A 115,343-nucleotide genomic window follows, 5' to 3' on the forward strand; every position below is an offset into this window, starting at 1 on the left:
GTCTTCCCCTACCCTCCGCTCTTCTCTTCGGGCCGGGCCCCCGGCGACGTGGGCCCTGCGACCGGCGGCGTGGGCCCAGCGACCGGCGACGTGGGCCCAGCGACCGGCGACGTGGGCCCAGCGACCGGCGACGTGGGCCCGGCGACCGGCCGGCCGCCGCCCCCGTCGGCGGTCGCGAGCCAGCCCGCGATGTGGTCCTGGATCTGCCGGGAGACCTCCTCCGGCGAGCGCCCCGCGTCGACCACCACGAAGGTCGGATACTCCGGCAGGGCCCGGTACGCGGTGTCCGCGGCGGTCAGGTACCGCATGCTCTCGTGGTCGGTGCCACGCCGCTCGATCCGCTGGTAGGCCTCCGCGGGATCGACGGCCAGCAGGAAGGTCACCTGCGGTCGCGGGAACATCCGGTAGCCGACCCGGGCCAGCCGCTCCCAGCGCTGCCCCCCGTGGGTGCGGATGCTCGCGTACTGGCAGGCGGAGTAGCGGTCCATCACCGCGACCCGACCGGTGGCCAGGCAACTGAGCAGGGCGGCGGCGATGGCGAGCCAGCGCAGCACGGACTCCACCGCCAGCAGCCCGTTGCGCCCGACGAGCCGTTGGGCGTCCGGGCGGCCGAGCCGGTGCGCGAGGCGGCCCAGCCAGCGCCGCCCGCCGGCGTTGCGGTGGTAGGTGGCGGGGCGGCCCGCCGCGGTGAGCGCGTCGGCGAGCCGGTGCGCCTGGGTGGTTTTGCCCGAGCCGTCGATGCCGATCAGGGCGACGGCGCGCAATCGGGCCCTGCCGCGCCGTGCCTCCGGTGATCTGGACACCCTGCACAGGCTATCCGAACCACGCTCGCGGGCCTGGAGTTTTGTACCTCCTAATCCCGGTTGGCCCCACCCGCGCCCCCTGCCAGGTGTGGCCAACCAGAAAGCCGGGTACCGGAGTTCGATCAGCCGCCACCACCATCGACGGGAGACGCCAATGGCAGAGCGCGGGGACGAGAGCCTGGTGCACACGCTGAAGAAGGTCGCCGCCGTGCTCAAGCAGGAAGAGATTCCCTTCGCGCTCGGCGGCAGCTTCGCCGTGTACGCCCACGGCGGTCACTCCAGCGAGCACGACGTCGACTTCCTGATCCGCGAGGTCGACGTGGACCGCGCCCTGGAGTCGCTGGTCGCGGCGGGCTTCATCGCCGAGCGACCGCCGGAGGACTGGCTGGTCAAGGTCTTCGACGACGGCCGGATGGTGGACCTGATCCACCGGCCGATCGAGACGCCGGTGACCGAGGAGACGTTCGCCGACACGGTCGTCCGTCCGGTCGACGCGATCCACATGCCGGTGCTCTCGGCCACCCAGCTGATGGTGCACAAGTTGCTCAGCTTCTCGCAGCACTACTGCGACTTCGCCCGTGGACTGCCGCTGGCCCGCTCGCTGCGGGAGCAGATCGACTGGGAGCGGGTACGCAAGGAGACGCAGCACTCGCCGTACGCGGAGGCGTTCCTGGTGCTGTTGGACCGGCTGGACGTGGTGCCGCGCTCCGGCACCCCGGAGGAGGAGGGGACACCGTGACCGAGCACCGTGACGTCGCCGTCGGGCCGCCCGACGAGTACGTGGAGGCGGAGATCCACCGGATGCTCGCCGAGGATCCGGACGTGGCCGAGCAGGGCATCACCGTGGTCCGCCGGGAGCGTGGCCTCGTGCTCTACGGCGAGGTGGAGAGCCCCCACCGCCGGGAGGAGATCCTGCGCCGGGTGGCCGAACGCTTCCCGGACGTGCCGATCACCAGTGACATCGGGGTGATCCGCGCGCAGGCGCCCACGGAGATCGAGCAACTGCCCTGAGGAGGTTCCATGGTGATCCGCATCGCCGCCGTGGGCGACGTGCATCTGGACGAGGACGTGGTCGGCCGGTTCCGGCCGGCGCTGGACGAGTTGCCCGAGCACGCCGACGTGCTGCTGCTCGCCGGTGACCTGACCCGGCACGGCACCGAGTCGGAGGCCCGGTGCGTGGCCACCGAGTTCGGCGGGCTCGGCGTGCCGGTGGTGACCGTCCTCGGCAACCACGACCACCAGTGCGACCAGGTGCCGCAGGTGATCAAGGTGCTCGAGGACGCCGGGATCCGGGTGCTGGAGGGCGACGGGGTGGTGCTGGAGTGCGCCGGGGGCCGGCTCGGCGTCGCCGGGGTGAAGGGGTTCGGGGGCGGCTTCGCCGGCCGCTGCGCCAGCGACTTCGGCGAGCCGGAGATGAAGGCCTTCGTCCAGACCACCACGCAGAGCGCCGACGCCCTGGCCGCCGCGCTGGGCGGGCTGGACTGCGACGTGCTGGTGGCGCTCACCCACTACTCGCCGGTGCCGGACACGCTCGCCGGTGAGCCGCTGGAGATCTATCCGTTCCTGGGGTCGTACCAACTCGGTCAGGCGATCGACTCGGCACCGACCGCACTGGCCCTGCACGGGCACGCGCACGCGGGCACCGAGCGGGGCACCACGCCCGGCGGGGTACGCGTCCGCAACGTCGCGCACCCCGTGATCAAGCAGGCCTACAGCGTCTTCCACCTGGGCGACCACCTCGATCACACCCAGGTTTCCCGCGTCGGCGGCTCGGGTACTCAGCAACCATGGAGCTGATTCTCTGGATTCTCGCAGTCGTACTCGTGGTCGCCGGCATTCTCGCGCTGTTCCGGCGGCAGATCCTGTGGGGCATCGTCCTCATCGTGGTCGGCCTGCTCGTCGGGCCGGGTGGTGTGAGCATCTTCAATTGACATGGCGGCTAGCGGCCGCCGTCGAGGGGACCCGCCGGGGTCGTCGCGACCGGAACTCCGTCCTCCCGACAGGAGCCTCCGGGCACGACGACCCCGGCGCCATGCCGTCCGGAGGACGATCGCGGGTTTACCGGCCGCTCCTGGGGAGATATCTCGACCATGGAGATGTCTCGGAGTGCGGAACGGCCGGGCGGCGCGCGGCAGTGGTGGGGCCTGATCGGCTTCGGGGCCGCCGTCTTCGTCGCCGCCGCGATCGGCGGGCTCGGCGTGCGGGGCACCTCGGCCGAGTACGCGGGCCTCGAACAGCCCGCCTGGGCTCCGCCGTCCTGGCTGTTCGGGCCGGTGTGGACGATCCTCTACGCGATGATCGCGGTGGCCGGCTGGCTGGTCTGGCACCGGGTCGGCTTCGGCCCCGCGCTCTGGGCCTGGGTCGCCCAACTGGTGCTCAACGCGGTCTGGACCCCGCTCTTCTTCGGCGCCGGCCGCTACGGGCTGGCGTTCGCCGAGATCCTGGTGCTGTGGGTGGCGATCGGCGTGACGATCGCGCTCTTCCGGCGGGTGTCCCGCCCGGCGACGCTGCTGATGCTGCCCTACTGGGCCTGGTCACCTTCGCCGCCGCCCTGAACTTCGCCATCTGGCGGCTGAACAGCTGATCGGCGCGAGCCGGCGTGGACGGCACGGGGCCCCGGGCACGCCCGGGGCCCCGTCGCCCGCTCAGCAGCGGGGTACGCCGGGGATGTACCCGTCGGAGCCGGTGTAGACGTAGGCGTCGGAGATGAAGCGGCCGGAGCCGATCCGGTCCCAGATCGTGCTGGTGCCGTAGGTGCCGGTGACGCTGGTGCCACTGGTCTGGCACTGGATGGTCACCCGGGCGCCGTCGGCGACGGTGCCCACGGCGGCGTAGCCGGTGCCGGGGCCGGAGCGCACGGTCAGCGCGATCCCGCTGGTGGTGTTGACCGTGCCGGAGCCGGTGCTGGTGCCGCAGCCGTTGTCACTGGAGTAGTTCTTCGTGCCCCAGTAGAGAGCGAGCGCGCCGTTGAACCGCACCTGGATGTCGGCGCCGTTGAGCCGCTGCTCGTAGTGCAGGTGCGGGCCGGTGGAACCGCCGGTGCTGCCGACCCAGCCGATGACCTTGCCGTAGCCGACCGCCTGGCCCACGGAGACGTTGAAGCCGTTGAGGTGGGCGTAGTAGGTGTGGTAGCCGCCCGCGTGACTGATCCGGACGTACTTTCCGTAGCTGGTGCCACCGAGATCCGTGACCCGGTCGACGGTTCCGGGCGCGCTCGCCACGACCGGGTCACCGAGGTCGTCGGTGCGGTTGAAGTCCAGCGAGTACGCCGGGCTGTGATTGGTCCTGGTCTGGCCGGACCAGGACTGCCCGCACGGGAACGGGACCTTGAACGTGGGGGCGGCCATCGCCGGGGCCGCCGGGACCACCAGCGCGCCCACGGCCAGCAGACCAGTCGCCAGCAGGCCCAACCACCGCTTGCCCATCCAGCACCTCCTATGTCGAAAAGCTTCGATCAACTGTCCACAGGGTGACAGAAAATGCCATCGATGGAAAGGGGTCGAACCCCCGTGTGGGAGCGTGCCCAACTGCCGTCCGAGCGGTTTCCGGATTGTTACTTGCTCGTGTCCGGTTAGGGGTGGACCGGACCAGATGCAAGCGCTTACATGTGGTTGATGTCCATCGGACCGGCGCGGGTTCGATCCCTTCGCGCGCCGGCAAGGAAGGAGAACGGCATGGCGTTTGCCAGATCACGCCAGGCTCTCGCGATCGCCGGCGTACTGGGGCTGGCGCTGAGCGCCACCGCCTGCGGCACCGGCAGTGACGAAAAGAGTGACACCGCGGGGTCCGCGGAGTGCGCCGCATACGAGAAGTACGGCGACAACAACGGCAAGAAGGTCACGATCTACTCCTCGATCCGGGACATCGAGGCCGACCGCCTCGAGCAGTCCTGGAAGCAGTTCGTGGACTGCACCGGCATCGAGATCGACCACGAGGGCAGCGGCGAGTTCGAGGCCCAGCTCGGGGTCCGGGTCGACGGCGGCAACGCCCCCGACATCGCGTTCATCCCGCAGCCGGGCCTGCTCAAGCGCTTCGCCGACTCGGGCAAGCTCAAGGCGGCCGGCGCCGACACCAAGAAGATGGCCGAGGAGAACTACCCGGCCGACTGGCTGAAGTACAGCACCGTCAACGGCCAGTTCTACGGCGCCCCGCTCGGCTCCAACGTGAAGTCCTTCGTGTGGTACTCGCCGAAGACCTTCAAGGAGAAGGGCTGGACCGTCCCGACCACCTGGGACGACCTGATCAAGCTCAGCGACCAGATCGCGGCGACCGGCACCAAGCCGTGGTGCGCGGGCATCGAGTCCGGTGACGCCACCGGCTGGCCGGCCACCGACTGGGTCGAGGACGTGATGCTGCGGACGCAGACCCCCGAGGTCTACGACCAGTGGGTCACCCACGGCATCCCGTTCAACGACCCCAAGGTCGCCGAGGCCCTCGACCGGGCCGGCACCATCCTCAAGAACGAGAAGTACGTCAACGGCGGCTTCGGCGGCGTGAAGAGCATCGCCACCACCTCCTTCCAGGAGGCCGGCGTGCCGATCACCGCCGGCAAGTGCGCGCTGCACCGCCAGGCGTCCTTCTACGCCAACCAGTGGCCGCAGGGCACCAAGGTGGCCGAGGACGGCGACGTCTTCGCCTTCTACTTCCCGGCGATCGACGCCAGCAAGGGCAAGCCGGTCCTGGGTGGCGGCGAGTTCGTCGCGGCCTTCGCCGACCGCCCCGAGGTCCAGGCCGTGCAGACCTACCTCGCCTCGGCCGAGTACGTCAACAGCCGCGCCAAGATCGGTGACTGGGTGTCGGCGAACAACAAGCTCGACCTGGCCAACGTCGCCAACCCGATCGACAAGCTCTCCGTCCAGATCCTCCAGGACAAGAGCAGCGTCTTCCGCTTCGACGGTTCCGACCTGATGCCGGCCAGCGTCGGCGCGGGGACGTTCTGGAAGGGCATGGTCGACTGGATCAACGGCAAGGACACCGCGACCGTGCTCCAGGGCATCGAGAGCAGCTGGAAGTGAGCTGAGCCGATGGGCCGGTCCGCTGACGCGGGCCGGCCCATCGGCTGATCAAGGACCTGGGAGGGTCGATGGAGTTCGACTTCGCTGCGGAAAGCCCGAAGTTCTTCATGCTGATGTGGGGGCTGATCGCCTTCGTCGCGGTGGTGGGCGGTCTGCTCCTGCTCCTCGACGTGGTGCCGGCCTGGTTCGCCCGCCGCCGGGAGGCGCAGCTCGTCGCCGCCGCCGCGAGCGGCGCCCCGCTGCCCCGGCGGCGCAAGCCGCGGGAGGGCGTGTTCGCGCTCTTCTTCCTGCTGCCGACGGTGCTGCTGCTCGCCATCGGGCTGGTGATTCCGGCCATCCGCACCACGCTGCTGTCGTTCATGGACGGCAACAGCAACGAGTGGGTCGGGCTGGCCAACTACGGTTGGATGTTCTCCGAGGACTCGATCGTCCGGGTGCTGCTCAACACCCTGGTCTGGGTGCTCCTCGTTCCGCTCGTGGCCACCACGTTCGGTCTGCTCTACGCCGTCATGGTGGACAAGGCCCGGTTCGAGGCGGTGGCCAAGTCGCTGATCTTCCTGCCGATGGCGATCTCCTTCGTCGGCGCGAGCATCATCTGGAAGTTCGTCTACGCCTACCGGGGCGACGGGCAGGAGCAGATCGGCCTGCTCAACCAGATCGTGGTCAGCCTCGGCGGCGAGCCGAAGCAGTGGCTGCTGGAGTCACCGCTGAACACGCTGCTGCTGATCGTGATCATGGTCTGGATCCAGGCCGGCTTCGCGATGGTGGTGCTCTCCGCCGCGATCAAGGCCATCCCCGCCGACATCGTGGAGGCGGCCCGCCTCGACGGGGTCACCCCGTGGCAGATGTTCTGGCAGATCACCATGCCGAGCATCCGGCCGGCGCTGATCGTGGTCGTGGTGACGCTGTCGATCGCCACCCTCAAGGTCTTCGACATCGTCCGGACGTCCACCAACGGCAACTACGACACCAGCGTGATCGCGAACGAGATGTACAACCAGGCGTTCCGGTACGGCCAGAACGGGCAGGGCTCGGCCCTGGCGGTCTTCCTGTTCGTCCTGGTGATCCCGATCGTGATCTACCAGATCCGCAACATCCGTCAGCAGCGGGAGGGCTGAGATGACCACCGCGACGCCCACCGTCGCCGCCGGCGCCCAGAAGACCGGCGGTCGCCCGACCAGCACCGCCGGCCGGGTACGCAAGCGGCTGAACAGCCGCACCGCGACCCTCGTCTCGATCGTCATCGCGGTGCTCTGGACCATCCCCACCTTCGGCCTGTTCATCTCCTCGTTCCGGCCGGAGGACCAGATCAAGTCCAACGGGTGGTGGAACTTCTTCACCAGCCCGTCGTTCACCTTCGAGAACTACCAGGAGGTGCTGTTCGGCCGATCCTCGTCGTCCGGACAGCTGGCCAGCTACTTCATCAACTCGCTGGCCATCACCATCCCGTCGGTGCTCTTCCCGCTCGCCTTCGCGGCCCTGGCCGCCTACGCGCTGGCCTGGATCAACTTCCGGGGGCGGGACTGGGTGTACATCGCGATCTTCGCGCTCCAGATCGTGCCGTTGCAGATGGCGCTGGTGCCGCTGCTGAAGTTCTTCTCCACCGGCGTCACTCTCGGCGGGGTCACGATCCTGCCGGCCTGGGACCTGGTGGACTCGCAGAAGTTCGCCCAGGTGTGGTTCGCGCACACCTGCTTCGCGCTGCCGTTCGCCGTCTTCCTGCTGCACAACTTCATCTCGCAGCTGCCGGGTGACCTGATGGAGGCCGCCCGGGTCGACGGGGCGACCCATCCGAAGATCTTCCGCTCCATCGTGCTGCCGCTGATCACCCCGGCGCTGGCGGCGTTCGGCATCTTCCAGTTCCTCTGGGTCTGGAACGACCTGCTGGTCGCGCTGATCTTCGCCGGGGGCGGCGACGAGACCGCCCCGCTCACCGTCCGGCTGGCCGAGATGGCCGGCACCCGGGGCAACGAGTGGCAGCGGCTCACCGCCGGCGCGTTCGTCTCGATCGTCGTACCGCTGATCGTCTTCCTGTCCCTGCAGCGCTACTTCGTGCGGGGCCTGCTCGCCGGCAGCGTCAAGGGCTGAGACGTCTCCGCCGCCGCCGGGCCACCGGCGGCGGCGGAGCTGGGGCGCACCGGGGGATACCGTGACGAGGATCGATGATGTCGCACGCCTGGCCGGAGTCTCCACCGCCACCGTGTCCCGGGCGTTGCGGGGGCTCCCGACGGTCTCGGCCTCGACCCGCCGCCGGGTGCTCGCGGCCGCAGAGCAACTGGAGTACGCGGTCTCGCCGAGCGCCTCCCGGCTCGCCGGCGGGCGGACCGGCACGATCGCGGTCGTGGTCCCCCGCATCACCCGCTGGTTCTTCGGGACCGTCGTCGAGGCCGTCGAGGACTTCCTCCAGCAGGCGGGCTACGACCTGCTGCTCTACAACCTCGGCGGGCGGGAGCAGATCCGCCAGCGGGTGCTGCGCACCGCCAACCTGCACAAGCGGGTGGACGCGGTCATGCTGGTCTCCACACCACTGCGGCCCGCCGACCTGACCGCCCTGGCGAAACTGAAGCTGCCCGGGGTGACCATCAGCTCCGGCACGGTGGTGCCCGGCTGGCCCTGCGTACGGATCGACGACGTGGGCGTCGCCCGCTCCGCCACCCGGCACCTGCTCGAACTGGGCCACCGGCGGATCGCGCACATCTCCGGCGATCCGGACGACGAGCTGGCCTTCACCACCCACCTCGACCGGCGGCGGGGCTACCGGGACGAGCTGCGCGACGCCGGCATCGAACCGGACCCGGCCCTCGACATCGAGTCGCAGTTCACCATCGGCGGTGGCACGCGGGCCACGGAGGAACTGCTCCGGCGCGGCGAACCGCCGACGGCGATCTTCGCGGCCTGCGACGAGATGGCGATGGGGGCGATGACCGCGCTGCGCGACGCCGGCCTGCGGGTGCCGCAGGACGTCAGCGTGATCGGCGTCGACGACCACGACCTGGCCAGCGTCCTCGGGCTGAGCACCATCGCCCAGCCCGCGGCGGAGCAGGGCCGGCTCGCCGCCCGGATCCTGCTCGACCCGCTGCACGGCCGGGCCGTCCCGCCCCCGGCCGGGCGACACCTCGACACGCTGGACTCGCCGGTGATCCTGCCCACTCGGCTCATCGTGCGTGAATCGACCGCCCCGCCCCGGGCACACTGAGCGGGACCGCCGACGTCCCGGGCAACATCCGACCGTCCGGCTCGACACACGGGAGAAGGCCCTGAACAGCAATCCGACCCAGCAGGACACGCCTGCCGGCCCGGCCACCGGTTGGTGGACCAGGGACACCATCTACCAGGTCTATCCGCGCTCCTTCGCCGACTCCGACGGCGACGGGATCGGCGACCTGCCCGGCATCACGGCCCGCCTCGACCACCTCGTCGAGCTGGGCGTGGACGCGCTCTGGCTGTCGCCGTTCTACCCGTCGCCGCAGGCCGACGCCGGGTACGACGTGGCGGACTACCGGGACGTGGACCCGCTCTTCGGCACCCTCGCCGACGCCGACCGGCTGATCGCCGAGGCGCACTCGCGCGGGCTGCGGGTGATCGTCGACCTGGTGCCCAACCACACGTCGTCGGCGCACCGGTGGTTCCAGGCGGCCCTCGCCGCCGCGCCCGGCAGCCCGGAGCGGGACCGCTACGTCTTCCGCGACGGGTCGGGCCCCGACGGCGCGCAGGCCCCGAACGACTGGGACAGCGTCTTCGGCGGGCCGGCCTGGACCCGCGTCACCGATCCCGACGGCCGCCCCGGCCAGTGGTACCTGCACCTGTTCGACCCCGGCCAGCCCGACCTCAACTGGGACAACCCGGAGGTCCGCGAGGAGTTCCGGGGAGTCCTGCGGTTCTGGCTCGACCGGGGAGTGGACGGCTTCCGGGTCGACGTGGCACACGGCCTGATCAAGCAGGCGGACCTGGCCGACTGGCAGGAGCCGCAGGAGATCCTCTCCGGCCCGGAGATCGACAAGCCGCGCCCGCCGATGTGGGACCAGGAGGGCGTGCACGAGATCTACCGGGACTGGCGGCGGGTGCTGGACGGCTACCCGGGCGAGCGTGTCCTGGTCGCCGAGGCGTGGGTCGAGCCGGCCGAGCGGCTGGCCCGCTACGTCCGCCCGGACGAGATGCACCAGGCGTTCAACTTCGAGTACCTGCTCGCCGCATGGACCGCGCCGGCCCAGTACGCGGTGATCACCCGCTCGCTGGAGGCCACCGACGCCGTCGGCGCCCCGACCACCTGGGTGCTGTCCAACCACGACGTGGTCCGGCACGCCTCCCGGCTGGGGCTGCCCATCGGCGGCAAGCGGCCCAACGGCATCGGTGCCGGCGACCCGCAGCCGGACGCCGCGCTCGGTCTGCGCCGGGCCCGGGCGGCCACCCTGCTGATGCTCGCCCTGCCCGGCTCGGCCTACCTCTACCAGGGCGAGGAACTGGGCCTGCCCGAGCACACCACGATGCCCGACGAGGCCCGGCAGGACCCGACCTGGGCGCGCAGCGGGCACACCGAGCGGGGCCGGGACGGCTGCCGGGTGCCGATCCCGTGGGAGGCCGACGCCCCGTCGTACGGCTTCGGGCCGACCGACGCGAGCTGGCTGCCGCAGCCGTCGACCTGGGCGGAGTACGCCCTGGACCGGCAGCGGGACGTCCCCGGCTCGACGTACGAGCTGTACCGGACGGCGCTGCGGCTGCGCCGCGAGCACCGGCTCGGCGAGGGCACCCTGGAGTGGCTCGCCTCCGGCGACGAGGTGCTGTCGTTCCGCAACGGCGGGCTGACGGTGCTGACCAACTTCGGCGCCGCCGCCGTGCCCTTGCCCGTCGGGGCCGAACTGCTGCACGCCAGCGCCCCGCTGGACGACGACGGCGCCGTCGGAACCGACGTGACGGTCTGGCTCCGCCCCGCCTGAGGGGTGAGGAAGGGCACCTTCCTAACGCATAGCGTTAGGAAGGTGCCCTTCCTTACAGGCGTTCGGCGCGGGTGTGCAGGAGGTCGTTGACGTTGGCGATGTCGTCCGGCGAGGTCCGTGCGGCCAGCCAGTACATGACGCCGGTCGGGATGAAGAAGAGCTGGAAGGCCGCCAGCCCGACGGCGTAGTTCAGCGGCGGCGGGAAGGCCGCCCGCAGGCCGTGGAAGGCCACCCCGACCAGCCCGTTGCCGGCCGCCCGGCCCACGCCGTTGACCAGGTTGCCGAGGCTGTAGACGGTGCCCCGGTGTTCGGGCGGGTTGACGTCGGCGATCAGGGCGAACCAGTTCGGCGAGTTGGCCGAGGTGAGGGCCAACGCGACCACCGCGGTGAGCAGGCTCAGCCCGACCGTCGGCTCGGTGAACACGCTGGCCAGCACCGCGCCGACCACCGTCCCCGCGCCGGCGCCGTCGGGCACGTCGATGCGTACCGGCACGAAGAAGAGGACCAGGTAGAACGGCAGCGCCGCGAGGATGCCCACTGCCGCGACCAGCGCCCTTCCCCGGGGCGTACGGCGCTGCAGCGCGTCGCCGACCAGACCGCCGATGATGGAGAGCACCCCGCCGAGCTGGAACAGGGTGGCGAAGACGCTGCCCACGACCACGGCGGTGGCGGCGGAGTAGCCCTGGTCCTCGGCCCGCTCGGCGAAGAGCACCGGGAGCCAGACCAGCGACCCGAAGGCCGCCTGGGCGGTGAGGCCCTGGAGGATCAGCCAGCGGTTCGTACGGCGGCCTAGGATCCTTGGCAGATCGTCCCGGCTGATCCGGTAGTCGTACTCCGCACCCTCGGCGAGCGCGCCGGCCAGCTCCGGTTCGCTCTGCCCGCGCCGGATGTCGTAGGTGAACAGGTAGGCGGCGGTCGCCGCCAGGCCGACCACGGTCAGCACCAGGAACGGCCGCCGCCAGTCGGTCGCCCCCAGCAGCCCGCCGACAAGCGTGCCGGCCAGCGTGCCGACGCCCTGGGACAGCCCCCAGAAGCTCATCACCAGCCCCCTGCGGCGGGGCGAGATCAGGTCGGTGACGACCGAGAACCCGACCGACCCGACCGCGCCCAGCCCGACCGCCGCCACGATCTGCGCGGCCAGGAAGGTCGGATAGTTGGCCGCGAACGCACTGCCGCCCGTGCCGAGCGCCCAGATCAGGGTGCCGATCATCAGCAGCGGCTTGCGGTTCGTGCGGTCGCCGACGTACGCCCAGCCCACCGCCGCCACCGCGCTGGCCAGGAAGCTCACGGCGGTGACCAGGCCGAGCAGCCGCTGCGGCACGTCGAAGGAATCGGAGATCGGCCCGTACAGCGGGGGCACCAGGCCGATCGCCACGTTGTCCAGCGAGGCGAGCAACACGAAGACCACGACGCTGTAGAACCGGTGTGCGGCCGTCCCGCCCCAGGCCCGTGCCGGCCCGCCCCTGGTCAAGGTCATGTGCGGCAGCCAACCAGGGTCAGGTCACGACCGGGTGACGACGCGCGGTCCGTCGCCGGGAGGCCGGCGGCGGAAAGAACGGCGGTGGGTCGCCACCGGGCGGCTCAGAGATAGCCGCCGATCGCGGGCGGGGCGGTGGTCTCGGCCGACGTGCCGGCCCGCAACGCGTACAGCTCGGCGAGGGTCGCGCCGTGCGGCGGCACCCCCGCCGACGTGCCGAGCCAACCCGTCGCCTCCTGGTGCGACAGCGGGCCCACCTCGATGCGGGCCAGGCACCGCCCCGGGCGGACCACGGCCGGATGCAGCCGGGACAGGTCCTCGTTCGTGGTGATCGCGACGAGCACGTCGCGCCCCTGCCCGAGCAGCCCGTCGGTCAGGTTGAGCAGCCGGGACAGCGCCTGACCGGCGGCCTGCTTCGCCTCGCCCCGGATCAGCTCGTCGCAGTCCTCCAGGATGAGCAGCCGCCACCGGCGGCCGGTCCCCTGCTCGCCGTCCTCGTCCCCGACCGCCACCTCGGACAGGTACGCCGGGTCGGCGAAGAGCACGTCGGGGTCGAGCACGGCGTCGACCTGGCACCAGTCGCGCCACTGGCGGGCGAGGGCCCGCAGCGCGGTGGTCTTCCCCGTCCCCGGCGCGCCGTGCAGGAGCACCAGCCGGCCGGCGAGCTGCTCCGGGGTGATCGCCATCAGCCCGTCGAGCCCGGTGCGCGCCGACGCCGCGTAGTTCGGCCGGATCAGCGCCCACTCCGGCGCGGCGATGGCCCGCACGTCCCGCTGGCTGCCCCGGCGGGGGTTGTGGTGCCAGAAACCGATCCGGCCGGCGCCCGGGTCGTCCGGTTCGGCGGCGCCGTCGACGATCCGGTCGAGGGCCGCCCGGCCGACCTCCTCGGACACCGCCGTGACCGTCACCTCGGCGCCCCGCCCCTTCCAGGTGACCACCCGGGCCGTCCAGCCGTCGCCGGCCAGCAGGCGGGACCGCTGCCGGTTCTCCACCGCCGTACGCAGCACCCGGCCGTCGGGGGCGGTCAGCGGCGCGTCGGGGCGCACCCGGGAGAGCCGGACCGTGTGCGACCACGGATGCCGGCCGGTGACGAAGTCCGCCAGGACCAACGCGTCGATGACGTCGCAGGGGGTGTCCGCGTCGTCGTACTGGAGCACGGAGGGGATTCCGGGTGCCTCGTCCGCTGCCGTGGGGGTCGTTCGCATCCGTCGATGATCGCGAGCCCGGACGCGGCCGTACAGTCGTTTACCCCCCGTCGGTCCGGTCGACGTGGTGGTCGCGGGCGGCGGCGTACCGCTCGCGAATGGCGGGAACGGGGGCGGCGGCGTACTCCTCGGTGCCCCGTACCGCCCAGGCAGGGGGCGTCGCGGCACCCAGGGCGACCCAGGCGGCCTGGCGCGCGGCGCCGTCGGCGACGTACTCCCCGGGCGGCGGGACGACCACCGGCACCCCGAGCACCTGTGGCGCGATGTGCCGCACCGCCGCCGAGCGGGCTCCCCCGCCGACCAGGATCACCCGGCGCACCGTGGCGCCCTGGGCGGTGAGCGCGTCGAGGCCGTCGGCGAGGGCACAGAGCAGGCCCTCGACGGCGGCGCGCGCCAGGTGGGCCGCCGTCGACGTGCGCAGGGTCAGCCCGTGCAGGGCTCCGCTGGCCCGTGGCCGGTCGGGCGTCCGCTCGCCCTCCAGGTAGGGCACCATGACCAGGCCGTCGGCGCCGGCCGGGGCCGAGAGCGCCAACTCGGCCAGCTCGGCCAGGTCGACCCGGAGCATCGACGCGGCGGCGTCGAGCACCCGGGCCGCGTTGAGCGTGCAGACCAGGGGCAGGAAGCGGCCGGTGGCGTCGGCGAATCCGGCGACCGTGCCGCTCGGGTCGGCCGCCGGGGCGTCGGCGACGCTGAACACGGTGCCGGAGGTGCCGATCGAGACGACCACGTCGCCGGGGCCCGCGCCGACGCCGAGCGCGGCGGCGGCGTTGTCCCCCGTGCCGGGGCCGAGCACCGCCCCGTCGGGCAGCCGGCCGCCGTGGGACATGCCGTCGCCGTGGGGCAGCCCCGGGCCGACCCGAAAGGCGTCCGGGCGTACGACGCCGGCCGGCTCCGCCGGGCCGAGCACGGTCGGCACGTGCGGCCGCCGGCCGAACGCCCGCTCCAGCAGGTCGAGCCGGTAGTCGCCGGTGGCCGGGGACCAGTAGCCGGTGCCGCTGGCGTCGCCCCGGTCGGTGCGCAGCGCCGCCAGGCCCGGTGCGCCGGCCAGCCGCCAGGTCAGCCAGTCGTGCGGCAGGCAGACGGCCGCCGCCCGGGCCGCCTGCTCCGGCTCGTGCCGGGCCAGCCAGCGCAACTTGGTGACGGTGAAGCTGGCCACCGGTACGCTGCCCACCGCGTCGGCCCAGAACCGGCGGCCGGTTTCCCCGCCCCCGGCCTCCCCGACCAGCTCGGCGGCGGCCCCGGCGGAACGGGTGTCGTTCCACAGCAGCGCCGGCCGGACCACCCCGCCCGCCTCGTCGAGGCACACCATCCCGTGCTGCTGGCCGGCCACGGAGATGGCCGCGACGTCGGCCAGCCCACCGGCGGCGTCGACCGCCGCGCCCAGCGCGGACCACCACGCCGACGGGTCGACCTCGGTGCCGTCCGGGTGCGGCGCCCGGCCCTGCCGGAGCAGGGCACCGGACTCCGCGTCCCGCACGACGACCTTGCAGGACTGGGTCGAGGAGTCGACCCCCGCGACGATCGGCATCTCCGGCGACCCTCAGCGCGCGCCGAGCAGGTGCTCGACGGCGAGCTGGTTGAGCCGGACGAAGCCGAAGCCCTTCGCGGCGGCCCCGTCGACGTCGAACTCCTCGAACGCGGAGCGGTCGGCGAGCAGCTCGGCGTGGCCCTCCCCCGGCGCCAGGGTCGGCGTCGCCAGCTCGGCGACCCGGCTCGCGGCCAGCGCCTCGGCCACCTCCGGGTCGGCCCGGAACGCCGCCGCCCGCTCCTTGAGCAGGAGGTAGGTGCGCATGTTCGCCTCCGCCGACGCCCAGACGCCGGTGGTGTCCTCCGTGCGCGAGGGCTTGTAGTCGAAGTGCCGGGGGCCGTCGTAGGCGGGCGCCCCGGCGGGGCCGCCGTGTTCCAGCAGGTCGACCAGGGCGAACGCGTTGAGCAGGTCGCCGTGGCCGAAGACGAGGTCCTGGTCGTACTTGACGCCGCGCTGCCCGTTGAGGTCGATGTGGAACAGCTTGCCCTGCCAGAGCGCCTGGGCGATGCCGTGGGCGAAGTTCAGGCCGGCCATCTGCTCGTGCCCCACCTCCGGGTTGAGCCCGACCAGCTCGGGACGGGCCAGGGTGGAGATGAAGGCCAGGGCGTGCCCGACGGTGGGCAGCAGGATGTCGCCGCGCGGCTCGTTCGGCTTGGGTTCGAGGGCGAAGCGCAGGTCGTAGCCGGAGTCGACGACGTACTGGCAGAGCAGGTCGACGGCCTCCCGGTAGCGGTCGAGCGCGGCCCGGACGTCCTTGGCGACGTCGTACTCCGCGCCCTCCCGGCCGCCCCACATCACGAAGGTGCGGGCGCCCAGCTCCGCGGCGAGGTCGACGTTGCGCAGCACCTTGCGCAGGGCGTAACGCCGGACGTCGCGGTCGTTGCTGGTGAAGCCGCCGTCCTTGAAGACCGGGTGGGCGAAGAGGTTGGTGGTGACCATCGGGACCACCAGGCCGGTCTCGTCGAGCGCCTTGCGGAAGCGGGCGACGTGCTGGTCGCGGGTGGCGGCGTCGGCCCCGAAGGGCACCAGGTCGTCGTCGTGGAACGTGATCCCGTACGCGCCCAGCTCGGCGAGCCGGTGCACCGCCTCGACCGGGTCCAGCTCGGGCCGGGTGGCGTCGCCGAACGGGTCGCGGGCCTGCCAGCCCACCGTCCAGAGGCCGAAGGAGAACTTGTCGGCGGGGGTGGGACGGGGTGCCATGGCAGACCTCCGGGGTGTCGTCCGCTATTTGTTCAGTGGTTGAATTATTTGATCGGCCTGTGGCACTGTCAAGCGGTGACCCGACCCGATGCCCCGCCCGGGCCCGTACGCCAGGGCAGCCTGCGCGAGTGGAACCTCGCCGTGGTGCTCGGCCGGATCGCCGCCGCCGACCGACCGCCGTCCCGGGCCGAGCTGGCCGCCGGGACCGGCCTCACCCGGGCCACCGTCTCGGCGGTGGTGGAGGACCTGCTCGCCGGCCGGCTGGTCGCCGAGGCGGAACCGACGCCGCGCACCGGTGCGGGCCGGCCGTCCCGGGGCCTCGTGCTCGCCGCGGACGGCCCCGCCGGGCTCGGCCTGGAGGTCAACGTCGACTACCTGGCCGCCTGCGTGGTCGACCTCGCCGGCCGGGTGCGCCAGCACACCGTGCACCGCGCCGACCTGCGACCCGTCCCCCCCGCCGAGACCCTCGCCCGGCTGGCCGGCCTCGCCGCCCGGGTCCGCGCCGACGCCGCCCGCGAAGGGCTGACCCTGGCCGGCGCGGCTCTCGCGGTGCCCGGCCTGGTCGACGACGCCGGCCTGGTCCGCCTCGCCCCGAACCTGGGCTGGCGGGACGTGCCCGTTCCCGCGCTGCTCGCCGACGGGCCGCCGCTGACCGCACACGTCGACGGCGTCCCACCGCTGGTCGTCGACAACGAGGCCAATCTCGCCGCGCTGGGCGAGCTGCACGCCGGTCCGGCGGGTCCGGCCAGCTTCCTGCACGTCTCCGGCGAGGTCGGCGTCGGCGCCGGCATCGTGCTCGACGGGTCCCTGTTCCGGGGCGCACGCGGCTGGAGCGGCGAGATCGGGCACCTCCCGGTCCGGCCCGACGGGCCACCCTGCCGGTGCGGCGGCCGGGGCTGCCTGGAGACGTACGCCGGCCAGGAGGCGATCCTCGCGGCGGCCGGCCTGGCCGGCGTGCACCTGCCGGCCGACACCGCGACGACCCGGCTGGCCGAGCTGGCCGGGGCCGGCGACCCCGCCGCGCTGCGCGCCCTGGCCGAGGCCGGGACGGCCCTCGGGGTCGCCGTCGCCGGCGTGGTCAACCTGCTGGATCTGGACACCGTGGTGCTCGGCGGCGGATACGCCCCGTTGGCCCCGTGGCTACGCCCGCCGGTGCTCACCGAGATCTCCCGGCGGGTGCTCACCGCGGCCTGGTCGCCGGTGACCATCCGGCCGGCGGTGCTCGGCGGCGCCGCCGCGGCCGTCGGCGGGGCCGGTTCGGTGGTACGCCGGATCCTGGCCCGCCCCGCCGGATGGCTGGCCCGGCCGACCTGAGGTGCCCGGCTTCCGCCGATGGCGGCGGTGCCCCGCCTCGGTACGCTTGCCCTGAGGCAACCACCCCCACCCGAGGAGTGCACGACCAGCATGCGCACAGGTCGACAGACCGGGGCGCCCGGCGAGCGACGGTGACCACCACCCGCCGTGGCGGTGTCACGGACCCGGCCGGCGGAGGGCGTCCGGGCGGTTCCCGCACCCGACAGGCGTCCGGTGCCACGCCACCGGACGACTCCCGGCTCAGCCACGAGGTGCTCGACGGCCTCGCCGAGGCGGTCGTGACGACCGACCACGCCGGCCTGGTGACGCTGGTCAACGCGACGGCGACCGCGTTCCTCCCCGAGGTCGTGGCCGGTACGGACCTGACCTCCTGCCCCGTACCCGCCCTGGCCCGCGCGGCGGCCCACGGAGCGGACAGCTTCGACGCCGAGCACCACGGCCGCCGGCTGCGCGGCGTACGTCGCGAGCTGGCCGCCGGACGGCACGCCTGGTACGTCCGGGACGTCACCGACGAGCACGCCCGCGCCGAGGCCCTGCACGTCGAGCGTTCCCGCACCGCGTTCCTCGCCCGGGCCGGCAGTCACCTCGGGCTCTCCCTCCAGCGCGAACAGACGCTGCGGGCCGTGGTGACGCTGCCCGTGCCCTACCTCGCCGACCTGGCCCTGGCCGTACAGCTGCCGCCCGCCGAGGGCCAGCCGCGCTGGATCCGGTACGCCGGCTCCGACCCCGCGCCGGTGACCGGGGTGGCGGCCCGGTCGCTGGTCGGCTCGCTGCCCGGCGTGGCCGAGGCGCTTCGCGGCCAGGCCGCCGCCCCCGGCGGGTGGCCGCGGGAGGAGACACCCGACCTGGCAGCCGTGCTCCCGCCGGACTTCGGCCGGCCCGGCACCGTGCTGGCCAGCCCCATGCGGGGTGGCGGACGCACCGCCGGCGCCCTGGTGCTGATCCGTCGGGACGGGCGCGCCTGCTTCGACCGGCGCGACGTCGAGCTGGCCCGGCAGTTCGCCGCCCGGGCCGGTGCCGCCATCGGCGCCGCCGAACTCTACGGCGAGCAGGTCCACCTCGCCCGGGTGCTCGAACACAGCCTGCTCCCGCCGGAGCTGCCGACCGTGCCGGGCGCCGCCCTCGCCGGCGGATACCGGGCGGCCGGTGACCGGCTGCGCATCGGCGGCGACTTCTACGACGTGCTGCCCATCCCCGGCGGGGCGCTCTTCGCCCTCGGGGACGTGGCCGGCAAGGGCGTCGGCGCGGCTGTCCTCACCGGTCGGGTCCGCCAGTGCCTCCAGACGCTGCGCCTGGTCGAGCAGCGACCGCTGGAGTTGCTGCGGCTGCTGAACCGCGCGCTCCTCGACGCCCCGGACGCGGCCCGCCGCAGTCAGTTCACCACCCTGCTGCTCGGCACCCTCGAAGCCGCGTCCGGCGGCGGGCTGACCGTCCGGATCGCCGGCGGCGGTCACCCGTCCCCGCTGCTGCTGCGGCCCGACGGCGGGGTCGCCCCGGTCGTGGTCGGCGGGATGCCGGTGGGTGCGCTCGCCACCGCCCGGTTCGCCGCGGCCGAGTTCCGGCTCTTCCCCGGCGAGCTGCTGCTCGCGTACAGCGACGGGGTGACCGAGGCGCGCGGCGGTCCCGGCGGGCAGGCGATGTTCGGCGAGGAACGGCTGCGTGCGGCGCTGGCCTCGGCTGCCGGGCTGCCCCCTGCCGCGCTGGTCGACCGGCTCATCCAGCTCCTCGACGAGTGGCTCGACGGGCAGAGCCGGGACGACATCGCGATGCTGGCCGTCGCGGCGGTGTGACGCCGGCCGTCGGGCAGGCCCGCGGCCAGCCGGCCCCGGGCGGGGTCAGGCCGTCCTGGCCACCTGCGGCTCGCTCCGCGGCCAATCCCGCGTCGGCACCCCGGCCGGGTGCTCCACGGGCACGCCGTCCCAGGGGCCGGCCGCCTCGACGGACTGCACGGACGCGTCCCTGCGGCGCGCCGCCTCGTCGAACTCCCGCATGCCGCGCAGCAGGGCCTGCCGCCCGTCGGGGGTCATGTCGGCGAGGATCGCCGCGAGCTGCTGGCGCCGGTCGTCCCGCAGCTCGGCGAGGAGCCGCCGGGCCTCCGGGGTGAGGTGCAGCGAGATCTCCCGCCGGTCGGACCGGCCGGGCTCGCGTTCCAGCATGCCCGCCGCCACGAGCCGGTCGCAGAGCCGGCTGGCGGAGGAGAGCAGCATGTCCAGCCCGGTGGCCAGCCGGCGGAGGTTGATCCCCTCGTGCTGCTCGACCAGCATGATCGCGCGCAACTGGGCACCGGAGACGCGGCTGGTCGTCCGCTCCCGCGCCGCCTCCCAGACCGTCAGCAGGGCACCGGCCACCGCGTCGAGCTCGACGGCCATACTCGTCTGGGGTCCGTTGGGACCGTGCACTTCCGCCATGGTGCGCCCGAGACTACTCCGAATCCGCTGGTCTGGGCTTGTGATCAAGGAGCGATGATGAGCGAACCGGTCAACCGGGCCCGGCGCGTACTCAACGAGGCGCCCGCCGATCTCCTGCTGGACCGGATCGCCGACGTCCTGGCCGCCGGCTACGGCGTCACCCGGGTGGACCTGCTCCAGGTCGACTACCGGTTGGCGGCGCTGCTGCCGCTCGCCGGGGACGAGCCCGTCACCGGGCCGGGGCACCCCGCCTGGCGCTGCTTCGACCACCAGACCGCGATCGTCGCCGACGGCACCGGGTTCCTTCCGGTGTCCATGCGCGGGGAACGCTGGGGCGTGCTGGTCGTGACCCCGGTGCCGGAGCGCCCGGGCGCGCTCGACGAGCTGACCGAGATCGCCACCGCGCTGGCCCACGAGATCGTCGCGGTCGCCGGCGGCACGGACGTCTACCACTCGGCACGGCGCAGCAGACGGCTCACCCTCGCCGCCGAGATGCAGTGGGATCTGCTCCCCGGCCGCAGCCGGACCCGACCGTCGTTCAGCCTCGCGGGTCAGCTGGAGCCGGCGTACGCGGTGCGGGGGGACAGCTTCGACTGGTCCGACGACGGCAACCGGGCCTGGCTGTCGACGGTCAACGGCACCGGCGAGGGGGTGGCCGCCTCGATGCTCACCTCGCTCGCCACCCACGCGCTGCGCAACGCCCGCCGGTCCGGGCTCGGCCTCGCCGACCAGGCGGCCCTCGCCGACCAGGCGATCTACGACCTGCACCGGGGTGACCAGCACCTCGCGGCGCTGCTCATGGAGCTGGACCTGCGCTCGGGGCGGCTCACCGTGGTCGACGCCGGATCGCCCCGCCTCATCCTGCTGCGCGGCGGGGAGGTCCGGGAGCTGCCGTTGGAGGCGCAGTTCCCGCTCGGCATGTTCGAGGCCACCGACTACCGGGAGCAGCACTTCGAGCTGTGCCGCGACGACCGGATCTTCGTGGTCAGCGACGGCGTCACCGACGCGATCGGGCGGGACGTCCGCTACGGCGAGGCCGCGCTGGGCCGGTTCCTGCGCCGGACCGGGCCGATGGAACCGCTGGACGCCGTCCGGTCGCTGATCGGCGACCTCCGTGCGTACGTCGCCGGTGACCTGATCGACGACGCGGTCGTGGTGTGCCTGGACTGGACCGGCCCGCAGGACTGAGCCGTGCGGCCGGTCAGTAGGCCCCCCGGCTGTTGACCACCGCGCCGAAGGTCTTCCAGAGGATCGTCAGGTCGGCCGCGAGCGACCAGTTCTCCACGTAGTAGAGGTCGAGCCGGATGCCGTCCTCCCAGCTGAGGTCGGACCGGCCGCTGACCTGCCAGAGCCCGGTCATGCCCGGCTTCACCAGCAGCCGGCGGGCCACGTCGCCGTCGTAGCGGGCCACCTCGGAGGGCAGCGGGGGACGGGGGCCGACCAGGCTCATGTGCCCGAGCAGCACGTTGACCAGCTGCGGCAGCTCGTCCAGCGACCACTTGCGCAACAGCCGCCCGATCCGGGTCACCCGGGGGTCGTCGCGCATCTTGAACATCAGGCCGTCGGTCTCGTTACGGGCCGCCAGCTCGGCCAGCAGGGCGTCGGCGTTGACCACCATGGTGCGGAACTTGTAGACCCCGAACTCCTGGCCGCCCTGCCCGACCCTGGTCTGCCGGAACAGCACCGGCCCCCGGCTGTCGAGCTTGATCGCCAACGCGATCACGGCCAGCAGCGGCAGCAGCAGCGTCAGGGCCACCGAGGAGACGGCCCGGTCGACGAAGCCCTTGACCAGTTTCCGCGCCCCGCGGAACTCGGGGGCCTCGACGTGGATCAACGGCAGGCCGGCGACCGGCCGGGTGTGGATGCGCGGGCCGGCCACGTCGGTCAGGGCCGGCGCCACCACCAGGTCGATGCCGGTGCCCTCCAGTTGCCAACCCAGCCGACGCAGCCGGGTGGCGGTCAGCTCGCCCGAGGCGGTCACCGCGACCGTGTCCGCGCCGATGGCGGTGGCCGCCTCGGGAATGCCCCGGAACGAGCCGACCACCGGCACGTCGCCCAGCCGCTGCGCGACCGGCGCGAGCAGCGCGTCCGGGATGCACGCCCCGACCACCTGGTAGCCCGCGTACGGCTCGCGGCGCAGGGTGTGCACCAGCTCCAGCACGTGCGCGGTGTCGCCGACCACCAGCACCTTGCGCGACCAGCCGCCGCCCGACGCGCGCGCCCGGTGCAACCGCTTGCGGGCGGCGAACCGGGCCACCTCCAGGCCGGTCATGCCGACGGCCAGCGAGATGCCGAGGAACCCCCGGGAGACGCCGACGTCGGCGATGTAGCCGACGATCGCGATGCCGCCGGCGAGGCGCAGGCTGGCCGTGCCCACCCGCCGGTACTCGTCGGCGCCGTAGCCGAGGACGCGGTCGTCGTAGCAGCGCAGCACCCGGAGCGAGATCAGCCAGGCGAGGACCAGCCCGGGGGCCACCAGGACGTACGGGATCTTCGAACCGCCGGGGGTGTCGTCGCCGAACCGGGCGACGTACCCGACGAGCACGGCGACGGTCAGGACGGTGGTGTCCAGCACCACCAGGGAGCGGACGTAGGCGCGCTCGCGGGTGTGGGCCGGCACGGAGCGTGGTGCCTCTGGCCTCGACGACATCCTGGCGGGGGTCAACAGCGTCGTTGAGCTCACCGGCCCTCCCCACTTCGGTCGCCGACGGCCCGTGCAGCGGGCCCGGATGGCGGGCCGGCCGACAGGGCACAACGACATCCTGCCCCGACAACCACGGTCGCCGATCGCTTCGGACGCATTGCCGTCACTTTTCCCGATCACCCTGGGTGCCGGAAAGGGGCCTACGGCACCGAATTCCGGCACGACGGGCCGTCGCCGCCTGCGTGGCGGCTCAGGCTGGGGCCTTGCGCAGGGCGATCGCCTTGAGGAAGATGTCGCCGATCTTGGTCGGGTCCTCGGTGACGAAGGCGCCGCCGCCGGTCACGTCGGTGATCGACTTCAGTTCGGCCGCGCTGACGTCACCGCCGATGCCGATGATCACGACCTGCACCGGCCGCTCCGGGTCCTTGATCTTGTTCAGCTCGGTCAGCAACCGCTGCTGCGTGATGCCGTCGGAGTCCTCGTTCTTGCCGTCGGTGAACAGCACGACCGAGTTGACCCGGCCCGGCTCCCAGTCCTCCTGCACCTCCTGGTACGCGGCCAGCACCGTGTCGTAGAGACCGGTGTTGCCGCTCGAGGACCGGATCGAGCCCAGAGCCTGCTCCAGCTTGCCGCGCTGGCGCGACAGCGGGGCGATGGCGACGAGTTCCCGGTGGTCACGGGACCCGACCAGCTCGGTGGAGAACGTCCAGAGGCCGATCGACCAGGAGTCGTCGAAGAGGTTCAGCCCGCGCCGGGCCGCCTCGGCGGTGACCTGCTGCCGGGTGGCGTTGCCGGCGTTCGCCACCTTCTCCTTCATCGAGCCGGAGACGTCGATGATGGCGAGCATCCGGCCGGACTGGGTGGCGATCGACCAACTGGAGACCGCGCGCTCCACGGCCTGCGGGTCGAGCCCGCCGGGCGCCGAGCCGCCGCCGTTGGCCGGCGGTTTCGGCGTGCCCCCGGCCGGGCTGGGCGCCCCCTGCGGCGCGTCGAAACCCGCGCCCCAGTTGCCGTCCGGCGCGCGCAACGACTGGCTCGCCAGCCGGTCGCGGAATCCGGCGGTGGTGAGCACGTCGTAGAGCACCCGCGCCGCCGACGCCTTCGCCGGCTCGATGCCCGGCAGCACCGCGTACGGGTAGTCCAGCGGCGCGGGCGCCGGCTCCAGGTAGAGCGCGGCCAGCGGCACCGGCGGCTTCGTGCTGTTGTACTGGATCACGTCTTCCTCGGAGAGCGCCGCCGCGCCCAGGCTGCTCGCGATCGTCGTGGGATCCGAGGCGGTGGGGAACCGGGCGAGCAGGTCCGGCCGCAGCGCCGACCGGCCGGTGGCCAGCGCCCGCAGCGCGGCCACCTTGTCGCTCTCCGCGTCGGGGCCGCCGGAGGCGCTGGCGGCGGCGGTCAGCGAGAGCAGGCCGGACAGGCCGGCGGCGTCGCGGGTCGGCTCGACGATCCCGGTACGCAGCGGCTTGTCGCTCTGCACCTGCTGAAGGAGTTGGGCCCAGCTGAACTTCTTCTGCGGCCAGCCCAGCCGCGCGGCGACCGGCTCCGGCATCGCCACCACCACCGGGCTGCGCGCGATGGACGCCCCGTTGTCCGGGTCGAAGGCGGTGGCACCGCCGGTCTTGAGCCGCAGCAGCCAGGAGGACGAGTCGGGCACCCAGACGTCGGGGCTCACGGCCGTGCCGCTGGCCTGCCCCACGCCGGCCAGCGTGACACCGTGTTTGGCGGCGACCGTGGCGGCCACGTCGACCGGGTTGGACGCCGCCACGTTCACCGCGACGCAGGTGCCGTCCACGGCGGCGCCGTCCTTCACCCACTCGGCGGCGGCGGCGTCGACGGCCGGGGCGAGCTCGGCGGCGACCGCCACGGAGAGCTCGATCCGCCCCGAGCAGTCTGGTTGCGCCAGCTGCTGGTAGCCGAACCAGCCGCCGGCCGTGACGGCGAGTACGCCCACGGCAGCGGCGGCGGTGGTGGCGTGAAGATTCTTACGCCTGCGATGGCGGCCTGGTGACACGCTGACCATCTTGCGTAGCTGGTCGGAGGACTGCCACAACCGTTCGGACGAAAGTTACGGAGGAGAAATAGTTGATCAGCAAAATGTGACGGTGAGTAGGCGCCCCGCCTCGTCGTGTCGATCAACCGGGGCATGTTGCCTGGTCAGAGCAGCACGCAGGTGGGGCTCGGCACCGCCACGGGCTCCCCCACCGGAGCCGGCACGCCGCTGCCCGCGTCCACCCGGAAGACCCGGATCATGTCGGCCCGCTCGTCGGCGACGTAGAGGTGCTCCCCGGCGAGCGCGAAGTGCCGCGGCCACTCCCCGCCCGTGTCCACCTCCGCCACCAGCTCCGGCAGCTCACCGGTCACGGCGAAGACCGCGACCGTGCCCACCCCGCGGTTGGCGACGTAGAGAAACCGCCCGTCCGGGCCGACCGCGATCTCCGACGGTTGGACGTGCCCGGCCCGGTCGCTGGCCTCCACCCGGCCCCGCTGGTGCAACGCGCCGTCGGCGGTCAGCTCGTACGCGGTGACCGAGGCGTCCAGCTCACCCGCCACCCAGCAGCGCCGCCCGTCCGGATGCCGGGCCAGGTGCCGGGGGCCGACGCCGGGGGCCGTCCGGACCCGGGGCGCCCGGGGCAGCAGCCGGCCGGAGGCGGCGTCCAGGTCGTAGCGGTAGATCGAGTCGGTGCCGAGGTCGACCGCGAGCAGCGGGCCCCGGCCGGGGTCGGGGTCGGGGTCGGGGTTCACCATGTGGGCGTGCGCGTGGTCCTGCCGCTCCGGGTCCGGCCCGTGCCCCTCGTGCGCCACCAGGTCGCTGCGCTCGCCGGGCACCCCGTCGGCGTCGAGCGGGAACACCGTCACGCTGCCGCCGCCGTAGTTGGCCACGACGAGGTGACCGCCGCCCGGCACGACGGCCAGGTGGCAGGGCTCCGCGCCCCCGGTGGGCCGGGTGCCCAGCGGGGTCAGGGCGCCGTCGTCGGCGACCCGGTACGCGCTGAGCTGCCCGTCGGGCAGCTCGTTCACCGCGTACAGGACCGGCAGTCGCGGATGCCGGGCGAGGAAGGAGGGCGAGGGCGTGACCGCGACCGTGCCCAGCGGGGCCAGCTCACCGGAGCCCGGGTCCCGCCGCGCCGCGACGATGCCGGTGCCCCGGCCCCCGCTGTGCGCCGTGTAGCCGCCGATGTGGACGACCTCGCCCTGACCAGTCACCGGATCCGCCCTCCGCCGATTCCTCCGTCGATCCCACCAGAGCCTTCCCGCTCGGCCGCCCGCTTAGCCCCGAAAACCGCCCCCAATCGCGTCAGGGCGCCCGAAGGACGCCCCGACTCGACCGCAGCCGTGCCGGTCTCAGGCCGCCGGCACCGGCTCGCCGCGCTGCCGCGCCACGTGCTCGACCAGCGCGATCAGCACCTCCTTGCCGGACTGGCGGTCCCGCGCGTCGCAGAGCACCAGCGGCACCTCGGTGTCGAGGTCCAGCGCCTGGCGTACGGTCTCCAGGCTGAACCGGCGGGCGCCGTCGAAGCAGTTCACCCCCACCACGAACGGGACGCCCCGCTGCTCGAAGTAGTCGATCGACGGGAAGCAGTCGGCGAGCCGCCGGGTGTCGGCGAGCACCACCGCGCCGAGCGCCCCGAACGCCAACTCGTCCCAGAGGAACCAGAACCGGTCCTGGCCCGGGGTGCCGAAGAGGTAGACCTGGAGGTCGTCGTTGATCGTGATCCGGCCGAAGTCCATCGCCACGGTCGTGGTCGACTTCGCCTCGACGCCGGAGAGGTCGTCGGTGCCGATGCCGGCGCCGGTCAGCACCTCCTCGGTCTGCAACGGCCGGACCTCGCTGAGCGCGCTCACCAGCGTCGTCTTGCCGGCGCCGAACCCCCCGGCAACCAGGATCTTCAGCGCGAGCGGGATCCGGGGGCCGGATCCGGGTCGGTCATAGCGCACGGAGTCCACTGACCACCGCCTTGAGGATGTCGTCGTCGGGAAGGTAGGTGGCGGGCGTCGGCTGGTGCACCGCGACCAGCCCTCGCATCAGCAGGTCACCGAGCAGCACGCGGACCACGCCGACCGCGAGGTCGAGGTCGGCCGCCAACTCGGCGACGGGGACCGGCCGGGCGGTCAGTTCCACCAGGCGTACGTGCTCGGGGTGCAGCTCCGGGTGGGCCGACGGATCGGCGGCCCGGTCGGCCAACACGAACGCGACCAGGTCGAACCCGTCCGAGGCCGAGGCGACCCGGCCACCGGTGAGGGTGTAGGGCCGCACGACCGGACCGGCGTCGTCGTCCAGCCACTCGTGCTGCGGCCCCGGCGACTCAGCCCGCATCGGCGCCCCCCGCCGTCGACCGGGCCGGCGCGCTCAGGTTCTCCCCGACCCGGGTGACGAGCATCGCCATCTCGTACGCCACCAGGCCGATGTCCGCTTCCGCGTCGCTGACCACGGCCAGGCAGGCGCCCTGCCCGGCCGCGGTGACGAAGAGGTACGCCGACTCCATCTCCACCACGGTCTGCCGGACCGCACCGCCGGCCACGTGCCGGCTCGCGCCCCGGGCCAGGCTGGAGAAGCCGGAGGCCAGCGCGGAGAGGTGCTCGGCGTCGGCCCGCTCCAGCCCGGCGGAGGAGCCGATCAGCAGCCCGTCCGCCGAGAGCACCACCGCCTGTCGGGCGTGCGGCACCCGTTCCACCAGCTCGTCGAGCAACCAGTCGAGATCGGCGCTCTGCCTCGTCGGATGCATCAGGCGTCCCTCTCAGTCGCGGTCATGGGTTCGGTGTCCACCGGCCGTTCGGCCGGCGATGGGCTCGGGGCGGCGGCGCTCTCCGGCGCCGTCCTGGTCGCCGCGGCACGCCCCCGGGCGGTGCCCGACTGCAGGGCGGACATGGCCCGCCGCGCCTCCTCCGGGCTGCGTGGGGCCGGGCTCTCGATCACCGGTTGGCGCACCGTCGGCCCGTCCAGCACCGACCGCCATCCCGCGCCCTCGCCGGCCGCGGGCCGGGCTCCGGGCGCGTCCACGGCCGACTGCCGGGGCCGGGCGGCCGGTCCCCGCTGGCGGACCCGCCGGGGCAGTCCGTCGACCTCTCCGGCCACCTCGCCCGGCAGCGGACCGCCGGGGGCGTCGCCGGCCGGGGCGGAGGCGTCGCCGTGCGGGTCCGGCGCCGCGGCGGACCCGGGACCGGACGAGGCCGCGACGGCACCGGTGGAGCGCGTCGTGGGTGCGTCGGCGGGACGGCCCGGTCGGGGCAGCGTGCCCAGCCGGCTGGCCCGGGCCAGCCGCCGCTCCTCCGGGGCCGTCGTGTCCCGGCGTGTCGCTGGCGGAGCCCCCGCCGGCAACAGGGACGGTTCGTCGGTGACCAGGTCGGCGGGGATGAGCACCACGGCCGTCAGCCCGCCGCCGTCGGACGGGCGCAGGCGCACCCGGACCCCGTGCCGGGCAGCGAGCCGGGCCACCACGAAGTGTCCGAGGCGGGCGGTCTCGGTCGGCTCGAACTCGGGTGAGCGGGCCAGCCGCCGGTTCGTGTCCTCCAGTGCGGTGCTGGTCATGCCCAGGCCCCGGTCGGTGATCTCCACCGCGTAACCGTTCGCCACGTGCTGCCCGGAGACGTCCACCCGGGTCTGCGGCGAGGAGAACACGGTGGCGTTCTCGATCAGCTCGGCGAGCAGGTGGATCACGTCGCCGACGGCACGTCCCACCACGCCGGCGGGTGCCACGGCGACGATGTCGACGCGGTCGTACGACTCGACCTCGGAGATCGCGCCCCGGACCAGGTCGACCGCCGCGACCGGGTTGCGCCAACCCCGCCCGGGGGCCGCGCCCGCCAGGATGACCAGGTCCTCGGCGTGCCGCCGCAGCCGGGTGGCGAGGTGGTCGACGCGGAACAGCTCGGCCAGTTCGTCCGGGTCCTCGGTGTGCCGCTCCATCCGGTCGAGCAGCGCGAGCTGCCGGTGCACCAGCCCCTGGCTGCGCCGGGCGATGTTGAGGAAGACCTCGTTGAGCCCCCGGCGCAGGGTGACCTCGTCGACGGCGGACTGGACCGCCGTGCGCTGCACGTCGGTGAACGCCCGGGCCACCTGGCCGATCTCGTCGCGGCCGTACTCCAGCGGGGGTGCCTCCCGGGCGACGTCGACCTGTTCGCCCCGGCGCAACCGGGCCACCACGTCCGGCAGCCGGTGTTCGGCCATCTCCTGCGCGGCCGTGCGTACGCCGGTGAGCCGGTGCGCGAGGGAGCGGCCGACCCGCAGCGACACGAGGACCGACACCACGACGGCGGCCAGTCCGAGCACCCCGGCGGCGCCGAGCCGGGCGAGGATGCCGACGGCCATCGGCACCGACCGGTCGGCGAGCCCGTCGGCCTGCGCCAGCTCGAAGTCCCGCAGCGCCTGCTGCACCACCTGGTAGCTGTCCTGCCAGGCGGTCGGGTCCACGGCCGGCCGGGCGGACGAGCCGGCGCCGACCAGCGTGTCCTGCATCGTCCGCAACCGGCCGAAGTCCTCGCCCTCGGTCAACCGCTGGAACGCGGCGCGCTCGGCGTCCGGCAGGTCGGCGATCGCCGTCTCGATGAGGAACCGCTGGTTTCCGATCGTCTGCACCAGTTGGAGGTGCTCGCCGGCGGCGAACCGGCCGGCGGCGAACGCCCCGGCCAGCAGGGCGTCCGCCTGGCCGAGCAGTTCCCGGGAGTGGCCGAGCGCGGTGACGGCGAGCACCTCGCGGTTCAGGTCCCGGTCGGGCAGGTTCGCCATCGCCGAGAACGCCTGGAAGGCCGAATTGATCATCCCGCTGTAGAGCCCGACGGCCCCGGCCCGGTCCACCGCCCGCCGGTCGATGAACCCGCGCCCGGCCGGCAGCGCCTCCAGCGCGGTGACCAGTTGGTCGAGCCGGGCGTCGAGCAGGTCGCCGGCGGCGTCGCGCAGATCGTCCCCGGCGATCCGGCGGCGCAGCTCCGTGATCGCCTGGTCGGTCCGCTGCCGCTGCTCGACGAGCCCGGACGTGGGGTCCTCGCCGGCCAGGTGGACCACCGAGAGCCGGCGTTCCCGTTGCAGCTCGGCCACCACCGTCTCACCGGGACGACCGAGGTCGTAGAGGAGGGTCCGCGCGGTCAGCAGGTCGAGGGCGGGTCCAAAGGTGAGCGTGGTGGCGAAGATCCAGAGCGCCAGCAGTGCGGTCACCGGCACGACGACCAACGCGGTCAGCTTCGAACGGATCGGCCAGTCTCGGGTGTTCAATCAGACCTCGCCGGAAGGTGTGGCTGCGGGGGCGCCGGCGCCGGCCGGGCAGCGTCGCGGTCGGACCTTCCCGGCCCACGTGCCGGGCAGGTCCGGCGGACGCCTTGGGCAGGATACGTAATCATCGCCCGAAGCACTACCGTCCGTTGCGTCGGGCGCACCCGGCACCCGCGGTGACCGCCGCGCCAGCCAGGAGGCCGCGTCCACTGCGGACGCAAGCCCCGCCGGTGACCGAGCGGCGTCCGGTGGTCGCGGCGCGGGGCAGCCGCCGACGGAGACGCCGAGCCGCTCGGCAGGGCCCCATCGCTGTGCCGTTCGACGTCGGCGACGACCGGGAGGCACCCCGCTGGGCGCACTTTCTGGAACAGGTCAAGTTCGACCTCCGGTCACCCTGCGTTGCCTGTCCCGTCACGCCCGGGAGTCCGTGCCGGTAGGCCATCAGGAAAGTACGCCGGAACGGGATTGGCGATCAGTGGACGGAGGGAATACCACCTGACGAAGGAGGAACCATGTCGCCCACGCAGATAGTCGTCCTAGTCCTCGTCGTGCTGGTGATCGCGGCGGTGGCCGTGGCCGCCCGGTCGTACACCCGCCGCCGCGCGCTGCGGTCGCGGTTCGGTCCCGAATACGAACGCGCCGTCTCCGAGCAGGACAGCCGGACCGCCGCCGAGCGGGAGCTGCGGGAGCGGGAACGCCGGCACGCCGAACTCACGATCACCCCGCTCTCCCCCGAGTCGCGGGCCCGGTACGCCGCCGCGTGGGAGGAAGTCCAGGTCCGCTTCGTCGACTCCCCCGCCGAGACCGTGGGCGAAGCGGACGAACTGGTCACCCGGCTCATCGCCGAACGGGGCTACCCCACCGGTGAGTTCGCCGACCAGATCGCCCACCTCTCCGTCGAGCACGCCCGCACGCTCGGCCACTACCGCGACGCCCACGAGATCCACCTGCGCAACTCCCGTGGCGAGGCCAGCACCGAGGATCTCCGCCAGGCCCTCGTGCACTACCGCGCCCTCTTCGCCGACCTGCTCGGCGAGGAGCCGGTCGGGGCCCGGGCGACCGGGCAGCACGACACGGACAACCCGCACGACGTCACGAGCCGCTAGGAGGATCGCCATGCGCCAGAAAGAGCAGCAGGTGAGCAACGAGCACCCGGAGGCCGTCCGCTCCGAACCGGTGCCGGTGTCGCCTCCCGGCGACCGGGCCGGCCGGGCCGAGGTGCCCGAGGACGCCATCGACGACCGGGGCACGTTCGACAGTCCGGTGGTCGCCGACGGGCGGCAGCCGGTGGACGGGAGCACCGACGACGAGCGCTCCCACGACCGGGCCACCGGCCCGGCGCGACCGGACGGCGGTGACACCAGGGACACAACGGACGCCCGCGACACCGGGGACGCCCGGGACAGGGACGACACCGGGAACACCGACCGCGATCGGCCCGAGTTCCACGAGCCGGGGCCCGTACCGACCGCCTTCGGCGCCACCAGCGTCGGCGGCGCGGTCGCCGCCTCCGCGCTGGCCAGCCCCCGAGCCGAGGACGAGCCGGACCCGCGTACGGAATGGACCGCCCGGCCCGGCGACGGCGCCACCGGCGGCGAGCGCGAGGGCCGGCGCGCCGACCCGACGGCCGAGTTCCGCCGCCCCGGCGAACGCGACGACCTGCCCGCGGACCGCGAAACCACCCGGGGCGGTGCGGAGGTGCTGCCGCCGGACGCCACCGACGGTCGTCCCGAGCGGCGGACCGACCTGACCGACTGGGCCGGCGACTCCGAGACCGGTGCGGCCGGGTACGGCAGCGCCACGCCGGCGATGGTCGACCCGGACGCCGAGCACGCGAGCGCCGGCCGCGCGGACACCGGGACACTTGAGGCCGCCGGCACCGACCGGTCGACGGGCTCCACCGTGGCCGCCGGCCCGGCCAGCCTCTTCGAGCCGGCCACGGCACAGGGCTTCCGGGACCGCTGGCGGGACGTCCAGCTTCGGTTCGTGGACGATCCCCGGGCCGCGGCCGGCGAGGCCCAGTCGCTGGTCGACGAGGCCATCCAGGCCCTTTCCTCGGCGCTGTCCGCGCAGAAGAACAAGCTGGGCGGCTGGCAGGACGCCGGCTCCACCGACACCGAGCAGCTCCGGGTGGCCGTGCGCCACTACCGCGACTTCCTGGACCGGGTGCTCGGCCGCTGACCGGTTCCGCGAAACGGCGCCCCCGGCCGATCCGGTCCGGGGGCGCCGTTCCGCGTCGGATGGGCCAGGCCGGCGGTGGCGGTCGGGCGGCACGCGCGGCGGAGCGGCGACGCCGGCGGATCACAGGCATGGGCACCGCCACGGCGGGTACGCGACCACGAGCAGGAGACCACCTGGCGACAGGAGGGCAACGACATGACGGATCGTGACCGTGACCGCCCGTTGGAGGAGAGCCCGGAGGTGGCCGCGGCGGTCGAGGACGACACCGGCATCCCGCAGCTGATGACCGGTGGCGGCGCCGATCGCGACACTCCGTCGTTCCGCGGGGCCGGGAACCAGCCGGGCGGTGCTCCGCGCGGCGACGAGCTGATCGGCGACCCGTACGCCGCCGGCACCGGCGCGACCGGCACCGGCACGGGCGCGGCCCCGGACAACATCCGCACCGGGGCCGAGCAGCCCTGGGATCCGGAGGACCTGGTGGCGGCCCGGGGGCAGGACCTCACGCCGGAGAACGTCGAGCGGGCCCGCCGGGACCTGGCCGAGCTGGGCCGCGCCGCCATCGAGAAGACCGTGCCCTGACCGGCCCGTACGAGGATGGGCCCCCGGACCGACCGTCGAGCGGTCGGGCCGGGGGCCCGGGGAAACCTGCCGCTGGAGCGCCTCACCTACTGCCAGCGGCGGGTGGGTACCGGTCTCAGAGCGCCGGGTACGCGTTCTGCATGAGCTGGGCGAACTGCGCCGGGAACCAGGCACCCGAGATCGGGGCGTCCGGCAGGGCGCCGCTCATGCTGTTGCCGTTGCGGGCGTTACCGGTGTAGGTCGGGTCGCACATCCGGTCGAAGCCCTTGCCCTCGTTGTTCGGGATCTCCTTGCTGGAGCCGTCCGACTCGCCCGGGGGCTTCACCCAGACGTACGCGTCGATGCCCGGCTCCGGCGCGGCCTTCGGGCGCTCGCCCAGGCCGGCACCGGACTGGTTGCACCAGTTACCGGCGTGGATCCGCCGGTCCACCCGGCCGCCGTTGACGTAGGTGTCCACGCTGGTCGTCGCGCCCGGGCCGGTGGGCCGGGCGGTGCCGCCCCAGCCGTTGCGGGAGGTGTCGATCAGCATGCCGATCTTCGAGTCGAAGCCCTTGGCGACCAGCTCGTTGCGGAACGCCTGGGCGAACGACAGCTCGTCCACGTAGAAGTTCCAGTCGATCCACTTGGACTGCCGGACGCTGGTCCCGTTGACGTTGTCGGTGATCTTGATGTACGGCTCACGCAGCGCCGAGTAGTTGGCGGTGTTGACGATGAAGCCGTGGACGTTGTTCACCGTGCTGCCGGAGGCGACGGAGGCGTCCTTCAGGATCTGCGCGGTCGGGCTGAAGTTGCTGTCCCAACCGATCCAGCCGTGGTGGGCGGCGTCGATGTAGTTGTAGACGTTGCCGATCGCGCCCAGCTTCGACAGGGCGTAGCCGACGCCGTTGACGTAGGCGCCGTTGGCCTTCACCGTGTCGCACATCGCGGTGCCGCCCGGGTTGCCGGAGGTGTTGGTCACCAGGTTCGGCAGCGAGTCGATCTCGATGATGTTGATGATCCGCAGGCCGGCGTACTTCGGGTCGCCCTGGATCGCGGCGATCGGGTCGATGTACTCGGCCTTGTACCGGGGCAGCTCGTGAGCCTGCAGCTCACCGTTGGAGGCCAGCGCGGCGCAGTCCCGGCCGGGCAGGTTGTAGATGACGAACTGGATGTAGTTCGCCCCCTGCTCGAGCGCCTTGTTCAGGTGGTCCCGAACGCCCATCGCGCCGTTGGAGCTGCTGTCCGGGGTGCCGTTGATGGCGGCGATCCGGTCGATCCAGACGGCGGTCGGGTTGCTCGACACCCGGCTGCCACCGGCCACCGACTCGGCCTTGGCCTTCCACTCCGGGTTCACGTACCCCTTGGCGTTCAGGTACGGGTTGTCCACCCGCTGCCCGGGCGGCGGCGTGGTCGGCGGCGGGGTGGTCGGCGGCGGCGTCGTGGGCGGCGGCGTCGTCGGCGGCGGGGTGGTGGGCGGCGGCGTGGTCGGGTTGGGGTTGCCGCCGTTGCAGGTCACGCCGTTGAGCGTGAACGAGGTGGGCTTGGGGTTGCTGCCGCTCCAGGCGCCGTTGAAACCGAGGCTCACCGTGGCGCCGCTGGCCACCGCGCCGTTGTAGGACTCGTTCTGCGCGGTGACGTTCTGACCGGTCTGGGACCAGCGGGCCGACCAGCCCTGCTGCACCCGCTGGCTGCCGTCGGGGAAGGTGAAGCCCAGCGTCCAGCCGTTGAGGGCGTCGCCGACGTTCTTGATGTTGACGGTGGCGGTGAAACCGCCCTGCCAGTCGCTGGTCGTGTACGACACGTCACACTGAGTGGCGGCGTGCGCCATGGTGACCGGCAGGGTCACCAGTCCGCCCGCGACCAGAGCGCCCGCGCCACCGAGCGCGAGGGCCCGGCGAGGGCCGGACAGCCTTCTCCACACATTCATGCTACTGATCTCCTTGGGCGAGACCGGATCCGCGAACGGCCCGGCGATACGGCCCGATGGGCGTCCTGGGCGGACGACCGCCGGCGCCAACGGGATTCTTCGGGGGTGCCCGACCCGGACGGGCTCTGGTGGTGGTCCGACCGACGCAACGGCCGGCCGGGAGGCTGGATGTCGTCCGGAAGACCGGTGCCCTCGACTCCCTGCCATCGCGGTGTGGCTCCCCGAACCGCGTGCAGAGATTCTTGCATGGGAGCGCTTCCATGGCAATGGCTCGATAGAGGTCGAGGGGGACGGCGGGGCGCTCGGCAACCGGCGCACGCAGGACACGCAGGACGGACGATACCGCCCGGCCCGACGCGAGCCACGCGAGAGGCGCGTCCGGGCCGCTCCAGACGGAAGCAGCCGATGATTCGCCATAAGCCGCTAAACCGGCGTACCACTCCTATCGCTACTGGTCCCGACAAACAAGAGAACACGAATCTTTCCCTTCATAGCTCGTGAAACGGTCTAACGTCGTCGGTAGCTCGGTTGTCGCCGAGCCCAGGACAAAGAGGGATGGAGTGACGCAGGTCATGGCAAGCAAGATGCTCGGGAAGGTCGTTGCGGGCGCTGCCCTCGGTGGTGCGTCCCTGCTCGTGTTCACGCCGGGGATCGCCTTCGCGGACGGCCACCACGACGACGAGGGCAAGGTCTACGCCAAGCCCCACGTCGTCAAGGCCGGCGACACGGTCAAGCTCATCGAGGTCTGCTCCGAAGAGCAGGAACACGCCTACGTGTGGTCGAAGGTCACCGGCAAGGTCAACCTCAAGCCGGCCGACCACCGTGACGACTGGCGCGGCGGGGAGGAGGACTCCCGCGACCGCGAGGACAAGGGCAAGGACCACGGCAAGGGCAAGGACCACGAGGACAAGGGCAAGGACCACGACAAGGGCAAGGACCACGAGGACAAGGGCAAGGACCACGGCAAGGACGCGGCCCCCAAGCCGGAACCCTCGACCACCGGCCAGGGCGGCGGCGACGCCGAAGGCGACTGGAAGGGCTACGAGCACGGCCAGGACGCCGAGGGCGAGCGCGGCGACAAGGGCGGCCACGAGGACAAGGGCCGCGAAGGCGACAAGGGCCACGAGGACAAGGGCCGCGAAGGCGACAAGGGCCACGAGGACAAGGGCCGCGAGGGCGACAAGGGCCACGAGGACAAGCGGGGCTCCGACGAGCGCGGCTCGGAGGAGGGTGGCTGGAAGGACGGCGAGAACGGCGACAAGGGCTGGTCGGACGAGGAGTCCGGGGGCTACGGCAAGGACAAGGGCGGCTGGGAGCACAAGCGTGACTTCGTCTACTACGGCGAGGCCGAGGTCTCCGAGGACGCCAAGCCGGGCCGCTACGAGCTCAAGGGCTCGTGCGGCGAGGGCGAGCTGGTCGTCCTGCCGCGTGGCGGGGTCGACGGTGGTGACGGTGGCGCCGGTGCCGGCACCGACCGGAGCCTGGCCGCCGGTGGCGCGAGCCTGATCGGCGCGGCCGCCCTGGGTGGCCTGGTGCTGCTGCGCCGGCGCCGGACCGATGAGTCCTTGGTCTGACACGACGGCGATCCGAGCCGGCGGCCGCCACGGGACACCGTGGCGCGCCGCCGGCGCGGCCGCTGTCGTCGTACTCGCCCTGCTCGGCGCCGGCCTGCTCGGCGCCTCGCTGAAGTCCTCGGCCGCCCCCCAGCCCCCGCAGCCCCTCGCCGGGCCGGCCACCACCGGGCCGGTCGCGGACGAACCGGACCCCGACCTCGCCGGCGAGGACGCCCCGAGCGGCCTGACCCGCTCCGCCCCCACCACGATCGCCATCCCCCGGATCGGGGTCGACGCCTCGATCATGTCGCTCGGCACCAACCCGGACGGCACCGTCCAGGTGCCCCCGCTGGAGCAGGCGCAGCTGGCCGGCTGGTACGAGCCGGGGCCGAGCCCGGGCGAAATCGGCAACGCGGTCATCGTCGGGCACGTCGACTCGGCGAAGATCGGGCCAGCCGTCTTCTTCTCCCTCGGCGCGCTGCAACCGGGCGACACCATCACCGTCACCCGCCAGGACGGGCAGCAGGCCACCTTCACCGTCGAGTCGGTCAAGGCCTACCCGAAGACGGCGTTCCCGACCGAGCAGGTCTACGGCCCGAGCAACCGGCCCGGCCTGCGGGTGGTCACCTGCGGCGGCAGCTTCGACGAGGCCGCCGGCAGCTACCCGGACAACGTGGTCGTGTTCGCCTCCATGCCGGCCTGAGCAATCGGCTGGCGCCGAAACGGTCCGGCCGGTCGGAGAACCGACCGGCCGGACCGCGTGCCGTGCGGGTCAGGCGGCGGCGGAGGTCCGCACCAGGGTACGGATCTGGCGCAGCAGCACCGACAGGGCGGCGAGATCCGCCCGCGACTCGTCGAACTCCCCCATCGCCCGTTCGGCACGATGGATCGAGGTGGCGTTCGACTGCTCCCACTGCAGCACCCGCTCGTGCGGCGGCAGGGTGTCGGAGGTGGAGTCGAGCACCTCCGCGGTCAGCGCGGCCAACGCGGCGTACAGGTCGTACCGCAGCGCCATCCGGGCCAACGTCTGCCAACGGTCCTCGCGCGGCAGCAGGGAGATCTTCGACAGCAGCGAGTCGACCCGGAACCGGTCGGAGAGCACGAAGTAGACCGACGCCACCTCGCCGACGTCCCGCCCGCTGCTCGCCGCGGTCTCCACCACGTCGAGCAGGCCGAAGCTGTACATCAGCCGGGTGGCCTGCTCGGCCAGGTCGCGCGGCAGCCCCCGCTCGGTCAGCGAGTCGATGTGCGCCGCCAGCGAGTCCCGCTCGCTGCCGTAGAAGCGCTCCTCCAGGTCGGGCAGGAGCCGGGCCACGCCGTCGCGCAGCCGGGCGATCTCCGCCGGCACGTCGATCGGCGACCTGCGGTTGGTCACCAGCCACCGCACCGCCCGGTCGACCAGCCGCCGGGTGTCCAGGTAGACGCTGGTCTGCAACTCGGGGGCGACCTTGTTGTCCAGTGCCTCCACCGCGTCCCACAGCGCGCGCAGCCCGAACACCTCGCGGACCACCACGTACGCCCGGATGACGTCCGCCGCCGAGGCGGCCGTCTCCTCGACCACCCGGAAGACGAACGAGATGCCGCCCCGGTTGATCGCCTCGTTGACCAGGACCGTCGTCACGATGTCGCGGCGCAGCCGGTGCTGGCCCATCCGGTCGGCGAACCGCTCGCGCATCGGTGTCGGGAAGTAGTTGACCAGGACCTCGGTCGTCCACTCCTCGTCCGCGAGCCCCTCGGCCAGGATCTCCGTCTCAAGGACGATCTTGACGTACGCGAGCAGCACCGCGAACTCCGGCGCGGTCAGCCCGGACTCGGTCCGCACCGCCAGCTCGTCGTCCGGCGGCAGCGCCTCCAGGGCCCGGTCCAGCGCCCCGGAACGCTCCAGGTCGGTGATCATCCGCCGGTGCACCGGCAGCAGTGAGGCGGCCTGCGCCTGCGAGTTGTTGATCGCCCGGGCCTGGTCGTAGTTGTCCCGCAGCACCAGCTCGGCGACCTCGTCGGTCATCTCGGCGAGCAGCTCGTCCCGCTCGGGCACGGTCAGCGCCCCGTCGGCGACCGCCGTGTTCAGCAGGATCTTGATGTTCACCTCGTGGTCGGAGCAGTCCACCCCGGCCGCGTTGTCGATGAAGTCCGTGTAGATCCGCCCGCCGGTCTGGGCGTACTCGATCCGGCCGAGCTGGGTCCAGCCCAGGTTGCCGCCCTCGCCGGCCACCCGGCACCGCAGGTTCTTGCCGTCGACCCGGATCGCGTCGTTGGACTTGTCGCCCACCTCGGCGTTGGTCTGGCTGGACGCCTTCACGTACGTCCCGATGCCGCCGTTCCAGAACAGGTCGACCGGAGCGGTCACGATCGCCTTCATCAGCTCCTGCGGGGAGAGCTGCGCCACGTCGTCGTCCAGGGCCAGCGCCGCGCGGACCTCCGGAGAGATCGGCACCGACTTGGCGGCACGCGGGTACACCCCGCCACCGGCCGAGATCAGCTTCTGGTCGTAGTCCTCCCACGACGATCGGGGCAGGTCGAACAGCCGCCTGCGCTCCGCGTACGAGGTGGCGGGGTCCGGCTCCGGATCGAGGAAGATGTGCCGGTGGTCGAACGCGGCCACCAGCCGGATGTGCTCCGACAACAGCATCCCGTTGCCGAACACGTCGCCGGACATGTCGCCGACGCCGACCACCGTGAAGTCCTCGGTCTGGGTGTCGTGCCCCAGCTCGCGGAAGTGCCGCTTCACCGACTCCCACGCGCCCCGGGCGGTGATGCCCATCTTCTTGTGGTCGTACCCGGCGGAGCCGCCGGAGGCGAACGCGTCGCCGAGCCAGAAGTTGTGCGCCGTGGAGATCTCGTTGGCGATGTCGGAGAACGTGGCCGTGCCCTTGTCTGCCGCGACCACCATGTACGGGTCGTCGCCGTCGTGCCGGACCACGTCCTCCGGCGGCACGATCTCGCCGCCGGCGATGTTGTCGGTGACGTCCAGCAGCGCCGAGATGAACTCCTTGTAGCAGACGACCGCCTCGTCCCGGTCGCCCGGCTTCTGCTTGAGCACGAAGCCGCCCTTCGCGCCGACCGGCACGATCACGGCGTTCTTCACCATCTGCGCCTTGACCAGGCCGAGCACCTCGGTGCGGAAGTCCTCGCGGCGGTCGGACCAGCGCAGCCCGCCCCGGGCCACCGGCCCGAACCGCAGGTGCACGCCCTCGAAGCGCGGCGAGTACACGAAGATCTCGAACTTCGGCCGGGGCGCCGGCAGGTCCGGGATGGCCTGCGGGTCCAGCTTCAGCGCCACGTACGACTTCGGCCGCCCGTCGGCGCGCCTCTGGTAGAAGCTGGTGCGCAGGGTGGCCTGGATCAGCGTGAGGTAGGAGCGCAGGATCCGGTCCTGGTCCAGGCTGGCGACGTCGTCCAGGGCGGCCCGGATGTCGTCGACCAGCTCGGCGCCGCGCCGCTGCCGCTGCTCGTGCCCCACCCCGTCGGGCGTGAACCGGGCCTCGAAGAGCTCCACCAGCAGCGCGGCGATCTTCGGGTACGCGATGAAGGTCGACTCCATGTACTCCTGCGAGAAGACCGTGCCGGCCTGGCGCAGGTACTTCGCGTACGTGCGCAGCACCACCACCTGCCGCCAGGTGAGGCCGCCGCGCAGCACCAACTCGTTGAAGCCGTCCACCTCGGCCTCGCCCCGCCACGCCGCCGCGAAGGCGTTCTCCACGTGCGGGCGCACCTCGGCCAACTCCTGGTGCCCCTCGGGCAGCTGCAACCCGAAGTCGTACAGGTAGACCCGACCGTCGATCCGGTCCACCTCGTACGGATGCTCGTCGACCACGCGGACGCCGAGCGAGTGCAGCACCGGAAGCACGGCCGAGAGCATCATCGGCTCGCCGTAGCGGTAGACCTTGAAGCGGACGTCCATCGCCTCGTCGACGTCCGGCCCCCGCCCGCCGGCCCGCGGCGCGAGCTGCTTGCGGAACAGGTGCATCTCCAGCTGGCCGGGCTCCTCCAGCAGCTCCAGCTTCGCCAGGTCCTTCATCGCCTCGTACGGCGTGTGGCCGTCCTTGTAGCCCTCGGGGAAGGCGTCGGCGTACCGGGTGAACAGGTGCTTGGCCTGCTCGTCACCGAGCTTGCGCTCCAGCACCAGCCGGTAGTCGTCGTCCCAGAGGCGGGTGGCGTCGGCCAGCTCCTCGGCGAGCAGGTCGGCGTCGATGTCGCCCGAGGGATTGCCCGGGTCCGTGCGGACGATGAAGTGCACCCGGGCGAGCATCGACTCGGTGACCCGGGTCGTGTAGTCGACCCCGACACCGTTCAGCTCGCGGAGCAGGATGTCCTGCATGCGCAGCCGGTTCTGCGTGGTGAACCGGTCCCGGGGCAGGTAGATCAGACAGGAGATGAACCGCCCGTACGCGTCCCGGCGCAGGAACACCCGCAGCTGCCGGCGGCCGGCCATCCGCAGCACGCCGATCACGGCGTGGTAGAGGTCCTCGGTCTTGATCTGGAACAGCTCGTCGCGCGGGTAGGTCTCCAGGATCTGGAGCAGGTCCTTACCCGAGTGGCTGCGCTGGCTCAGGCCGGAACGGTCGAGCACCTCGGCCACCTTGCGGCGGACCACCGGCAGCTCCTGCACGCTGGTCCGGTACGCGGCCGTGGAGAACAGGCCCAGGAACCGCCGCTCGCCGACCACCTCGCCGGCCTCGTTGAAGATCTTGAAGCCGATGTAGTCGAGGTAGGCGGAGCGGTGCACGGTGGCCCGGGAGTTCGCCTTGGTGATGATCAGCAGGCGCTTCTCGGTGACCTTGTCGTGGGCCTCGGGGGTCATCGACGACAGCGGCCGGGCCTCCGGCGAATCCTGCCGCAGGATGCCCAGCCCGGTGCCGAGTACGGCCTCCAGGGCCTGGCCGTCGTGTCGCTCCGCGCCCGGCGCCGGCTCCTCGGTGTCGACCAGGCGGTACTCCCGGTAGCCGAGGAAGGTGAAGTGGTCGTGGGCGAGCCAGCGGAGCAGCTCCACCGAGTCCGTGATGTCCTTCTCCGGCACCGGCGGCCGGTTGTCCGACGTCCGCGCCGCGGCCAGCTCGTCCGCGAGGGCGAGGGCCCGCTGGCGCATCTTGGGCCAGTCCTCCACCGCCTCGCGCACGTCGGTGAGCACCCGCTGGAGCTCCCGGCACAGCCTGTCCCGCTCGGCGGCGTCGCGGATCGGGTCGACCTCGATGTGCATCCAGCTCTCGACCAGGTCCCCGGCGATGGCGTCGTCGGGTTCGACGTCGGCGGAGACCTCGGTCAGCCGGCCCAGCGGCTCGCGCCGGACCACCACCAGCGGGTGGACCAGCAGGTGCACGTCCAGGTGGTGCGAGTTGAGCAGGGCGGTCACCGAGTCGACCAGGAACGGCATGTCGTCGGTGACGATCTCGATGACGCTGTGGTGCTGGTCGGCGTCGGGCTCGTGGATGCGCAGCTTCAGCTCGCCCGGGACCCGCTGCTGGGCGAGGTCGCGGTGCGCGCGGGCCGCCTCCAGCATCTCCTCGGCGGTGAAGCCGATCAGCTCCTCGTCGGGCGCGAACCGCCAGAAGCGGCTGACCAGCGTCGCCGCGTCGTGGTCGTCGCCGGCGAGCGCGACGGCCTGGGCCACGAGGCGCTCCGCGTTGGGGACCGGCTCGTCGAGTTCCTCGTCCTCCACGTCGTCGGCCAGCGCGTCGGCGGGCAGGCCCAGATCGTAGAGTGTGTCGAGACTCGAACCGGTCATCCCGGTCACTCCTGTGTCGAGCCGGCCGAAGCCGTCTCCGTCGGTCGCCGAATCGAAGCTGTCGTCCCGGCCGGTGTCATCCTGCCGGAGGTCGGGTCCCGGTTTGATCGCCGGACGCCGGTCCATCGGTGCCACTCCCCTCGACCCACCGCGTCGTGGGTCACTCTGCCGCCCAGCCTAGGCCTGCCGTTCCGCCCCTTGATCGGCGGACCACGGTGCGGACGTCCGGATCCGGAGTCTGTCCTTTCACCCGTTGCGGTTACGAGGTTGGCCGGTCGGGGAGTACCCCGCCTCCGGTTGTTCATCACCAGGTCACCGCCCCTCTTTCCGCATGTCGTGGACCGGGGGACAGTGCGGGCGGCGCTTCCGTACTAGCGTGCGAAGAAGTTCCGAGATCGGAGATCCGCTCCCATGCACCTGTCGTACCCCCGCAGTCCCCGTCGCAACCGGTTCCGCAGCCTCCTGCCGCTGCTCGCCGCGACCGCGCTGGCGGCCGGCTCCCTCACCGCCTGTTCCGACGGCGACGGGCCGGAGCGCGACGTCGACGCCTTCCTCGCCGGCTGGCGCTCGGGCGACCTCCAGGCCGTCGGCTTCATCGACCCGACCGGTGCGAAGGTGCCGGCGGCCGACGTCTCGCGCGAGATCAAGGAACTCTCCGGCGAGCTGGCCGCCACGCCGCCCGCGCTGACCCGCCAGGGTGCGGCGAAGATCACCAAGGACCTCGCGACCGTGGTGGTCAAGGTCGACTGGGCCCTCCCGGGCCAGACCCGCTGGGCGTACGACCGTCAGGTGCGGCTCAGCCGCAGCGGCGACGACTGGCAGGTGATCTGGGAGCCGGCCCTGGTGCAGGAGCAGCTCACCCGGGGCGACCGGCTCGGGCTGCGCCGCGACGCCGCGACCCGGGCCGCCGTGCTCGACGCCGCCGGTCGACCGATCGTGGCCCCCCGGCCCGTCGTGCGGGTCGGGCTGCAACCGGGCGAGGTCACCGACCTGCCCGGCCTGACCCGGAAACTGGACACCGCCTTCCGGGCGATCCGGCCGGCGATCACCCCGCCGGTGGACCTCGCCGACCTGCCCAAGCGGCTCGCCGACGCCGACCCGGGCGCGTTCGTCGAGGTGGTGACGCTGCGGGAGGAGGCGTACCGGCAGATCAAGACGCGCATCTACGACCTGCCCGGCACGAAGTTCCGCAGCGACAGGCTCGAGCTGGCGCCCACCCGGGAGTTCGCCCGGGCGATGCTCGGCTCCGTCGACGCGGCCCAGGCCGACGACCTCGCCAAGCACCCCGACCGCTACGAGGCCGGCGACCTGGTCGGCCACGGCGGTCTCCAGGGCCGCTACGACGAGCGGCTGCGCGGCACGCCGGGGCTGACCGTGATCACCGAGCGCCCCGGCCCGGACGGCACGCTGGTGCCCACCGGCACCGAGGTGTTCCGCAGCGAGCCCAAGCCGGGGCAGCCCCTGAAGACCACGCTCGACGTGGCCGCCCAGAACGCGGCCGACGCCGCGCTGCGCGCCGAGAAGCGCCGGGCGGCGCTGGTGGCGGTCCGGATCAGCGACGGCGCGGTGCTCGCCGCGGCCAACGGCCCCGGTGCGGCCGGGGAGAACCTGGCCTTCACCGCCCAGGTGCCGCCGGGCTCCACCTTCAAGATGGTCAGCGCACTCGGCCTGGTCGACCGGGGCGCGGTCACACCCGACACGACGGTCGACTGCCCGCGGCGGTACCCGGTGGACGGCCGGGAGTTCAAGAACTCCGACAACTTCGAGCTGGGCGCGGTGCCGTTCCGCACCGACTTCGCCAAGTCCTGCAACACCGCCTTCGCCGCGCTGGCGCCGAAGCTCGGCCCCGACGGGCTGGCCGTCGCCGGGCGATCCCTCGGGCTGGAGGGGCAGTGGGACGTCGGCCTGGACGTCTTCACCGGCAAGGTCTCCGCGAACGGCGGCGCGACCGAACAGGCCGCCGCCGCCATCGGCCAGGGCACCACGGTGGTCAGCCCGCTGGCCATGGCGTCGGCCACCGCGGCGGTCGCCCGGGGTCGCTTCGAGCAGCCGAAGCTGGTGCTCGACCCGGCCCCGGCCCAGCCGGCAGCTCCCGGCCCGCAGCTCAAGGCGGAGTCCGTCGAGGCGGTCAAGGCCATGATGCGGGAGGTGGTCACGGCGGGCAGCGGCAGCGCGCTGCGGGACGTGCCGGGCGCGCCGGTGCACGGCAAGACGGGCACCGCCGAATACGACGACAACCCGGCCCACACGCACGCCTGGTTCGTCGGCTGGCAGGGCGACGTCGCGTTCGCGGTCTTCGTCGAGAAGGGCGGGGCCAGCACCGCCACCGCCGTACCCGCCGCCGAGCGTTTCCTCCGCGCCCTCGCCCGCTGACCGACCGTCGCGTACCCCGGCATCGCCCGATGCCGGGCCGACGCCGGCCCCGGCCGACTCGCGACCGGGCGCGGCGTCCCCGGTCCCGACCACCCGGCGCTCGGCGCTCGGCGCTCGGCGCTCGGCGCTCGGCGCTCGGCGACGAGTGGAACCTCATGGACGTCATACCGGCAAGGTGCCAGCCATGACGTTCCACCGGCCGCACGTCCTAGCGGCACTGAGCAGGCCGCAACACGCTCGGCGGGCGCATGCGTGGGGCAGGTCGACAGGTTGCGGACGACAGGTGGAGACGGCTACTGCCGGGGCGAGGACGGTCGGCGCCGCGCGTCCGGTCAGGCGATGCCGGCGGCGGACGACGATGCGTCCTCCTCGGATGCCAGGGCCGCGTCATCCGCGCCCTGGACCGGCAACGAAGCCGCCTCGCCCGACACCGGAACCGTCTGGCCCGGCAACGGAGCCTCCTCGCCGGGCGACGGAGCCGCCTGGCCCGGCAACGGGGCCCGGCGCAGCAGGCCAGGGCCGGCGAAGACGGGCGGACCGACCGGTTCCCGCCCGACCGTCGTTGCCGGAGGGGTCGCCTCGGCGCGTTGCCGGGGCGACACCGCCGCCGGGGCGGAGACCGGGCGCAGCCCGGCCACCACGGTGTTGACGATCTCGGCCGCGTACGCGCCGTCCGGGTCGTAGTCGGGATCGAAGACCGTCAGCTCGACACCGAGGCAGTGCGGGGTGTCGACCAACCCGGCGAGCAGGATCTCCAGTTCGGCGAAGGCGATCCCGCCCGGGTCCGGAGCGTCGACGGCCGGCATCACGGCCGGGTCGAGCACGTCCACGTCGATGTGCACCCAGTAGCCGGCGCAGTCGGCGAGCTGCTCGTGCGCCCACTGCGCGGTGCGGGCGGCCCCCTCGGCCCGCAGCGCCGGCACCGGTCGGGTGGTGATCCCGGCGGCCTGGAGGTCGAGGCGGTACTCGTCCTGTGCCCGGATGCCGAGCACCACCACGTCGATGTCCCGGAAGTACGGCCGGCGTCCCTCGATGGCGGCCAGGTCGGCCTGCCCCCGCCCGGTGACCAGCGCGAGGTCCTCGCCGGCCGCCGCGCCCACGTAGGAGGCGTTGCCGGGATGCCGGAAGTCGGAGTGGCCGTCGACGAACACCAGCCCGATGTGGCCGCCCACCGCCTCGCCGAGCCGGTGCATGGCCAGCGCCGAGCCGAGCAGGATCGAGCAGTCGCCCCCGAGCACCAACGGGAACTCGCCCCGGTCGATGATCGCGCCGATCCGCTCCGCGAGCGCCACCGAGTAGTCGGCGATGTCCCGCGCATGGCAGACCCCGTCACCGGGACGCCAGTCGCCGGGGTCGTAGCGGGGTGACGTGAGGCAGCCGGCGTCGCGGGCCCGCAGCCGGGCGAGCAACCCCTGGTCGCGCAGCGCGCCCGGGGCCTTCCCGCAGCCGGGAACGGACGTGGACGTCGGTGGGCGCAGGCCGAGATTGCTGGGCGCATCGAGGACGGCGATCCGGCGCATCATGGGCTCCCGTCCTCGAGGGTGTCGGGCGGGCCGGCCGGAACGCCGGCCCGCGCTGGCGTGCTACGTGCTCAGAACAGGGCGCTGGCCAGGGCCCGGCGGGCTGAGGCGACGGCGGGGTCCTCCGGTCCGGCGACGGTGAAGAGGCTGACCAGGTGCTGGCGTACCCTCTCCCGCTCGTCGCCGGCGGTACGGCGGACCAGGCCCACCAGGCGGGCGTACGCCGCCTCGGCCTGGCCGCTGAGCACCTCGATGTCGGCGGCCAGAAGCTGGGCCTCGACGTCGTCGGGGTTGGCCTGGGCGGCGGCGATCGCCGCGCCCGGGTCGGCCCCCGCCACCCGGCGGGCCAGCCCGACCTGGGCGAGGCCCGCCTCCGCCGCGGCGTCCGCCGGCGACTCGGCGAGGATCTTCCGGTACGCCCGCTCGGCCTCGTCGAGGTCGCCACTCATCAGGGCGTCGTCGGCCTCGTCGAGCCTGGGGTCCTCCGGCTCGGCGACGGTCACGCCGCCCGCCTTGAGCACGGCCTGGATCCACTGCCGCAGCTGCGCCTCGGGCACCACGCCCGAGAAGGCGTCGATCGGCTGGCCGCCGACCACCGCGTAGACCATCGGGATGCCCTGCACCCGGAACATCTGGGCGATCCGCGGGTTGGCGTCCACATCGACCCTGGCGAGCACCCAGGCGCCGCCGCCCTCCGCGGCCAGCCGCTCCAGCACGGGGGAGAGCTGCTTGCACGGCTCGCACCACTCGGCCCAGAAGTCCACGACCACCGGTGTGGTGAGCGAGCGTTCAAGAACCTCGGACTGGAATGTCGCCTCGCTCACGTCGATGACGGCGACGCCGCCACCGGTGGTGCCGGGCAGGCCGGCGGTGGGGGCGGACTGAGCCGGGGCGGCGGGACGGGCGGGGGTCGGTGCGGGGGTGCGCAGCGTGCTGAGGTCGACCGCGCCGCGGGTGAAGATCGACGAGGTGATCCGTGGGTCGCTCATGGTTACCTAGTCTCGCACGCGACCCGCCGAACTCAGATCAACCGCGACGGCGACAGTTGCGACTGTCACGGCAGCTCCACCCTCCTCCCCACTCCCCTCCGCACTCCCTCCGGCCGCCCTCCCCCGCGCCCTCCCTGCCCCTCCCCTCGCCGTCCCGCCCCCTCCCGACCACCCGCGCCGCGATCTTGCACTTGCAGCCCCCGTTACGCGGCCTACGTGGCATTTGCCCGGGCAGAAACTGCAAGATCGCGGCGCGGGGAGAGGAGGGGGGCGGGAGGGGGGGTGGGGAGGGAGGGGGCGGGCGGGGGCGGGGGCGGGGGGTGTCAGGGGGTTGGGGGCGTGGGGGTGTCGAGGGCCACGTCGTCGACCCTGATGTTGATCTCGTCGACCCGCAGCCCGTAGGCCTCGACCGCCTCGGTGACCTGGATCCGGACCGCCTCGGTCACCTGCGGCACCGCGTGGCCCGCCTCGATCACGATGACCAGGTTGACCACGGCCGCGCCGTTCGTGACGTGGGCCGAGCACCCGCGCCGGGCGTCGCCGACCTGGTCCAGCCCGACCTTGTCGAGCACCGCGTTGAAGAACCGGGCCACGTCCCCACCCAGCTCGACCACCCCGGGCACGGAGCGCGCGGCGGCCACCGAGATCTTCTCCACCACCTCGTCGGAGACATGTGTCGTCCCGCCCGCCGCCGTGGCCGGCGTCACCGACAGCTCCTGCGTCGCCTCGTCGCCCATCGTCTCCCCATTCCGCAGCGCACCGCCCCACGGGTGTGGAGCGGTGCGAGCGTACTAGTTCGGAAGGGTCGCGAGTGGACCTCTCAGGTGCCGAGCTGGGCGAGCAGCTCGTCGGCCGCCGCGTACGGGTCGAGGGACCCTTCGGCCACCTTCGCGGCGAGCGCCGGCAGCTCCGTACCGTCGCGCAGGGAGCCGATCCGGGCGCGGAGCGCGCCCAGCGCGATCGCCTCCACCTCGGCGGCGGCCCGCGCCTCCTGGCGGCGGCGCAGCTCGCCGTGCCTGACCAGCCAGCCACGATGCTTGTCGATCGCGGCGGCGATGTCGTCGATCCCCTCACTCCGGGCGGCGATCGCACGCACCACCTGCGGCCGCCACTCGCCCGGGCCACGCTCGCCCAGGGCGATCATGCCCTGGATGTCGCGCACGGTGGCGTCGGCGCCGTCCCGGTCGGCCTTGTTGACCACGAACACGTCGGCGATCTCCAGGATGCCCGCCTTGACCGCCTGGATCGCGTCGCCCATGCCCGGCGCGAGCAGCACCAGTGTGGTGTCGGCAAGCGAGGCGACCTCCACCTCGGCCTGCCCGACGCCCACGGTCTCCACCAGCACCACGTCGCAGCCGGCGCCCTCCAGCACCCGGACCGCCTGCGGGGTGGCCGCCGACAGCCCGCCGAGGTGCCCACGGCTGGACATCGAACGGATGTAGACGCCGGGATCGGTGGCGTGGTCCTGCATCCGGACCCGGTCGCCGAGGATCGCCCCGCCCGTGAACGGGCTGGACGGGTCGATCGCCAGCACGCCCACCCGGTGACCCTTGGCGCGCAACGCCCGGACCAGCTCGTTGGTGGTGGTCGACTTGCCCACGCCGGGCGAGCCGGTCAGCCCGACCACCTGGGCCTGGCCGGCGTACGGCGCGAGCGCCGCCGCGATCCGCGGCAGCGTCTCGTCGCCCGACTCCACCAGAGTGATCAGCCGGGCCACCGCGCGCGGATCACCCGCGCGGGCCCGTTCGACCAGCATCGGCACGTCCCGGCTGCGGCGCACCGGGACCGCGCCCACCGCCGGGCCGCTGTCGACGATCTCGCTCAATGACCCGCCTCTACTCGCCACCCCGGGACACGCTACCCCGGCTCACTCCTCGCGCTCAGCGGAGCCAGCTTCGCTGGCGACTGCGGGGCTCGCAACCCCGGCTCACTCCTCGCGCTCAGCGGAGCCACCTCTGCTGGCGACTGCGGGGCTCGCAACCCCGGCTCACTCCTCGCGCTCAGCGACCATTCTCGTCGGCGCCGGGGACGTGGATGATGAGGGCGTCGCCCTGTCCGCCGCCGCCGCAGAGTGCCGCCGCGCCGGTGCCGCCGCCCCGGCGCTTGAGCTCCAGCGCGAGGGTGAGCACGAGCCGGGCGCCGGACATGCCGATCGGGTGGCCCAGCGCGATCGCCCCACCGTTGACGTTGACCTTGTCCGGGCTGACCCCGAGGTCACGGGTGGACTGGATGCCGACCTGGGCGAACGCCTCGTTGATCTCGATGAGGTCCAGGTCCTCGATGCTCAGCCCGCCCTTCTTGAGCGCGTGCTGGATCGCGTTGGACGGCTGCGAGTGCAGGGAGTTGTCCGGGCCCGCGACGTTGCCGTGCGCGCCGATCTCGGCCAGCCAGGCCAGCCCCAGCTCCTTGGCCTTGGCCTTGCTCATCACGACCACGGCGGCGGCGCCGTCGGAGATCGGCGAGGAGCTGCCAGCGGTGATGGTGCCGTCCTTGGCGAACGCCGAGCGCAGCTTCGCCAGCGACTCGACCGTGGTGTCCGGGCGGATCCCCTCGTCCTCGCTGATCACCAGCGGATCGCCCTTGCGCTGCGGGATGACCACCGGGGTGATCTCGTCGGCGAAGTGGCCGTTCTTCTGCGCGGCGGCGGCCCGCTGGTGGCTGGTCGCGGCGAACGCGTCCTGCTCCGCGCGGGTGATGCCGTGCCGCTCGCCGTGCCGCTCGGTGGACTCCCCCATCGCGCACCGGTCCCAGGGATCGGTGAGCCCGTCCAGCGCCATGTGGTCCTTGAGCGTCACGTCGCCGTACTTGTAGCCGCCGCGCTGGCCGGCCAGCAGGTGCGGGGCGTTGGTCATCGACTCCATGCCGCCGGCGACGACGACGTCGAACTCGCCGGCCCGGATGAGCTGGTCGGCCAGGGCGATCGCGTCCAGGCCGGAGAGGCAGACCTTGTTGACGGTCAGCGCCGGCACGGACATCGGGATGCCCGCCTCGACGGCCGCCTGGCGGGCCGGGATCTGCCCGGCGCCGGCCTGGAGGACCTGTCCCATGATCACGTACTGGACCTGCTCGGGGGCGACTCCGGCCCGCTCGAGCGCCGCCTTGATCGCGATGCCACCCAGCTTGGTCGCGGGGAGGTCCTTGAGGTTGCCCAACAGGCGCCCCATCGGGGTCCGCGCGCCGCTGACGATCACCGAAGCCATGCCTGCCTCCGAGGGGTGCCGACCTGTACGCCTTAACGATTGTTCGGTCAGACTAGCGCCATGGCTGAAAACTCCCCCGCCGAGACCGCTGCCGACTATGTCACAGACATCGGCCTGCGCCGCATCGACCACGTCGGGGTCGCCGTCGCCGACCTGGACGCGGCGATCGACTTCTACGAGCGCACCTTCGGGATGCGCTGCGTGCACACCGAGGTCAACGCCGAGCAGGGCGTCCGCGAGGCGATGCTGGCCGTGGGCCCGACCGCCGAGGGCGGCTGCGTGCAACTGCTCGCCCCGTTGAGCCCGGAATCGACCATCGCGAAGTTCCTGGACAAGAAGGGAGCGGGCGTGCAGCAGGTGGCGTACACCGTGGCGGACATCGACGCCGCCTGCGCGAAGCTGCGCGAACGGGGCGTGAAGCTGCTCTACGACACCCCCAAGCGCGGCACCGCCAACTCGCGGGTCAACTTCATCCACCCGAAGGACGCCGGCGGGGTGCTGGTCGAGCTCGTCGAGCCCGCCGCCGCGCACTGACCCACCGCCCGGCCCCCGCCACCTGGGCGGGGGCCGGGCGGACGAGCCGCCGCCGAGCGCGACGCTGCGCGGTTCGGACGCCACCCGGACACCTCCACGCATCGGCCGATGCGGTTTTTCACAGAGCACTTCCGACTTTAACTACTGTTCAGTAACGTCCCGCCCCACAGGAAGCGCGGCCGGTACCGGATGTGTCGGATGCCGACATGGTGGGTGGTCGCACCGACGCCGACGATGGCAGCACCCAGGCCCGCGCGGGCCTGGGTGCGGACGAACGGGAGGTCGACGTGCAGGACATCCTCGAAGCGATCATGGCGGCGGAGGGATCCGACCGACCGGAGCGAGAACTCGCCGGAGTCGCCGGCCTGCCGGTGCCCGAGGCGTACCGCGGCGTCGTGGTGCGCGCCGACGAGACCCGGATGTTCGACGGCCTGGCCACCCGGGACAAGGACCCGCGCAGGGCGCTGCACGTGCAGGAGGTGCCCACGCCGGAGCTGGGGCCGGGCGAGGCACTGGTCGCGGTGATGGCCAGCGCGATCAACTACAACACGGTCTGGACCAGCATCTTCGAGCCGCTGCCGACCTTCAGGTTCCTGGAGCGCTACGGCCGGCAGTCGGAGCTGACCCGCCGGCACGACCTGCCGTACCACGTGGTGGGCTCGGACGCCGCCGGCGTGGTGCTGCGCACCGGTCCCGGGGTGACGCGGTGGAAGGCCGGCGACGAGGTGGTCGCCCACTGCCTCTCGGTGGAACTGGAGGACGCCGCCGGGCACGACGACACCATGCTGGACCCGCAGCAGCGGATCTGGGGCTTCGAGACCAACTTCGGCGGCCTGGCCGAGCTGGCCGTGGTCAAGGCCAACCAGCTGATGCCCAAGCCGCGCCACCTCAGCTGGGAGGAGGCGGCCAGCCCCGGGCTGGTCAACTCGACCGCGTACCGGCAGTTGGTGTCCCACCACGGGGCCAACATGAAGCAGGGCGACGTGGTGCTGATCTGGGGCGCCTCCGGCGGCCTGGGCGGCTACGCCACCCAGATGGCGCTCAACGGCGGCGCCATCCCCGTCTGCGTGGTCTCCTCCCCAGACAAGGCGGAGCTGTGCCGGAAGATGGGCGCCGAGCTGGTGATCGACCGTGCCGCCGAGGGATTCCGGTTCTGGAAGGACGAGCAGACGCAGGACCAGGACGAGTGGCGGCGCTTCGGCGAGCGGATCCGGGAGCTGACCGGCGGCGAGGACCCGGACATCGTCTTCGAGCACCCTGGGCGGGAGACCTTCGGCGCGAGCGTCTACGTGGCCAAGCGCGGCGGCACCGTCGTCACCTGCGCCTCCACCAGCGGCTACCAGCACCAGTACGACAACCGCTACCTCTGGATGCACCTCAAGCGGATCGTCGGCAGCCACTTCGCCAACTACCGGGAGGCGTGGGAGGCCAACCGGCTGGTGGCGCTGGGCAGGATCCACCCCACCGTGTCGAGGACCTACGCGTTGGAGCAGACCGGCCAGGCCGCGTACGAGGTGCACCGCAACGCGCACCAGGGGAAGGTCGGCGTGCGCTGCCTCGCGCCGACGGACGGCCTCGGTGTCCGCGACCGCGAGCTGCGGTCCCGGCACGAGGACGCGATCAACCGGTTCCGGGGCCACTGACCCGACGGATGACGCGCCGACGACCAATGCGGTGAACGGCGATTGCCTTTCCGAGGGAGGGCCCGGGCGCTCATTCGAGTGGCCCGGGCCATGGCGCGAAAAGAGCCGCGGGACGCAACGCACCCGCGGCCCTTTTCCATGTCACTCTCCGTGCCGTCCGACCCGCCCGGGACCTGCCAAGATCGCCGATCTGTCCGGCCTTCCGCCAGACCGAAGTTGACCATGTAAAGAGGACGCGAAAGCTCACCACCGCTCTTGCGAAGCACCCTGGGGGGTCTGCGAGTATGTCCCAATGCCCCAGCAGTCCTCCCCTCTTGCGTTCTTCGATAACGCGAACTCGCAGCCCGATTTCACCGTCGGCCTGCGCGGCTACAACACCCACCAGGTCGATGACTTCATCGGCCGGATGACCGCCGCGCTGACCCAGTCCGAGCAGGCCCGCGCCGAGGCCGAGCAGCGGATGAACGACGCCCAGCGGCGGCTCCGCCAGGCTGAGCAGCGGATGAGCGCGCTGGAGCAGAAGCTCGCCGACACCAACAAGCAGCTCGAGGAGAACAGCCGGCCCACCCTCTCCGGCCTCGGCACGCGGGTCGAGCAGATCCTCCGGCTGGCCGAGGAGCAGGCCAACGACCACCGCAACGAGGCCAAGCGGGAGTCGGAGGGCATCCTGTCCGCCGCCCGCCTCGAGGCGCGCGAGATCACCGACAAGGCGCGCGCCGAGGCTGCGGCGATGAAGGCCACCGCCGAGCGGGAGGCCGGCAACCTCCGTACCGCCGCCGAGCGGGAGGCCGCCGAGGTCCGGGTCCAGGCCCGGCGGGAGGCCGACACGCTGCGCGCCGACGCCGACCGGGAGACCAAGCAGCTGCGCACGGTCACCGCCCACGAGGTCGCCGAGCTGAAGTCCACCGTCGAGCGTGAGGTCGCCACCCTGCGGGCCACCGCCGAGCGGGAGATCACCCAGCAGCGGGCCAAGGCCGCCCGGGAGGCCGAGGAGAAGCGCGCCGAGGCGACCAAGCTGCTCACCGACGCCCGCGACAAGCGCGACAAGGACCTCCAGGCCCTGGAGCTCCAGCTCGCCGAGCGCCGGGAGAAGGCCGAGCGCGAGGAGTCGGAGCGGCACGCCGCGCAGGTCGCCCAGACCCAGAAGCTGGTCAGCGAGGCCGAGCAGCGGGCCCACGCCGCGCAGGAACGGGCCAAGGAGATCGAGCAGCGCGCCGAGGCCCGCCGGGTCGAGTCGGAGCGCACCGCCAACGAGACGGTCGACAAGGCCAAGGCGCTGGCCGACAAGACGCTCGGCGAGGCGAAGTCCGAGGCGAAGCGCCTGGTCACCGAAGCGCGCACCGAGGCCGAGCTGACCACCCAGGCCGCCCGCCGCGAGGTCGAGGACCTCACCCGGCAGAAGGACGCCGTCACCTCGCAGCTCGGTCAGATGCTCTCCGGCCTCGCCGGGATCGTGCCGGGGGTGCCCGCCGCGCCGCCCGCCGCGCCGGCCAGACCGGAAGCGGCGAAGGCCGACAACGCAGGCGAGCGGGTGACCGCGGAGACGACCAACTGACCCACCGGATCGGGGCATGATCGACGGCGCGGGGTGACACCGGGTAACCGGCACACCCCGCGCCGTACGTGTTTGCCGGCAAAGCGAATTGCCCGGGCGTGTCAGCAGTGAAGTAGGTCCTATCCGGGGCGTCCGTATCGCCCCAGCCGGACTGGATGCGTGTGAGGATGGGGGCATGTCGCACGGCGAGGAACTGTTCGCTCTCGGCGGGGACGTGACCACGGAGCCCAGCTTCGAGTCCGCTCTGCGGGGGTACGAGAAACGTCAGGTCGATCGATACGTCGCTCGCGCGGAGCACGAAATCGCGGCCCTGGCGGCCGAGCGGGAACAGGCCTACACACAGATCCACAAGCTCGCCGGCCAGGTCGAGGTGCTCCAGCGGGACCTCGCCCAGGCGCGCAAGTCGTCCGGGGCGCTGGAGAACGTGTCCTACCGGCACCTCGGCCCACGGGTGGAACAGATCCTCACCCTCGCCGAGGAGCAGGCCGACGCGATCCTGGCCGCCGCCAACGAGGAGATCGACGCGCGCCGGGGCGCCGCCGAACACATCGTCGAGGAGGCCCGCGAGCAGGCCGCCACCGCCCTGAAGGACTTCGAGATCGCGCTGGCCGCCCGCCGGACGGAGGAGGAGCGGCACACGGCGGCCCGCAGGGCCGAGGCGGACGCCGCGGTCCGGACCGCCAAGGAGGAGGGCGCCCGGCTCCGCAAGGCCGCCCAGGAGGCACTGGCGAAGGCTCAGCAGGAGGCCACCCAGCTCCGGGACGTGGCCAAGGAGATCCACAACCGGGCCCAGCAGGAGGCGACCAAGCTGCGCGAGGCGGCCCGGGAGGTGCACACCAAGGCCCAGCAGGAGGCCACCCAGCTCCGGGAGGCCGCCAAGGAGGTGCACGCCAAGGCCCAGCAGGAGGCGAAGCGGCTGATCGACCAGGCCACCGAGGCGGGCCGGGCCACCCACGCGAAGGCCCAGCGGGACGCCAAGCAGGCCATCGACGACGCCGCCGACGCCGGCCGGGCCACCCGTGAGAAGGCCCGCCAGGAGGCGGAGCGGCTCACCACCCAGGCGGCCGAGACGGCCAAGCGCACCCGCGCCGAGACCGAGGCGTACGTGCAGCGGATGCGCTCCGAGACCGAGGCGTACGTGCAGCAGGCCCGGGCCCAGACGCAGCAGGAGCTGGGCGCCTGGCGGGCCGGGGTGGAGCAGGAGGTGAACAGCCGGCGCGAGGCCGCGGACCGCGAACTGGCCCAGCGCCGCACGACTGCGGAGCAGGAGTTCACCAAGCGCCGCGACGAGCTGGAGAAGCAGCACAAGACGCGGCACGACGAGCTGGAGAAGCAGCACAAGACCCGGCACGACGAGCTGGAGACCGGGTTCGAGGCGCGCCGCGCCACGCTGGAGGCGGAGTACACCAGCCGGAAGAACGAGATCGAGCAGGGGGCCGACGCGGTCCGTCAGGCCGCCGAGCAGGACGCGCTGGCGATGCGCCGGCGGGCCGAGGAGGAGAGCGCGGCGCTGCTCGGCAAGGCCGAGGCGGAGGCGACCGACAAGCGCCGCAAGGCCGACGAGCACGTGGCGACGTCGCGCCGGCAGTTCGAGGAGTACGCGGCCACGACGCAGCAGCACCTCGCCACCACCCAGCAGCACCTCGCCGCCACGCAGCAGGAGGCCGCCGCCAGCCGGCAGCAGCTCGCCCAGGTGATGCTGGAGATCGCCCAGGCCCAGCAGCAGCTCGCCGACCTGCGGCAGGAGACCTGGACGTCCCGTCAGGAGTCGGACGAGCTCCAGCGGCAGGTGGCGGAGCTGCGGTTGGGCCTGCTCGGCGCGGCCGACCGGCCGGGCGGGACGTACGGCGCCGCCGCGGCCACCCCGGTCGTGACCGGCGGCAAGCCGACGTCGGCCACGGCCAACGGCGGGAGGCCTCGCTCCGACGCGGAGCAGGTTCCGGCCGGCTCGGCCAGCACGGGCACGGTCGACGCGGGCACTACCGACGCGGAGAAGGCCCCGGTGGGCGCGGCCAGCACGGGCACGACCGGCGGGACGGGCGCGGCTGGAGCAGGCGCGGTCGTCGCGGGTTCGGCCGGAACGGGCGCGGTCGGGGCGAAGGACGTCGCGGAGACCGCGTCGCCGGCCGGCGAAAAGCCCGCCGGCAAGGTGGAGCCGGCGGACGCCGGACAACCGGCCAAGGGCCGAATCGAGCCGGCCGACCCCGGGCAGCCCGACAACGGCAAGGTCGCGAGCGTCACCACCGTCGACGGGGGCACCGCGAGTGCCGGCGTGGACGGGGAACCGACCGTGGCGGCGGTACCGGGTGAGGGCGGTCGGGGCGCCACCCCGACCAAGATCACCAGTACGGGCGAGAACGGCAAGCGACCGGCGAAGCCCACCACCGACGAGCGCAGCGCCAAGCCGAGCAAGGTCGTCGTCGAGAAGGACTGACCCCCGCACAAGATCGCCTTCCGCCGAGATCTTGGTACGAAAGGGCCCGTCCAGGGGCCGTTCCGTACCAAGATCTCGGGGACCGCGTCTCGACGGACGGGTGCGCCGGGCCTGCGGCGTACGCTCCCCGTGGAACCCGCAGCGACGTGCGCTCGGGTCGAGGGCTACGGCGGAGTCGATCAGGGAGGTCCGATGGCACACGACGGACCGCCTGCGCCGGGGCCCGACCGGGAGCCCGGGCCCGGTCCGGAAACGGGCGGGACAGGCCCACCGCCCGGAGCCGCCTCCGGATCGGACGGCGCGGACCGGGCGGAGTCCAGGCCCGTGCCGGCATCGGACACGGTCGGCAAGGGACCGGAACAGGCCGCCCGGTCCAGCCAGGCACCCGAGCCGGAACAGGCATCCCGAACGGAACGGCCCACGGCACCCGAGCCGGAACAGGCATCCCGGGCGGAACGGCCCACTGCACCCGAGCGGGCCGAGGTGACGGCCGAAGCCGAGGTGACCGTGACGGGGGCCGACGAGCCGCCGGTGACCGGGTCGAGCCGGTTCGGTACGCCGGGGCGACCGCTGCGGCGCAACAGCTTCCTGGTCGGCTTCACCGGTGCGGCGGGCGTGCTGTTGGCGTACGCCCTCTATCTGGGCGTGCGCAACGCGGCCGGCATCCTGGTCCTGGTCGTCATCGCGCTCTTCCTCGCCGTCGGCCTGCACCCCGCCGTGCTCCGGCTGCGGTCCTGGGGGCTGCCGCACGGTGCCGCCGTGGCGGCGGTCGCGCTGACGGTCGTGCTGCTGCTCTGCGGCGGCGCCTTCGCCCTGGTGCCGCCGGTCGTGACGCAGACCGGGCAGTTCATCGACCAACTGCCCAGCTACCTCGACGAGCTGCGCCGCAACCAGACGGTCAACGACCTGGTCGAACGGTACGACCTGATGGAGCGGGTGCAGAGCATCGCGAACGCGGACACGGTCGGTCAGGCCCTCGGCGGAGTGCTCGGCGGCGCCCAACTGGTCTTCGGCACGGTGTTCCGGGCGTTGACCGTGCTCGTGCTGACCATCTACTTCCTGGCCTACTTCAACCGGCTCCGCAACCTGGGCTACTCGCTGGTGCCCCGTTCCCGCCGCGAGCGGGTGCAGCTGATCGGAGACGAGATCCTGACGAAGGTCGGCGCGTACATGGTGGGCGCGCTCAGCATCGCGGTGCTGGCCGGGGTGTCCACGTTCGTCTTCGCGCTGATCGTCGGCCTACCGTACCCGTTCGCACTGGCCGTGGTGGTCGCGGTGACGGACCTGATCCCGCAGATCGGCGCGACCCTGGGCGCGGTGATCGTCAGCCTGGTCGGTTTCGCGACGGACCTGCCGGTGGGCATCGCCTGCGCGGTGTTCTTCCTGATCTACCAGCAGGTGGAGAACTACCTGATCTATCCCAAGATCATGCGCCGGTCGGTGTCGGTCAACGAGGTGGCGGCCCTGGTCGCCGCCCTGCTCGGGGTCTCCCTGCTGGGCGTGGTGGGCGCGCTGATCGCGATCCCGGCGGTGGCCGCGCTCCAGCTCATCCTGCGGGAGGTCGTCCTGCCCCGGCAGGACTCCCGCTGACCGGGCAGGACGCCCACCGGCCGGCGGCGCGGCGTCAGCCGGCCTGGCCGGCGGGCGGGCCGGGCACCGGGCGATCCGCGAAGGAGGCCACGGTGCGGTCGGCGTACGCGCTGACGTCGCCGGTCTCCATCGGGCCGTCCCAGACGGTCGGCAGTGGCACCGCGGCGGCCGGGTTGACCCGCCGGACCACCTCGTCCAGCGCGGTCTCGGCGTCGCCGACCCAGAGGTGCTTCGCGCCGGGCACCCCGACCACCTCTGCCTGCGGCACCACCGCGAAGCGTTCCCTGGCCTCGTCCGGGCGCAGGTAGTCGTCGAACTCGGGAACCAGGGCCGTCAGCGGCTTGCCGGACGCCGCCCAGTGTTCGAGATCCGCCGCGGTGGAGAAGCGCAGCGGCGGGGAGAGCAGGATCGCCCCGCTCACCGCCGGGTCGCAGCCGAACTTGAGGGTCAGGTCGGTGCCGAACGACCACCCGAGCAGCCAGATGTCCGGCAGCTCGTGGAACTCGGCGTACTCGATGGCGGCGGCCACGTCGAACCGCTCGCCGACCGCGTTGTCGAAGGCCCCCTCGCTGGTGCCGCGCACGCTGCTGGTGCCGCGGGTGTTGAACCGGAGCACCGCCAGGTCGGCCAGGGCCGGCAGTCGCCACGCCGCCTTGCGGAGCACGTGGCTGTCCATCATCCCGCCGTGCGTCGGCAGCGGGTGCAGGCAGACGAGGGTGGCCACCGGCTCGCGGTCCAGCGGCCGGGCCAGCTCACCGACCAGCCGCAGACCGTCGGCGGTGTGCAGCTCGATGTCCTCGCGGCGCCCGGGCAGGATGGAGGACGCACGGATCGGTGTGCTCACCACTCCAGTGTCTCCCGGGCGGCCGGGGACCGCCGGGCGGGGCGGAAACAGCGTGATCCAGATCGCTCAGCCGTACCGGGGGGCGCCACGACCGCGCTGGACCACCGGCCCGCGCCGGTCCCGGGCCCGCCAGCACCCGCTGTGCCAGTGCCGCCGGTCGGTCAGGTCACCCCGCCCGTCGGCCGGCCACGCCACCAGGTGCGCCACCCCCGGGCGGATCTCCTGGTCACAGCCGGGACAGCGGTACGTCTTGGTGGACGCGCCGCCGCTGATCCCGCGTACCTGCCAGTCGCCGTCGCGCCACTGCTGCACCGAGGCGACGCCCTGGCGGACCCGGTCGGAGTCCAGCTGCGCGGACTCGTCGCGGCGGGGTCGGTTCCGGCGAGGGCTCACGCTTTCCAAGCGTACGGGCCGACGACGGGGCCGGCCCGGGGCGGGCCGACCCGACCAGCGGTCAGTCCCAGGTCTCCGGATCGGCGGGGTCGGCGGCCACCTGCGCCCCGGCCAGCAGGACGGTCGCGTCCGCCTCGGTGAAGCCCGCGAACGGCCAGCCGAACTCGACGATCAGGTGGGCCTTCGGGATGCCGAGCAGCTCCAGTTGGTCGCCCCGCGGGTACAGGTAGGCGGGGCGGCCCCCGATCGTCCGGTTACCGGTGGTGCGGCCTTCGCCCATGGAGCGTGAATACTGGAACGAGACGGTCATCTCCTGCCCGCCCGCGCTGCCCACCCGCAGCGACGCGATCATCGCTTCGGGGAAGGCGGCGACGTCGACCGCACAGCCGCTCAGCCGTGCCCTGGCGGGCAGCGTGGTCAACCGCGCCGGCGCGCTGCAGTGGCGCGCCTCGTCCAGCCGGAGGAACCCGACGGCGACATCGATCTCCCGAGCGGTCGCGGCGGTCACGGCGGCGCGGGCGTACAGGCCGGGGGCCGGCCGCCAGAGCCGGACCCAGCTCACCGCCTGTCCCGTCTCCCGGTGCGGGCGGTCGGCGCCGTCGAAGGCTTCCTCGGCCGTCGGCCAGGCGACCGGCGTCGGCGTTCCGTCGGGACCGGGCTGCAACAGGGCGGCGGAGGAAGCCAGTTGAACGGTCACCGGCGGACCGGAGCCCACGGCGACCCGGACGCCTTCCACACCCGATCCGACCTCCCATTCCAGGTAGCGGACCCGCGCGGTGTCGACCCCGAAGTGCAGCACCCGGGGGTCGGTGCCGACCAGGTCCGGCCGGGCCGCGGCCCCGGGGACGCCCTCGGCCCGGGAGGGTGCCACGGTGGCCGCCGACGGCACGGCGGCGTCCGGTGGGCGTACCCGCTCGGGCAGCCCGGTGCCGGCGACGACGCTGAACCCGAGCACCGCAGCCAGGCCGAGCGCAGTGCCCGCACCGGCCCGACGCCGTCGCCGGCGCACCCGCCCTCCGGCGACGGCACGCGAGAGCAGGCGGTCGGTGTCGACCGTTCCCTCGGCGCGCTCCCGCAGCGTCCGTACGATCCGCTGGTCGAGGTCGGTCACAGCCCGCTCCCGTTCGTGGTCGGGACGCCACAGCGCTCCCGGAGGTGGATGAGCGCCCGCATGGCGTGGGTGCGGACGGTGACCGGCGAGCAGCCGAGGATCTGGGCGATGGTCGCGTCGTCGAGGTCCTCGTAGTAGCGCAGCACGAGCACCGCCCGCTGGCGGTCCGGCAACGTGAGAATGAGCCGCCACATCGCGTCCCGGTCGGCCGTCTCGCCGACGAGATCGCCACGCTGCGGCTGTTCCGCGAAGTCGGCGGTGGCCAGTTCCCGGTTCGACCGGCGCCGCCACCAGGAGTTGTTGGCGTTGACCAGCATCCGGCGCACGTACACGTCCGGCCGGTCCGCCTTCGCGATCTTCCGCCAGTGCACGTACGCGCGGGCCAGGACGTCCTGGGTGAGGTCCTCGGCCCGATGCTCGTCCCCGGTGAGCAGCCGGGCCAGCCGGATCAGGGCCGGGCCTCGGCTGCCGACGTACTCCTCGAAGGTCACACCCTGCAGACGCCGTCACCGGCCCCCGGTGTTGACCCGCTCAGCGGCGGGTGTGGTCGCGGAAGCCGCGGCCGCTCTTGCGGCCCAGGTAGCCGGCCGTGACCAGGTGCTCCAGCAGGGGCGCGGGCGCGAAGCCCGGCTCGCGCAGCTCCAGGTAGAGCTCCCGTTGGATGGCCAGCGAGACGTCCAGGCCGACCACGTCGAGCAGCTCGAACGGACCCATCGGGTAGCCGCAGCCCAGCTTCATGGCGTGGTCGATGTCGTCGGCGGTGGAGTAGCTCGCCTCCAGCATCTTCACCGCGTCGTTGAGGTACGGGAAGAGCAGCGCGTTGACGATGAAGCCGGACCGGTCGCCGCAGACCACGCCCGTCTTGCCCAGCGCGGCGCAGACCGCGCGGGCGGTGGCCGTGGTCTCCGTCGAGGTGCGGATGGTCGCCACGACCTCGACGAGCGGCATGAGCGGGGCCGGGTTGAAGAAGTGCAGCCCGACCACGTCGGCGGGCCGCTGCGTGGCCATCGCGACGTCGATCACCGGCAACGACGAGGTGGTGGTGGCGAGCACGACGCCCGGCTTGCAGATCTCGTCGAGGCTGGCGAAGAGGGCCTTCTTGACGCTCAACTCCTCGACCACGGCCTCGACGACGAGGTCGACGTCCGCGAGGTGCTCCAGGGTGGCCGACCAGTTGATCCGGCCGAGCGCGGCGTCCCGGTCCGCCTCGCTCAGCTTGCCGCGCACCACGCCCTTGTTGAGCGAGGTCTTGAGGGCCTCGAAGACCTTGGCGGACTTCTCCGCGCCCCGGGTCACCGAGACCACCTCGTAGCCGGCCTTCGCGAAGACCTCGATGATGCCGGTGGCCATGGTCCCGGAGCCGACGACACCGACGGTCGCGATGGCGCGGGCGCCGTCGCCGATCGCGGCCTCCGTCGCGACCGGCGTCTGCTCGTCGGGTACGACCACCGGCGAGCCCGGCCGCTCGTAGGTGTAGAAGCCCCGGCCGGACTTGCGGCCGAGCAGTCCGGCGGTGACCATCTGCTTGATCAGCGGCACCGGGGCGTGCCGGCGGTCCCGCCCGCCGCGCCGGTACATGGTGTCGAGGATCTCGTACGCGGTGTCCACGCCGATCAGGTCCATCAGCGCCAGCGGGCCCATCGGCAGCCCGCAGCCGAGCTTCATCGCGGCGTCGATGTCCTCGCGGGTGGCGTAGCGCGACTCGAACATGGCGACGGCGTGGTTGAGGTAGCCGAAGAGCAGCGCGTTGGCGATGAAGCCGGCGCGGTCGCTGATGGTCACGTCGACCTTGCCGAGACGTTCGCAGAGCGACTCCACGTCGGCGACCACGTCGACGGAGGTGACCACCGTCCGGACCACCTCGACGAGTTTCATGACGGGGGCCGGGTTGAAGAAGTGGATGCCGATCACCTGGTTGGGCCGGCTGGTGGCGACGGAGATCTCGGTGACGCTCAGCGAGGAGGTGTTGGTGGCGAGGATGGCCTCGGGCTTGCAGACCCGGTCCAGCTCGGCAAAAATCCGCTGCTTGAGGTCCAGGTGCTCGGGCACCGCCTCGACGACCAGGTCCACCGAGTGCAGCGCGTCCAGCCCGACCGCGAACCGGACTCGGCCCAGCAGCGCCTCCCGGTCGGTCTCGGCGAGCTTGCCCTTGGCCACGGCCCGGTCCGTCGAGCCGGTCAGGATCGCCCGGCCGCGCTCCATCGCGTCCTCGGCGACCTCGACGGCGACGACATCGATGCCGTTGCGCGCGAAGACCTCGACGATGCCGGCACCCATGGTGCCCAGACCCACCACGCCCACGCTGGCGAAATCGCGCGCCACGATCAGCCTCCCCAAGTCCGCACAGCGACATGAACGACCATTAAGGTTATGTGCGCGAGTCTGCCACGTGACGCTCCGTTGTCGAGGTGCCGTGGGAAATTTCACGAGCTCACCGGCGCCGCGCCCGGTCGGGACGCCCAGCCCGCGCACCCGTCCGGCCGGGATCCGGTCGGCGGGCCGGGAGTTCCGGTCGCCAGGCCCGGTTCTCCGGTCCACCGGCCGGAAGCCCGGTCAGGCCGAGGCGGCGGTCCCGCCGGTCAGCCGGAGCAACTCGGCGACGAACTCGGCCGGCCGCTCCAGGTGCGGGCTGTGCCCGCAGCCCGGCAGCAGCACCTCCCGGTAGGCTCCGCCGGCCGCCGCGTAGCGTTCCAGCACCGCCCGGGTCTGCCCCACCATCGGCTGGGCCGGGCAGGCGTCCTGTCCCGGCCAACCGGGCAGCACCCCCAACGAGCCCAGGTGGGCCAGGTCCATCAACGCGGCGTCCGAGACGATCACGTCGGCGTCCCCGTGGATCCAGGTGATCGGCGGCTTGCCGGCCACGGCGACGAGTTCGTCGGCGACCCGGAAGTACGCCGGGGAGAGGGCGTTGAGCACCCCGCGCCGGCCCGGGGCCGTGCCGGGCCAGTTCGCCGACGGCAGTGCCGTACCCGGGTAGTTGTCGTCGCCGGTCGCGGTGGAGAGGACGCTGTCCAGCAGCAACTCCTCGTCGTCACCGAGCGCGGCCGGATCCGCCACGTAGGTGGCCCGCAGCACCGCGCGCGGGCTGCTGGGCCCGTCCGCGCCCCGGTCGCCGGCCGCCAGCCGCTTGACGAAGTCGCCGTTCGCGGTGCCCCCTCCGGTGCCGGCGAAGTCGGCGGTGGTCGGGGTGCCCGCCAGGTCGCGGGTGCCGCCGTAGCCGTACGGCGAGACCGGCGCGGCGAGCAGCAGCGCGCCCACCCGGTCGGGGTGGTCGACGAGCAGTCGCATCGCCACGCCGCCGCCCAGCGAATGCCCGACCACCACCGGCCGCGCGCCGGGAGCGAAGAGGGACGGCTCGTCGAGGAGCGCGGCGACGTCGTCCGCGAAGTCGGTCAGGCCCCGCGTGGCGTCCACCGGGGCGGTGTCGGTCAGCCCGTAGCCGCGCAGGTCGGGCGCGACCACCCGGAGGGTGGCCGGCAGGCGCCGCACCAGCGGCTCCCAGAAGGCCGCCGACGAGCAGTTGCCGTGGATCAGCAGTACGGGCACGCCGTCCGGCGGCCCGGCCACCCGTACCGCCTGGGTGATCCCGTTCGCCGACACCTGCCGCTGTCCGGTCTCCATCCGCCGGATGCTGCCACGCCGGTGCCGGAGGAGTCCATGTGCCCGCCCGCCACGCCGCCCACCGCCCGGATGTGCGGCGCCCGCGGTGTAAGGAAGGGCACCTTGTTAACGGCCCCCTCCTAACCGCCGGTCAGGATGGCGCGGACAGGACCGCCGCCGGCACGGGCTGATCGGGGCCCGGCAGGGCCGGGGGCGCGATCGGCAGCGGCAGGGTCGGACGGCGGTCCGGGCGCGGCCGGCCGAAACTGAAGCCGACCGGGTCCGTCCGCGCCACACCGGGGTCGAAGACGCGCAGCTCGGTGCGGCCGAGGCGGATCACGTCCCCGTCGGCCAGCCGCTCGACGCCGGTGATCCGCCGGTCGTTGAGCCAGGTGCCGTTGGTGGAGCCCAGGTCCGCCAGGGACGCGCCCTCGCCCGTCAGCCAGATCTCGGCGTGCTGGCGGCTCAGGTGCGCGTCGTGCACCACGATGTCGACTGTCGGCGCCCGACCGATCACCTGCCGCTCGGGAGCGACCCGGAAGCTGAGCCCCCGCATCGCCCCGCCGGTCACCGTCAACAACGGCCTCAGTTCCGGATGTTCCTCCATGGACAGCCAGCCTCCACCCCACACGGCCACCGCCTGTCAGACTGCCATCACACAATAGTCGTGCTCCACCGCCACGTGGTCACCTCCGCACCCCCGGCCGGACACCTCGCGTTCGACGATTCGGCGCACACCAGCGGATGAATCGCCACAAGTCCGGCCGACGGGCGGGCCGATGGGCCAGGCGGCCGGCCCTACCAGTGAGTAATCCTCGGGTCTAGACTTCCGCCATGACGGCGGTGCGTGTCCCGGGTAACCCGGTCATCGAGGACGGTCGGCTGGTCTCGACGAGCCCGGCGACGGGCGCGGAGGCCGGCCGCCTGCCGGTCGCCAGCACGGAGGACGTCGAACGGGCCGTCGAACGGGCCCGGGCGGCCGGCGAGTGGTGGGCCGGGCTCGGCTTCACCGGGCGCAGGGAGCGGCTACTGCGCTGGCGCAGGCTCCTCGCCCGGCGGATCGAGGAGATCGCCGAGCTGGTGCACGTCGAGGGCGGCAAACCGGTCGCCGACGCCGTCGTCGAGTTGGTCACCGCCGTCGAGCACGTCGACTGGGCGGCCCGCAACGCCCGCCGGGTGCTGGGCCCCCGCCGGGTCCGCTCGCGGCTCGTCCTGGCCGAGTTCTCCGCCCACCTCGAATACCAGCCTTACGGTGTCGTCGGCGTCATCGGCCCGTGGAACTATCCCGTCTTCACCCCGATCGGCTCCGCCGCGTACGCACTGGCGGCCGGTAACGCGGTGGTGCTCAAGCCCAGCGAGTACACCCCCGTCGTCGGGCAGTGGCTGGTCGACACGTTCGCCGAGGTGGTGCCGGAGCAGCCGGTGTTCACCGCCGTGCACGGGCTCGGCGACGTCGGGGCGGCGCTCTGCCGCGCCGGAGTGGACAAGCTGGCCTTCACCGGATCGTCGGCGACCGCCCGGAAGGTGATGGCGGCCTGTGCCGAGTCGCTGACGCCGGTGCTGCTGGAGGCGGGCGGCAAGGACGCGATGATCGTCGACGCCGACGCCGACCTGGACGCCGCCGCCGAGGCGTGCGTCTGGGGCGCGCTGACCAACGCGGGCCAGACCTGCATCGGCATCGAACGGGTCTACGCCGTCGAGCCGGTCTTCGACGCCTTCGTCGGCAAGGTGGTCGAGCGGGCCGGCAGGTTGACCGTCGGCGCGGAGGGTGCCGACATCGGCCCGATCACCATGCCGAGCCAGGTCGACGTGATCCGCCGGCACATCGACGACGCGCTGACCCGGGGTGGCCGGGCGGTGCTCGGCGGCGCGGACGCGGTGCAGCCGCCGTACGTGCGGCCGACCGTGCTGGTGGACGTCCCCGAGGACTCGGCCGCTGTACGCGAGGAGACGTTCGGGCCGACCCTGACCATCAACCGGGTCCGCGACACCGACGAGGCCGTGGCCCGCGCCAACGCGCTGTCGTACGGCCTGGGGGGTTCGGTCTTCGGCCGGCGGCACGCGGTGGCGATCGCCCGGCGGCTGCGCTCGGGCATGGCGTCGGTCAACTCGGCGCTGACCTTCGCCGGGATGTCCACCCTGCCGTTCGGCGGCGTCGGCGACTCCGGCTTCGGGCGCATCCACGGCGAGGACGGGCTGCGCGAGTTCAGCCGCGCCAAGGCCATCACCCGCCGGCGCGCCCAGTCTCTGCTGCCGTCGACGACCTTCGACCGGACGCCGGCCGACGTCGCCCGGCTCGTCAAGGCCATCAAGGTCATGTACGGCCGGTGACTGTCAGATAACCGATCATGACCGCCCCCACGTGTGTCCAACGTGGTGGGAGCAGTACATTGCGTTAAATGCGCCCCCATCGATTGCGCTTCCACCTCGTCGACAGTGACCGTTCGTGGAGCGCCCGGCAACGGCGTCGCCGCGCCGACTGGCTGGCCCGCACCTTCCCCGACCTGGCGAAGATGCACGTCGTCGACCTGGGCGGCCGGCTCGGCACCTGGACCCGGGCCGACGTTCGGCCGGCGCGGGTGCACGTGGTCAACCTGGAGCGACCGCCGGCGGAGGTCCCGGAGTGGGCGGAGGTCGACCGGGCCGACGCCTGCGACCTGCCGGCCCGCATCACCTCGCGCCGCTACGACCTCGTCTTCTCCAACTCCGTGCTGGAGCACGTCGGCGGGCACGAGCGGCGGCTGCGCTTCGCCGACGCCGTGCGCGGCCTCGGCGACCGGCACTGGGTGCAGACGCCCTACCGCTACTTCCCCATCGAGCCGCACTGGATCGCGCCGGGGATGCAGTTCCTCCCGGTACGGCTGCGCACGGCGGTCGCCCGCCGGTGGCCGCTCGGGCACAAGCCGACCCGTACCCACGAGGCCGCCATCCACCAGGTGCTCTGGACGGAGTTGCTCGACCGCTCGCAGATGCGGCACTACTTCCCCGACTCGCGGATCCTCGTCGAGCGGGTGGCCGGCCTGCCCAAGTCGCTGATCGCCGTCCGCGCGGAGGGGCCACCGGTGCCGCCGTCCTGACCGGTGGCGGGCGGCGCGGCGTCGGACGGGACCGCCCGGCCCGCCCGTCAGAAGAGGGTGAGCTCGTCGCGCTCGATGCCGCGCAGCTTGTCGTAGTTCACGACCACGCAGCGGATGCCCCGGTCGGTGGCGAGCACCCGGGCCTGCGGCTTGATCTCCTGTGCGGCGAAGACCCCGGCGACCGGGGCGAGGAGCGGATCGCGGTTGAGCAGTTCGAGGTACCGGGTGAGCTGCTCCACGCCGTCGATCTCGCCCCGGCGCTTGACCTCGACGGCGACGGTGCCGGACTCGGCGTCCCGGCAGAGCAGGTCGACCGGGCCGATGGCCGTCATGTACTCCCGGCGGATCAGCGTGAACCCCTCGCCGAGGGCCTCCGGGTTGGCCGCCAGCAACTCCTGGAGGTGTGCCTCCACGCCGTCCTTGCGCAGGCCCGGATCGACGCCCAGCTCGTACGAGGTGTCCTGGAAGATCTCCTCCAGGGTGATCCGCAGTTCCTCGCCGGCCTTGTTGACGACCCGCCAGACCCCGGGCGCCTCCTCCAGCCGGCAGGGCGGGCTCATCCAGTTCAACGGCTTGTACGCCCGGTCGTCGGCGTGGATCGACACCGACCCGTCCGCCTTCACCATGAGCAACCGGGTGGCCGGCGGCAGGTGGGCCGAGAGCCGTCCGACGTAGTCCACCGAGCACTTCGCAATGACCAACCGCACCCGACGAGGGTAGCGGAGACCCCGGCCCGCGCCACCGAGCGGCACTGGCGCGGCGGTGCGATCCTGAGACGGTGTTCGAAGTTCTCACCGGCACCGGCCTTGCCGCCTCAGCGGGGCTGAACGCCTACATTCCCCTGCTCACCATGGGGCTGCTGGCCCGCTACACCGACCTGATCGACCTGCCCAGCGGCTGGCAGTGGCTCGGCAACGGCTGGGTGGTGGCCATCCTGGCGGTGCTGCTGGCCGTCGAGCTGGTCGCCGACAAGGTCCCGGTGGTCGACCACGTCAACGACGTGGTGCAGACCGTGGTCCGGCCGACCGCCGGCGGGCTGGCGTTCGGCGCCGGCTCGTCGTCGGAGACGGTGACGGTGAGCGATCCCGGCAGCTTCTTCTCGTCCAACGAGTGGGTCCCCGTGGCGACCGGGGTGCTGATCGCCCTCGGCGTGCACCTGCTGAAGGCCGCCGCCCGTCCGGTGATCAACGCGGCCACGGCCGGCGTCGGCGCGCCGGTGGCCAGCACCGCCGAGGACGCCACCAGCGTGGTCATGTCGGTGGTGGCGATCATCCTGCCGGTGCTGGTCCTGGCGTTCCTGGCCGGGCTGGTCGTCTTCCTCTTCTGGTTCCTGCGCCGCCGCTCCGAGCGCCGCCGGGAACGTCAGGCGGCGCGGGCCGCCGGCTTCCGGGTCTGACCGCCGTACGCCCCGCCGCCACGTGTCCGGACCTGGACACGCCGCTGGCCGGCACCCCGGGTAGGGGTGCCGGCCAGCGGCTGTGCGCGTTGCGGGTCAGCTGTTCCAGTGCTCGGCCACGAGGTCGGCGGCCTGCTGCTCCCACTGGGCGTAGTGGTCGGGGTACGCCGACACCTGCACCGTCTGCGCGGCCACGGTCAGCGGCATGTCCTGCCAGCCGTCGACCTGCTTCAGGCCCTTCAGGAACGCGGTCGTCGAGTACTCGGGGTCGGTGATCTGCTCGACCGTGCCCCACCCACTCGACGGACGCTGCTGGAACAGGCCCTGCGAGTCGTGGTCGTTGCGGTCACCCAGGTGACCCAGGTTCTCCAGCTTCGACTCCTGCAGTGCGGTGGCGATGGAGACCACGGCGGCCCGCTCGTCCATACCGGCCTTCTTCGTCGCCGCAATGATCGCCTTCACGTTGCCGACCTGCTCGTCGGAGAGGTCGATGCGGGACTGGGCGCCCTGCACACCGTGCGGGATCAGCTTGCCCTTGTCCACGCCGGCCGGCTTGTCAGCCTGCACGGCGGCGACGGGCGTGGTGTCGACAGTCGTCGGGGTGCTGTCGGTCATCGGGCCGGCGGCCACACCACCGGCGAACGCGAGACCGGCGATACCGAGAACGCTGTTACGGATGAACGTGTTCATGGGGGGACGCTCCATTCGGGGGTTGGCACCCACACACCGAAAGGGGGTCGGCTCTGTGCGGGGTGCAAGCACCGTCCGGCGCTCGATGAACAAGGTTCAAGAACGGCCGCGTGGGGCGAGGGGGGGTGCCCTGCACGTCGGCCGGGACCATGTGTAACGACCGGCCGCCCACCGTAATTCCGGGGGCTGGCCTGGCACATCACCGTGCCCTACTCGGTCGTACGGATGGTGTAACGACCCCGGGGCGGCCACGATTCCGCCCCCACGATGCCCTCGGCCACACCCCGAAACCGGACAGCCACCCCACCGACGCCCAGCGGTGACGATCGACGCCTGCACGCCCGGCACAAGCGGTGGAGCCGGACACCGGGCGCAAAGGTGGCCCACCCGGGATCTTGATCACGCTCGATCCGGCAAGTAGTGGCCTCGCCGGGGCGTAAGGCCACTACTTCCTGACTTGAGCACGATCATGCGGCCGAGCGACAAACCGCTCACGGCGAGCATGGGCAGCGCCACGGACGCGAGCGGGCGCACGCGGACACTCCGGCGCTGACATCATCTTCCGGTGCACGTGAAGATCCCCCGCGTTCCGCTCGTCGCGACCCTCGCCGCCGTCATCGCGGCGGTGGCCCTCCTCGCCAGCCCGGTCCCCTTCGGCACGCCGACCGGCGCCCGGGTCGCCGGGATATGGGAGGCCGCACCCGACCCGGCGACCCCACCGGCGTCGACAGCCCCGACCGCCCCGACGACACCGGAGGCGGAGGCCCCGGCGCCGGCCACGCCCGCCGCGACCGTCCCCGGCGCGACCCCGCCCGGGACCAGACCGCCCGTCGTCGACCACGGGCCGCGTACGGGGAACAGGGTGGCGCTCACCTTCGACGCTGACATGACCGACGCGATGCGGTACCAACTGCGCAGCGGTGCCGTGCGGTCGTACGCGAACCTGAAGATCATCGACCTGCTGGAGCGGGAGCGGGTGCCGGCCACCTTCTTCCTCACCGGAAAGTGGGTCGAGCAGTATCCCGCCGTGACCCGCCGGCTCGCCGCGAACCCGCGCTTCGAGTTGGCCAACCACACGTACGGGCACCTCGCCTTCACCCCGGACTGCTACGGCCTGCCCCGGATCGCCGAGCGGGAGATGACGGCCGACGTGGCGCGGACGTTCGACGTGGTGGCGGCGTACGGGGGACGACAGACCCGGTACTTCCGCTTCCCCGGGCTGTGCCACGACCGGACGGCGCTGGACGCGCTCGCGCCGCTGGGGGTGACCGTGGTGGACGGCGACGTGATCAGCGGCGATCCGTTCGCGAAGTCCTGGCGGCCGGTGGTACGCGCGGCGCTGGCCGGGGTGCGCCCCGGCTCGGTGATCGTCCTGCACGTGACGGAGGCGAACGCGCCGATGACCGACGAGGCGCTGCCGCACATCCTGGCCGGGCTGGCCGAGCGCGGGCTTGAACCCGCGCCGCTCTCGGAGGTGCTCGGGCTCGGCTGAATCAATCTCGGACAACCCCGCAAAAGCCTAAAATCGGGGCAAGACTCTAGAGGAGGTCACCATGACCGCAGCAATGGAGATGCCCCGCGTCGAGGAGTGCGTGGTTACGGCCTGCTCGTACAACCACACCAACGACTGCCACGCCTTCGCCATCACGATCGGCAGCCCGGACCACGCGCACTGCCACACCTTCATCGAGATGCCGGCGGTCCGGGGCGGGGTGAACGGCGGCACGACAGCGCAGGTCGGCGCCTGCCAGCGCGCGGACTGCCGGCACAACGAGCAGTTGGAGTGCCAGGCCCCGGGGATCAAGGTCGGCCCGGACAACGACATGGCGGACTGCATGACCTACGCCAGCCGCTGACCGCCTCAAGTGAAAGGAAGGGCACCTTCCTAACGCATAGCGTTAGGAAGGTGCCCTTCCTTTCATCCGAGGGCGTTGGCGGTCCGGATCACCGTGACCAGCTCGTCGATGATGCCGGTCAGGGCGAAGTCCTTCGGCGTGAAGACGCGGGCCACCCCGGCGGCGCGGAGCTGCTCCGCGTCCCCGGCCGGGATGATGCCGCCCACCACGACCGGCAGGTCGCCCCGGCCGGCGGCGCGCAGGCCGTCCAGCACCGCCGGCACCGCGGCCAGGTGCGAGCCGGAGAGCACCGAGAGGCCGACCAGGTCCACGTCCTCCTCCACGGCGGCGGCGACGATCTGCCCGGCGGTCAGCCGGATGCCCTGGTAGATCACCTCGAAGCCGGCGTCGCGGGCGCGTACCGCGATCTGCTCCGCGCCGTTGGAGTGCCCGTCGAGGCCGGGCTTGCCGACGAGCAGCCGCAGCCGGCCGCTGCCCAGCTCGCGGGCGGTGGCGGCGACCCGCTCCCGGACGGCGGCCAGGGTGGCGTCCCCGCCGGCCCCGGCGGCACCGGTGAGTCCGGTGGGCGCCCGGTACTCGCCGAAGACCTGGCGCAGCGCGCCGGCCCACTCGCCGGTGGTCACCCCGGCCCGCACGCACTCCAGCGTCGCCGGCATCAGGTTCGTCGTGGTCGCGGCGTCCGCGCGCAGCCGGGCCAGTGCCGCGTCGACCGCAGCGCCGTCCCGCCCGGCCCGCCACCGCTGTACGGCGGCCGTGGCGGCCGCCTCGACGGCCGGGTCGACCTGTTCGACGGCCTCGGCGCCGGCCGCGGTCAGCGGGGACGGCTCGGTCTCGGTGTACCGGTTGACGCCGACCACCACGTCGGCGCCGGCCTCCATCCGGCGGCGCCGTTCGGCCAGCGAGGCGACCAGGGCACTCTTGAGGTAGCCGGTCTCCACGGCGGCGACCACCCCGCCCATCTCCAGCACCTTGTCCAGCTCGACCCGGGCCCCGGCGACGATCCCCTCGACCAGCGTGGTCATCACGTGCGAGCCCTCGAACAGGTCCGGGTACTCCAGCAGGTCCGACTCGTACGCGAGCACCTGCTGCATCCGCAGCGACCACTGCTGGTCCCACGGCCGGGGCAGGCCGAGGGCCTCGTTCCAGGCGGGCAACTGGACCGCGCGGGCCCGGGCGTCCCGGGAGAGGGTGACGCCGAGCATCTCCAGCACGATGCGCTGGATGTTGTTCTCCGGCTGCGCCTCGGTCAGGCCCAGCGAGTTGACCTGCACGCCGTAGCGGAACCGGCGCTGCTTCGGGTCCGTCACCCCGTAGCGCTCGCGGGTGATCTCGTCCCAGAGCGCCCCGAAGGCGCGCATCTTGGCGATCTCCTCGACGAAGCGCACCCCGGCGTTGACGAAGAACGAGATCCGCTGCGCGACGTCACCCATCCGCCCGGCGGGCACCTGCCCCGAGTCGCGGACGGCGTCGAGCACGGCGACGGCGGTGGAGAGCGCGAAGCCGACCTCCTGCACGGGCGTCGCGCCGGCCTCCTGGAGGTGGTACGAGCAGATGTTGACCGGGTTCCACTTCGGCATCGTGGTCAGCGTGTGCGCGATGACGTCGGCCGTGAGCCGCAGCGACGCCGCCGGCGGGAAGATGTACGTCCCCCGGGAGAGGTACTCCTTGATGATGTCGTTCTGCGTGGTGCCGGCGAGCGCCGAGGCGGGGTGGCCCTGTTCCGTCGCCACCGTGCCGTAGAGGGCGAGCAGCCACATCGCCGGCGCGTTGATGGTCATCGACGTGTTCATGCCGCCGAGCGGGATGCCGTCGAAGAGGGCCCGCATGTCGCCGAGGTGCGCCACCGGCACGCCGACCCGACCCACCTCGCCGGCGGCGAGCTCGTGGTCGGGGTCGTAGCCGGTCTGCGTCGGCAGGTCGAAGGCGACCGACAGGCCGGTCTGCCCCTTCGCCAGGTTGCGGCGGAAGAGCGAGTTGGTCGCGGCGGCCGAGCTGTGCCCGGCGTACGTGCGCATCACCCACGGGCGGTCGCGCTCGGGCAGCCGGCCGGGGAGAGCCTTCTCGTCCATGGCCGGAGTCTAAGTTACCGTTCAGTCACGACAGCTGTGGAAAACCACACAGCTCCATGGAGCGGACGCCCTGGTGCGAAGCACGCGACATGGGCGCGACCACCACACCCCGGCCGCCTGGCCGCCCTGGCCAGGTCGCACACTTGACGGATGGATGACGAGCTCGCGATCTCCGTCCGGGGGCTGCGCAAGGCGTACGGCGACACGGTCGCGGTGGCGGGCGTGGACCTCGACGTCCGCCGCGGCGAGATCTTCGCACTGCTCGGCCCGAACGGCGCCGGCAAGACCACCACGGTGGAGATCCTGGAGGGCTACCGGCGGCGCGACGCCGGTGAGGTCGGCGTCCTCGGCAGCGACCCGGCGCAGCCGGCCCCGGACTGGCGGTCCCGGGTCGGCATCGTGCTCCAGGGCACCGGCGAGTTCGACGAGCTGACGGTCGCCGAGGTGGTGCACCACTTCGCCGGCTTCTACGCCGACGCCGACGACCCCGACAAGGTCATCGAGCGGGTCGGTCTGGCCGGCAAGGCGAAGGCCCGTACGCACACCCTCTCCGGCGGGCAGAAGCGCCGGCTGGACGTGGCGCTCGGCATCGTCGGCCGCCCGGAGCTGCTGTTCCTGGACGAGCCGACCACCGGCTTCGACCCGGAGGCGCGCCGGGAGTTCTGGGAGCTGATCCGCGATCTCGCCGCCGCCGGCACCACGATCGTGCTCACCACGCACTATCTCGACGAGGCCGAGTCCCTCGCCGACCGGGTCGGCGTGATCGCCGGGGGCCGGCTGGTCGAGGTCGCCGCACCCGACCGGCTGGGCAACCGGCAGCAGGCCCTCGCGACGGTCTCCTGGCGTACGCCGGAGGGGGCGCTGGAGACGGCGGAGAGCGCGACGCCGACGGCGCTGGTGGCCGAGCTGGCCGCGCGCTTCGGCGGGGAGGTCCCGGGCCTGACGGTGACCCGGCCGACCCTGGAGGACATCTACCTGCGGATGATCGGACACCGATGACCACCACGACGAAGCCGGCCGCGCCCGCCACCCGGGCGCCGGCCCGGCGGCCCGGTGCGGCCGCCCTCAGCCTGCGCCAGGGCCGGCTGGAGATCACCCAGTTCCTGCGCAGCCGGGAGTCCGTCGTCTTCACGATGGGCTTCCCGGTCATCATGATCCTGATCTTCGCGGCGATCTTCGACGACGACATCGCCCCCGGGGTCAGCTACACGCAGTACTTCATCACCGGCATGATCGCCACCGGCCTGATGACGGTGAGCTTCCAGAACCTCGGCATCTGGATCCCGATCGAGCGGGACCGGGGGGTGCTCAAGCGCTACCGGGGCACGCCGATGCCGAAGTGGGTCTGGTTCGCCGGCAAGGTGCTCATGGTGGTGGTCATCGGCATCGCCGAGACCGTGCTGCTGCTCGCGGTCTCGGTGGCGCTGTTCGGTCTGGAGCTGCCCGGCACCGCCACGAAGTGGCTGACGTTCGGCTGGGTGTCGGTGCTCGGCATCACCGCCTGCACGCTGTGCGGCATCGCCATCTCGTCGCTGGCCCGCACCGCCCGCAGCGGCTCGGCGGTGGTCACCCCGGTCGCGCTGGTGCTCCAGTTCATCTCCGGCGTGTTCTTCGTCTTCACCGAGCTGCCGGCGTGGATGCAGCAGGTGGCAGCGGTCTTCCCGCTGAAGTGGATGTGTCAGGGCCTGCGCTCGGTCTTCCTGCCCGACTCCTTCGGCGCCCGCGAGCCGGGCGGTTCGTTCGAGCTGGACCGGGTCGCCCTGGTGCTCGTCGCGTGGTGCGTGATCGGCCTGGTGCTCTGCCTGACCACGTTCCGCTGGACGACCAAGCGCGACGGCTGAGGGGTGAGGAGGGCCCCGGCTAACGGCTGGACGACGTGAGTGCGACGCCGAGCGGCGTACGCCAGTAGAGCACCTCGCGCCCGGACCGCCGCTTGCCGACGGCACCCGCGTCCAGCAGCACCCGCAGGTGGTCGCTGACCGTCCCGAGGGACAGCCCGGTCACCACCACGAGCTGCGAGGTGCACATCGGCGTGTCCAGCCTGGCCAGGATGTGGGCCCGGTTCGCGCCGATCAGCCGGGCGAGCCCGTCGGGTGCCGGTGAGGTCGGATCGACCAGGATGCCGCGCACCGGATACACCAGCCCGAACCGGGTCGGCCTGTCCCAGACCACCCAGCCGCGACGGCAGTGCGCCGGGAGGAAGACCAACTGCTCGGCCTCGTCCAGCGACAGCGGCGGCTCCGGGTAGTCGTTGACCTGGAGGCGCCCGTCGCCCAGCCAGCGCACGTTGCGGTTGAGGTCGGTGAACACCCCGGCCCAGCCGCCCGCGCTCAGTGCGGCGGTGCGGGCCACGATGTCCGCCCGGAGCCGGCGTTCCCGCTCCGGCCACTCCGGCTCGACGGTGTGCGTCCAGACCCAGCCGAGGAGGTCCACCACGTGCCCGGTGAGACCGTCCGCCAGCAACTCGGCGGCGAGCGGCTCCGGGCGGGTGGCACGCAGGTCGGCCCGGATCCGCTCGTCGGACAACCGTCCGACGGCAGCCAGCTCCGCCGCGAACGACGGCTCCGCTGCGGCGGGCGCGACGGTGAGGAAGTCCGCCATCCACCCGGGGTAGAACGAGGCGGGCAGCAGCGCCCGGGCCACCGGCCGACCGGCCAGCAGCCGTCGGAACGCCGCCACGTGCGGCTCCCGCCAGGCCCGCTGCCACGGGGTATGCGGGTTGTGCAGCGCGCGCAGCGCGGCGACCGTGTCGACCATCGGCGAGACCGTGAAGCGGCTGCGCGCGAGGAGATCCGACGGCACCTGCCAGACGGCCATGTTTCGCCTCCAGACGTAACTCTAGGGGATCCACCCGGTGCCCCAGACGATGGTGCCCGTGAGAACGTACGCAGATCTGTTCGCGGTCCGGGAGTTCCGCAACCTGTTCCTGGCGAACTGCGCGGGAATCGCGGCGCACACGACGTCGGCGCTGGCGCTGGGCTCGCTGACCTACGCGTCGACCGGCTCGGCGCTGCTCACCGCGCTGAGCATGTTCGGCGCACCGCTGGCCGGCATGCTCGGGAGCCTGACGTTGCTGTCGGCCGCGGACAGCCTGCCGCCCCGCCGGGCGCTGACCCTCGCCGCCGTGCTGGTCGCCGCCGGAGCGGCCCTCCAGGCCGTGCCCGGCCTGCCGCTGTGGGCCCGGTTCGCGATCATCTTCGCCGGCGCGTACGTCGGCTCGATCACATCCGGGGCCCGGTGGGCGCTGCTCACCGACATCCTGCCGGCCGACGCCTACGTGCTGGGCAGGTCCACCATGAACACGAGCGTCGGGGCGATGCAGATCGCCGGCTTCGGGCTGGGCGGCGTCCTGTTGGTCTGGCTGGACCCGTACGAGGTGTTCCTGCTCGCGGCGGTGCTGCGGGTGGTGGCGGCGGCGGTCGGGTGGTTCGGGATCTCGGAGCGCCCGGCCCGGACCACCGCCCGGACGACGGTCGGGCGCACGCTGCGGGTGAACCGGCAACTGTGGGCGGATCCCGGCCGCCGCTCGCTGCTGCTCAACCTGTGGCTGCCGCCCGGCCTGGTCGTCGGCTGCGAGGCGCTGTTCGTGCCGTACGCCGGGGACCGCGCCGGCTTCCTCTACGCCGCCGCGGCCCTCGGGATGCTGGCGGGCGACGTCGTGGTGGGACGGTTCCTGCCCCCGGGCCGGCGGGACCGGCTGGTCCCCGCCCTGCGGCTGCTGCTCGTCCTGCCCTACCTGGCCTTCGCGCTGTCGCCGGCGCTGCCGCTGGCCATGCTGGTCGCGGTCGTCGCCTCGGTGGGCTTCGCCGCCGGGCTGCCGTTGCAGGAGCGGCTGATCGTCCACTCGCCCGCGGAGAGCCGGGGTCAGGTGCTGGGCCTGCACCACAACGGGATGATGGCCGCGCAGGCGCTGTGTGCCGTGCTCGCCGGCACGGTCGCGGACCTGGTCCCGGCGAGCTGGGCCGTGGCGCTGCTCGCCGCGGCGGCGCTGGCGGCCACGCTGATGCTCACCGCCGGGCTGCGGCGGACCGCCCCCGCGCCGGTGGAGGCGGTCCGCTGAGCGGCCGGCTGCCCGTCAGTACGTGTAGAAGCCCTTGCCGCTCTTGCGGCCGAGGTCGCCCGCGGTGACCATGCGCTGGAGCAGCTCCGGGGGGAAGAACTTCGCGTCCGCGGTGTCGGTGTGGATGTTCTTCGAGGCGTGCATCAGCACGTCCACGCCGGTCAGGTCGGCGGTGGCCAGCGGACCCATGGCGTGGCCGAAGCCGAGCCGGCAGGCGGTGTCCAGGTCCTCGGCCGACACCACGCCCGCCTCGACCAGCTTGACCGCCTCGACGAGTAGCGCCGAGATCAGCCGGGTGGTGACGAAGCCCGCGATGTCGCGGTTGACCACCACGACGGTCTTGCCGATCTCCTCGGCGAACGTCTTCGCCGTGGCCAGCGTCGCGTCGCTGGTCTTGTAGCCGCGGACCAGCTCGCAGAGCTTCATCATCGGCACTGGCGAGAAGAAGTGCGTGCCGACGACCGCCTCCGGGCGCTCGGTCACCGCGGCGATCTGGGTCACCGGAATGGCCGAGGTGTTGGTGGCCAGCACCGCGTCGGACCTGCAGATCTTGTCCAGCGCCCGGAACACCTCGTGCTTGATCTCCAGTCGCTCGAAGACCGCCTCGACCACGATGTCCGCGTCGGCCGCCGCCTCCAGGTCGGTGGTCGGGGTGATCCGGCCGAGCGTCGCGTCGACGTCGGACGCCTGGATCCTGCCCTTCTCGGCGAACTTCTCCAGCGACTTCCGGATGGCTCCCATGCCCCGCCCGGTGGCCGCGTCGTCCAGGTCCCGCAGCGTCACCTGCCAGCCCGCCTGCGCCGCCACCTGGGCGATGCCCGAGCCCATCAGCCCGGCACCGACGACCGCGAGTCGACCCGCCATCTGCTCTCTCCCTCGCCAGTTGAGTGTCTGCCAGCACCCTAACCGGCGGCCCTGAACGACTGCTAAGGCCTGTCGCCGGGCGGCGGGACTCAGATGGTGAGGTCCGGCTCCTCCGGCGCGGTGCCCCGCTCCACCTCGACCCCGAGCGCGCGCAGGTCGGCGGCGAAGTCGGGATAGCCCCGGTCCACGTGGTGCACGTGGGACACCTCGGTGACCCCCTCCGCGCAGAGCCCGGCGATGATCAGCCCGGCCCCGGCCCGGATGTCGGTGGCACGCACGGGAGCGCCGGAGAGCGTCTCCCTGCCCCGGACCACCGCGTGGTGGCCGTCGGTCTTGATGTCCGCGCCCAGCCGCATCATCTCGTTGGCGAACATGAACCGCCCGTCGAAGATGTTCTCGGTGATCAGGGACGCCCCGTCGCTGACCGCGGCCAGCCCGATCGCCATCGGCAGCAGGTCGGTGGCGAAGCCCGGGTAGGGCAGCGTGACGACGTCCACCGCCTTCGGCCGGTCGTCCATCCGGATCCGGAACGCGTCGCCCCGGGTCTCCACCAGCCCTCCGGCGGAGACCAGCTTGTCGAGCGCGACCTCCAGGAACACCGGCTCCACCCCGGTCACCGTGACGTCCCCCCGGGTCATCGCCGCGCCGAAGGCCCAGGTGCCGGCCACGATGCGGTCCCCCACCGTGCCGTGCCGCACCGGCCGCAGCCCCGGTACGCCCTCGATGTGCAGGGTGGAGGTGCCGGCGCCGGAGATCCGGGCGCCCATCTGGTTCAGCATGGTGCAGATGTCGACGATCTCCGGCTCCCGGGCGGCGTTGTCGATGAGGCTGACCCCCTGGGCCAGCACCGCCGCCATGACCAGGTTCTCCGTCGCCCCGACGCTGGGGAAGTCGAGCACGATCTCCGCGCCGCGCAGGCCGTGCGGCGCCGACGCGATCACGAAGCCGTGCTCGCCGGATATCTCGGCACCCATCCGGGTGAGGCCGGAGATGTGCATGTCCAGGCCCCGCGAGCCGATGGCGTCCCCGCCGGGGTGGGCCACCCGCACGTGCCCACGGCGGGCCAGCAGCGGCCCCAGCACGCAGATCGAGGCGCGCAGCCGGCGTACGAGGTCGTAGTCCGCCTCGGCGCCGGGCTGGTCGGGCACGTCGATGACGACCGACCGGGACCGGGCCACCCCGCCGTACGCGACCATCGGGTCGACCGGATCGTCGGCTTCGAAGTGCACGCCGCAGCCGAGCCGGCGGAGCACCTCGCCCATGATCGCGATGTCGGTGATCCGTGGCACGTTGGTGATCACGCTGCGCCCCGGCGCGAGCAGTGCGGCCGCCATCAGCTTCAGCGCCGAGTTCTTGGCGCCGACGACGTGCACCGTGCCGGCCAGGCGGGCGTCACCGCGCACCCGGATGACGTCGACGTCGCCGATCGCCGGATCACCGGCGTCGCCGGGGCCCACCCCCGCCGGCCGGACGGCGGTGCCGCCCGGGCGCTCCGGGATCGTCAGGTCCGGTATCCGTAGGCTGTGCGTCATGGCCGTCCACCTCACGCGCATCTACACCAAGGCCGGCGATGCCGGCATGACCAGGCTGAGCAACAACGAGCAGGTACCGAAGACCGATCCGCGCATCTCCGCGTACGCGGATGTCGACGAGTGCAACGCCGCGATCGGCGTGGCGCTCGCCCTGGGGCAGCTCGACGACGAACTGCGGGCCGTCCTGGCCTCGATCCAGAACGACATGTTCGACGTGGGCGCCGACCTGGCGACCCCCGTCGAGCCGGACCCGAAGTACCCGCCGCTGCGGGTCACCGAGGAGTACGTCGAGCGTCTGGAGGGCTGGTGCGACGAGTACAACGCACGCCTGAGCAAGCTCGACTCCTTCATCCTCCCCGGCGGCACCGCGGGTGCGGCGCTGCTGCACGTGGCGCGGACAGTCGCCCGGCGCGCGGAGCGGGCAGCATGGGCCCTGGTCACGCATGACCCGGATCGGACCAGCGCGCTCCCGGCAAAGTATCTCAACCGGCTTTCCGATCTGCTCTTTATCCTGTCAAGAACGGCGAATCCGGACGGAGATGTGCTATGGGTGCCGGGCGGCACCCGCTGACCACCCGGCGGGCGTGCCCGCCAGTGGCTCCGGTGGGCGCGCTGCACCACGTCGAGGCCTGGATGCCCGATCTGGCCGCTGCTATGCATGGCCGCGGGTCGGCTGCTCGGCGGGCTGGGCTGGACGCCGGACAACCAGGGCTACGAGATGGAACCGGTCGCTTCCCGGAACCGGCGACGAGGCGAGTCTCCGTGCCTTCGACGAAACCGCGACACGGAGAGGGTTCCGCCGGCGCCCACTCGCGGAGGGATCAAGCCTGACCGCCCGGAGCGAGTGGGCTCCGGCGCAAGCCCCGGCAGCGAGGCGAGGGTCAGGCGGCCGGCCAGTCCTGGGAGGCCAGACGTGGCGAGGCCGCCCCCGGAGGGGCGGCCTCGAGCCAGGAGAGGAACCCGGTGACGGTGGACCGGGCCATGGCGATCTCCACCGGAGCGTGGTCGCTCGTACAGCGGAGGATGACCCAGTCGGCGGGCATGGAGAGGCGCTCCTGCCCCTCGGGCAGGCGGCGGCGCTCGACCGCCAGCCCCTTGCGGGAGAGCACCCGGGTGGGTCGGATGGCGAAGCTGAACATCCGGTACCAGCGGAGTTGGTCGCCGACGAAGCGGCCGAAGCCGGGCGACCAGCCTCGGCCGTCGAGCATCGTCGACGTCCGGACGCCGAGCCGGATGATGCCCCCGCTACGGGTGACGACGGCCCGCCGGACGAAGAGGATCAGGAGTGCGCCGAGGACGACGGCAACGCCGATTCCGATCCCTTCGACGATCTCCATCGGCGTTTCGGCTCAGCGACTCTGCGCGGCGGCAGCCGGGGTGGCGCTCTCGGCGAGGACGGTGACGCCGTCGCCGGTGACCGACAGGAAACCGCCGGCTACGTCGTAGGAGACCTGCTCGCCACCGGCCAGCTTGATACGCACCTGGCCGGGCTCGGCAAGCTGGCCGAGCAGGGGCGCGTGCCCCGCCAGCACACCCAGCTCGCCCTCGGTCGTGCGGGCGACGACCATTTCGGCCTCGCCGGACCAGACCTTCTCCTCGACGGCTACGAGCTCGACGTGAAGCTGCTTTGCCACGCTGTCTCCTTGCTGCGGCGGCGGATTGTCGAAAGTCTAGTCGGGCCGCCTGACCGCCCCCAACGCGGGTGGCGAGACCTGCGCCACGGCTATTTCGACTTGTTCTGGAAGTCAGGGTGCTCCACCAGGAACGCGTCCAGTTGTTCCTTCTGCAGCGCGGCGAAGAAGTCGTCCACGGCCGGCTGGAACTTCTCGCCCTGGTACTTCCCGTTCTCCATGATCGAGCCGCCCGGCAGCTTGATCATCTGAATCGTCTCCGGGCGGATGTTCTTCAGCGCCAGCCCGAAGTCGACCACGCTGTTGCCGCGACCGCTGAAGATCAGCGACTCCCCGGCCGCCCGCAGCACCCGGTCCAGCTTGATCGGGTTGGTCACCACGTCGGCGCTGAGCGCCTGGCCCGCCATGGCCTTGACGAACTGCTGCTGGTGCCGCTGCCGGCCGTAGTCGCCGTCCGGGACCCCGTTCTTCGGGTAGCGCTGACGGACGTAGTCGAGCGCCTGCCAGCCGCTGAGGTGCTGGTTGCCCTTCTTGTAGACCGCCTGGGGGCCGACGTAGCCCTCGCCGTTCGGGTTGCCCTTGCGGTGCTTGCCGCTCGGCTCGCGGTGCTCGGAGCGCACGTCACGCTCGATGTACATGTCGACGCCGCCCATCGCGTCGACGATCTTCCGGAAACCGTTGAAGTTGATGATCGCGCCGGCGTCGAAGCGCGTGATGCCGGTGACGTTCTGCACCGTCGTCGCCAGCAGTTCGAAGCCCCGGGCCGCGTCCGGGTTGCCGCCGCCGGGCACCCGGCTGCCGTACGACATCGCCGCGTTGAGCTTGTCGGTGCCCCCGTTGAACTCCGCCCGGCTGAACTTGGGGATCTCCACGAGCAGGTCACGGGGCATCGAGAAGAGGTAGGCCCGGTCCAGCTCGGCCGGCACGTGCAGCACCATGACCGAGTCGGCCAGCGGCGGGGTCTCCGGGTTGCGCGGGTCGATGCCGACCAACAGGATGTTGAGCGGGCCCTTGATGTCGCTCTTGCGCTCCTTCGCGCCGGCCGCCTGGTCGCCGAAGAGGTCAGCCTTCCCGACGGCGCCCTCGTAACGGGCCATCAGCGCCTCGGCCCCGGCCAGCACCACGCCGCTGAGCAGCATCAGGACGGCACCGAACACGGTGCAGACCCGGGCCCAGCGCGGCACCCCCGACCACCTGGACGGCTTGCGACCGCCCTTGCCGGCCTTACCCACGATCATCTCCGTTCGTCACGCCCACGATCAGGAGACGGGCGCACGCAGCCGATTGATTGCACAGGTCGACGCCCACGCGGTGCGTGGGCGGATCGACGGTACCTCGGGTGCGGCATGATCGCCGAGCACGCGGAACCGGACAACGGCGATCATAGGGCCCCAAAATGAACGAAAGGCCATCCCGGCATTGCCGGGATGGCCTTTCGTGGGGCCGACAGGTCAGCCCTTCATCAGCTCCGCTGCCTTGCGCTCCAGGTCCTCCAGACCACCGCACATGAAGAAGGCCTGCTCGGGGAAGTGGTCGTACTCGCCCTCGCTGATCTTCTTGAAGGCCTCGATGGTCTCCTGGATCGGGACCGTCGAGCCCGGCACGCCGGTGAACTGCTCCGCCGCGTAGGTGTTCTGCGACAGGAAGCGCTCGATCCGCCGCGCGCGCTGCACGGTGATCTTGTCTTCCTCGGAGAGCTCCTCGATACCGAGGATGGCGATGATGTCCTGCAGGTCCTTGTACTTCTGCAGGATCCGCTTCACCTCGGTCGCCACCGCGAAGTGCTCGGCGCCGACGAACTCCGGGGCGAGGATCCGGGACGAGGACGCCAGCGGGTCCACGGCCGGGTAGATGCCCTTGTCGGAGATCGACCGCTCCAGGTTGGTGGTCGCGTCGAGGTGGGCGAACGTGGTGGCCGGGGCGGGGTCGGTGTAGTCGTCCGCCGGCACGTAGATCGCCTGCATCGAGGTGATGGCCTGGCCCCGGACGGAGGTGATCCGCTCCTGGAGCTCGCCCATCTCGTCGGCCAGGGTCGGCTGGTAGCCCACCGCGCTCGGCATCCGGCCGAGCAGGGTGGAGACCTCCGAACCGGCCTGGGTGAAGCGGAAGATGTTGTCGATGAAGAGCAGCACCTCCTGCTTCTTCACGTCGCGGAAGTACTCCGCCATGGTCAGCGCCGAGAGGGCGACCCGCAGCCGGGTGCCCGGCGGCTCGTCCATCTGGCCGTAGACCAGCGCGGTCTTGTCGATGACGCCGGACTCGGTCATCTCGGCGATGAGGTCGTTGCCCTCACGGGTGCGCTCACCCACGCCGGCGAAGACCGAGGTACCACCGAAGTTCCGGGCGACACGGGTGATCATCTCCTGGATGAGCACCGTCTTGCCCACGCCGGCGCCGCCGAACAGGCCGATCTTGCCGCCCTTGACGTACGGGGCGAGCAGGTCGATGACCTTGATGCCGGTCTCCAGCATCTCGGTCTTCGGCTCCAGGTCCGCGAAGGCCGGGGCCTTGCGGTGGATGCCCCAGTGGTCGTCGGGCTGGAGCGTCTCGCCCTCGGTGAGGTTGAGGCACTCGCCGATCGCGTTGAACACGTGGCCCTTGACCGTGTCACCCACCGGCACGGTGATCGGCGAGCCGGTGTCGCGCACCTCGGTACCGCGGACCAGGCCGTCGGTCGGCTGCATCGAGATGGCGCGGACCATGTTGTCACCCAGGTGCTGGGCGACCTCCAGGGTCAGCGTCTTCTCGCCGCCGGAGAGCGTCACGTCCACGTGCAGGGCGTTGAACAGGGCCGGCATGACGTCGCGCGGGAACTCGGCGTCGACGACCGGGCCGATGACCCGGACCACGCGCCCCGTGGCCGTCTTGGTCTCAACTGCGGATACAGTCATCACACTTCACTTCCCGACGCGGCCAGCGCGTTCGCGCCGCCGACGATCTCGCTGATCTCCTGGGTGATGCCGGCCTGGCGGGCCGAGTTCATCTCACGCGTGTACTTCTCGATCATCTCTTCGGCGTTGTCGGTGGCGCTCTTCATCGCCCGCCGCCGGGCCGCCGACTCGCTCGCCGCCGACTCCAGCAACGCCGCGTAGATCCGCGTGTTGATGTACTTCGGCAGCAGCGCGTCGAGCAGCGCCTCCGCGTCCGGCTCGAAGTCGTACGCCGGCAGCACGCCCTCGGACCGGGGCCGGTCCTCCACCTGCATCGGGCCGATGACCCGGGTGACCGGGGTCTGGGTCATCAGGGAGTGGAACTCGGTGTAGACGATGTGCAGCTCGTCCACCCCGCGCACCCCGTCCGCCCCCGGGCCGCCGTCGACGTCGTCCGCGCCGGCGGTGAACGCCTTGATCAGCGTCTCACCCACGGTGCGGGCGTCGGCGAACGTCGGCTGCTCCGAGAACCCGGTCCAGTTGGCCTCGATCGGCCGGTCCCGGAACCGGAAGAACCCGACGCCCTTGCGCCCGATGACGTAGAGCACGGGCTCCTTGCCGTCGGCCCGGAGCCGGGCGATCAGCGACTCGGCCATCTTGATCGCGTTGGAGCTGTAACCGCCGGCGAGGCCACGGTCGGAGGTGACCAGCAGGACGCCCGCCCGCCGCACCTGCGGGCGCGGGGTGAGCAACGGGTGGTCGATCCGCGCGTTGGACGCCAGCGCCGTGAGCACACCGGTGACGGCCTGGGCGTACGGCAGGGACGCCTCCACCCGGGCCTGGGCCTTGGCGATCCGGCTCGTCGCCACGAGCTCCATCGCCTTGGTGATCTTCTTCATCCCCTTCGCCGAGCGGATCCGCTGGCGAAGAACGCGTACCTGGGCCGCCATGGATCAGCCCTTACCGGTTCTCGGCCGGGCCGTCGCCCGCGCCGTCCCGGAAGCGGGTCACCGTCTCGCGGTTCTCCTCGCCCTCCAGCGGCGCGGCCGGGGCCTCGTTGATCCGCCGCTCGTCTTCCTTGCCGAGGAAGATCTGCTTGAAGTCGGCGATCGCGGCGTCGAGCGAGCCGACGATGTCGTCGTTCCACTGGTTGTCGGCGATGCCGGCCAGTACGCCCTCGTGCTTGTGGCGCAGGTACTGGAGGAACTCCGACTCGAAGCGGCGGACCTCGCCGACCGGGATGTCGTCGAGCTTGCCCTCGGTGCCGGCCCAGACCGAGACGACCTGCTCCTGCACCGGGTACGGCGAGTAGTTCGACTGCTTGAGCAGCTCCACCAGGCGGGAACCGCGGTCGAGCTGGGCCCGGGAGGCCTTGTCCAGGTCGGAGGCGAAGGCGGCGAACGCCTCCAGCTCGCGGTACTGGGCCAGGTTGAGCCGCAGCGAACCGGCGACCTTCCGCATCGGCTTCACCTGCGCGGCGCCACCGACCCGGGAGACCGAGGTGCCGACGTTGATGGCCGGCCGGACGCCCTGGTTGAACAGGTCGGTCTCCAGGAAGATCTGGCCGTCGGTGATGGAGATGACGTTGGTCGGGATGAAGGCCGAGATGTCGTTGGCCTTCGTCTCGATGATCGGCAGGCCGGTCATCGAGCCGCCACCCAGCTCGTCGGAGAGCTTCGCGCAGCGCTCCAGCAGGCGGGAGTGCAGGTAGAAGACGTCACCCGGGTACGCCTCGCGGCCCGGCGGGCGACGCAGCAGCAGGGACACGGCGCGGTACGCCTCGGCCTGCTTGCTCAGGTCGTCGAAGACGATCAGGACGTGCTTGCCGCCGTACATCCAGTGCTGCCCGATGGACGAGCCGGTGTAGGGGGCGAGGTACTTGAAGCCGGCCGGGTCGGAGGCCGGGGAGGCGACGATGGTCGTGTACTCCATCGCGCCCGCCTCCTCCAGGACGCCCTTGATCGAGGCGACCGTGGAGGCCTTCTGGCCGATGGCGACGTAGATGCAGCGGACCTGCTTCTTCGGGTCGCCGGAGCGCCAGTTGTCCCGCTGGTTGAGGATGGTGTCCAGCGCGACGGTGGTCTTGCCGGTCTTCCGGTCGCCGATGATCAGCTGACGCTGGCCACGGCCGATCGGGGTCATGGCGTCGACGGCCTTGAGGCCGGTCTGCAGCGGCTCGTCGACCGACTGCCGGGCCATCACGTTCGGGGCCTGGAGCTCCAGCTCGCGGAAGCCCTCGTTGGCGATGTCGCCGAGCCCGTCGATCGGCTGGCCGAGCGCGTTGACCACGCGGCCGAGGAAGGCGTCGCCGACCGGCACGGAGAGCACCCGGCCGGTGCGCTTGACGCGCTGCCCCTCTTCGAGCTTGGCGGAGTCACCGAGAACGACGACACCGATCTCCCGGACGTCGAGGTTCAGCGCCACACCCAGGGTGCCGTCCTCGAACTCCAGCAGCTCGTTGGTCATGGTCGAGGGGAGACCCTCGACGTGGGCGATGCCGTCACCGGTGTCGGCGACGGTACCGACCTCCTCGCGGGAGAGTTCGGACGAGTAGGAGGAGACGTAGCGCTCCAGGGCGCCGCGGATCTCCTCCGTCGAGATGGTCAGCTCGGCCATCCTCTGCTTCCTTAAGTATCAGGGGCCCGGGATACCTAGTACCGACCGGTCCGAATGGCGTCTTTTCACAGGCGCTGAGCGGCAGGGCCGCCTAACGCTTCGCGAGCGCGTTACGGCTCTCGTTGAGGCGGCGCAGGACGGTGCCGTCGTACAGGTCGGAACCGACCCGCACGCTCACGCCACCGAGAACTCCGGGGTCCACCGTCTGCTTGACGGAAACCTCTCGACCGTATATCGCGGAAAGGCTCGCACCCAACCGGCGCTCGTCCTCTTCACTCAACGGGGCCGCGGCGGTCACGTACGCCACCTGCCGGTCCCGCCGGTCGGCGGCGAGCTCGACCAGCCGGGTGAGCGCCCCGGTGAAGGAGCGTCCCCCGAACCCGCTCAGCGCCGCCTCGACGAGGCTGACGGTGACCGGGCGGGCCTTGCCGGCGAGCAGCTCGCGGGCCAGGCCGGCCCGCTGCCCGATCGGGGCGATCGGGTCGGCCAGCGCGTTGGAGAGCGCGGGCTGACCGGCGACCACCTGACCGAAGCGGAACAGCTCGTCCTCGACCTCACCGAGGTCGCCGGCGGAGTCGGCGCTGGCCAGCAGCGCCTCCACCCCGATCCGCTCGGCCCCGTCGAGCAGCTCCGACGGCGCCGACCAGCGGCCGGACACCAGCGCGGTGAGCAGGTCCAGCGCCTCGGCGCCGACCTTGCCACGCAGCAGCCCGTCGAGCAGGGCGCTGCGGTCCGCACCCGAGCGGGCCGGGTCGGAGAGCGCCCGGCGCAGCCGCGGCTCGCGCCGCAGCAGGTCGGCGACGGAGAGGATGTCGGCGGCGGTGGTGGCCACCGCCGACGGCTCCGCGCCGCGGACGTACGCGTCGAGGCGCTCGGCCGCGACCTTGTACGACTCCCGGCTGGCGGCCTGCATCAGCGGGCCCCCGCGCTCTCGAGGTTGCTCAGGAACCGGTCGACGGTGCCCTTGCGGCGGGCCTCGTCGGCGAGGGACTCACCGACGATCTTGCTGGCCAGGTCGACCGCGATCGTGCCGACCTCCGTGCGCAGCTCGCGCACGATGGTGGCCCGCTCGGCGGCGAGCTGCTCCTTGCCGGCCGCGATGATCCGGTCGGACTCCTCCCGCGCCTTGGCGAGGATGTCCTGGCGGATGCCCTCGGCGTCGGCCCGGGCGTCGTCCCGGATCCGGGCCGCCTCGTTACGCACCTCGGCGAGCTGGGTCCGGTACTGCTCCAGCAGCTGGTTCGCCTCGGCCTGGGCGGCCTCGGCGCGCTTGAGCCCACCCTCGATCGCGTCGACCCGTGCCTGGTACATCGCCTCCATGCGGGGCATGACGAACTTCAGCAGGACGAAGCAGAGCAGGGCGAAGGCGATCGTCCCGATGACCATCTCCTGCCAGATGGGCAGGATCGGGTTGTGCTCGACGCCTTCTGCGGCGATGAACATGTCAGACCTCCGGGTCGGGAGAGAGCTCTCGTCAGACTGCGAAGGCGAGCACCAGGCCGAAGAGCGCGAGCGCCTCGACCAGAGCGAAGCCCAGGACCAGCCAGGTGCGGTTGTAGCCGGCGGACTCCGGCTGGCGGGCGCTCGACTGGATGTAGGCCGCGAAGACCAGGGCGACGCCGATACCGGGGCCGATGGCGGCGAGGCCGTAGCCGATGGTGTTGACGCTGCCCTCGATGGCGGCAAGAACAGTCATTGCGGGTATTCCTCCTGTTCGACGCGTGAGGTTTCACGCGTACGCGGGTCGGTACCAGAAGCTTGGTCGGGCCGGGTGGCCCGCCGAGCCCGATCAGTGCTCGTCGGCGAGCGAACTTCCGATGTAGTTCGCGCTCAGCGTGACGAAGACGTAGGCCTGCAGCACGGCGACCAGGACCTCGAAGAAGGCCATCACGATCGCCATCAGGAAGGAGAAGACCGAGGTCACCTGGATGAACAGGCTGCTCGAGTTGAGCATCACGAAGCCGCCGACGGTGAAGACCAGCAGGAGCAGGTGGCCGGCGAACAGGTTGGCGAAGAGCCGCAGCGCCAGGGTGACCGGGCGGACGATGAACGTCTGCAGGAACTCGATCGGGATCAGCAGGATGTGCATGGGCCACGGCACGCCCGGGATGATCAGGCTCATCTTGAGGTACTTGCCGAGGCCGTGCTTGCGGGCGCCGAGGTAGAGGTACATCACGTAGGAGATCGCCGCGAGCACGATCGGGAAGGCGATGTGCGAGTTCGGCGAGATCTGCAGGCCGGGCACGATGCTGAAGAGATTGGTCAGCACGATGAAGCTGAACAGCACCGTGAAGTAGGGCGCGAACCGGATGCCGGCGGCGCCCATCTGCTCCTTGGCGATGTTGTCCCGGACCAGGCCGTAGACCGACTCCGCGTACCACTGGGCCTTGCCGGGGACCAGCTTGGGCTTCCGGTAGGCGAGCATGAAGAAGATGATCAGCAACGCCACCGCGAGCCAGATCATGATCCCGAACTTGGTGACCCAGGGGCCAGCCACGTCCGGCGGGTAGAAATCTCCGACGCTGGGGGGCCAGGGAAGCCCCTCTGCGGCGACGAGCTGTCCACTCACCGTGTCATCCTCCGCACTCGACAGACCCGCGCGTGCTGGCACTCAAGCACTGAGCCTCTTCATGATCAGGTAAATCGCTCCGGCCGCGCCGAAGATCATGCCGAGGGCGACCCCGACGCCGGTTCGCAGATCGAGAAGCCGCTCCGCCAACCACCCGAGGAAGCCCCACACCACGATGCCGGCGAGGAGGTAGCCCAGAACGGCCCCTGCCGCGCCTTCCGACGAGTGTTCGTCGGACCTGCGGGGGTGTGGGTCTTCGGCCATGACGTGGCGAACAATATCAGCAGGGACGCGCGGGAGTGTGCGGCACCCCCCACACTGCGAAACAGCGTGCGGGCCATGGCGCGGGCGCGAAAGTCGTTGGTCAGGTTACTCCCGTGCGGCCCGCCGCGGCAGCCCGAAATGCCGGACGCAGATCCGACAACACGCTCACTCATCGCGTCGCTCGAAGGTGGGCAGTGGCGTACGCAGGGCCCAGCCCAGGTGGGCGCCCGTCCAGACCACCACGGCAGCGATGATCGCCACACCCATGTCCGGCAGACCGGGCCAGCCGGTGGCCGCCACGGCGGCCATCGCCACCCCGAGCACCACGATCTTCGTGGCGTAGGTGACCAGCCCCACCGACATGATCATCCGAGGGTTGACGGCGTCGGCCCAGGCCACCGAGAGCCCGGAGACCAGGTAGCTGGCGACGACCAGCGCGATCCCGGCGGCCACCCCGGCCGCGCCGGTGGGCCCCCGCAGCACCGCCGCGACCGGGACCCCGACCAGCGCGAGCACCGCGCAGGCCAGTAGCGGCAGGCGCAGGTGCGGCAGCCGGGCCCGGATGGCGCCCGGCTCGCCCGCGCGTGGCTCGGTCATCGGGGGTACGCCGGGAAGGCGGCGGCCAGCTCGGCGACCTCGCCGGCGATCCCGGCGAGGGTGCCGGTGCCCCCGGGGGCGGCCGGATCGGTGCGCACGGCGCGGGCGATCAGTGCCGCGACGTGCCGCATCTCCGGCTCGCGCATGCCCTGGGTGGTGACGCTCGGGGTGCCCACCCGGATGCCGGAGGCGACCACCGGCGGCTGCGGGTCGTACGGGATCGCGTTCTTGTTCAGGGTGACGGTGGCGGCGTCGCAGCGCGCCTCGGCGTCGGCGCCGGTGACCCCGACCTCGCGCAGGTCGACCAGGGCGAGGTGGGTGTCGGTGCCCCCGGAGACCGGCCGCATCCCCTCGTCGGCCAGCCCGGCGGCGAGCGCCCGGGCGTTGGCCACCACCCGCTCGGCGTAGGTCTGGAACTCGGGCTGGGCGGCCTCGCGCAGGGCGACCGCCTTGGCCGCCACGGCGTGCATCAGCGGGCCGCCCTGGGTGAACGGGAAGACGGCCTTGTCGATGCGCTGGGCCAGCGACTCCCGGCAGAGGATCATGCCGCCGCGCGGCCCGCGCAGCACCTTGTGCGTGGTGAGGCAGACGACGTCGGCGTGCGGCACCGGCGACGGGATGGCCTTCCCGGCGACCAGCCCGATGAAGTGCGCCGCGTCGACCATCAGGTACGCCCCGACCTCGTCGGCGATCTCGCGGAACCGCGGAAAGTCGATCAACCGGGGATACGCCGTGGCCCCGCAAATGATCATCTTGGGGCGATGCGCCCGAGCGAGATCCCGCACCTCGTCGTAGTCGATCAGCTCGGTGTCCCGTCGGACCGTGTAGCCGACGGTGTGGAACCACCGGCCGGAGAAGTTCACCCGGCTGCCGTGGGTGAGGTGGCCGCCGTGCGGCAGGTCCATCGCGAGCACCGTGTCCCCCGGCTGCACCAGCGCCGCGTACGCGGCCAGGTTCGCGCTCGCGCCCGAGTGCGGCTGGAGGTTGGCGTGCTCGGCGCCGAAGAGGTCCTTCGCCCGGGCGATGCCGATCTCCTCGGCCCGGTCGACCTCGGCGCAGCCGCCGTAGTAGCGCCGGCCCGGGTAGCCCTCGGCGTACTTGTTGGTCAGGGTCGAGCCGAGCGCCGCCAGCACCGCGGGCGAGGTGAGGTTCTCGCTGGCGATCAGTTGCAGGCCGCCCCGGAGGCGGCCCAGCTCGCCGAGCACCACTTCGGCTATCTCCGGATCGGTCGTGCGGAGCTGGTCGAAGTCCGGCCCCCAGAAGGTGCTCGTCTCAGTAGCCACGACGTCAGAGTCTATTGGGCCGCACACTGGAGGCCGTGAGATGCCTGGTCACCGGAGCGACGGGTTACATCGGCGGGCGGCTCGCGCCCCGCCTGCTGGCCGAGGGACACGCGGTGCGCTGCCTGGCCCGCCACGCCGGCCGGCTGCGGGACGTGCCGTGGGCCGCGCGGGCCGAGATCGCCGAGGGCGACCTGCGCAGGCCGGAGACGCTGCCGGCCGCCTTCGCGGGCGTCGACGTCGCGTACTACCTGGTGCACTCGCTCGGCCAGGCCGGCTTCGAGACCGCCGACCGGGAGGCCGCCACCGGGTTCGCGGCGGCGGCGCGCGCCGCGGGCGTACGCCGGATCGTCTACCTGGGCGGGCCGGAGCCGGCGGCGGACCGGGAGGTCCCGTCGGCGCACCTGCGCTCCCGGGCCGAGGTGGGCCGGATCCTGCTCGACAGCGGGGTGCCGACGGTGGTGCTGCGGGCCGCGGTGATCATCGGCTCGGGGTCGGCCTCGTTCGAGATGCTGCGCTACCTGACGGAGCGGCTGCCGGCCATGGTCACCCCGCGCTGGGTCCGCAACCGGATCCAGCCGATCGCCGTCCGGGACGTGCTGCGCTACCTGACCGGCTGCGCGAGCCTGCCGCCGGAGGTCAACCGCGCCTTCGACATCGGCGGGCCGGACGTCCTCACCTTCGAGGACATGATGCGGCGGTACGCGCGGGTGGCCGGGCTGAGCCGACGGGTCATCCTGCCGGTCCGGCCGCTCACGCCGACGCTCTCCTCGTACTGGGTCGGCCTGGTCACCCCGGTGCCGAACGCGATCGCCCGGCCGCTGGTGGAGAGCCTGGTCCACGAGGCCGTCGCCCACGAGCACGACATCGCGGCACACGTCCCGGACCCGCCGGAGGGGCTGACCGGCTTCGACCAGGCGGTGGCGCTGGCCCTGCGGAAGGTCCGCGACGGCGAGGTGGAGACCCGGTGGTCGACCGCGAGCGGCCCCGACGCGCCGGCCGAACCGCTGCCCAGCGACCCGGAGTGGTCCGGCGGGACCGCCTACACCGACGTGCGCGAACGGGTGGTGCACGCCCCACCGGACGCCCTCTGGCGGGTCGTCGAGGGGGTCGGCGGTGAGCACGGCTGGTACTCGTTCCCGCTGGCCTGGTCGGTCCGGGGCTGGCTGGACCGGCTGATCGGCGGCGTGGGGCTGCGCCGTGGCCGGCGCGACCCGCACCGCCTCCGGGTCGGCGAGGCGCTGGACTTCTGGCGGGTGGAGGAGGTCGTGCCGGGCGAGCTGCTGCGGCTGCGCGCCGAGATGCGGCTGCCCGGCCGCGCCTGGCTGGAGATGCGGGTGCTCCCGCTGGACGGCGACCGCAGCCGCTACCACCAGCGGGCGGTGTTCCTGCCGCGCGGGCTGTCCGGGCACGCCTACTGGGGCGGGGTCGCGCCGTTCCACGCGGTGGTCTTCGGCGGGATGGCCCGCAACATCGCCCGGCAGGCCGAGCAGGAGGCCCGGCGGCTCGCCATCGGAGGCGGGCCCCGCTGACCCGGTAGGCGGCTCGGTTCGCCGCCGCGGGCCCCGGTCGCCCGCCCGGCAGGCGGCTCAGTTGCCGCCGCGGGTGCCGGTGACCCGGAAGGCGGCCCCCTCGCTGGGCGGCACGAAGTCGCGGACCGGCTCGTCGCGCAGCGCGAAGGAGAGCACCTCGCCCACCGCCTCGACCAGCTGACCCTGCACCCGCTGGCCGACCGCGTCGCGCGGATCGTCGGGGTTGGTGGCGATCGACGCGACCGCCAGCTGCGGGGTGAAGGCGACCACGGTCTCCGTCGCGTACCCGTCGGAGCTGCCGGTCTTGCCCGCCACCGGCCGGCCGACCTGCCGGCGCAGCCCTTCGGCGGTCCCGCCGTCGCACTCCCGGTACATCGACTGGTCGCCGACCGGGCAGCGGGCCACGTCAGCCGCCGCCCGGGCCACGTCCGCGTCGACGGCCTGCCGGCAGTTCGGCTGGCCGGCGTTCACCCTGCGGCCGGCCGCGTCCGCGATCGAGACGACCGGCAGCGGCGCGCACCACCGGCCCTCGGCCGCCACCGCCGCGTACGCGCCGGCCAGGTCGAGCGGGGTGGTGGCGGAGACACCGAGGGTGAACGGCCCCCACTCGCGCGCACCGTGGCGGGCCAGCCGGGCGTCGGACTCGGCCCGGAAGACGATCCCGAGCCGTTCGGCCATCTCCACCACCCGGTCCGCGCCGACCCGCTCCGTCAGCCGGGCGAAGTACGTGTTGACCGACTCGCCGAAGGCCGTCCACATGGTGTGCTCGCCGGCCATCGACTCGCGGGCGTTCCTCGGGCACCAGTACCCGTCGCAGCTCGCCGCCCCGGACGCCGAATACTCGGTCACGAGCCGATCCGGCGCGTCGTACTCCGTGCTCAGCGGCAGCCCGGACTCCACCGCGGCCAGCACGGTGAAGAGTTTGAACGTGGAGCCGGCCTGGTAGCCCTCGATCGCCCCGCCCCCGGCGACCAACTGGTTGACCGTGTTCGGGTGGGTCTTCTGCCCGCGCGGGTTGGCGGCCACGCCGTAGGTCCGGTTCACCGCCATGGCGAGCACCCGGCCCGTGCCGGGCTGGACCACCGCCGTCGGCGCCGCCTGGCGGTCGTCCACCGAGTAGATCCGGCGCACCTGCTCGTTGGTGGCGCGCTGCACCGCCGGGTCGAGCGAGGAGACGATCGAGAAGCCGCCCCGGCGCAGCGCGAGCTGCCGCTCGTCGACCGTCGCGCCGAACGCCGGCTGGGCGTTCCACCAGCGGGTGAACCAGTCGCAGAAGAAGCCCCAGTCGTTGTGCGCCGCCGGGACCGCCGTGCAGTCGTTCGGCGTCTGGCTGGGGCGCAGCTTCAACTGCTCGGCCCGGGCCCGGTCCGCCGCCTCGGCGGGGACCTTGTCGGTCTCCACCAGCCGGTCCAGCACGTGCGCCCGGCGGGCGAGCGCCGCGTCCGCGTCGCCGTTGATCGGGTCGTCGGTGTGCGGGGAGCGGACCAGGCCGGCCAGCAGCGCCGCCTCAGCGAGGGTGAGTTCGGCCGGCGGCTTCGAGAAGTAGCGCCGGCTCGCGGCGGCCACCCCGTACGCGCCCGCCCCGAAGTAGGCGATGTTCAGGTAGCGGGCGAGGATCTCGTCCTTGCTCAGCTCCCGCTCCAGGGCCAGCGCGTACCGCATCTCCTGGATCTTGCGCGCGGTGGTCAGCTCGGTGGCCGCGGCGCGCTGCCGCTCGCTGAGCCGGGGGTCGTTGCTGAGCACGTTGCGGACGTACTGCATGGTCAGCGTGGACGCGCCCTGCCGGGTCTCCCCCGACCCCTGGTTCACCGTGAAGGCCCGCACCGCGCCGCGCATGTCGACCCCGCTGTGCTCGTGGAACCGGACGTCCTCGGCGGCGATGATCGCCTGCCGCATGACCGGCGCCACCTCGGCCAGCGGCACGTCCACCCGGTCCTCCTGGTAGAAGGAGGTGATCAGGGTGGTGCCGTCGCTGGCGTAGAGGTTCGAGCGCTGGGCCGTGGGCGGCGTGCGCAGCGAGTTCGGCAGTTCCGAGTACGGCGCGGCGAGCGCCGAGAACCCGATCCCGAAGACCAGCGCGGCCGGGAGGGCCGCCACCGCCAGCGCCAGCCCGGCGAGTGCGCCGGCGAGCAGCACGGTGAACAGTTTGTCGAGGCGTGCCCGGGTCATCAGCTCTCCCCGCAGGAGCCGGTCAGGACCCACCCAGAATGGCCTGAAAGACCCTCTTCTCCGCCCCTTTCCCCCAAACCCGCAGGAAACTCACGCGCGGGGGTACCTCGGGCGGGTTACGGCAGGAGCGCGGCGGCGAGCGGGTGGACGGTCTCCTCGATCTCGTCGGCGACCCGGCTGAAGCACTGGTCGCCGCGCCCCCACGGATCGTCGAGATCGTCGGTGGGCAGCGGGGTGGCGTCCTCGCGGGCGGCGTGGGCGGCCTCCACCAGGGCCACGCCGCGGGCGTACACCGCGTCGGGGGTGACCTCGGCCGGCGGCAGCCCGGCGGCGTCCACCCTGGCGAGCAGCCGGCCGAACTCGCCCAGCACGAACGTGCGCGACGCGGCGTCGGGGCGCAGCGCCACCACGTACTCCTGCTGGTCGGCCGTCGCGGTGAGGACGAGGTCGGCGGCGTCGATCTGGTCGGAGCGGAGCTTGCGCGCGGCGAAGCCGGTCACGCTGCCGCCCCGGGTGGTCACCTGGCGGGCCGCCGGCGGGTTCATCTCCTCCCCCGCGTGCCAGCCGCCGGTGCCGGAGCTGTGGCTGTGCAGCAGCTCGTCGGCGCGGGCGGGGTCGACCTCCCGGCGGGCCAGCCGCTCCCCGACGGCCAGGGCCAGCAGCCGCTCGGCCATCGGCGACCGGCAGATGTTGCCCATGCACACGTGCAACACGGTGAACGGAGGCACTCAGACTCCCTGCCCGGTCAGGATGTCGGGCACCACGTCGCGCAGCTTGTCCAGCCCGACGGCGCCCTCGCGGAGGACCCTCGGCACGTCGCCGGTGAGGTCCACGATGGTGCTCGGCACCGGATCCGGGCACGGCCCGGCCTCCAGGTAGGCCCGCACCGAGTAGGCGAGCTGGTCGCGGGCCTCCTCGGCGGTGAGGGCGGCCGGCTGGCCGGACCTGTTGGCCGAGGCGACCGCCATCGGGCCGGTCTCCCGCAACACCTCCAGCGCCACCGGGTGCAGCGGCATCCGCACCGCCACCGTCCCGGAGGTGTCGCCGAGGTCCCAGCGCAGGCTCGGCGAGTGCGTCACGACGATCGTCAGCGCCCCGGGCCAGAACGCCTCCACGAGGTCACGGGCCGCCTGCGGCAGCGAGTAGACCAGACCGTCGAGGGTGTGTCGGGAACCGATCAGCACCGGCGGCGGCGCCTGAGGACCGCCCTTGGCGTCCACCAGGGCCTTGACCGCGTACGGGGTGAACGCGTCCGCGCCGATCCCGTAGACCGTGTCGGTGGGCAGGACGACCAGCTCGCCGTTCTTGACCGCCTCGACGGCAGCGGCGATGCCGCGGTCCCGGTCGGCGGGCGACCGGCAGTCGTAGAGCATCACGAGGAGTCAGTCTGCCACGTCACGTCGGAGACGGCGTGCGGGCCGTCCGCCCGCCGGGACGCCGTCGCGAAGCGGGGCCGCCCGGCCAGATCCGGATGGTCCGCGACCGCCTCGAACCGGCCGTCCGCGGCGAGCAGCGCGGGCACCGTCGCGCCGTGCGTGTCGTCGTGCTCGACGCCGAACACCCCGCCCGGGCGCAGCAGCGCCGCCGCCCGGGCGACCAGCGGGCGGATCACCGAGAGGCCGTCCGCGCCACCGAAGACCGCGCTCGCCGGATCGTGCCGTTCCACCTCGGGGGGCACCGCCACGTCCGACGGCACGTACGGCGGGTTGCAGAGCAGCACGTCGACCCGGCCCACCAGATCGGCGAGCAGGCCGGGGGCGGTGACGTCCGCCGCCACCACCTCGATCGGCCGGTCTCCTGCGGCGGCCCGGGCCGCCGCGTTGCGCCGCAGCCAGGGCAGCGCCGCCGCCGACCGTTCCACCGCCACCACCCGGGCCCCGGGCAGCTCCTGGGCGACCGAGAGGGCGATCGCGCCGGAGCCGCTGCACAGGTCCACCACCAGCCCGGCGCCCAGGCGCCGGCCCTGCGCGATGCCCCAGCCGGCGAGCAGCTCCGTCTCGGGCCGGGGCACGAACACGCCCGGCCCGACGGCCAGCTCCAGGTGCCGGAAGCCGGCGCTGCCCGTCAGGTGCTGCAACGGTTCCCGGTCGATCCGCCGGGCGACCAGCTCGTCGAGCCGGTCGAGCTGGTCGGCGGTCAGGCCGTCGGTTAGCGCCAGCCGGCCCCGGGGCACCGCCAGCACGTACGCGGCCAACTGTTCCGCCTCGGCACGGGCGGAGACGATGCCGGCGTCGGCGAGGGCCCGGGACGCCCGGGCGACCGCCACGGAAGGACGCTGCCGTCTCGTCCCTTCGGACGGGTGTTGCGGCACGGTGCTCACGAGATAATCATGGGGCGTCGCGCTGGACATCACGAGCGGATGCGTCCGGACGCACACGACAGGGAGGTCGCGTGGGTTGGCTCGACCGGGTCACCGACCAGGTTGCCGCCCTGACGCGGGCGCGCGCCCTCCAGGAGTCCAGCCGGTCCGCCGAGGCGTACGCGATCCTCGACCAGGTCATCGCCACCACCTCCGACCCGTACGCGCGGGCCGACGCCCTGGTGCAGCGCCTCTCCGCGGTGATCAACCTCGGCCGGACGGCGGAGTACACCCGGGCCGTCGAGGAGGCCTCCACCGTCGTCCGCGACCTCGCCGAGCCCTACCTGCTCGGGCACCTCAACGCGCTGGCCGCGCTCGCCGCGCACCACCAGGGCGCGCTGGACCGCTGCGTCACCCACCTGGTGAAGGCCGCCCGGGCGCTGGGCGCGGTTCCCGAGCCGGACCGGGACACCGCGTGGGGCTGGCACGACCTCGCGATGGCCTACTCCTACCTCAGCTTCCACGGCTACGCCCTCGGCGCGATCGAGCGGGCCCGGCAGCTCGGCACGGCCGCCGGGATCCCGGAGGAGACCTTCGCCGCCCCCGGCATCCGGCTGCGCAACGCGGTGGCGCTGGACCACAACGGCGACAGCGACGGCTGCCTGCGGGTGCTGCGGGACGTCGCCGCCGACCTCGACCGGTTCCTGCGCAGCGGGCGGGCCGGGAAGCTGCGGCCGAGCAGCCTGGCCGCGTACGGCTACGCGGCCGCCCGGCGGGCGTCCCTCGGCGACCGGCTGGACGTCGACCCGGACGCCGCCCCGGCCCGGCTGCTCGGCCACGGCGGGGACAGCGCCCGGGCCCGGGACATGCGCCAGCTCGGCCAGGTCTGCCTGGCCGTGGCCGAGGGGCGGCCGATCGAGGCGGTCACCCGGCTGGACAGCGTCCAGGTCTCCACCGAGACGCTCGGCGCGGCGGAACCGGCGCGGCTGCGCAGCATCGCCCTGGCCCGCTCCGGCGACCACGCGGGGGCACACCGGGCCGACCGGCTCGCGTTCCGGCTGGCCGCCCAACGCAACGACCGGCTCCGGGACGTCTACATCGACGGCATCGCCGCCCGCATCGACCACGAGGAGATGCGCCGCGAGGCGGCCCGCTTCGAGGGCGAGGCCCTGACCGACCCGCTGACCGGGCTGCCCAACCGGCGCCGGCTGGAGCGCTACATCGCCACGGTGATCGCGCACGGCGACCCCGTGGTGATCGGCGTCTGCGACCTGGACGGCTTCAAGGCGGTCAACACCCGGCACGGGCACCACTCCGGCGACCTGGTGCTCCAGCGGGTCGCCGGGGTGATCAACCGGGTGATGCGCCGGGGTGACTTCGTGGCCCGCTACGGCGGGGACGAGTTCGTGGTGGTGCTCCCCGGCGCCGGGATGGCCGAAGCGGTCGAGGTGGGCCGCCGGATCGACGCCGCCGTACGCACGGAGGACTGGGAGTCGCTGGTGCCCGGCACCCCGGTCGGCGTCAGCGTCGGGTTCGCCGAGGTGGGCGCCACCGGCCCGGGGCTGCGCGACGCGCTCAGCAACGCCTTCCAGGCCGCCGACCGCGAGATGCTCCGCGCGAAGACCCGCCCCCGCGCCTCCTGACCCGGGTCAGCGGCGGGCCAGCTCGGTGTCGCCGGCGAGGCGGGCGGCGCGGTCGGCCTCCGCGAGCGCGTCGAGGACGCCGTCCAGGTCGCCGGCGACCGCCAGGTCCAGGTTGTACGCGGTGTAGCCGATCCGGTGGTCGGTGATCCGGTTCTGCGGGAAGTTGTAGGTGCGGATCCGCTCGGAGCGGTCCACGGTGCGGACCTGGGCCTTGCGGGCGTCCGAGGCGGCCGCGTCGGCCTGCTCCTGGGCCGCCGCCAGCAGCCGGGCACGCAGGATCCGCATCGCCTGCTCCCGGTTCTGCAACTGGGACTTCTCGTTCTGGCAGGACACCACGATGCCGGTCGGGACGTGCGTGATCCGGACCGCCGAGTCCGTGGTGTTCACCGACTGGCCGCCCGGCCCCGACGAACGGAACACGTCGATCCGCAGGTCGTTCGGGTCGATGGTGACGTCGACGTCCTCCGCCTCCGGCAGCACCAGCACACCGGCGGCACTGGTGTGGATGCGGCCCTGCGACTCGGTGACCGGGACGCGCTGCACCCGGTGCACGCCGCCCTCCCACTTGAGCCGGGACCAGACGCCGTTGCCGCCCTCGGGCACGCCCTTGGTCTTGATCGCCAGCGAGACGTCCTTCACGCCGCCCAGATCCGACTCCTGGGCGTCGAGCACCTCGGTGAGCCAGCCGCGCCGCTCGGCGTACCGGGTGTACATCCGCAGCAGGTCGCCCGCGAACAGGGCGGACTCCTCGCCGCCCTCGCCAGCCTTGATCTCGACGATCACGTCCTTGGCGTCGTGCGGGTCGCGCGGGATCAGCAGTTCCGCCAGCCGCTCCTCCAGCGCCGGCAGGCCCGCCGCGATCGACTCCGCCTCGGCGGCGAAGGACGCGTCCTCGGCGGCCAGCTCCCGGGCCGCCGCGAGATCGGCGCGGGCCTGCTCCAGTTCCTCGGCCGCCTTGTGCAGCGGAACCAGCTCGGCGTACCGGCGGCCGACCCGGCGGGCGGTGCCCTGGTCGGCGTGGATGGCCGGGTCCGCCAGCCGCTTCTCCAGCTCGGCGTACTCGTCGAGGAGGGCGGCCAGACGCTCGCTGCTCATGCTGGGGAGGCTCCTTGGGCGACGGGACGGCAGGCTGATCCGGGGCAATACGGACGACGCCCGCGTCCGGCACGAGACCGGACGCGGGCGTCGAACGAGGAGCTACTTGGCCTTCTTGGCCTGAACCTTGGCGTACTTCTGCTGGAACTTCGCCACCCGGCCGGCGGTGTCCAGGACGCGCTGCTTGCCGGTGTAGAACGGGTGGCAGGCGCTGCAGGTCTCGACGTGGATCGAGCCGCCCTTGGCGGTGCTACGGGTGGTGAACGTGTTACCGCAGGAGCAGCTGACCTCGGTGGTCACGTACTCCGGGTGGATGTTGGGCTTCATCTCGCCTCGGTCCTCTCGTGGATGGTCGCCGGGTCGCCGTCGGTATCCGTCGCGGAGCGCGACGGACTCGGGCGTGAACCGGAACCGGTGGCCGATTGACCAGTGTGCCATGGGCGTGCGCCGGCCCGGCAATCGGGCCGCACGGCTGGTCCGGCATCGACAACGTCCGCCGCACCTGCCGCATTCCCGCCGCCCGGCCGGGCATTCACCGGCACGGCCACCGTCGGGGGCCGTACCCCGTCCGGGGCACGGTGAGGCGGCCGGGGCCGGCCCGCCGGGACACACGAACGGAGGACGCGATGGCCCGCCTGATCGCCACCCGGGGGCTGCCCGCCTCCGGCAAGACCACGTTCGCCCGGACGCTCCAGCCGTCCGTCGTCCGGGTCAACCGGGACGACCTGCGCCGGATGCTGCACGGCGAGCGGCTGTTCACCCAGTGGGCGGAGTGGCAGGTCACCGTCGTGCAGCGGGCCCAGGTGGAGGCGCTGCTGCGGGCCCGGGCCGACGTCTGCGTCGACGACACCAACCTGCGGTCGAGGACTCTGCGCGACTGGGCCGACCTGGCCGCCCGGCACGGCGCCGAGTTCGAGGTGCACGACTTCACGGACGTGCCGCTGGCGGAGTGCCTGCGCCGCGACGCCGCCCGCCCCGAGGCCGACCGGGTCGGCGAGGCGTGGATCCGCCGACTGCACGAGCGCTACCTGGAGGGCCGTACGCTGCCGCTGCCCGTGCCGCAGGCCCGCACGGGGCGGTGCGTGTAAGGAAGGGCACCTTCCTATCGCGTACGCGATAGGAAGGTGCCCTTCCTTACATCTCAGGCGGCGGGAGCCGCGGCGGCCGTCAGGGTGATCGTCGCCTCGGCGTGCGCGCCGTTGACCGCGACGGCCAGCTTGACCTGCGCGCCGGGGCGCAGGGCGGTGAGCTTGCCGGTGGCCGGGTCGAAGCGGGCCACGTGCCAGGGCTTCAGCCCGAGGATCGAGCCGACGTGCACGTTCGGCGAGCCGGACCAGTCCGCGCTCACCGGCGCCGCCACCGGCACCGTACGCCCGCCCGGCTGGGTCACCGCGGCGGTGACCGTCGCCGGGATACCGACCGCCACGCTGGCCGGGGCGGCCAGCGTGAGCGCGTCGACGTGCGCGTGGGTCTCGGCGCTGACCCAGCGCGGGCCCTCGACGAGGGGGTTGATGCGGGCCAGCGCGGCCTCGGCCGGAGTCACCGGGTCCACCCCGAACTCCGTCCAGCCGGTGAAGCCGCCCTGGTCGGCCGGCGTGGAGGGGTTCTTGCCCGCGTTGCCGTTGATCAGGTACGGCACCCCGTCGACCCGGTCGGCGTGGAAGGTGCCGACGTGCCCGCCGACGAACGCCGCGCCCTTGCCGGTGCGGTGCTGGAAGTCGGCCAGCCACTGCTCCAGCAGCGCCGCCTCCTTCCGGTCGCCGAGCTGGCTGGCCTTGGCCGGGCTCGGGTCGCGCGGCGGGTGGTGGTGCAGCACGACCACCGAGCCGACGGCCGGGTCACCGGCCGCCGAGTCGAGCGCCTCGCGCAGCATCCGCACCTGGTCGAAGCCGCCGCCGCGCAGCGAGCCGGTCGACGAGTTCAGCGTCACGAACCGGGTGCCCTTGTGGTCGAAGGTCCGTTCGGTGGCGCCGAAGGCGGCCCGGAAGTTGGCGATCGGGGCGCCCATGATCTCGTGGTTGCCGGGCACGTAGTAGTAGGGCACCTCCCCGCCCAGCTCCTCGTCCAGGATCCGCTTGGCCAGCGCGAAGTCGGCCGGGTAGGCGGTGTCCACGAAGTCGCCGTTGATCACCAGGAAGTCCGGGTTCGCCGCCTTGACCTCGCGGAGCGTACGGCGGGCCTGGGCGACCAGGTCGCTGTCCGGGTTCGCCGCGACGAACTGCGCGTCGGACAGGACGGCGAAGCGCCAGGGCGCGCCGTCCACCGTGCCGTCGCGCAGCACCACCCGGTCGGTACGCGGCTTCTCGGCCGGCACGTCGACAGTGGGCGGCACCTTCGCCACCAGCTCGTCGATGATCACCTCGCTGCGGTACTGCGCGGCGGCGTTGGTCTCGGCCACGTAGAACCGCCTGACCCGCACCGGGTACTGCACGCCGGCCGGTACGGCGAGCTCGACGTACTTCCAGCCCGTCCAGGTGATCAGCGGGCCGCGGAGCACGTGCTGGGTGTCCTGCGCGTCGTGCAGGTGCAGGCTGGGCCACTCCCCCGTGCCGTTGCCGTGGATCCACATGCCGAACGCCTGCGGCTGGCCGGGCACCGTGATCCAGGCCGGCGGGTCGGCGTACGCGGCTCGGGTGCCGGTGGACTGGCTGAAGTCGTACGTCATCTTCAGGCCCGTGCCGGTCCGGCCGGGCGCGGGCGCGACCGCGCCGCTGGCCCGGGCCTGGCTGAACTTCCAGGCCGCCGCGTCGTCGAAGTTGGCCACCGGCACGTCGGTGAGTCCGACGGTGACCGGCAGGACGGTGCTGCTCCGGCCGACGTGGACGGTGACCAACGCCGAGCCGGTGTCCCGCAGGGCGGTGACGGCGAGGTTGCCGTCGGCGGTCGGGGTGATCTTCAGCAGGTCCTTGTCGTAGTCGAGCCGCAGGTCGGCGGGCTCGATCGGCGCGGTGTTGCCCTCGGCGTCGTAGCCGACCACGCCGAACAGCGCGCTGCCCTGCGCGCCGGTCAGGCCGACCCGCTCCACGGTGGAGTCGATCCGGGCCAGCGGCCCGAGCACGGTCAGGTCGAGGGTGCCCTGGGCCTCGTCCCGCGAGGCGGTGACCGTGGTGCGCCCAGGCAGGAGGGCCCGGAAGCGGCCCTGGCTGTCGACGATGCCGTGCACCGCCGGGTTGGCCCGCCACGTCGGCGCGCCGGCCGCCGGGCCGTACGTCTCGTCGTGACCGGCGGCGGTGAGCCGTCGGGTCAGGCCGGGGAAGACCCGGTCGGGCCGCCCGCCGCGCACCGGCGCGACGCCCGGCGCGGTGGTCGGGTCGCTGGCGGTCTCCAGCCAGTACCCGGTGAGCCGGCCGCTGCCCTTCGGCGCGTAGATGGCCAGGCCGTTGGGCACGGCCCGCTCGCTGCCGTCGGACGGGCTGTTCTCCACCTGCACGGCCGCCGCGCCCGGCTCCCGGGCGAGCAGCGTCGAGGAGCCGCCGCCGTCGAGGTTGAGCGCGTGGTGCGCGCCGAGTTCGGCCATCATGCGGCCCATCTCGGTCAGGGTGACGCCACGGCTGTCGACCTGCCGGCCGTCCACCGTCAGCATGATCATCCGGCGGCCGTCGGCGGAGAAGCCGACCGACGTGCGCGGGGCCAGCGACGCGTCGGCGATGCTCTGCACCACACCGTCGCGGACCAGCACGTGGCTGCCCCCGACTGCCGCGTGCAGGCTGCTGCCGTCGGACGCCTTGGGCTGGTAGGCGACCGTCACCGGGTCGCCGGGCCGCAGGCCGGCGAGGGCGTCCGCGCCGGCGTCGCGGCCGAGCAGCACGGTGGTGCCGGCCGGGACCGGTCCGCTGCCGGCCGTGCCGGCGACGGTGGCGACGCGGCCGTCGACCACCGTGACCTCCGTGACGCGGGCGGCGCCGAGGACCGCACGTTCCCGGGTGTACGACCCCCAGAGCGCGGTGAACACGCCGATCCCGTTCGCCTGGATCATGTTGTTGAACTGGGTCAACGCCACCGGACCGGTGGGCAGCGTCGCGGTGCCGTCGAAGTTCACCTCGATCACCCGGCCGAGGCCCTCGGTGGTGATCGCGACGGCGTTGCGGTGCCCGCTGACCGCGGACTGGACCAGCTCGCCGTCGCGGATACCGATGCCCTGGGCCGCGCCGGAGTTGTTGATGTCGAAGAAGTCGCCGTTGACCGCGGCGACCGCGCGGGAGGCGTCGACCGCACCGCGCAGCGGCTCGGCCCGGCTGACCGCGCCGGAGTTGACGTAGTCCACGGTGACGCCGCCGGTGAGGTCGGCGGTGAGCGCGTCGGCGCGCAACCAGCCGTCGGCGTCGTACCGGTCGAAGGAGGTCAGGTCGAGCCCCGGGGCGACCGGGCGGGTGGTCTTCGCGGTCTCCAGCCCGCCGGCCGGCTCGACGCCGGTCGGGGCCCCGGCGGCCGACGTGCTCGCCGCCAGGTCGCTGGCGAGCGTCACGGAGCCGGAGGGGTGCGAGGACGCGCGTGGCGCGTCCTCGGCAGCGGTGACGGAGGGATCGGTGGCCGGAGTCGGCGCACCGGCGCTCGCCGGCACGGTGCCGGCCATGGTGAGCAGCGGCGTCAGCAGCAGGACACCTGCGAGCCGGGAGGATCGTCTGCGGGTACGCATGGGCGACAGTCAACCGGATCGTGAATAGAAGTTTCAATACCCGCCAGCCAAAGCGAAGGAAAACTCCACCCTTCCGGCTGCCGTCCCCACCGCCCCCTGGCTGGCCCTCCGGGGCGGCCCTCCGGGGCGGCGGCCCTCCGGGACGGTCCTCCGGGACGGTCCTCCGGGGCGGCCCTCCGGGGCGGCCCTCCGGGGCGGCCCTCCGGGGTCGCCTCCCACTCCGCGAACCACACCACCAATGTCCACCACGGCAGCCACGGAGAGTGGCCAACCTCGACCGCCACACCCTCCCGTCGCTTCCCCTTTGCTCTGCAGCCACATACGCACCGGGCACGCTATGTAAGCGGTGCGCATGTGGCTGCAGAGCAAAGGGGCCGGGAAGAGCGGGGCGGCACGATCCGGCCGTCCGGCAAAACTGCTGGTCAGGCGTTCTTGACGGCGAAGGGCGGGCGGAAGGGCTCGCCGCGCGACTGCCGGCAGCTACCCAGAGTCACTTCAAAGACGCGGCGCAGGGGAGGTTACCGACCGTCATCGACGCCGGCTCGCACCGACACCGCGGGGCGAAGGAACGAGAGTGGAAACGAGAGAAGGGCACGGCCTCATGGCCGTGCCCTTCTCTCTCGTCTCACCCGGGAAGGGTCACTCCCCCGGCGTCGACTTCGCGATCTGCATCAGGAACTCGATGTTGGTACGGGTCTGCTTGAGCTTGTCGAGCAGCAGGTCCAGCGCCGCCTGCGAATCCAGCGAGTGCAGGACCTTGCGGAGCTTGTGGATGATGGCCAACTCCTCCGGCGCGAGCAGGATCTCCTCCTTGCGCGTGCCGGACGGGTGGATGTCGATGGCCGGGAAGGTCCGCTTGTCGGCGATCTTCCGATCCAGCTTCAGTTCCGCGTTGCCGGTGCCCTTGAACTCCTCGAAGATGACCGTGTCCGCCATGGATCCGGTCTCCACCAGCGCGGTGGCGAGGATGGTCAGCGAGCCGCCGTTCTCGATGTTGCGGGCCGCTCCCAGGAAGCGCTTCGGCGGGTAGAGCGCGGTGGAGTCGATACCACCCGACATGATCCGGCCGCTGGCCGGCGCCGCCAGGTTGTACGACCGACCGAGACGGGTCACCGAGTCGAGCAGCACGACCACGTCGTGGCCCAGCTCGACCAGGCGCTTGGCCCGCTCGATCGCCAGCTCCGCCACCGTGGTGTGGTCCTGCGGCGGACGGTCGAACGTCGCCGCGATGACCTCACCCTTCACCGACCGCTGCATGTCGGTGACCTCTTCGGGCCGCTCGTCCACCAGCACCACCATCAGGTGGCACTCCGGGTTGTTGTGCGTGATCGCGTTCGCGATGGCCTGGAGCACCATCGTCTTACCCGCCTTCGGCGGCGACACGATCAGCGCACGCTGGCCCTTGCCGAGCGGCATGACCAGGTCGATGACCCGGGTGGTGAGGATGTGCGGCTCGGTCTCCAGGCGCAGCCGCTCCTGCGGGTAGAGCGGGGTCAGCTTGTAGAACTCCGGCCGGCGCTTGGCCTCGTCCGGCTCCATCCCGTTGATGGTGTCCAGCCGCACCAGCGGGTTGTACTTGTCCCGCCGCTGCTCGCCGTCGCGCGACGCGCGCACCGCACCGGTGATGGCGTCACCGCGCCGCAGGCCGTACTTCTTGATCTGCGACATCGAGACGTAGACGTCGTTCGACCCGGCCAGGTAGCCGGTGGTCCGGACGAAGGCGTAGTTGTCGAGCACGTCGATGATGCCGGCCACCGGGACGAGCACGTCGTCCTCGCCGACCTGCGGCTCGCGCCCGCCCGTGTCGCGGCCGCCGCCGTCCTCGGCCCGCTCGCCGCGGCCCCGGCGACGGTCCCGGAACCGGCTGCGCCGGCCACGCCGGCCGCCGCTCTCGTCGTCGTCGCCGTCGTTGTCGCGCTCGACGCGCTGCCCCCGGTCACCGCGCTCGTTGCGGTCGTTACGGTCGCCCCGCTCGGCACGCTCGTTGCGGTCGCCCCGCTCGGCACGGTCGCCCCGCTCGTTGCGGTCGGCACGATCGCCCCGCTCGGCACGGTCGCCCCGCTCGACACGGTCGCCCCGCTCGACACGGTCGCCCCGCTCGACACGGTCGCCCCGCTCACCGCGCTCGGCACGGTCGCCCCGCTCGGCACGATCGCCCCGCTCACCGCGCTCGGCACGATCGCCCCGCTCGGCACGCTCACCGCGCTCGGCACGGCCACGGCCCTCGGCCCGGTCGGCACGCTCGCCGGCCTCGGCCTCGTCCGCGCGCGGCTCCGCGGGACGGGCCTCCGCGGCCCGCGCCTCAGCGGGACGGGTCTCCGCAGCACGGGTCTCCGCGGGACGAGCCTCAGCGGCACGAGCCTCGGCGGCGGCGGCCCGGCTGCGCCGGGTCCGGCTGCGGCCCTCAGTCTCGGCAGCCGCCGGCTCCGCCTTGGGCTGCTCCGCGGTGCGTCGCTCGGCCGCCGGCCGCTCGGTGGTCTCGCGGACCTCGGCGTGGACCTCCTCACGGGCGGGAGCGGCAGCGGCCGCGACCTCGGCCCGTGGTCGAGGGGTCCCGGCGGCGGCGCCGCCCTGCCGCTCGGAGATCGCGCTGATCAGCTCGCCCTTACGCATGCGAGCCGTGCCCGAGATGCCGAGCGACGCGGCCAGGCTCTGCAGCTCCGGCAGCAGCATCGCCGACAGGCCGGTGCCGCTGCGCCGACGACGGGCGGGGGCGGCGGTGGTGGCATCGCCAGCGACGTTGGAAACATCCGACGTCACGTCGGTGGTGTCGCTCAATGGATTCCTTCCCTCGATAGGCCGGGACTGCCCGGAGTCGAAAACAAGGTGGCCGGGCGGCCTCGGTGCACCCGCCTCGCATGGACGCGTCGCGGGAGTCTGTGACACAGCAGCCGGTCGGTTTCCCGACTCACCAAACGTCGGTGAGCAGGTCTCGCCGTCTGCGGCGACCTGTGAAGACTGCGGTGCGGCGTGGGCCTAGGCAGGGGTGACGGGCTGACCGCCGAAAGCTTCGGGGGTGCGCCGACCCGCAGGGAGATCGCATGCTTCGCGGCTGTGCTAAGTCTAGAGCGTAATCAACTCTTCCGACCTGCGGCAACAGGGTCCCGCTCTGCGTGTCCCAGTCTACCCCGGGCAACCTGTGCCCCGTGCCCGTCTGGATCCAACCGCCAGACCTGCCAACCTGTTCCCGGATCAAAGCCCTCAGGCGGCTCGGTCAGGGCCAGAACGGTCGGCCCCGCCCCACTGATCACAGCCGCCACACCAGCCGCACGCAGCGCTTTCACCAGTGTGGCACTACCCGGCATGCCGTCCGCGCGGTAGTCCTGGTGCAGCCGGTCGACGGTGGCCGGCAGCAGCAGACCCGGGTCGGTCGTCAACGCGTGCACCAGCAGTGCGGAGCGGCCGGCGTTCAGCGCCGCGTCGGCATGGGGCACGGTGGCGGGCAGCGCGGCCCGCGCGGTCGCGGTGAGGCCGCGCTCCGCCGGCACGAAGACCGTCGGCCGTACGCCGTCGGCGACCGGCAGCGACACCGCCCGGGCACCCGACGGCTCCGTCCAGGCCAGGGTGAAGCCGCCGAGCAGACACGGGGCCACATTGTCCGGGTGACCCTCGATCTCGGCGGCGAGCCGCAGCACGGCGGCGGCGTCGAGCCGGTCCTCGCCGTCGGTCACCAGCGCGCGGGCCAGCAGCACCCCGGCCACGATCGCGGCGGACGAGGAGCCCAGCCCGCGGGCCTGCGGGATGCGGTTGACGCACTCGACCGCCAGCCCCGGCGGCTGCCCGCCGAGCGCCTCGAAGGCGGCCCGCATGGCGCGGACGACGAGGTGCCGGTCGTCGGCCGGCAACTCGCCGGCACCCTGCCCGGTCACGGCCACCGTGACCCCCTCCGGTGTCACCTCGGCGACCAAGTCGTCGTGGAGTGCCAGGGCGAGTCCCAGGGCGTCGAAGCCGGGCCCCAGGTTGGCGCTGGTGGCGGGAACCCGGACCCGGACCGGGCCGGAGCTGAATGTCGTCGGCACGCGCTCATGCTAGGGCTCCGTACCGGCGGCACGGACCTCCACCCGCCGGATGGGACGGCTCCCGGCGGCCGTCTCCACCGGACGGTGACGCATGCGCCGGTCCGTTAGCCTGACCCCGACGGGCCGGCGGCTGGGGGCAGGATGCGCAATTTCGGGTACGTGGCGACGACCGCCATCTTCCAGGCACCCACGGTGCTGGTGCTGGTGATCGGTCTCGTCCTGGCCACGACGGCCGGGCGCCGGCTGCCCCGACCGGCCCGGCTGCTGACCTTGTCCGGGCTCGGCGTGCTGCTGCTCGGCACCATGCTCAGCCTGGCGTGGACCCTGCTGCTGCCTGAACTGCTCAGCTCCGTCCGGGGCCGGTCCAACTTCCAGCTGCTGAGCCTGACCATGAACGGGCTGCTGGCCCTGACGTACCCGCTCGGGGTGGGCCTGCTGATCGCGGCCGTGCTGACCGGGCGGCGGGCAAGCGGCGCGGAGGCGGGCCCCTCCGGCGGCGGCCAGCCGGTGCCGGGCGGCCAGCCGGTGCCGCCGGCCGGCCCGGGATGGGGCGCGGACGGCGGCGCCCACGTCCCGGCTCAGTGGGGCGGCCGGTCCCAGCCGGACGGGCCGGCGGACGCCGGGGCTGGCCGGCTCTGACCGGCGGCCGGTTCAGCGGACGGCGCCCGGGGCGGGCTGCGCGGCCGGCTCGGTGAGGGAGAGCCGGCGGGTGGCGATCCGCCAGCCGATCGCGTAGACCACCGTGACCAGGCCGCAGCTGGCCAGCACCACCCTCTCGTCCACCGTGTCCACCACGGCGGCCACCGCGAGCTGGCTGACCGAGATGGCCAGGGTCGCCAGCATCATGTCGGTGGCGAAGACGCGGCCCCGTAGCCGGTCCGGCACCTCGCCCTGGAGGGCGAAGTTCGACATCACCCAGTTGCTTCCCCCGGCGAAGTGCGCGACGAAGACCAGGGCCAGCACCAGGGGGAACCAGGTGACGACCGAGGTGCCGAGGTAGGCCAGGCCGTAGAGGGACATCGACAGGGCCAGCCCGGGCAGCAGCCAGGCCCGGTTGGTCAGTACCCGGCGCATCAGGATCGGGCCGACCAGCGCCCCCGCCCCCCGCACGGCGAAGAGCAGCCCGGCGCCCAGCGGGCCCACGCCGTACACCGCCGCGAGCAGCGGGAACACCGTCAGCACGCCGTTGCCCAGGCCGACGGCCGACTTCACGGTGACCAGCGCCAGCACCCTCGGCCGGTGCCCGATGTAGCTGAGTGCCTCGTGGATCGCGGGCCAGGTCCGCTGCGCCGGTCGGCCGGCGTCGCGGGGCGCCTGCAACGGCCGGCGGATCAGCATGGCCAGGCCCCCGGCGACGACCAGGCCGACCGCCGCCACCCAGAAGCAGACGTACGGGCCGAAGGCGGCGCTGAGCACCCCGCCGAGGGACGCTCCGACGATGGTCATCGTGCCCCAGGCCGAACCGGCGACAGCGTTGCCGGCGGCCAGTTCGTCGGGGTCGAGCACGTTGGGCAGGGCGGCCTGGGCCGCTGGCGAGTAGAACGCCTTGGCGACCGCAACCACGCCGATGCCGGCCATCGCGAGCCAGGCGGTACCGGCGCTGCGCACCCCGAGCAGGAGGAGCACGCCGAGCAGGGCTGCGGCGTTCGAGATGATCATGATCTTCCGCCGGTCGAACCGGTCGGCGATCGTGCCCGTGTACGGCAGGAGCAACGCCACGACGCCGGTGTCGACGGCGAGCACCAGAGCACCCCACACGCCGCTGCCGGTCAGCTCCGGCAGCAACACCAGCAGCGGCACCATGACGAACCAGTCGGCGCCGAAGACCAGCAGCTCGGCGAGGAACAGGTGGCGGAAGTTCCGGTTGCGGGTGAGAACCGAGGCGGTGGACGGCACGCCCGGACCCTACCGGGCGGCGACCGGCGAACCAGATCGACGGCGGGTACCCGACCGAACGCGAACGCCCCCGACGGACGGGTCCGTCGGGGGCGTTCGCGTACGTGCCGTTACTCGGCCGGCGGCAGCGGGGACTTGCGGCTCTTCGGCAGCCGCAGCACCTCGAACTGGTCGGTGCCGTCCACGAGCGCGCCCGACGGCGCCGGCCGCGCCGCCGGAGCGTCGGCGGCCTGTGCCTCGCCGGCGGCTGCGGGGCCACCGACGGGGACCGGGGTCGGCTCGGCGGCGGGCGTCCCGCCGGTGTCGCCGGTGGCTCCGCCGTCACCCGCCGGCTCGGCCGGGGCCGACCCGCCCGAGCGGCGCGCCCGCCGGGCCCGGAACGACTCCTTGGTGTTCTCCGCCATCGCGTACAGCGTCGGCACCAGGATCAGCGTGAGCAGCGTCGAGCTGAGCAGACCGCCGATCACCACGATCGCCAGCGGCTTGGAGATGAAGCCGCCCTCCCCGGTGAGGCCGAACGCCATCGGCAGCAGCGCGAAGATGGTGGCGACCGCCGTCATCAGGATCGGCCGCAGCCGGCGCCGGCCGCCCTCGACCACCGCCTCCTGGACCCTCATGCCCTGGGCCCGGTACTGGTTGACGAGATCCAGTAGCACGATCGCGTTGGTCACCACGATGCCGACCAACATGAGCACGCCGATCAGCGCCGGCACGCCCATCGGGGTGCCGGTGGCCAGCAGCAGACCGATGGCGCCGGTCGCCGCGAACGGGATGGAGATCAGCAGGATCAGCGCCTGGACCAGGCTGCGGAACGTCGCCACCATGATCAGGAAGACGATCGCGATGGCCGCGAGCACCGCCAGGCCCAGGTCCGCGAAGGCCTCCTCCTGGTCGGCGCTGACTCCGCCGATCTCGAAGCTCGCCCCCTGCACATCGATGCCGTCCAGCTTCTTCTGCAGCTCCTGGCTGATGGCGCCGAGGTTCGAGCCGGTGGCCGTACCGGTGACGGTGACGCTGCGCTCGCCGTTGATGCGGCTCACCTGCTGCGGGCCCTCGGTCTCGGTGACATCGGCGATGTCGTCGAGCTTCACCGGCCCGACCGGCAGGGCACGCAGCTCCGCCACGGAGACCGGCGGCTTGGCCGCGAACCGCAGCACCACGTCCCGCTGCCCCTCGTCCAGCGTCACCTGGCCGAGCGGCGCGCCCCGGAAGGCCTGGGCCACCAGCTGACCGACCGCTGCCTCGGTGAGCCCGACCCGGCCGGCGGCGACCCGGTCGACGGTGACCTCGACGCGTGGCACCCGCGCGGCGAGGCTGGTCGAGACGTCCTCGACGCCCTCCAGCCCGTCCATCGCCGACTTGACCTCTTCGGCGGCCCGGTTCAGCGCCGCCGGGTCGGCACCCTGGACGATGACCTGGAGCTGGTTGGCCGCCGCTCCGCCCTGCCCGCCGCCGAAGCTGATCTCGCCGACAGCCTCGCCCAGCGCGTCGAACTCACGGCGCAGGGTCTCCTGCATCTCCTTGGCGTCGGTGCCCTCGCCGAGGGCCAGCGACCAGCTGGCGACGTTGTTGCCGCCGCCGCCGGTGAACGGGTTGTCCCCGGCCCCCGCCGTCACCTGGTACGTCTCGACGTCCTCGGTCCGCTCCAGCACCGCCTCGACCTGGCGGGCCGCCGCGTCGGTGCCGGCCAGCCCGGTGCCCGCCGGCAGCTCCTGCGTGATGCTCAGGGTGTCCTGGCCGGAGTCGTCGATGAAGTTTGTCTCCAGTTGGCTCGACAGGCCGAAGGTGCCGAGCAGGACGAGCATGCCGAGCCCCAGCGTGATCCACCGGGTGCCCCGCTTACGGGTCGCGAACCCGATCACCGGCAGGTACGCCCGCTGCAACGGGTTGCGCAGTTCCTTCTCCTCCGCCTCCCGGCGCACCGCGGCGTCGTCCGCCGTGCCGTCGGAGGGCTTGAGGAACCAGTACGCCAGCACCGGGATGACGGTCAGCGAGACCAGCAGCGAGGCGAGCAGGGCCACCGTGACGGTGATCGCGAACGGCGCGAAGAGCTGCCCGACGAAGCCGCCCACCAGCGCGATCGGCGCGAAGACGGCGACCGTGGTGAGGGTGGAGGCGGTCACCGCGCCGGCCACCTCGCGGACGCCGGTGAGGATCGCCTGCCGCTTCGGCTCGCCGTACTCCAGATGTCTCTTGATGTTCTCCAGCACGACGATCGAGTCGTCGACCACCCGGCCGACCGCGATGGTGAGCGCGCCGAGGGTGAGCAGGTTGAGCGAGTAGTCGCCGACCCAGAGGGCGAGCAGGGCGACCACCACCGAGAGCGGGATGGAGACCGCGGTCACCACGGTGGACCGGACCGACAGCAGGAAGACCAGGATGACCACGACGGCCATGACCAGGCCCAGCAGGCCCTCGGTGGTCAGGCTCTCGATCGACTTCTCGACGAACGGCGCCTGGTCGAAGACGATGGTCAGCTCGGCGCCGGACGCCTCCCGCAGGTCGGCCAGCCGGTCGCGGATCTCGTGGGAGATCTCCACCGCGTTGCCGTCCGGGGCGGCGGTGATCGCGATGCCGAGGCTGTCCTTGCCGTTGGTACGCGTGATCGCGGTGGCCGGGGCGAGCTGCTGCTCGACGGTGGCCACGTCGCCGAGGCGGACGGGTGCCGCCCTGCCCGTAGCGGGTGCCACCACGACACCGCGCAGGTCGTCCAGCGTGGCCAGGCGGGTGCCGACCTGCACCGGGAGCGCGCGGGTGCCGTCGGTCACCGCGCCGGCCGGGATCGTCACGCCGTTGGTCCGCAGCGCCTCACCGAGGGCGGTCGGCGCGAGCTTCGCCGCCGCCAGCTTCGCCGGGTTCGGGGTGACCACCACGACGTCGTCCTGGGCACCGGTCAGGTCGACCGACCGCACCCCCTCGATCGCCTCCAGCTCGGAGACGACCGTGGCGCGCAGCTTCTCCGCGAGGGCCCGCTGGTCGGCACCGCCGGAGGCGGCGAGCACCACGGCCGGCAGGTCGTCGGTGCTGCCCGCGATGACCTGCGGGTCGACTCCCGCCGGCAGTTGGGCGTCGATCCGGCTGAGCGCGGTCTGCATCTTGTTGACCACGTCGTCCAGGTCGGTGCCGAACTCGAACATGACCTGGACCGTCGTCACGCCCTCACGGGAGGTCGAGGTGACCTCCTCCAGCCCGGGGATGCCCTGGAGGCTGTTCTCGATCGGCTCGGTGACCTGCGACTCGACGACCTCCGGCCCGGCACCGGGGTAGGGCGCCACGATGAACGCGGCCGGGAACTCCAACGACGGCAGGAGCTGCTGCTTCAGTGACGGTACGGCGAACACTCCGAACAGCGTGGTCACCACCGCGATGAGGGCGATCAGCCCTCGGTTGGCGAGGCTGAATCTGGCGAGCAGCGACATCGGCGAGGCTCACTCCTGGAAGAAAGGGTGATTGGCGGGGTACGAATTCTCCCTCACCCCGTCAGATCGCCCTTGGCCGGCCCTGCCCTCGTCCCACCCACAGGACCGACCGCCGGGCGGGGCGGCGGCCCGGCAGGCAACCGCCGGTGCGCTCAGGCGAGGTCGAGGCAGCGCGCGGCGGCCAGCGGGTCGTTGGCGATGGTGGTGGGCGCCGGGGCGGTGGAGATGGCCCACTCCGGGTCCTTCAGGCCGTGGCCGGTGACCGTGCAGACCACCGTCGAGCCGGCCGGGATCCGGCCGGCGGCGGCCTGCTGGAGCAGGCCGGCCACGCTGGCCGCGCTGCCCAACTCGACGAACACCCCGACCTCACGGGCCAGCAGCCGGTACGCGGCCAGGATCTCCCGGTCGGTGACGGCGGAGATCAGACCGCCGGAGGCGTCCCGGGCGTCCAGTGCCCTGGTCCAGCTCGCCGGGTTGCCGATCCGGATGGCGGTGGCGATCGTGGACGGCTCCCGGACCACCTCGCCGCTGACGATCGGTGCCGCGCCGGCTGCCTGGAAGCCGTACATCTTCGGGGCCCGGGTGGCGTTGCCGTCCCGCAGTTCCTCGGAGTAGCCCATCCAGTAGGCGGAGATGTTGCCGGCGTTGCCGACCGGCAGGCAGTGGATGTCGGGGGCGTCACCCAGCGCCTCGACGATCTCGAACGCGGCCGTCTTCTGGCCGTGCAGCCGGTCGATGTTGACGGAGTTGACCAGGGCGACCGGGTAGTCCTGGGCGAGCTTCGCGGCCAGCGACAGGCAGTCGTCGAAGTTGCCGGTGACCTGGAGCAGCTTCGCGCCGTGCACGAGCGCCTGGGCCAGCTTGCCCAACGCGATCTTGCCCTGCGGCACGAGCACCGCACAGGTCAGGCCGGCGCGGGCCGCGTACGCCGCCGCGGAGGCACTGGTGTTGCCGGTGGAGGCGCAGATGATCGCCTTGTTGCCGGCCTCGACCGCCTTGGAGACCGCGAGCGTCATGCCCCGGTCCTTGAACGAGCCGGTCGGGTTGGCCCCCTCCACCTTCAGGTGCACGTCACAGCCGAGCCGGGCGGAGAGCACCGGCGCCGGCAGCAGCGGGGTGTTCCCCTCGTGCAGGGTCACGACCGGGGTGGCGTCGGTGACCGGCAGCCGGTCCCGGTACGCGTCGATCAGACCCCGCCACATGTCGTTCTCCTCGCCTTTAGGACCGACCCGCCGAGCCGGGTGCGCACCCAGCCTGGACCAGGCTCGCCGGGCCCGCTCCGGCGCACCCGCAGTTAACCACCAGGCGAGACGCGCAGGCCCACGCCCCGCCGGAGCTACTGGCGGGGGCTGTCACCGCCCGCCGCTCACCGCCCGGGGTCGGGCACGGGGCCGGTCACAGCCCGCCCTCCACCCGCAGCACGCTCGCCACCGAGCGGACGACGTCCAGCCCGCGCAGCTCACGCACGGTGGCGGCGAGCGCGGCGTCCGGCGCCACGTGGGTGACGATGACCAGGTCGGCGTCCTCGCCCCGGCCGGCCACGCCGCCGCCCGCCGGGCCCTGCCGCACCGTGGCGATCGACACGTCGTGCCGGGCGAACACCCCGGCCACGCCCTCCAGCACGCCCGGCCGGTCGGCCACGTCGAGGCTGATGTGGTAGCGGGTCAGCGCCTCCCCCATCGGCCGCACCGGCAGGTCGGCGTACGCGCTCTCGCTGGCCGACCGCACCCCGGCGAGCCGGTTGCGGGAGACCGCGACCACGTCGCCGAGCACGGCGCTGGCGGTCGGCGCGCCACCCGCGCCCC

General features: G+C 72.8%; 95 protein-coding genes and 2 pseudogenes (1 of these 97 running past the window's edge). 37 read left to right on the forward strand and 60 right to left on the reverse strand.

Annotated elements, in window-relative coordinates:
- Positions 1–8 precede the first annotated feature (8 nt).
- Positions 9–803, reverse strand: coding sequence for a dTMP kinase (locus tag ABZ809_RS20085; protein ID WP_357564068.1), 795 nt, complete (start codon positions 801–803; stop codon positions 9–11).
- On the opposite strand from ABZ809_RS20085, the gene ABZ809_RS20090 reads away from it, so the two are divergent.
- The 5 genes and pseudogenes from ABZ809_RS20090 to ABZ809_RS20110 all read left to right on the forward strand — a co-directional run bounded on the left by ABZ809_RS20090 (position 739) and on the right by ABZ809_RS20110 (position 3,387).
- A complete protein-coding gene (locus ABZ809_RS20090; protein ID WP_357564069.1) occupies positions 739–1,542 on the forward strand; it encodes a nucleotidyltransferase in 804 nt (267 codons plus the stop codon). The genes ABZ809_RS20085 and ABZ809_RS20090 overlap by 65 nt on opposite strands.
- On the forward strand, positions 1,539–1,814 hold the full coding sequence (locus tag ABZ809_RS20095) for a hypothetical protein (protein WP_357564070.1): 276 nt from the start codon (positions 1,539–1,541) through the stop codon (positions 1,812–1,814). The genes ABZ809_RS20090 and ABZ809_RS20095 overlap by 4 nt, the downstream gene beginning before the upstream one ends.
- 9 nt (positions 1,815–1,823) lie before the next feature.
- Positions 1,824–2,600: a metallophosphoesterase gene (locus tag ABZ809_RS20100; RefSeq protein ID WP_357564071.1), complete on the forward strand. Its 777-nt coding sequence runs from the start codon at positions 1,824–1,826 to the stop codon at positions 2,598–2,600.
- Positions 2,591–2,734, forward strand: a complete 144-nt coding sequence (locus tag ABZ809_RS20105) for a GPGG-motif small membrane protein (RefSeq protein ID WP_007464364.1) — start codon at positions 2,591–2,593, stop codon at positions 2,732–2,734. Before ABZ809_RS20100 ends, ABZ809_RS20105 begins: the two co-directional genes overlap by 10 nt.
- Positions 2,735–2,893: 159 nt before the next feature.
- A pseudogene (locus tag ABZ809_RS20110) lies at positions 2,894–3,387 on the forward strand (TspO/MBR family protein).
- Positions 3,388–3,448: 61 nt separating this feature from the next.
- On the opposite strand, the gene ABZ809_RS20115 reads toward ABZ809_RS20110, so the two are convergent.
- Positions 3,449–4,228, reverse strand: a complete 780-nt coding sequence (locus ABZ809_RS20115; protein ID WP_357564072.1) for a peptidoglycan DD-metalloendopeptidase family protein — start codon at positions 4,226–4,228, stop codon at positions 3,449–3,451.
- 249 nt (positions 4,229–4,477) lie between these two features.
- On the opposite strand from ABZ809_RS20115, the gene ABZ809_RS20120 reads away from it, so the two are divergent.
- From ABZ809_RS20120 to ABZ809_RS20140, 5 genes are all read left to right on the forward strand, one after another.
- A complete protein-coding gene (locus ABZ809_RS20120) occupies positions 4,478–5,818 on the forward strand; it encodes an ABC transporter substrate-binding protein (protein ID WP_357564073.1) in 1,341 nt (446 codons plus the stop codon).
- A 68-nt stretch (positions 5,819–5,886) separates the two neighbouring features.
- The gene (locus tag ABZ809_RS20125) at positions 5,887–6,936 is read left to right on the forward strand and encodes a sugar ABC transporter permease (RefSeq protein WP_357564074.1); all 1,050 of its coding nucleotides are present in this window, start codon (positions 5,887–5,889) and stop codon (positions 6,934–6,936) included.
- A 1-nt stretch (position 6,937) separates the two neighbouring features.
- On the forward strand, positions 6,938–7,906 hold the full coding sequence (locus tag ABZ809_RS20130) for a carbohydrate ABC transporter permease (protein ID WP_357564075.1): 969 nt from the start codon (positions 6,938–6,940) through the stop codon (positions 7,904–7,906).
- A gap of 61 nt (positions 7,907–7,967) precedes the next feature.
- Entirely contained in the window at positions 7,968–9,014 is a 1,047-nt protein-coding gene (locus tag ABZ809_RS20135; protein ID WP_357564076.1) for a LacI family DNA-binding transcriptional regulator, read from the forward strand.
- A gap of 61 nt (positions 9,015–9,075) precedes the next feature.
- On the forward strand, positions 9,076–10,752 hold the full coding sequence (locus ABZ809_RS20140; RefSeq protein ID WP_357564178.1) for a glycoside hydrolase family 13 protein: 1,677 nt from the start codon (positions 9,076–9,078) through the stop codon (positions 10,750–10,752).
- Between the two features lie 52 nt (positions 10,753–10,804).
- Here the strand turns inward: ABZ809_RS20140 and ABZ809_RS20145 are convergent, their stop codons facing one another.
- The 4 genes from ABZ809_RS20145 to xylA all read right to left on the reverse strand — a co-directional run bounded on the left by ABZ809_RS20145 (position 10,805) and on the right by xylA (position 16,162).
- Positions 10,805–12,229 carry an MFS transporter gene (locus tag ABZ809_RS20145; RefSeq protein ID WP_357564077.1) on the reverse strand — a complete coding sequence of 475 codons (1,425 nt, stop codon included), beginning with the start codon at positions 12,227–12,229 and terminating at the stop codon, positions 10,805–10,807.
- 104 nt (positions 12,230–12,333) lie between these two features.
- A complete protein-coding gene (locus tag ABZ809_RS20150; protein WP_357564078.1) occupies positions 12,334–13,434 on the reverse strand; it encodes a DUF5925 domain-containing protein in 1,101 nt (366 codons plus the stop codon).
- A gap of 40 nt (positions 13,435–13,474) precedes the next feature.
- Entirely contained in the window at positions 13,475–14,962 is a 1,488-nt protein-coding gene (gene xylB, locus ABZ809_RS20155; protein WP_357564079.1) for a xylulokinase, read from the reverse strand.
- 12 nt (positions 14,963–14,974) lie between these two features.
- A complete protein-coding gene (xylA, locus tag ABZ809_RS20160) occupies positions 14,975–16,162 on the reverse strand; it encodes a xylose isomerase (RefSeq protein WP_357564080.1) in 1,188 nt (395 codons plus the stop codon).
- A gap of 75 nt (positions 16,163–16,237) precedes the next feature.
- Here xylA and ABZ809_RS20165 point away from each other — a divergent pair, with 75 nt between their 5' ends.
- The gene (locus ABZ809_RS20165; protein ID WP_357564081.1) at positions 16,238–17,476 is read left to right on the forward strand and encodes an ROK family protein; all 1,239 of its coding nucleotides are present in this window, start codon (positions 16,238–16,240) and stop codon (positions 17,474–17,476) included.
- A 131-nt stretch (positions 17,477–17,607) separates the two neighbouring features.
- The gene (locus ABZ809_RS20170; protein ID WP_357564082.1) at positions 17,608–19,266 is read left to right on the forward strand and encodes a PP2C family protein-serine/threonine phosphatase; all 1,659 of its coding nucleotides are present in this window, start codon (positions 17,608–17,610) and stop codon (positions 19,264–19,266) included.
- A gap of 45 nt (positions 19,267–19,311) precedes the next feature.
- Here the strand turns inward: ABZ809_RS20170 and ABZ809_RS20175 are convergent, their stop codons facing one another.
- On the reverse strand, positions 19,312–19,845 hold the full coding sequence (locus ABZ809_RS20175) for a MarR family transcriptional regulator (RefSeq protein WP_357564083.1): 534 nt from the start codon (positions 19,843–19,845) through the stop codon (positions 19,312–19,314).
- A gap of 96 nt (positions 19,846–19,941) precedes the next feature.
- Here ABZ809_RS20175 and ABZ809_RS20180 point away from each other — a divergent pair, with 96 nt between their 5' ends.
- Positions 19,942–21,072, forward strand: coding sequence for a PP2C family protein-serine/threonine phosphatase (locus ABZ809_RS20180; protein WP_357564084.1), 1,131 nt, complete (start codon positions 19,942–19,944; stop codon positions 21,070–21,072).
- 13 nt (positions 21,073–21,085) lie between these two features.
- On the opposite strand, the gene ABZ809_RS20185 is transcribed toward ABZ809_RS20180, so the two are convergent.
- The 7 genes from ABZ809_RS20185 to ABZ809_RS20215 form a co-directional block, all read right to left on the reverse strand.
- Positions 21,086–22,534: a sugar transferase gene (locus tag ABZ809_RS20185; protein WP_357564179.1), complete on the reverse strand. Its 1,449-nt coding sequence runs from the start codon at positions 22,532–22,534 to the stop codon at positions 21,086–21,088.
- A 244-nt stretch (positions 22,535–22,778) separates the two neighbouring features.
- Positions 22,779–24,539, reverse strand: a complete 1,761-nt coding sequence (locus ABZ809_RS20190; RefSeq protein ID WP_357564085.1) for a VWA domain-containing protein — start codon at positions 24,537–24,539, stop codon at positions 22,779–22,781.
- Between the two features lie 143 nt (positions 24,540–24,682).
- On the reverse strand, positions 24,683–25,732 hold the full coding sequence (locus ABZ809_RS20195) for a lactonase family protein (protein WP_357564086.1): 1,050 nt from the start codon (positions 25,730–25,732) through the stop codon (positions 24,683–24,685).
- Positions 25,733–25,870: 138 nt separating this feature from the next.
- On the reverse strand, positions 25,871–26,473 hold the full coding sequence (locus ABZ809_RS20200; RefSeq protein ID WP_357564087.1) for an ATP/GTP-binding protein: 603 nt from the start codon (positions 26,471–26,473) through the stop codon (positions 25,871–25,873).
- Complete coding sequence (locus ABZ809_RS20205; RefSeq protein ID WP_357564088.1) at positions 26,454–26,843, reverse strand: DUF742 domain-containing protein; 390 nt, start codon at positions 26,841–26,843, stop codon at positions 26,454–26,456. Before ABZ809_RS20205 ends, ABZ809_RS20200 begins: the two co-directional genes overlap by 20 nt.
- Positions 26,833–27,252: a roadblock/LC7 domain-containing protein gene (locus ABZ809_RS20210; RefSeq protein ID WP_357564089.1), complete on the reverse strand. Its 420-nt coding sequence runs from the start codon at positions 27,250–27,252 to the stop codon at positions 26,833–26,835. Before ABZ809_RS20210 ends, ABZ809_RS20205 begins: the two co-directional genes overlap by 11 nt.
- The gene (locus tag ABZ809_RS20215) at positions 27,252–29,735 is read right to left on the reverse strand and encodes a nitrate- and nitrite sensing domain-containing protein (RefSeq protein ID WP_357564090.1); all 2,484 of its coding nucleotides are present in this window, start codon (positions 29,733–29,735) and stop codon (positions 27,252–27,254) included. Before ABZ809_RS20215 ends, ABZ809_RS20210 begins: the two co-directional genes overlap by 1 nt.
- Positions 29,736–30,244: 509 nt before the next feature.
- On the opposite strand from ABZ809_RS20215, the gene ABZ809_RS20220 reads away from it, so the two are divergent.
- From ABZ809_RS20220 to ABZ809_RS20230, 3 genes and pseudogenes are all read left to right on the forward strand, one after another.
- Complete coding sequence (locus ABZ809_RS20220; protein ID WP_357564091.1) at positions 30,245–30,838, forward strand: hypothetical protein; 594 nt, start codon at positions 30,245–30,247, stop codon at positions 30,836–30,838.
- Positions 30,839–31,163: 325 nt separating this feature from the next.
- A pseudogene (locus tag ABZ809_RS20225) lies at positions 31,164–31,370 on the forward strand (hypothetical protein); the annotation flags it as partial.
- A gap of 738 nt (positions 31,371–32,108) precedes the next feature.
- On the forward strand, positions 32,109–32,492 hold the full coding sequence (locus tag ABZ809_RS20230) for a hypothetical protein (protein ID WP_357564092.1): 384 nt from the start codon (positions 32,109–32,111) through the stop codon (positions 32,490–32,492).
- Between the two features lie 115 nt (positions 32,493–32,607).
- On the opposite strand, the gene ABZ809_RS20235 is transcribed toward ABZ809_RS20230, so the two are convergent.
- Positions 32,608–34,398 carry a glycoside hydrolase family 6 protein gene (locus ABZ809_RS20235; RefSeq protein WP_357564093.1) on the reverse strand — a complete coding sequence of 597 codons (1,791 nt, stop codon included), beginning with the start codon at positions 34,396–34,398 and terminating at the stop codon, positions 32,608–32,610.
- 572 nt (positions 34,399–34,970) lie between these two features.
- On the opposite strand from ABZ809_RS20235, the gene ABZ809_RS20240 reads away from it, so the two are divergent.
- Entirely contained in the window at positions 34,971–35,972 is a 1,002-nt protein-coding gene (locus tag ABZ809_RS20240) for a hypothetical protein (protein ID WP_357564094.1), read from the forward strand.
- The gene (locus ABZ809_RS20245; protein WP_357564095.1) at positions 35,956–36,654 is read left to right on the forward strand and encodes a class F sortase; all 699 of its coding nucleotides are present in this window, start codon (positions 35,956–35,958) and stop codon (positions 36,652–36,654) included. The genes ABZ809_RS20240 and ABZ809_RS20245 overlap by 17 nt, the downstream gene beginning before the upstream one ends.
- Before the next feature lie 69 nt (positions 36,655–36,723).
- Here ABZ809_RS20245 and ABZ809_RS20250 read toward each other — a convergent pair whose 3' ends face one another.
- Entirely contained in the window at positions 36,724–41,799 is a 5,076-nt protein-coding gene (locus ABZ809_RS20250) for an NAD-glutamate dehydrogenase (RefSeq protein WP_357564096.1), read from the reverse strand.
- Between the two features lie 285 nt (positions 41,800–42,084).
- Here ABZ809_RS20250 and ABZ809_RS20255 point away from each other — a divergent pair, with 285 nt between their 5' ends.
- Positions 42,085–44,046, forward strand: a complete 1,962-nt coding sequence (locus ABZ809_RS20255) for a penicillin-binding transpeptidase domain-containing protein (protein WP_357564097.1) — start codon at positions 42,085–42,087, stop codon at positions 44,044–44,046.
- A gap of 332 nt (positions 44,047–44,378) precedes the next feature.
- Here the strand turns inward: ABZ809_RS20255 and ABZ809_RS20260 are convergent, their stop codons facing one another.
- From ABZ809_RS20260 to ABZ809_RS20280, 5 genes are all read right to left on the reverse strand, one after another.
- A complete protein-coding gene (locus tag ABZ809_RS20260; RefSeq protein WP_357564098.1) occupies positions 44,379–45,569 on the reverse strand; it encodes an arginase family protein in 1,191 nt (396 codons plus the stop codon).
- 68 nt (positions 45,570–45,637) lie between these two features.
- Entirely contained in the window at positions 45,638–46,555 is a 918-nt protein-coding gene (locus tag ABZ809_RS20265) for a tetratricopeptide repeat protein (RefSeq protein WP_357564099.1), read from the reverse strand.
- Positions 46,556–46,878: 323 nt separating this feature from the next.
- Positions 46,879–47,292, reverse strand: a complete 414-nt coding sequence (locus tag ABZ809_RS20270; RefSeq protein ID WP_357564100.1) for an Asp23/Gls24 family envelope stress response protein — start codon at positions 47,290–47,292, stop codon at positions 46,879–46,881.
- An 83-nt stretch (positions 47,293–47,375) separates the two neighbouring features.
- Entirely contained in the window at positions 47,376–48,380 is a 1,005-nt protein-coding gene (meaB, locus tag ABZ809_RS20275) for a methylmalonyl Co-A mutase-associated GTPase MeaB (RefSeq protein WP_357564101.1), read from the reverse strand.
- A gap of 175 nt (positions 48,381–48,555) precedes the next feature.
- The gene (locus tag ABZ809_RS20280) at positions 48,556–49,755 is read right to left on the reverse strand and encodes an acetyl-CoA C-acetyltransferase (RefSeq protein ID WP_357564102.1); all 1,200 of its coding nucleotides are present in this window, start codon (positions 49,753–49,755) and stop codon (positions 48,556–48,558) included.
- Positions 49,756–49,815: 60 nt separating this feature from the next.
- Here ABZ809_RS20280 and mce point away from each other — a divergent pair, with 60 nt between their 5' ends.
- From mce to ABZ809_RS20305, 5 genes are all read left to right on the forward strand, one after another.
- The gene (gene mce, locus ABZ809_RS20285; protein ID WP_357564103.1) at positions 49,816–50,289 is read left to right on the forward strand and encodes a methylmalonyl-CoA epimerase; all 474 of its coding nucleotides are present in this window, start codon (positions 49,816–49,818) and stop codon (positions 50,287–50,289) included.
- Between the two features lie 287 nt (positions 50,290–50,576).
- Positions 50,577–51,932 (forward strand): crotonyl-CoA carboxylase/reductase, encoded by a 1,356-nt coding sequence (ccrA, locus tag ABZ809_RS20290; protein ID WP_357564180.1) that lies wholly within the window; start codon positions 50,577–50,579, stop codon positions 51,930–51,932.
- A gap of 292 nt (positions 51,933–52,224) precedes the next feature.
- Complete coding sequence (locus tag ABZ809_RS20295; RefSeq protein WP_357564104.1) at positions 52,225–53,487, forward strand: cell division protein DivIVA; 1,263 nt, start codon at positions 52,225–52,227, stop codon at positions 53,485–53,487.
- A 175-nt stretch (positions 53,488–53,662) separates the two neighbouring features.
- Complete coding sequence (locus ABZ809_RS20300) at positions 53,663–55,921, forward strand: hypothetical protein (protein ID WP_357564105.1); 2,259 nt, start codon at positions 53,663–53,665, stop codon at positions 55,919–55,921.
- A gap of 501 nt (positions 55,922–56,422) precedes the next feature.
- Positions 56,423–57,511, forward strand: coding sequence for an AI-2E family transporter (locus ABZ809_RS20305; RefSeq protein WP_357564181.1), 1,089 nt, complete (start codon positions 56,423–56,425; stop codon positions 57,509–57,511).
- 34 nt (positions 57,512–57,545) lie between these two features.
- Here the strand turns inward: ABZ809_RS20305 and ABZ809_RS20310 are convergent, their stop codons facing one another.
- The 7 genes from ABZ809_RS20310 to ABZ809_RS20340 form a co-directional block, all read right to left on the reverse strand.
- On the reverse strand, positions 57,546–58,355 hold the full coding sequence (locus ABZ809_RS20310) for an alpha/beta hydrolase (RefSeq protein ID WP_357564106.1): 810 nt from the start codon (positions 58,353–58,355) through the stop codon (positions 57,546–57,548).
- Between the two features lie 66 nt (positions 58,356–58,421).
- Positions 58,422–58,748 (reverse strand): hypothetical protein, encoded by a 327-nt coding sequence (locus ABZ809_RS20315; protein WP_357564107.1) that lies wholly within the window; start codon positions 58,746–58,748, stop codon positions 58,422–58,424.
- Between the two features lie 61 nt (positions 58,749–58,809).
- Complete coding sequence (locus ABZ809_RS20320; RefSeq protein WP_357564108.1) at positions 58,810–59,859, reverse strand: hypothetical protein; 1,050 nt, start codon at positions 59,857–59,859, stop codon at positions 58,810–58,812.
- On the reverse strand, positions 59,856–60,350 hold the full coding sequence (locus tag ABZ809_RS20325) for a SigE family RNA polymerase sigma factor (protein WP_357564109.1): 495 nt from the start codon (positions 60,348–60,350) through the stop codon (positions 59,856–59,858). Before ABZ809_RS20325 ends, ABZ809_RS20320 begins: the two co-directional genes overlap by 4 nt.
- A gap of 40 nt (positions 60,351–60,390) precedes the next feature.
- Positions 60,391–62,181, reverse strand: coding sequence for a 3-hydroxybutyryl-CoA dehydrogenase (locus ABZ809_RS20330; RefSeq protein ID WP_357564110.1), 1,791 nt, complete (start codon positions 62,179–62,181; stop codon positions 60,391–60,393).
- 231 nt (positions 62,182–62,412) lie between these two features.
- Complete coding sequence (locus tag ABZ809_RS20335; RefSeq protein ID WP_357564111.1) at positions 62,413–63,480, reverse strand: alpha/beta hydrolase; 1,068 nt, start codon at positions 63,478–63,480, stop codon at positions 62,413–62,415.
- A 130-nt stretch (positions 63,481–63,610) separates the two neighbouring features.
- Positions 63,611–64,066, reverse strand: coding sequence for an FHA domain-containing protein (locus tag ABZ809_RS20340; RefSeq protein ID WP_357564112.1), 456 nt, complete (start codon positions 64,064–64,066; stop codon positions 63,611–63,613).
- Positions 64,067–64,293: 227 nt separating this feature from the next.
- Here ABZ809_RS20340 and ABZ809_RS20345 point away from each other — a divergent pair, with 227 nt between their 5' ends.
- The gene (locus tag ABZ809_RS20345; RefSeq protein WP_357564113.1) at positions 64,294–65,790 is read left to right on the forward strand and encodes an aldehyde dehydrogenase family protein; all 1,497 of its coding nucleotides are present in this window, start codon (positions 64,294–64,296) and stop codon (positions 65,788–65,790) included.
- Between the two features lie 68 nt (positions 65,791–65,858).
- Positions 65,859–66,536 (forward strand): methyltransferase domain-containing protein, encoded by a 678-nt coding sequence (locus ABZ809_RS20350; RefSeq protein WP_357564114.1) that lies wholly within the window; start codon positions 65,859–65,861, stop codon positions 66,534–66,536.
- A 47-nt stretch (positions 66,537–66,583) separates the two neighbouring features.
- Here ABZ809_RS20350 and nucS read toward each other — a convergent pair whose 3' ends face one another.
- On the reverse strand, positions 66,584–67,243 hold the full coding sequence (nucS, locus tag ABZ809_RS20355) for an endonuclease NucS (protein ID WP_357564115.1): 660 nt from the start codon (positions 67,241–67,243) through the stop codon (positions 66,584–66,586).
- 71 nt (positions 67,244–67,314) lie between these two features.
- Between nucS and ABZ809_RS20360 the strand changes: the two genes are divergently transcribed.
- On the forward strand, positions 67,315–67,932 hold the full coding sequence (locus tag ABZ809_RS20360; protein ID WP_357564116.1) for a DUF4126 domain-containing protein: 618 nt from the start codon (positions 67,315–67,317) through the stop codon (positions 67,930–67,932).
- 96 nt (positions 67,933–68,028) lie between these two features.
- Here the strand turns inward: ABZ809_RS20360 and ABZ809_RS20365 are convergent, their stop codons facing one another.
- Entirely contained in the window at positions 68,029–68,622 is a 594-nt protein-coding gene (locus ABZ809_RS20365) for a hypothetical protein (protein ID WP_357564117.1), read from the reverse strand.
- A gap of 565 nt (positions 68,623–69,187) precedes the next feature.
- Here ABZ809_RS20365 and ABZ809_RS20370 point away from each other — a divergent pair.
- Both ABZ809_RS20370 and ABZ809_RS20375 read left to right on the forward strand, forming a co-directional pair.
- A complete protein-coding gene (locus ABZ809_RS20370) occupies positions 69,188–70,114 on the forward strand; it encodes a polysaccharide deacetylase family protein (protein WP_357564118.1) in 927 nt (308 codons plus the stop codon).
- Between the two features lie 61 nt (positions 70,115–70,175).
- Positions 70,176–70,478, forward strand: a complete 303-nt coding sequence (locus tag ABZ809_RS20375) for a DUF1540 domain-containing protein (protein ID WP_357564119.1) — start codon at positions 70,176–70,178, stop codon at positions 70,476–70,478.
- A gap of 62 nt (positions 70,479–70,540) precedes the next feature.
- On the opposite strand, the gene ABZ809_RS20380 is transcribed toward ABZ809_RS20375, so the two are convergent.
- Positions 70,541–72,547 (reverse strand): protein meaA, encoded by a 2,007-nt coding sequence (locus tag ABZ809_RS20380; RefSeq protein WP_357564120.1) that lies wholly within the window; start codon positions 72,545–72,547, stop codon positions 70,541–70,543.
- Positions 72,548–72,697: 150 nt separating this feature from the next.
- Here ABZ809_RS20380 and ABZ809_RS20385 point away from each other — a divergent pair, with 150 nt between their 5' ends.
- Together ABZ809_RS20385 and ABZ809_RS20390 are read left to right on the forward strand one after the other, a co-directional pair.
- The gene (locus tag ABZ809_RS20385; RefSeq protein WP_357564121.1) at positions 72,698–73,546 is read left to right on the forward strand and encodes an ABC transporter ATP-binding protein; all 849 of its coding nucleotides are present in this window, start codon (positions 72,698–72,700) and stop codon (positions 73,544–73,546) included.
- Positions 73,543–74,388 (forward strand): ABC transporter permease, encoded by an 846-nt coding sequence (locus tag ABZ809_RS20390; protein WP_357564122.1) that lies wholly within the window; start codon positions 73,543–73,545, stop codon positions 74,386–74,388. Before ABZ809_RS20385 ends, ABZ809_RS20390 begins: the two co-directional genes overlap by 4 nt.
- 19 nt (positions 74,389–74,407) lie before the next feature.
- Here the strand turns inward: ABZ809_RS20390 and ABZ809_RS20395 are convergent, their stop codons facing one another.
- Complete coding sequence (locus ABZ809_RS20395) at positions 74,408–75,364, reverse strand: ArsR family transcriptional regulator (RefSeq protein ID WP_357564123.1); 957 nt, start codon at positions 75,362–75,364, stop codon at positions 74,408–74,410.
- Between the two features lie 58 nt (positions 75,365–75,422).
- On the opposite strand from ABZ809_RS20395, the gene ABZ809_RS20400 reads away from it, so the two are divergent.
- Positions 75,423–76,607: an MFS transporter gene (locus tag ABZ809_RS20400; protein WP_357564124.1), complete on the forward strand. Its 1,185-nt coding sequence runs from the start codon at positions 75,423–75,425 to the stop codon at positions 76,605–76,607.
- A 15-nt stretch (positions 76,608–76,622) separates the two neighbouring features.
- Here ABZ809_RS20400 and ABZ809_RS20405 read toward each other — a convergent pair whose 3' ends face one another.
- Positions 76,623–77,471 (reverse strand): 3-hydroxyacyl-CoA dehydrogenase family protein, encoded by an 849-nt coding sequence (locus tag ABZ809_RS20405; RefSeq protein ID WP_357564125.1) that lies wholly within the window; start codon positions 77,469–77,471, stop codon positions 76,623–76,625.
- Between the two features lie 89 nt (positions 77,472–77,560).
- A complete protein-coding gene (murA, locus tag ABZ809_RS20410) occupies positions 77,561–79,003 on the reverse strand; it encodes a UDP-N-acetylglucosamine 1-carboxyvinyltransferase (RefSeq protein WP_357564126.1) in 1,443 nt (480 codons plus the stop codon).
- Here murA and ABZ809_RS20415 point away from each other — a divergent pair.
- Complete coding sequence (locus ABZ809_RS20415) at positions 79,002–79,574, forward strand: cob(I)yrinic acid a,c-diamide adenosyltransferase (RefSeq protein WP_357564127.1); 573 nt, start codon at positions 79,002–79,004, stop codon at positions 79,572–79,574. The two genes, murA and ABZ809_RS20415, sit on opposite strands and share 2 nt — an antisense overlap.
- A gap of 310 nt (positions 79,575–79,884) precedes the next feature.
- Here the strand turns inward: ABZ809_RS20415 and ABZ809_RS20420 are convergent, their stop codons facing one another.
- From ABZ809_RS20420 to glyA, 13 genes are all read right to left on the reverse strand, one after another.
- Entirely contained in the window at positions 79,885–80,340 is a 456-nt protein-coding gene (locus ABZ809_RS20420; RefSeq protein WP_357564128.1) for a DUF2550 domain-containing protein, read from the reverse strand.
- A gap of 12 nt (positions 80,341–80,352) precedes the next feature.
- Positions 80,353–80,637 carry a F0F1 ATP synthase subunit epsilon gene (locus ABZ809_RS20425; protein WP_357564129.1) on the reverse strand — a complete coding sequence of 95 codons (285 nt, stop codon included), beginning with the start codon at positions 80,635–80,637 and terminating at the stop codon, positions 80,353–80,355.
- A gap of 89 nt (positions 80,638–80,726) precedes the next feature.
- Entirely contained in the window at positions 80,727–81,872 is a 1,146-nt protein-coding gene (locus ABZ809_RS20430; RefSeq protein WP_357564130.1) for an LCP family protein, read from the reverse strand.
- A 213-nt stretch (positions 81,873–82,085) separates the two neighbouring features.
- Positions 82,086–83,525 carry a F0F1 ATP synthase subunit beta gene (gene atpD, locus ABZ809_RS20435; RefSeq protein WP_357564131.1) on the reverse strand — a complete coding sequence of 480 codons (1,440 nt, stop codon included), beginning with the start codon at positions 83,523–83,525 and terminating at the stop codon, positions 82,086–82,088.
- Positions 83,525–84,454, reverse strand: a complete 930-nt coding sequence (locus tag ABZ809_RS20440) for a F0F1 ATP synthase subunit gamma (protein WP_357564132.1) — start codon at positions 84,452–84,454, stop codon at positions 83,525–83,527. Before ABZ809_RS20440 ends, atpD begins: the two co-directional genes overlap by 1 nt.
- A 10-nt stretch (positions 84,455–84,464) precedes the next feature.
- Positions 84,465–86,120 carry a F0F1 ATP synthase subunit alpha gene (gene atpA / locus ABZ809_RS20445; protein WP_357564133.1) on the reverse strand — a complete coding sequence of 552 codons (1,656 nt, stop codon included), beginning with the start codon at positions 86,118–86,120 and terminating at the stop codon, positions 84,465–84,467.
- Between the two features lie 91 nt (positions 86,121–86,211).
- Positions 86,212–87,033, reverse strand: a complete 822-nt coding sequence (locus tag ABZ809_RS20450; protein WP_357564134.1) for a F0F1 ATP synthase subunit delta — start codon at positions 87,031–87,033, stop codon at positions 86,212–86,214.
- Positions 87,033–87,563, reverse strand: coding sequence for a F0F1 ATP synthase subunit B (locus tag ABZ809_RS20455; RefSeq protein WP_357564135.1), 531 nt, complete (start codon positions 87,561–87,563; stop codon positions 87,033–87,035). Before ABZ809_RS20455 ends, ABZ809_RS20450 begins: the two co-directional genes overlap by 1 nt.
- Positions 87,564–87,594: 31 nt before the next feature.
- Positions 87,595–87,816: an ATP synthase F0 subunit C gene (gene atpE / locus ABZ809_RS20460; RefSeq protein WP_091289747.1), complete on the reverse strand. Its 222-nt coding sequence runs from the start codon at positions 87,814–87,816 to the stop codon at positions 87,595–87,597.
- A 93-nt stretch (positions 87,817–87,909) separates the two neighbouring features.
- Complete coding sequence (gene atpB, locus ABZ809_RS20465) at positions 87,910–88,731, reverse strand: F0F1 ATP synthase subunit A (protein WP_357564136.1); 822 nt, start codon at positions 88,729–88,731, stop codon at positions 87,910–87,912.
- Complete coding sequence (locus tag ABZ809_RS20470) at positions 88,732–88,953, reverse strand: hypothetical protein (RefSeq protein ID WP_357564137.1); 222 nt, start codon at positions 88,951–88,953, stop codon at positions 88,732–88,734.
- Positions 88,954–89,118: 165 nt separating this feature from the next.
- Positions 89,119–89,550 (reverse strand): hypothetical protein, encoded by a 432-nt coding sequence (locus ABZ809_RS20475; protein ID WP_357564138.1) that lies wholly within the window; start codon positions 89,548–89,550, stop codon positions 89,119–89,121.
- On the reverse strand, positions 89,547–90,833 hold the full coding sequence (gene glyA / locus ABZ809_RS20480) for a serine hydroxymethyltransferase (protein WP_357564139.1): 1,287 nt from the start codon (positions 90,831–90,833) through the stop codon (positions 89,547–89,549). The genes ABZ809_RS20475 and glyA overlap by 4 nt, the downstream gene beginning before the upstream one ends.
- A 35-nt stretch (positions 90,834–90,868) precedes the next feature.
- Between glyA and ABZ809_RS20485 the strand changes: the two genes are divergently transcribed.
- Entirely contained in the window at positions 90,869–92,362 is a 1,494-nt protein-coding gene (locus ABZ809_RS20485) for an SDR family oxidoreductase (RefSeq protein ID WP_357564140.1), read from the forward strand.
- A 57-nt stretch (positions 92,363–92,419) separates the two neighbouring features.
- Here the strand turns inward: ABZ809_RS20485 and ABZ809_RS20490 are convergent, their stop codons facing one another.
- The 4 genes from ABZ809_RS20490 to prmC all read right to left on the reverse strand — a co-directional run bounded on the left by ABZ809_RS20490 (position 92,420) and on the right by prmC (position 96,851).
- A complete protein-coding gene (locus tag ABZ809_RS20490; RefSeq protein WP_357564141.1) occupies positions 92,420–94,531 on the reverse strand; it encodes a transglycosylase domain-containing protein in 2,112 nt (703 codons plus the stop codon).
- Between the two features lie 116 nt (positions 94,532–94,647).
- Positions 94,648–95,259 carry a phosphotyrosine protein phosphatase gene (locus tag ABZ809_RS20495; protein WP_357564142.1) on the reverse strand — a complete coding sequence of 204 codons (612 nt, stop codon included), beginning with the start codon at positions 95,257–95,259 and terminating at the stop codon, positions 94,648–94,650.
- The gene (locus ABZ809_RS20500) at positions 95,260–95,904 is read right to left on the reverse strand and encodes an L-threonylcarbamoyladenylate synthase (protein ID WP_357564182.1); all 645 of its coding nucleotides are present in this window, start codon (positions 95,902–95,904) and stop codon (positions 95,260–95,262) included.
- Positions 95,904–96,851 carry a peptide chain release factor N(5)-glutamine methyltransferase gene (prmC, locus tag ABZ809_RS20505; protein WP_357564143.1) on the reverse strand — a complete coding sequence of 316 codons (948 nt, stop codon included), beginning with the start codon at positions 96,849–96,851 and terminating at the stop codon, positions 95,904–95,906. Before prmC ends, ABZ809_RS20500 begins: the two co-directional genes overlap by 1 nt.
- A gap of 71 nt (positions 96,852–96,922) precedes the next feature.
- Between prmC and ABZ809_RS20510 the strand changes: the two genes are divergently transcribed.
- Positions 96,923–98,473, forward strand: coding sequence for a GGDEF domain-containing protein (locus ABZ809_RS20510; RefSeq protein WP_357564144.1), 1,551 nt, complete (start codon positions 96,923–96,925; stop codon positions 98,471–98,473).
- A gap of 6 nt (positions 98,474–98,479) precedes the next feature.
- On the opposite strand, the gene prfA is transcribed toward ABZ809_RS20510, so the two are convergent.
- On the reverse strand, positions 98,480–99,568 hold the full coding sequence (prfA, locus tag ABZ809_RS20515; RefSeq protein WP_357564145.1) for a peptide chain release factor 1: 1,089 nt from the start codon (positions 99,566–99,568) through the stop codon (positions 98,480–98,482).
- A gap of 102 nt (positions 99,569–99,670) precedes the next feature.
- Positions 99,671–99,895, reverse strand: a complete 225-nt coding sequence (gene rpmE, locus ABZ809_RS20520) for a 50S ribosomal protein L31 (RefSeq protein ID WP_091628448.1) — start codon at positions 99,893–99,895, stop codon at positions 99,671–99,673.
- A gap of 299 nt (positions 99,896–100,194) precedes the next feature.
- Between rpmE and ABZ809_RS20525 the strand changes: the two genes are divergently transcribed.
- A complete protein-coding gene (locus ABZ809_RS20525) occupies positions 100,195–100,656 on the forward strand; it encodes an AAA family ATPase (RefSeq protein ID WP_357564146.1) in 462 nt (153 codons plus the stop codon).
- A 53-nt stretch (positions 100,657–100,709) separates the two neighbouring features.
- On the opposite strand, the gene ABZ809_RS20530 is transcribed toward ABZ809_RS20525, so the two are convergent.
- From ABZ809_RS20530 to thrB, 3 genes are all read right to left on the reverse strand, one after another.
- A complete protein-coding gene (locus ABZ809_RS20530) occupies positions 100,710–104,204 on the reverse strand; it encodes a phosphodiester glycosidase family protein (RefSeq protein WP_357564147.1) in 3,495 nt (1,164 codons plus the stop codon).
- A 639-nt stretch (positions 104,205–104,843) separates the two neighbouring features.
- Entirely contained in the window at positions 104,844–106,982 is a 2,139-nt protein-coding gene (rho, locus tag ABZ809_RS20535) for a transcription termination factor Rho (protein ID WP_357564148.1), read from the reverse strand.
- Positions 106,983–107,278: 296 nt separating this feature from the next.
- A complete protein-coding gene (thrB, locus tag ABZ809_RS20540; RefSeq protein WP_357564149.1) occupies positions 107,279–108,223 on the reverse strand; it encodes a homoserine kinase in 945 nt (314 codons plus the stop codon).
- 159 nt (positions 108,224–108,382) lie between these two features.
- On the opposite strand from thrB, the gene ABZ809_RS20545 reads away from it, so the two are divergent.
- Positions 108,383–108,862, forward strand: coding sequence for a hypothetical protein (locus tag ABZ809_RS20545; RefSeq protein ID WP_357564150.1), 480 nt, complete (start codon positions 108,383–108,385; stop codon positions 108,860–108,862).
- 12 nt (positions 108,863–108,874) lie between these two features.
- Here ABZ809_RS20545 and ABZ809_RS20550 read toward each other — a convergent pair whose 3' ends face one another.
- The 4 genes from ABZ809_RS20550 to ABZ809_RS20565 all read right to left on the reverse strand — a co-directional run.
- On the reverse strand, positions 108,875–110,119 hold the full coding sequence (locus tag ABZ809_RS20550; protein ID WP_357564151.1) for an MFS transporter: 1,245 nt from the start codon (positions 110,117–110,119) through the stop codon (positions 108,875–108,877).
- A 110-nt stretch (positions 110,120–110,229) separates the two neighbouring features.
- Positions 110,230–113,538, reverse strand: a complete 3,309-nt coding sequence (locus ABZ809_RS20555; RefSeq protein ID WP_357564152.1) for an efflux RND transporter permease subunit — start codon at positions 113,536–113,538, stop codon at positions 110,230–110,232.
- A 152-nt stretch (positions 113,539–113,690) separates the two neighbouring features.
- On the reverse strand, positions 113,691–114,740 hold the full coding sequence (gene thrC / locus ABZ809_RS20560) for a threonine synthase (protein WP_357564153.1): 1,050 nt from the start codon (positions 114,738–114,740) through the stop codon (positions 113,691–113,693).
- 193 nt (positions 114,741–114,933) lie between these two features.
- Positions 114,934–115,343: the 3' end of a homoserine dehydrogenase gene (locus ABZ809_RS20565; RefSeq protein ID WP_357564183.1), read on the reverse strand. The gene runs 904 nt beyond the window's last position; 410 of the gene's 1,314 nt are visible here — the last part of the coding sequence; its start codon lies off the right edge, out of view; its stop codon occupies positions 114,934–114,936.

Origin of the sequence: Micromonospora sp. NPDC047074 (assembly GCF_040643815.1) — a bacterium.
Classification (GTDB): Bacteria; Actinomycetota; Actinomycetes; order Mycobacteriales; family Micromonosporaceae; genus Micromonospora.

What these genes read in the sequence shown, in the direction of transcription:
- ABZ809_RS20090 (WP_357564069.1), top strand. Translation starts at nt 739, where the DNA reads ATGCCGATCAGGGCGACGGCGCGCAATCGGGCCCTGCCGCGCCGTGCC.
- ABZ809_RS20100 (WP_357564071.1), top strand. Translation starts at nt 1,824, where the DNA reads ATGGTGATCCGCATCGCCGCCGTGGGCGACGTGCATCTGGACGAGGAC.
- ABZ809_RS20105 (WP_007464364.1), top strand. Translation starts at nt 2,591, where the DNA reads ATGGAGCTGATTCTCTGGATTCTCGCAGTCGTACTCGTGGTCGCCGGC.
- ABZ809_RS20115 (WP_357564072.1), bottom strand. Translation starts at nt 4,228, where the DNA reads ATGGGCAAGCGGTGGTTGGGCCTGCTGGCGACTGGTCTGCTGGCCGTG.
- ABZ809_RS20120 (WP_357564073.1), top strand. Translation starts at nt 4,478, where the DNA reads ATGGCGTTTGCCAGATCACGCCAGGCTCTCGCGATCGCCGGCGTACTG.
- ABZ809_RS20125 (WP_357564074.1), top strand. Translation starts at nt 5,887, where the DNA reads ATGGAGTTCGACTTCGCTGCGGAAAGCCCGAAGTTCTTCATGCTGATG.
- ABZ809_RS20130 (WP_357564075.1), top strand. Translation starts at nt 6,938, where the DNA reads ATGACCACCGCGACGCCCACCGTCGCCGCCGGCGCCCAGAAGACCGGC.
- ABZ809_RS20145 (WP_357564077.1), bottom strand. Translation starts at nt 12,229, where the DNA reads ATGACCTTGACCAGGGGCGGGCCGGCACGGGCCTGGGGCGGGACGGCC.
- ABZ809_RS20150 (WP_357564078.1), bottom strand. Translation starts at nt 13,434, where the DNA reads ATGCGAACGACCCCCACGGCAGCGGACGAGGCACCCGGAATCCCCTCC.
- xylB (WP_357564079.1), bottom strand. Translation starts at nt 14,962, where the DNA reads ATGCCGATCGTCGCGGGGGTCGACTCCTCGACCCAGTCCTGCAAGGTC.
- xylA (WP_357564080.1), bottom strand. Translation starts at nt 16,162, where the DNA reads ATGGCACCCCGTCCCACCCCCGCCGACAAGTTCTCCTTCGGCCTCTGG.
- ABZ809_RS20175 (WP_357564083.1), bottom strand. Translation starts at nt 19,845, where the DNA reads ATGGCCGTCGAGCTCGACGCGGTGGCCGGTGCCCTGCTGACGGTCTGG.
- ABZ809_RS20180 (WP_357564084.1), top strand. Translation starts at nt 19,942, where the DNA reads ATGAGCGAACCGGTCAACCGGGCCCGGCGCGTACTCAACGAGGCGCCC.
- ABZ809_RS20185 (WP_357564179.1), bottom strand. Translation starts at nt 22,534, where the DNA reads ATGTCGTCGAGGCCAGAGGCACCACGCTCCGTGCCGGCCCACACCCGC.
- ABZ809_RS20205 (WP_357564088.1), bottom strand. Translation starts at nt 26,843, where the DNA reads ATGCGGGCTGAGTCGCCGGGGCCGCAGCACGAGTGGCTGGACGACGAC.
- ABZ809_RS20210 (WP_357564089.1), bottom strand. Translation starts at nt 27,252, where the DNA reads ATGCATCCGACGAGGCAGAGCGCCGATCTCGACTGGTTGCTCGACGAG.
- ABZ809_RS20220 (WP_357564091.1), top strand. Translation starts at nt 30,245, where the DNA reads ATGTCGCCCACGCAGATAGTCGTCCTAGTCCTCGTCGTGCTGGTGATC.
- ABZ809_RS20230 (WP_357564092.1), top strand. Translation starts at nt 32,109, where the DNA reads ATGACGGATCGTGACCGTGACCGCCCGTTGGAGGAGAGCCCGGAGGTG.
- ABZ809_RS20235 (WP_357564093.1), bottom strand. Translation starts at nt 34,398, where the DNA reads ATGAATGTGTGGAGAAGGCTGTCCGGCCCTCGCCGGGCCCTCGCGCTC.
- ABZ809_RS20240 (WP_357564094.1), top strand. Translation starts at nt 34,971, where the DNA reads ATGGCAAGCAAGATGCTCGGGAAGGTCGTTGCGGGCGCTGCCCTCGGT.
- ABZ809_RS20245 (WP_357564095.1), top strand. Translation starts at nt 35,956, where the DNA reads ATGAGTCCTTGGTCTGACACGACGGCGATCCGAGCCGGCGGCCGCCAC.
- ABZ809_RS20250 (WP_357564096.1), bottom strand. Translation starts at nt 41,799, where the DNA reads ATGGACCGGCGTCCGGCGATCAAACCGGGACCCGACCTCCGGCAGGAT.
- ABZ809_RS20255 (WP_357564097.1), top strand. Translation starts at nt 42,085, where the DNA reads ATGCACCTGTCGTACCCCCGCAGTCCCCGTCGCAACCGGTTCCGCAGC.
- ABZ809_RS20260 (WP_357564098.1), bottom strand. Translation starts at nt 45,569, where the DNA reads ATGATGCGCCGGATCGCCGTCCTCGATGCGCCCAGCAATCTCGGCCTG.
- ABZ809_RS20265 (WP_357564099.1), bottom strand. Translation starts at nt 46,555, where the DNA reads ATGAGCGACCCACGGATCACCTCGTCGATCTTCACCCGCGGCGCGGTC.
- ABZ809_RS20270 (WP_357564100.1), bottom strand. Translation starts at nt 47,292, where the DNA reads ATGGGCGACGAGGCGACGCAGGAGCTGTCGGTGACGCCGGCCACGGCG.
- ABZ809_RS20280 (WP_357564102.1), bottom strand. Translation starts at nt 49,755, where the DNA reads ATGGCTTCGGTGATCGTCAGCGGCGCGCGGACCCCGATGGGGCGCCTG.
- mce (WP_357564103.1), top strand. Translation starts at nt 49,816, where the DNA reads ATGGCTGAAAACTCCCCCGCCGAGACCGCTGCCGACTATGTCACAGAC.
- ABZ809_RS20295 (WP_357564104.1), top strand. Translation starts at nt 52,225, where the DNA reads ATGCCCCAGCAGTCCTCCCCTCTTGCGTTCTTCGATAACGCGAACTCG.
- ABZ809_RS20300 (WP_357564105.1), top strand. Translation starts at nt 53,663, where the DNA reads ATGTCGCACGGCGAGGAACTGTTCGCTCTCGGCGGGGACGTGACCACG.
- ABZ809_RS20335 (WP_357564111.1), bottom strand. Translation starts at nt 63,480, where the DNA reads ATGGAGACCGGACAGCGGCAGGTGTCGGCGAACGGGATCACCCAGGCG.
- ABZ809_RS20340 (WP_357564112.1), bottom strand. Translation starts at nt 64,066, where the DNA reads ATGGAGGAACATCCGGAACTGAGGCCGTTGTTGACGGTGACCGGCGGG.
- ABZ809_RS20345 (WP_357564113.1), top strand. Translation starts at nt 64,294, where the DNA reads ATGACGGCGGTGCGTGTCCCGGGTAACCCGGTCATCGAGGACGGTCGG.
- ABZ809_RS20350 (WP_357564114.1), top strand. Translation starts at nt 65,859, where the DNA reads ATGCGCCCCCATCGATTGCGCTTCCACCTCGTCGACAGTGACCGTTCG.
- ABZ809_RS20365 (WP_357564117.1), bottom strand. Translation starts at nt 68,622, where the DNA reads ATGAACACGTTCATCCGTAACAGCGTTCTCGGTATCGCCGGTCTCGCG.
- ABZ809_RS20375 (WP_357564119.1), top strand. Translation starts at nt 70,176, where the DNA reads ATGACCGCAGCAATGGAGATGCCCCGCGTCGAGGAGTGCGTGGTTACG.
- ABZ809_RS20380 (WP_357564120.1), bottom strand. Translation starts at nt 72,547, where the DNA reads ATGGACGAGAAGGCTCTCCCCGGCCGGCTGCCCGAGCGCGACCGCCCG.
- ABZ809_RS20385 (WP_357564121.1), top strand. Translation starts at nt 72,698, where the DNA reads ATGGATGACGAGCTCGCGATCTCCGTCCGGGGGCTGCGCAAGGCGTAC.
- ABZ809_RS20390 (WP_357564122.1), top strand. Translation starts at nt 73,543, where the DNA reads ATGACCACCACGACGAAGCCGGCCGCGCCCGCCACCCGGGCGCCGGCC.
- ABZ809_RS20395 (WP_357564123.1), bottom strand. Translation starts at nt 75,364, where the DNA reads ATGGCCGTCTGGCAGGTGCCGTCGGATCTCCTCGCGCGCAGCCGCTTC.
- ABZ809_RS20405 (WP_357564125.1), bottom strand. Translation starts at nt 77,471, where the DNA reads ATGGCGGGTCGACTCGCGGTCGTCGGTGCCGGGCTGATGGGCTCGGGC.
- ABZ809_RS20415 (WP_357564127.1), top strand. Translation starts at nt 79,002, where the DNA reads ATGGCCGTCCACCTCACGCGCATCTACACCAAGGCCGGCGATGCCGGC.
- murA (WP_357564126.1), bottom strand. Translation starts at nt 79,003, where the DNA reads ATGACGCACAGCCTACGGATACCGGACCTGACGATCCCGGAGCGCCCG.
- ABZ809_RS20420 (WP_357564128.1), bottom strand. Translation starts at nt 80,340, where the DNA reads ATGGAGATCGTCGAAGGGATCGGAATCGGCGTTGCCGTCGTCCTCGGC.
- ABZ809_RS20430 (WP_357564130.1), bottom strand. Translation starts at nt 81,872, where the DNA reads ATGATCGTGGGTAAGGCCGGCAAGGGCGGTCGCAAGCCGTCCAGGTGG.
- atpD (WP_357564131.1), bottom strand. Translation starts at nt 83,525, where the DNA reads ATGACTGTATCCGCAGTTGAGACCAAGACGGCCACGGGGCGCGTGGTC.
- ABZ809_RS20440 (WP_357564132.1), bottom strand. Translation starts at nt 84,454, where the DNA reads ATGGCGGCCCAGGTACGCGTTCTTCGCCAGCGGATCCGCTCGGCGAAG.
- atpA (WP_357564133.1), bottom strand. Translation starts at nt 86,120, where the DNA reads ATGGCCGAGCTGACCATCTCGACGGAGGAGATCCGCGGCGCCCTGGAG.
- ABZ809_RS20450 (WP_357564134.1), bottom strand. Translation starts at nt 87,033, where the DNA reads ATGCAGGCCGCCAGCCGGGAGTCGTACAAGGTCGCGGCCGAGCGCCTC.
- ABZ809_RS20455 (WP_357564135.1), bottom strand. Translation starts at nt 87,563, where the DNA reads ATGTTCATCGCCGCAGAAGGCGTCGAGCACAACCCGATCCTGCCCATC.
- atpE (WP_091289747.1), bottom strand. Translation starts at nt 87,816, where the DNA reads ATGACTGTTCTTGCCGCCATCGAGGGCAGCGTCAACACCATCGGCTAC.
- ABZ809_RS20470 (WP_357564137.1), bottom strand. Translation starts at nt 88,953, where the DNA reads ATGGCCGAAGACCCACACCCCCGCAGGTCCGACGAACACTCGTCGGAA.
- ABZ809_RS20475 (WP_357564138.1), bottom strand. Translation starts at nt 89,550, where the DNA reads ATGACCGAGCCACGCGCGGGCGAGCCGGGCGCCATCCGGGCCCGGCTG.
- ABZ809_RS20490 (WP_357564141.1), bottom strand. Translation starts at nt 94,531, where the DNA reads ATGACCCGGGCACGCCTCGACAAACTGTTCACCGTGCTGCTCGCCGGC.
- ABZ809_RS20500 (WP_357564182.1), bottom strand. Translation starts at nt 95,904, where the DNA reads ATGCTCTACGACTGCCGGTCGCCCGCCGACCGGGACCGCGGCATCGCC.
- prfA (WP_357564145.1), bottom strand. Translation starts at nt 99,568, where the DNA reads ATGAGCAGCGAGCGTCTGGCCGCCCTCCTCGACGAGTACGCCGAGCTG.
- rpmE (WP_091628448.1), bottom strand. Translation starts at nt 99,895, where the DNA reads ATGAAGCCCAACATCCACCCGGAGTACGTGACCACCGAGGTCAGCTGC.
- ABZ809_RS20525 (WP_357564146.1), top strand. Translation starts at nt 100,195, where the DNA reads ATGGCCCGCCTGATCGCCACCCGGGGGCTGCCCGCCTCCGGCAAGACC.
- ABZ809_RS20530 (WP_357564147.1), bottom strand. Translation starts at nt 104,204, where the DNA reads ATGCGTACCCGCAGACGATCCTCCCGGCTCGCAGGTGTCCTGCTGCTG.
- ABZ809_RS20555 (WP_357564152.1), bottom strand. Translation starts at nt 113,538, where the DNA reads ATGTCGCTGCTCGCCAGATTCAGCCTCGCCAACCGAGGGCTGATCGCC.
- thrC (WP_357564153.1), bottom strand. Translation starts at nt 114,740, where the DNA reads ATGTGGCGGGGTCTGATCGACGCGTACCGGGACCGGCTGCCGGTCACC.